Origin of the sequence: Streptomyces sp. NBC_00158, assembly GCF_045160885.1 — a bacterium.
Taxonomy (GTDB): Bacteria; Actinomycetota; Actinomycetes; order Streptomycetales; family Streptomycetaceae; genus Streptomyces.
Genome location: NZ_CP108161.1, coordinates 7,078,846 through 7,191,189 on the forward strand (window position 1 = coordinate 7,078,846; position 112,344 = coordinate 7,191,189).

107 protein-coding genes and 6 pseudogenes (2 of these 113 cut by a window edge) are annotated in these 112,344 nt (G+C 73.1%); 54 read left to right on the forward strand and 59 right to left on the reverse strand.

Going from position 1 to position 112,344, the window contains the following annotated elements; genetic code table 11:
- From OG553_RS32380 to OG553_RS32400, 5 genes are all read left to right on the forward strand, one after another.
- Positions 1-552 carry the 3' end of an amino acid transporter gene (locus OG553_RS32380; RefSeq protein WP_405982398.1) on the forward strand. It extends 1,386 nt beyond the left edge of the window, so 552 of the gene's 1,938 nt are visible here — the last part of the coding sequence; its start codon lies off the left edge, out of view; its stop codon occupies positions 550-552.
- 77 nt (positions 553-629) lie between these two features.
- The gene (locus tag OG553_RS32385) at positions 630-803 is read left to right on the forward strand and encodes a hypothetical protein (protein ID WP_405982399.1); all 174 of its coding nucleotides are present in this window, start codon (positions 630-632) and stop codon (positions 801-803) included.
- Positions 804-970: 167 nt separating this feature from the next.
- Positions 971-1,486, forward strand: a complete 516-nt coding sequence (locus OG553_RS32390; RefSeq protein WP_405982400.1) for a universal stress protein — start codon at positions 971-973, stop codon at positions 1,484-1,486.
- A gap of 280 nt (positions 1,487-1,766) precedes the next feature.
- A complete protein-coding gene (locus tag OG553_RS32395) occupies positions 1,767-2,102 on the forward strand; it encodes an ArsR/SmtB family transcription factor (protein ID WP_405982401.1) in 336 nt (111 codons plus the stop codon).
- Positions 2,096-2,821: a cation transporter gene (locus OG553_RS32400; protein WP_405983200.1), complete on the forward strand. Its 726-nt coding sequence runs from the start codon at positions 2,096-2,098 to the stop codon at positions 2,819-2,821. Before OG553_RS32395 ends, OG553_RS32400 begins: the two co-directional genes overlap by 7 nt.
- 15 nt (positions 2,822-2,836) lie before the next feature.
- Here the strand turns inward: OG553_RS32400 and OG553_RS32405 are convergent, their stop codons facing one another.
- Positions 2,837-3,265, reverse strand: a complete 429-nt coding sequence (locus OG553_RS32405; RefSeq protein WP_405982402.1) for a heavy metal-responsive transcriptional regulator — start codon at positions 3,263-3,265, stop codon at positions 2,837-2,839.
- Positions 3,266-3,346: 81 nt separating this feature from the next.
- On the opposite strand from OG553_RS32405, the gene OG553_RS32410 reads away from it, so the two are divergent.
- The 4 genes from OG553_RS32410 to OG553_RS32425 all read left to right on the forward strand — a co-directional run bounded on the left by OG553_RS32410 (position 3,347) and on the right by OG553_RS32425 (position 5,819).
- Positions 3,347-3,949 carry a thioredoxin family protein gene (locus OG553_RS32410; protein WP_405982403.1) on the forward strand — a complete coding sequence of 201 codons (603 nt, stop codon included), beginning with the start codon at positions 3,347-3,349 and terminating at the stop codon, positions 3,947-3,949.
- A gap of 149 nt (positions 3,950-4,098) precedes the next feature.
- Entirely contained in the window at positions 4,099-4,914 is an 816-nt protein-coding gene (locus OG553_RS32415) for a sulfite exporter TauE/SafE family protein (protein ID WP_405982404.1), read from the forward strand.
- 100 nt (positions 4,915-5,014) lie between these two features.
- Positions 5,015-5,464 (forward strand): hypothetical protein, encoded by a 450-nt coding sequence (locus OG553_RS32420; RefSeq protein ID WP_405982405.1) that lies wholly within the window; start codon positions 5,015-5,017, stop codon positions 5,462-5,464.
- Positions 5,465-5,543: 79 nt separating this feature from the next.
- The gene (locus tag OG553_RS32425; RefSeq protein WP_405982406.1) at positions 5,544-5,819 is read left to right on the forward strand and encodes a hypothetical protein; all 276 of its coding nucleotides are present in this window, start codon (positions 5,544-5,546) and stop codon (positions 5,817-5,819) included.
- 39 nt (positions 5,820-5,858) lie between these two features.
- Here the strand turns inward: OG553_RS32425 and OG553_RS32430 are convergent, their stop codons facing one another.
- The 3 genes from OG553_RS32430 to OG553_RS32440 all read right to left on the reverse strand — a co-directional run bounded on the left by OG553_RS32430 (position 5,859) and on the right by OG553_RS32440 (position 7,960).
- Positions 5,859-6,221: a hypothetical protein gene (locus tag OG553_RS32430; protein WP_405982407.1), complete on the reverse strand. Its 363-nt coding sequence runs from the start codon at positions 6,219-6,221 to the stop codon at positions 5,859-5,861.
- 869 nt (positions 6,222-7,090) lie between these two features.
- A complete protein-coding gene (locus OG553_RS32435) occupies positions 7,091-7,249 on the reverse strand; it encodes a hypothetical protein (protein WP_405982408.1) in 159 nt (52 codons plus the stop codon).
- A 75-nt stretch (positions 7,250-7,324) separates the two neighbouring features.
- On the reverse strand, positions 7,325-7,960 hold the full coding sequence (locus tag OG553_RS32440; protein ID WP_405982409.1) for a hypothetical protein: 636 nt from the start codon (positions 7,958-7,960) through the stop codon (positions 7,325-7,327).
- Between the two features lie 399 nt (positions 7,961-8,359).
- On the opposite strand from OG553_RS32440, the gene OG553_RS32445 reads away from it, so the two are divergent.
- A complete protein-coding gene (locus tag OG553_RS32445; protein WP_405982410.1) occupies positions 8,360-8,785 on the forward strand; it encodes an SMI1/KNR4 family protein in 426 nt (141 codons plus the stop codon).
- Positions 8,786-9,228: 443 nt separating this feature from the next.
- On the opposite strand, the pseudogene OG553_RS32450 reads toward OG553_RS32445, so the two are convergent.
- A pseudogene (locus OG553_RS32450) lies at positions 9,229-11,461 on the reverse strand (heavy metal translocating P-type ATPase).
- Positions 11,462-11,556: 95 nt separating this feature from the next.
- Here OG553_RS32450 and OG553_RS32455 point away from each other — a divergent pair.
- Positions 11,557-11,724, forward strand: a complete 168-nt coding sequence (locus tag OG553_RS32455) for a hypothetical protein (protein ID WP_405982411.1) — start codon at positions 11,557-11,559, stop codon at positions 11,722-11,724.
- 96 nt (positions 11,725-11,820) lie between these two features.
- On the opposite strand, the gene OG553_RS32460 is transcribed toward OG553_RS32455, so the two are convergent.
- Positions 11,821-13,545 (reverse strand): amidase, encoded by a 1,725-nt coding sequence (locus tag OG553_RS32460; protein ID WP_405982412.1) that lies wholly within the window; start codon positions 13,543-13,545, stop codon positions 11,821-11,823.
- A gap of 114 nt (positions 13,546-13,659) precedes the next feature.
- On the opposite strand from OG553_RS32460, the gene OG553_RS32465 reads away from it, so the two are divergent.
- Positions 13,660-14,298, forward strand: a complete 639-nt coding sequence (locus tag OG553_RS32465) for a TetR/AcrR family transcriptional regulator (protein WP_405982413.1) — start codon at positions 13,660-13,662, stop codon at positions 14,296-14,298.
- Positions 14,299-14,341: 43 nt separating this feature from the next.
- Here the strand turns inward: OG553_RS32465 and OG553_RS32470 are convergent.
- Positions 14,342-14,734: pseudogene (locus tag OG553_RS32470) on the reverse strand (ECF transporter S component); the annotation flags it as partial.
- Between OG553_RS32470 and aceA the strand changes: the two are divergent.
- From aceA to OG553_RS32485, 3 genes and pseudogenes are all read left to right on the forward strand, one after another.
- Positions 14,720-15,268 (forward strand): annotated as a pseudogene (gene aceA / locus OG553_RS32475) (isocitrate lyase); the annotation flags it as partial. The pseudogenes OG553_RS32470 and aceA sit on opposite strands and share 15 nt — an antisense overlap.
- 116 nt (positions 15,269-15,384) lie before the next feature.
- Positions 15,385-16,758, forward strand: coding sequence for a malate synthase (locus tag OG553_RS32480; protein WP_405982414.1), 1,374 nt, complete (start codon positions 15,385-15,387; stop codon positions 16,756-16,758).
- Positions 16,755-17,633: pseudogene (locus OG553_RS32485) on the forward strand (3-hydroxybutyryl-CoA dehydrogenase); the annotation flags it as partial. The gene OG553_RS32480 and the pseudogene OG553_RS32485, both read left to right, overlap by 4 nt.
- Positions 17,634-17,920: 287 nt before the next feature.
- Here the strand turns inward: OG553_RS32485 and OG553_RS32490 are convergent.
- Both OG553_RS32490 and OG553_RS32495 read right to left on the reverse strand, forming a co-directional pair.
- Positions 17,921-17,977: pseudogene (locus OG553_RS32490) on the reverse strand (hypothetical protein); the annotation flags it as partial.
- Positions 17,978-18,320: 343 nt separating this feature from the next.
- Positions 18,321-21,740, reverse strand: a complete 3,420-nt coding sequence (locus OG553_RS32495; protein ID WP_405982415.1) for an Ig-like domain-containing protein — start codon at positions 21,738-21,740, stop codon at positions 18,321-18,323.
- Between the two features lie 382 nt (positions 21,741-22,122).
- Here OG553_RS32495 and OG553_RS32500 point away from each other — a divergent pair, with 382 nt between their 5' ends.
- The 3 genes from OG553_RS32500 to OG553_RS32510 are packed head-to-tail and all read left to right on the forward strand — an operon-like array spanning position 22,123 to position 25,577.
- Complete coding sequence (locus OG553_RS32500; RefSeq protein ID WP_405982416.1) at positions 22,123-22,839, forward strand: hypothetical protein; 717 nt, start codon at positions 22,123-22,125, stop codon at positions 22,837-22,839.
- A gap of 41 nt (positions 22,840-22,880) precedes the next feature.
- Entirely contained in the window at positions 22,881-25,310 is a 2,430-nt protein-coding gene (locus tag OG553_RS32505; RefSeq protein ID WP_405982417.1) for a hypothetical protein, read from the forward strand.
- Positions 25,311-25,337: 27 nt separating this feature from the next.
- Positions 25,338-25,577 carry an ABC transporter permease gene (locus OG553_RS32510; RefSeq protein WP_405982418.1) on the forward strand — a complete coding sequence of 80 codons (240 nt, stop codon included), beginning with the start codon at positions 25,338-25,340 and terminating at the stop codon, positions 25,575-25,577.
- A 98-nt stretch (positions 25,578-25,675) separates the two neighbouring features.
- Here OG553_RS32510 and OG553_RS32515 read toward each other — a convergent pair.
- Positions 25,676-25,768, reverse strand: a pseudogene (locus tag OG553_RS32515) (Hsp70 family protein); the annotation flags it as partial.
- A gap of 208 nt (positions 25,769-25,976) precedes the next feature.
- The gene (locus OG553_RS32520) at positions 25,977-26,813 is read right to left on the reverse strand and encodes an AraC family transcriptional regulator (RefSeq protein WP_405982419.1); all 837 of its coding nucleotides are present in this window, start codon (positions 26,811-26,813) and stop codon (positions 25,977-25,979) included.
- Positions 26,814-26,928: 115 nt separating this feature from the next.
- On the opposite strand from OG553_RS32520, the gene OG553_RS32525 reads away from it, so the two are divergent.
- The 4 genes from OG553_RS32525 (at position 26,929) to OG553_RS32540 (ending at position 29,933) form a co-directional block, all read left to right on the forward strand.
- A complete protein-coding gene (locus OG553_RS32525; protein WP_405982420.1) occupies positions 26,929-27,294 on the forward strand; it encodes a cupin domain-containing protein in 366 nt (121 codons plus the stop codon).
- 156 nt (positions 27,295-27,450) lie between these two features.
- A complete protein-coding gene (locus OG553_RS32530) occupies positions 27,451-27,927 on the forward strand; it encodes a cupin domain-containing protein (protein ID WP_405982421.1) in 477 nt (158 codons plus the stop codon).
- 172 nt (positions 27,928-28,099) lie between these two features.
- Positions 28,100-28,549, forward strand: a complete 450-nt coding sequence (locus OG553_RS32535; RefSeq protein WP_405982422.1) for a spore-associated protein — start codon at positions 28,100-28,102, stop codon at positions 28,547-28,549.
- Positions 28,550-28,700: 151 nt separating this feature from the next.
- A complete protein-coding gene (locus tag OG553_RS32540; RefSeq protein WP_405982423.1) occupies positions 28,701-29,933 on the forward strand; it encodes a TerD family protein in 1,233 nt (410 codons plus the stop codon).
- A gap of 10 nt (positions 29,934-29,943) precedes the next feature.
- On the opposite strand, the gene OG553_RS32545 is transcribed toward OG553_RS32540, so the two are convergent.
- Both OG553_RS32545 and OG553_RS32550 read right to left on the reverse strand, forming a co-directional pair.
- Positions 29,944-30,588 (reverse strand): LysE family translocator, encoded by a 645-nt coding sequence (locus tag OG553_RS32545; RefSeq protein ID WP_405982424.1) that lies wholly within the window; start codon positions 30,586-30,588, stop codon positions 29,944-29,946.
- Positions 30,589-30,692: 104 nt separating this feature from the next.
- On the reverse strand, positions 30,693-33,461 hold the full coding sequence (locus OG553_RS32550) for a helix-turn-helix transcriptional regulator (RefSeq protein WP_405982425.1): 2,769 nt from the start codon (positions 33,459-33,461) through the stop codon (positions 30,693-30,695).
- 155 nt (positions 33,462-33,616) lie between these two features.
- Here OG553_RS32550 and OG553_RS32555 point away from each other — a divergent pair, with 155 nt between their 5' ends.
- Positions 33,617-34,348: a hypothetical protein gene (locus OG553_RS32555; protein WP_405982426.1), complete on the forward strand. Its 732-nt coding sequence runs from the start codon at positions 33,617-33,619 to the stop codon at positions 34,346-34,348.
- 70 nt (positions 34,349-34,418) lie between these two features.
- Here the strand turns inward: OG553_RS32555 and OG553_RS32560 are convergent, their stop codons facing one another.
- From OG553_RS32560 to kdpF, 5 genes are all read right to left on the reverse strand, one after another.
- Positions 34,419-35,108 (reverse strand): response regulator, encoded by a 690-nt coding sequence (locus tag OG553_RS32560; RefSeq protein WP_405982427.1) that lies wholly within the window; start codon positions 35,106-35,108, stop codon positions 34,419-34,421.
- Positions 35,109-35,210: 102 nt separating this feature from the next.
- Positions 35,211-35,888, reverse strand: a complete 678-nt coding sequence (locus OG553_RS32565; RefSeq protein WP_405982428.1) for a potassium-transporting ATPase subunit C — start codon at positions 35,886-35,888, stop codon at positions 35,211-35,213.
- Positions 35,889-35,893: 5 nt separating this feature from the next.
- Positions 35,894-37,996, reverse strand: a complete 2,103-nt coding sequence (gene kdpB, locus OG553_RS32570; RefSeq protein ID WP_405982429.1) for a potassium-transporting ATPase subunit KdpB — start codon at positions 37,994-37,996, stop codon at positions 35,894-35,896.
- The gene (gene kdpA, locus OG553_RS32575) at positions 37,993-39,657 is read right to left on the reverse strand and encodes a potassium-transporting ATPase subunit KdpA (protein WP_405982430.1); all 1,665 of its coding nucleotides are present in this window, start codon (positions 39,655-39,657) and stop codon (positions 37,993-37,995) included. The genes kdpB and kdpA overlap by 4 nt, the downstream gene beginning before the upstream one ends.
- Before the next feature lie 8 nt (positions 39,658-39,665).
- Complete coding sequence (kdpF, locus tag OG553_RS32580) at positions 39,666-39,755, reverse strand: K(+)-transporting ATPase subunit F (protein ID WP_042817481.1); 90 nt, start codon at positions 39,753-39,755, stop codon at positions 39,666-39,668.
- A 694-nt stretch (positions 39,756-40,449) separates the two neighbouring features.
- Here kdpF and OG553_RS32585 point away from each other — a divergent pair.
- A complete protein-coding gene (locus OG553_RS32585) occupies positions 40,450-42,387 on the forward strand; it encodes an amino acid transporter (protein WP_405982431.1) in 1,938 nt (645 codons plus the stop codon).
- 82 nt (positions 42,388-42,469) lie between these two features.
- On the opposite strand, the gene lysA is transcribed toward OG553_RS32585, so the two are convergent.
- From lysA to OG553_RS32605, 4 genes are all read right to left on the reverse strand, one after another.
- A complete protein-coding gene (lysA, locus tag OG553_RS32590) occupies positions 42,470-43,801 on the reverse strand; it encodes a diaminopimelate decarboxylase (RefSeq protein ID WP_405982432.1) in 1,332 nt (443 codons plus the stop codon).
- A gap of 16 nt (positions 43,802-43,817) precedes the next feature.
- Positions 43,818-44,180 carry an SAV_915 family protein gene (locus tag OG553_RS32595; RefSeq protein WP_405982433.1) on the reverse strand — a complete coding sequence of 121 codons (363 nt, stop codon included), beginning with the start codon at positions 44,178-44,180 and terminating at the stop codon, positions 43,818-43,820.
- 201 nt (positions 44,181-44,381) lie between these two features.
- Positions 44,382-44,894 carry a nuclear transport factor 2 family protein gene (locus OG553_RS32600; protein ID WP_405982434.1) on the reverse strand — a complete coding sequence of 171 codons (513 nt, stop codon included), beginning with the start codon at positions 44,892-44,894 and terminating at the stop codon, positions 44,382-44,384.
- Positions 44,891-45,628 (reverse strand): SDR family oxidoreductase, encoded by a 738-nt coding sequence (locus OG553_RS32605; protein WP_405982435.1) that lies wholly within the window; start codon positions 45,626-45,628, stop codon positions 44,891-44,893. The genes OG553_RS32600 and OG553_RS32605 overlap by 4 nt, the downstream gene beginning before the upstream one ends.
- Before the next feature lie 124 nt (positions 45,629-45,752).
- Between OG553_RS32605 and OG553_RS32610 the strand changes: the two genes are divergently transcribed.
- Together OG553_RS32610 and OG553_RS32615 are read left to right on the forward strand one after the other, a co-directional pair.
- Positions 45,753-46,598, forward strand: a complete 846-nt coding sequence (locus OG553_RS32610) for a helix-turn-helix transcriptional regulator (RefSeq protein ID WP_405982436.1) — start codon at positions 45,753-45,755, stop codon at positions 46,596-46,598.
- A 44-nt stretch (positions 46,599-46,642) separates the two neighbouring features.
- Positions 46,643-48,715, forward strand: coding sequence for a serine/threonine-protein kinase (locus OG553_RS32615; protein ID WP_405982437.1), 2,073 nt, complete (start codon positions 46,643-46,645; stop codon positions 48,713-48,715).
- Between the two features lie 111 nt (positions 48,716-48,826).
- Here OG553_RS32615 and OG553_RS32620 read toward each other — a convergent pair whose 3' ends face one another.
- The 6 genes from OG553_RS32620 to OG553_RS32645 form a co-directional block, all read right to left on the reverse strand.
- The gene (locus OG553_RS32620; RefSeq protein WP_405982438.1) at positions 48,827-50,482 is read right to left on the reverse strand and encodes a purine-cytosine permease family protein; all 1,656 of its coding nucleotides are present in this window, start codon (positions 50,480-50,482) and stop codon (positions 48,827-48,829) included.
- Between the two features lie 117 nt (positions 50,483-50,599).
- Positions 50,600-51,646, reverse strand: coding sequence for an LLM class flavin-dependent oxidoreductase (locus OG553_RS32625; protein ID WP_405982439.1), 1,047 nt, complete (start codon positions 51,644-51,646; stop codon positions 50,600-50,602).
- Between the two features lie 193 nt (positions 51,647-51,839).
- Positions 51,840-52,601, reverse strand: a complete 762-nt coding sequence (locus tag OG553_RS32630; RefSeq protein ID WP_405982440.1) for a GNAT family N-acetyltransferase — start codon at positions 52,599-52,601, stop codon at positions 51,840-51,842.
- Positions 52,598-53,617 (reverse strand): transporter substrate-binding domain-containing protein, encoded by a 1,020-nt coding sequence (locus tag OG553_RS32635; RefSeq protein WP_405982441.1) that lies wholly within the window; start codon positions 53,615-53,617, stop codon positions 52,598-52,600. Before OG553_RS32635 ends, OG553_RS32630 begins: the two co-directional genes overlap by 4 nt.
- 29 nt (positions 53,618-53,646) lie before the next feature.
- Positions 53,647-54,615, reverse strand: coding sequence for an amino acid ABC transporter permease (locus OG553_RS32640; RefSeq protein WP_405983201.1), 969 nt, complete (start codon positions 54,613-54,615; stop codon positions 53,647-53,649).
- Between the two features lie 169 nt (positions 54,616-54,784).
- The gene (locus OG553_RS32645; protein WP_405982442.1) at positions 54,785-55,762 is read right to left on the reverse strand and encodes an amino acid ABC transporter permease; all 978 of its coding nucleotides are present in this window, start codon (positions 55,760-55,762) and stop codon (positions 54,785-54,787) included.
- 592 nt (positions 55,763-56,354) lie between these two features.
- Here OG553_RS32645 and OG553_RS32650 point away from each other — a divergent pair.
- From OG553_RS32650 to OG553_RS32660, 3 genes are read left to right on the forward strand one after another with little or no spacing between them, the layout of a single operon-like run.
- Positions 56,355-57,500, forward strand: a complete 1,146-nt coding sequence (locus OG553_RS32650; RefSeq protein WP_405982443.1) for an LLM class flavin-dependent oxidoreductase — start codon at positions 56,355-56,357, stop codon at positions 57,498-57,500.
- The gene (locus tag OG553_RS32655) at positions 57,497-58,435 is read left to right on the forward strand and encodes an ABC transporter substrate-binding protein (RefSeq protein WP_405982444.1); all 939 of its coding nucleotides are present in this window, start codon (positions 57,497-57,499) and stop codon (positions 58,433-58,435) included. The genes OG553_RS32650 and OG553_RS32655 overlap by 4 nt, the downstream gene beginning before the upstream one ends.
- An 11-nt stretch (positions 58,436-58,446) precedes the next feature.
- Complete coding sequence (locus tag OG553_RS32660; RefSeq protein WP_405982445.1) at positions 58,447-59,211, forward strand: amino acid ABC transporter ATP-binding protein; 765 nt, start codon at positions 58,447-58,449, stop codon at positions 59,209-59,211.
- Between the two features lie 237 nt (positions 59,212-59,448).
- Here the strand turns inward: OG553_RS32660 and OG553_RS32665 are convergent, their stop codons facing one another.
- From OG553_RS32665 to rpmB, 3 genes are all read right to left on the reverse strand, one after another.
- The gene (locus OG553_RS32665) at positions 59,449-60,027 is read right to left on the reverse strand and encodes a snapalysin family zinc-dependent metalloprotease (RefSeq protein ID WP_405982446.1); all 579 of its coding nucleotides are present in this window, start codon (positions 60,025-60,027) and stop codon (positions 59,449-59,451) included.
- Between the two features lie 209 nt (positions 60,028-60,236).
- Positions 60,237-60,542, reverse strand: a complete 306-nt coding sequence (gene rpsN / locus OG553_RS32670; RefSeq protein WP_405982447.1) for a 30S ribosomal protein S14 — start codon at positions 60,540-60,542, stop codon at positions 60,237-60,239.
- Positions 60,542-60,778 (reverse strand): 50S ribosomal protein L28, encoded by a 237-nt coding sequence (gene rpmB / locus OG553_RS32675; protein ID WP_405983202.1) that lies wholly within the window; start codon positions 60,776-60,778, stop codon positions 60,542-60,544. Before rpmB ends, rpsN begins: the two co-directional genes overlap by 1 nt.
- 78 nt (positions 60,779-60,856) lie before the next feature.
- Here rpmB and rpmG point away from each other — a divergent pair, with 78 nt between their 5' ends.
- The 3 genes from rpmG to OG553_RS32690 are packed head-to-tail and all read left to right on the forward strand — an operon-like array spanning position 60,857 to position 62,465.
- Positions 60,857-61,021, forward strand: a complete 165-nt coding sequence (rpmG, locus tag OG553_RS32680; RefSeq protein WP_405982448.1) for a 50S ribosomal protein L33 — start codon at positions 60,857-60,859, stop codon at positions 61,019-61,021.
- Between the two features lie 47 nt (positions 61,022-61,068).
- Positions 61,069-61,314: a type B 50S ribosomal protein L31 gene (locus tag OG553_RS32685; protein WP_405982449.1), complete on the forward strand. Its 246-nt coding sequence runs from the start codon at positions 61,069-61,071 to the stop codon at positions 61,312-61,314.
- Complete coding sequence (locus OG553_RS32690) at positions 61,314-62,465, forward strand: CobW family GTP-binding protein (protein ID WP_405982450.1); 1,152 nt, start codon at positions 61,314-61,316, stop codon at positions 62,463-62,465. The genes OG553_RS32685 and OG553_RS32690 overlap by 1 nt, the downstream gene beginning before the upstream one ends.
- A gap of 23 nt (positions 62,466-62,488) precedes the next feature.
- Here OG553_RS32690 and OG553_RS32695 read toward each other — a convergent pair whose 3' ends face one another.
- A complete protein-coding gene (locus OG553_RS32695; RefSeq protein WP_405982451.1) occupies positions 62,489-63,724 on the reverse strand; it encodes an MFS transporter in 1,236 nt (411 codons plus the stop codon).
- A 102-nt stretch (positions 63,725-63,826) separates the two neighbouring features.
- On the opposite strand from OG553_RS32695, the gene OG553_RS32700 reads away from it, so the two are divergent.
- Both OG553_RS32700 and OG553_RS32705 read left to right on the forward strand, forming a co-directional pair.
- A complete protein-coding gene (locus OG553_RS32700; protein ID WP_405982452.1) occupies positions 63,827-64,351 on the forward strand; it encodes an ArsR/SmtB family transcription factor in 525 nt (174 codons plus the stop codon).
- A 66-nt stretch (positions 64,352-64,417) separates the two neighbouring features.
- The gene (locus tag OG553_RS32705; RefSeq protein ID WP_405982453.1) at positions 64,418-64,639 is read left to right on the forward strand and encodes a hypothetical protein; all 222 of its coding nucleotides are present in this window, start codon (positions 64,418-64,420) and stop codon (positions 64,637-64,639) included.
- Between the two features lie 46 nt (positions 64,640-64,685).
- On the opposite strand, the gene OG553_RS32710 is transcribed toward OG553_RS32705, so the two are convergent.
- The 3 genes from OG553_RS32710 to OG553_RS32720 all read right to left on the reverse strand — a co-directional run bounded on the left by OG553_RS32710 (position 64,686) and on the right by OG553_RS32720 (position 67,027).
- Positions 64,686-65,585, reverse strand: a complete 900-nt coding sequence (locus OG553_RS32710) for a hypothetical protein (RefSeq protein ID WP_405982454.1) — start codon at positions 65,583-65,585, stop codon at positions 64,686-64,688.
- Entirely contained in the window at positions 65,582-66,595 is a 1,014-nt protein-coding gene (locus tag OG553_RS32715) for an SPFH domain-containing protein (RefSeq protein ID WP_405982455.1), read from the reverse strand. The genes OG553_RS32710 and OG553_RS32715 overlap by 4 nt, the downstream gene beginning before the upstream one ends.
- 129 nt (positions 66,596-66,724) lie before the next feature.
- Positions 66,725-67,027, reverse strand: coding sequence for a hypothetical protein (locus OG553_RS32720; RefSeq protein ID WP_405982456.1), 303 nt, complete (start codon positions 67,025-67,027; stop codon positions 66,725-66,727).
- 168 nt (positions 67,028-67,195) lie between these two features.
- Between OG553_RS32720 and OG553_RS32725 the strand changes: the two genes are divergently transcribed.
- The 3 genes from OG553_RS32725 (at position 67,196) to OG553_RS32735 (ending at position 70,006) form a co-directional block, all read left to right on the forward strand.
- The gene (locus tag OG553_RS32725; RefSeq protein WP_405982457.1) at positions 67,196-67,813 is read left to right on the forward strand and encodes a PepSY domain-containing protein; all 618 of its coding nucleotides are present in this window, start codon (positions 67,196-67,198) and stop codon (positions 67,811-67,813) included.
- Between the two features lie 261 nt (positions 67,814-68,074).
- Complete coding sequence (locus OG553_RS32730) at positions 68,075-68,473, forward strand: hypothetical protein (RefSeq protein WP_405982458.1); 399 nt, start codon at positions 68,075-68,077, stop codon at positions 68,471-68,473.
- A 42-nt stretch (positions 68,474-68,515) separates the two neighbouring features.
- Positions 68,516-70,006, forward strand: coding sequence for a CehA/McbA family metallohydrolase (locus OG553_RS32735; protein ID WP_405982459.1), 1,491 nt, complete (start codon positions 68,516-68,518; stop codon positions 70,004-70,006).
- A gap of 22 nt (positions 70,007-70,028) precedes the next feature.
- Here OG553_RS32735 and OG553_RS32740 read toward each other — a convergent pair whose 3' ends face one another.
- The 4 genes from OG553_RS32740 to OG553_RS32755 form a co-directional block, all read right to left on the reverse strand.
- Positions 70,029-70,736, reverse strand: a complete 708-nt coding sequence (locus OG553_RS32740; RefSeq protein ID WP_405982460.1) for a M24 family metallopeptidase — start codon at positions 70,734-70,736, stop codon at positions 70,029-70,031.
- A gap of 211 nt (positions 70,737-70,947) precedes the next feature.
- The gene (locus tag OG553_RS32745; RefSeq protein WP_405982461.1) at positions 70,948-71,421 is read right to left on the reverse strand and encodes a tRNA adenosine deaminase-associated protein; all 474 of its coding nucleotides are present in this window, start codon (positions 71,419-71,421) and stop codon (positions 70,948-70,950) included.
- A gap of 130 nt (positions 71,422-71,551) precedes the next feature.
- A complete protein-coding gene (locus OG553_RS32750) occupies positions 71,552-72,199 on the reverse strand; it encodes a sigma-70 family RNA polymerase sigma factor (protein ID WP_405982462.1) in 648 nt (215 codons plus the stop codon).
- Between the two features lie 147 nt (positions 72,200-72,346).
- Entirely contained in the window at positions 72,347-73,165 is an 819-nt protein-coding gene (locus OG553_RS32755; protein WP_405982463.1) for a hypothetical protein, read from the reverse strand.
- A gap of 209 nt (positions 73,166-73,374) precedes the next feature.
- On the opposite strand from OG553_RS32755, the gene OG553_RS32760 reads away from it, so the two are divergent.
- Positions 73,375-74,601 (forward strand): nitrate/nitrite transporter, encoded by a 1,227-nt coding sequence (locus OG553_RS32760; RefSeq protein ID WP_405982464.1) that lies wholly within the window; start codon positions 73,375-73,377, stop codon positions 74,599-74,601.
- Positions 74,598-75,773 (forward strand): sugar ABC transporter permease, encoded by a 1,176-nt coding sequence (locus OG553_RS32765; protein ID WP_405982465.1) that lies wholly within the window; start codon positions 74,598-74,600, stop codon positions 75,771-75,773. Before OG553_RS32760 ends, OG553_RS32765 begins: the two co-directional genes overlap by 4 nt.
- Here the strand turns inward: OG553_RS32765 and OG553_RS32770 are convergent.
- Positions 75,760-76,998, reverse strand: a complete 1,239-nt coding sequence (locus OG553_RS32770) for an acyl-CoA dehydrogenase family protein (RefSeq protein WP_405982466.1) — start codon at positions 76,996-76,998, stop codon at positions 75,760-75,762. The two genes, OG553_RS32765 and OG553_RS32770, sit on opposite strands and share 14 nt — an antisense overlap.
- Positions 76,999-77,142: 144 nt before the next feature.
- Between OG553_RS32770 and OG553_RS32775 the strand changes: the two genes are divergently transcribed.
- Positions 77,143-78,927: a CoA transferase gene (locus OG553_RS32775; protein ID WP_405982467.1), complete on the forward strand. Its 1,785-nt coding sequence runs from the start codon at positions 77,143-77,145 to the stop codon at positions 78,925-78,927.
- A complete protein-coding gene (locus tag OG553_RS32780) occupies positions 78,924-80,612 on the forward strand; it encodes an AMP-binding protein (RefSeq protein WP_405982468.1) in 1,689 nt (562 codons plus the stop codon). The genes OG553_RS32775 and OG553_RS32780 overlap by 4 nt, the downstream gene beginning before the upstream one ends.
- Before the next feature lie 60 nt (positions 80,613-80,672).
- Here the strand turns inward: OG553_RS32780 and OG553_RS32785 are convergent, their stop codons facing one another.
- The 4 genes from OG553_RS32785 to OG553_RS32800 all read right to left on the reverse strand — a co-directional run bounded on the left by OG553_RS32785 (position 80,673) and on the right by OG553_RS32800 (position 84,101).
- A complete protein-coding gene (locus OG553_RS32785; protein WP_405982469.1) occupies positions 80,673-81,500 on the reverse strand; it encodes a metal ABC transporter solute-binding protein, Zn/Mn family in 828 nt (275 codons plus the stop codon).
- Positions 81,458-82,333, reverse strand: coding sequence for a metal ABC transporter permease (locus tag OG553_RS32790; RefSeq protein ID WP_405982470.1), 876 nt, complete (start codon positions 82,331-82,333; stop codon positions 81,458-81,460). Before OG553_RS32790 ends, OG553_RS32785 begins: the two co-directional genes overlap by 43 nt.
- On the reverse strand, positions 82,330-82,965 hold the full coding sequence (locus OG553_RS32795; protein ID WP_405982471.1) for a metal ABC transporter ATP-binding protein: 636 nt from the start codon (positions 82,963-82,965) through the stop codon (positions 82,330-82,332). Before OG553_RS32795 ends, OG553_RS32790 begins: the two co-directional genes overlap by 4 nt.
- 107 nt (positions 82,966-83,072) lie before the next feature.
- Positions 83,073-84,101, reverse strand: coding sequence for an ArsR/SmtB family transcription factor (locus OG553_RS32800; RefSeq protein ID WP_405982472.1), 1,029 nt, complete (start codon positions 84,099-84,101; stop codon positions 83,073-83,075).
- A gap of 156 nt (positions 84,102-84,257) precedes the next feature.
- On the opposite strand from OG553_RS32800, the gene OG553_RS32805 reads away from it, so the two are divergent.
- Positions 84,258-84,632, forward strand: a complete 375-nt coding sequence (locus OG553_RS32805; RefSeq protein WP_405982473.1) for a hypothetical protein — start codon at positions 84,258-84,260, stop codon at positions 84,630-84,632.
- A gap of 171 nt (positions 84,633-84,803) precedes the next feature.
- On the forward strand, positions 84,804-87,014 hold the full coding sequence (locus OG553_RS32810; RefSeq protein WP_405982474.1) for a sulfatase-like hydrolase/transferase: 2,211 nt from the start codon (positions 84,804-84,806) through the stop codon (positions 87,012-87,014).
- Here OG553_RS32810 and OG553_RS32815 read toward each other — a convergent pair.
- The 8 genes from OG553_RS32815 to OG553_RS32850 form a co-directional block, all read right to left on the reverse strand.
- The gene (locus OG553_RS32815) at positions 87,001-87,939 is read right to left on the reverse strand and encodes a formylglycine-generating enzyme family protein (protein WP_405982475.1); all 939 of its coding nucleotides are present in this window, start codon (positions 87,937-87,939) and stop codon (positions 87,001-87,003) included. The two genes, OG553_RS32810 and OG553_RS32815, sit on opposite strands and share 14 nt — an antisense overlap.
- Before the next feature lie 86 nt (positions 87,940-88,025).
- Positions 88,026-89,429: a sulfatase gene (locus OG553_RS32820; RefSeq protein ID WP_405982476.1), complete on the reverse strand. Its 1,404-nt coding sequence runs from the start codon at positions 89,427-89,429 to the stop codon at positions 88,026-88,028.
- Between the two features lie 355 nt (positions 89,430-89,784).
- Positions 89,785-90,663: a glutathione S-transferase C-terminal domain-containing protein gene (locus OG553_RS32825; RefSeq protein WP_405982477.1), complete on the reverse strand. Its 879-nt coding sequence runs from the start codon at positions 90,661-90,663 to the stop codon at positions 89,785-89,787.
- Positions 90,664-90,759: 96 nt separating this feature from the next.
- Positions 90,760-90,918 carry a hypothetical protein gene (locus OG553_RS32830; protein WP_405982478.1) on the reverse strand — a complete coding sequence of 53 codons (159 nt, stop codon included), beginning with the start codon at positions 90,916-90,918 and terminating at the stop codon, positions 90,760-90,762.
- Between the two features lie 161 nt (positions 90,919-91,079).
- The gene (locus OG553_RS32835) at positions 91,080-92,195 is read right to left on the reverse strand and encodes an aliphatic sulfonate ABC transporter substrate-binding protein (RefSeq protein ID WP_405982479.1); all 1,116 of its coding nucleotides are present in this window, start codon (positions 92,193-92,195) and stop codon (positions 91,080-91,082) included.
- Positions 92,196-92,425: 230 nt separating this feature from the next.
- Complete coding sequence (locus OG553_RS32840) at positions 92,426-92,524, reverse strand: putative leader peptide (protein ID WP_405982480.1); 99 nt, start codon at positions 92,522-92,524, stop codon at positions 92,426-92,428.
- Positions 92,525-92,660: 136 nt separating this feature from the next.
- Positions 92,661-93,119: an RrF2 family transcriptional regulator gene (locus tag OG553_RS32845; protein WP_405982481.1), complete on the reverse strand. Its 459-nt coding sequence runs from the start codon at positions 93,117-93,119 to the stop codon at positions 92,661-92,663.
- A gap of 51 nt (positions 93,120-93,170) precedes the next feature.
- The gene (locus tag OG553_RS32850; RefSeq protein ID WP_405982482.1) at positions 93,171-94,373 is read right to left on the reverse strand and encodes an acyl-CoA dehydrogenase; all 1,203 of its coding nucleotides are present in this window, start codon (positions 94,371-94,373) and stop codon (positions 93,171-93,173) included.
- A 446-nt stretch (positions 94,374-94,819) separates the two neighbouring features.
- On the opposite strand from OG553_RS32850, the gene OG553_RS32855 reads away from it, so the two are divergent.
- From OG553_RS32855 to OG553_RS32875, 5 genes are read left to right on the forward strand one after another with little or no spacing between them, the layout of a single operon-like run.
- Complete coding sequence (locus OG553_RS32855; RefSeq protein ID WP_405982483.1) at positions 94,820-96,025, forward strand: LLM class flavin-dependent oxidoreductase; 1,206 nt, start codon at positions 94,820-94,822, stop codon at positions 96,023-96,025.
- A 27-nt stretch (positions 96,026-96,052) separates the two neighbouring features.
- Positions 96,053-97,429, forward strand: coding sequence for an NtaA/DmoA family FMN-dependent monooxygenase (locus OG553_RS32860; RefSeq protein ID WP_405982484.1), 1,377 nt, complete (start codon positions 96,053-96,055; stop codon positions 97,427-97,429).
- A 10-nt stretch (positions 97,430-97,439) separates the two neighbouring features.
- Complete coding sequence (locus OG553_RS32865; protein WP_405982485.1) at positions 97,440-98,555, forward strand: LLM class flavin-dependent oxidoreductase; 1,116 nt, start codon at positions 97,440-97,442, stop codon at positions 98,553-98,555.
- Positions 98,556-98,605: 50 nt separating this feature from the next.
- On the forward strand, positions 98,606-99,403 hold the full coding sequence (locus OG553_RS32870; RefSeq protein ID WP_405982486.1) for a thymidylate synthase: 798 nt from the start codon (positions 98,606-98,608) through the stop codon (positions 99,401-99,403).
- Positions 99,400-99,885 carry a dihydrofolate reductase gene (locus tag OG553_RS32875; RefSeq protein ID WP_405982487.1) on the forward strand — a complete coding sequence of 162 codons (486 nt, stop codon included), beginning with the start codon at positions 99,400-99,402 and terminating at the stop codon, positions 99,883-99,885. The genes OG553_RS32870 and OG553_RS32875 overlap by 4 nt, the downstream gene beginning before the upstream one ends.
- A gap of 16 nt (positions 99,886-99,901) precedes the next feature.
- On the opposite strand, the gene OG553_RS32880 is transcribed toward OG553_RS32875, so the two are convergent.
- Positions 99,902-100,852: a LysR family transcriptional regulator gene (locus OG553_RS32880; RefSeq protein ID WP_405982488.1), complete on the reverse strand. Its 951-nt coding sequence runs from the start codon at positions 100,850-100,852 to the stop codon at positions 99,902-99,904.
- A gap of 70 nt (positions 100,853-100,922) precedes the next feature.
- On the opposite strand from OG553_RS32880, the gene OG553_RS32885 reads away from it, so the two are divergent.
- Positions 100,923-101,840 (forward strand): NAD-dependent epimerase/dehydratase family protein, encoded by a 918-nt coding sequence (locus tag OG553_RS32885; protein WP_405982489.1) that lies wholly within the window; start codon positions 100,923-100,925, stop codon positions 101,838-101,840.
- A 19-nt stretch (positions 101,841-101,859) separates the two neighbouring features.
- Positions 101,860-102,822: an aldo/keto reductase gene (locus OG553_RS32890; protein WP_405982490.1), complete on the forward strand. Its 963-nt coding sequence runs from the start codon at positions 101,860-101,862 to the stop codon at positions 102,820-102,822.
- Here the strand turns inward: OG553_RS32890 and OG553_RS32895 are convergent.
- The 4 genes from OG553_RS32895 to OG553_RS32910 form a co-directional block, all read right to left on the reverse strand.
- Positions 102,731-103,084 carry a UBP-type zinc finger domain-containing protein gene (locus tag OG553_RS32895; RefSeq protein WP_405982491.1) on the reverse strand — a complete coding sequence of 118 codons (354 nt, stop codon included), beginning with the start codon at positions 103,082-103,084 and terminating at the stop codon, positions 102,731-102,733. The genes OG553_RS32890 and OG553_RS32895 overlap by 92 nt on opposite strands.
- A complete protein-coding gene (locus tag OG553_RS32900; protein WP_405982492.1) occupies positions 103,081-104,586 on the reverse strand; it encodes an ATP-binding protein in 1,506 nt (501 codons plus the stop codon). The genes OG553_RS32895 and OG553_RS32900 overlap by 4 nt, the downstream gene beginning before the upstream one ends.
- On the reverse strand, positions 104,583-106,259 hold the full coding sequence (locus tag OG553_RS32905; RefSeq protein ID WP_405982493.1) for an FAD-dependent oxidoreductase: 1,677 nt from the start codon (positions 106,257-106,259) through the stop codon (positions 104,583-104,585). The genes OG553_RS32900 and OG553_RS32905 overlap by 4 nt, the downstream gene beginning before the upstream one ends.
- Before the next feature lie 185 nt (positions 106,260-106,444).
- Entirely contained in the window at positions 106,445-106,648 is a 204-nt protein-coding gene (locus OG553_RS32910; protein WP_405982494.1) for a hypothetical protein, read from the reverse strand.
- A 256-nt stretch (positions 106,649-106,904) separates the two neighbouring features.
- Here OG553_RS32910 and OG553_RS32915 point away from each other — a divergent pair, with 256 nt between their 5' ends.
- The 4 genes from OG553_RS32915 to OG553_RS32930 all read left to right on the forward strand — a co-directional run bounded on the left by OG553_RS32915 (position 106,905) and on the right by OG553_RS32930 (position 110,608).
- Entirely contained in the window at positions 106,905-108,149 is a 1,245-nt protein-coding gene (locus tag OG553_RS32915; RefSeq protein WP_405982495.1) for a sensor histidine kinase, read from the forward strand.
- Entirely contained in the window at positions 108,109-108,804 is a 696-nt protein-coding gene (locus tag OG553_RS32920) for a response regulator (protein ID WP_405982496.1), read from the forward strand. The genes OG553_RS32915 and OG553_RS32920 overlap by 41 nt, the downstream gene beginning before the upstream one ends.
- A gap of 294 nt (positions 108,805-109,098) precedes the next feature.
- Positions 109,099-109,839 carry a class I SAM-dependent methyltransferase gene (locus OG553_RS32925; protein WP_405982497.1) on the forward strand — a complete coding sequence of 247 codons (741 nt, stop codon included), beginning with the start codon at positions 109,099-109,101 and terminating at the stop codon, positions 109,837-109,839.
- A gap of 94 nt (positions 109,840-109,933) precedes the next feature.
- Positions 109,934-110,608: a phosphatase PAP2 family protein gene (locus tag OG553_RS32930; protein WP_405982498.1), complete on the forward strand. Its 675-nt coding sequence runs from the start codon at positions 109,934-109,936 to the stop codon at positions 110,606-110,608.
- A gap of 44 nt (positions 110,609-110,652) precedes the next feature.
- Here the strand turns inward: OG553_RS32930 and OG553_RS32935 are convergent, their stop codons facing one another.
- Both OG553_RS32935 and OG553_RS32940 read right to left on the reverse strand, forming a co-directional pair.
- Positions 110,653-111,987 carry a glutamate-1-semialdehyde 2,1-aminomutase gene (locus OG553_RS32935; protein ID WP_405982499.1) on the reverse strand — a complete coding sequence of 445 codons (1,335 nt, stop codon included), beginning with the start codon at positions 111,985-111,987 and terminating at the stop codon, positions 110,653-110,655.
- A gap of 7 nt (positions 111,988-111,994) precedes the next feature.
- Positions 111,995-112,344 carry the 3' portion of a dTDP-4-dehydrorhamnose 3,5-epimerase family protein gene (locus OG553_RS32940; RefSeq protein ID WP_405982500.1) on the reverse strand. Its footprint extends 202 nt past the window's final position, so the window shows 350 of its 552 coding nt (coding positions 203-552); its start codon lies beyond the right edge, outside the window; it ends in the stop codon at positions 111,995-111,997.

The window sequence follows — 112,344 nt, forward strand, 5'->3', positions numbered from 1 at the left end:
ATCGCCGGCATCATGACCCTCTCCCTGCTGTCCCGGCTGGCCCGGGTCTTCGAGCTGCGCGTCACGCACGTCGAGTTCGACGACATGGCGCAGCGGTTCATCCGGGACACCGCCAGCCGCACGATCCGGTTCATCGCCAACGAGCCGGACAACCGGGACCTGGAGGAGTACCGGCAGAAGAAGGCGCAGATCCGAGCGGACAACGACATCCCGGCCGAGGACGACGTGATGTTCGTCGAGGTCACCGTCCTGGACGCGTCCGAGTTCGAGTCCGGCATGCGCGTACGCGGCGAAGTCCTGCACGACCGCTACCGCGTCCTGACCCTGGAGAGCTCCAGCATCCCCAACGCCCTCGCCGCCCTCCTGCTCCACGTACGCGACGAGACCGGCCAACGGCCCCACATCTACTTCGAGTGGACCGAGGGCAACCCGATGGCCAACTTCTTCCGGTTCTTCCTCTTCGGCCAGGGCGAGGTCGCCCCCGTCACCCGCGAGGTCATCCGCGAAGCCGAACCGGACCGCTCCCGCCGCCCCCACGTCCACGCCGGCTGACCCATTCGCGTCAAGACACCGACAGGAATCCCGCCGGCCCCTCGCCATGGCGACGGTCCGGCGGGATTCTCACTCCTGTGACCACTCGCTCGCGCCCTGACCGCGGAATCCGCCGGACCGTACTCGCCCTCGGGACCGCGGGCCTGACCGTCATCGCCATCGGCGCCGTCCTCGACGCCCTGTGGCTGCTCGGCATCGGCGTCTGGGGTGTCATCGCCGCGATGCTGATCGAACTCGTCTACCGGCCCTGACTGCCGACGTTCCGGCTGCGGAAGCCCTCCGGTGTCGCCTTCACGCAGTCCGGGCAGCGATGCCGGGACCTTGACGGCGGCCGGCCGGGTCCATGCGGATCACTGGCGGCCCCGGGTGGGCGGCATCAGGGGTCCGTCATGGTTGGGCGCATCCGCGTGAGGAGGCCGTGCGACGAGTCGTGGTCGGTGCCACGGGCACCCTGGGGAGTCTGACCGCTCTGCACCGGGCGGCGGCAGAGGCCCGTGCACGCGATGCGGAACTGCGGGTCGTTCTCGCCTGGCAGCCGCCCGGCGGTGAACTCGGGAGCCGCAACGGCCTCGGGCCCTCCGCCCTGGCGGAATGCCGCGCCACGGCCGTCGAAAGACTCCGCGAGGTCCTCGACACGGCCTTCGGCGCTGCGAAACCCGGTGTCACCCTCGCGGGCCTCACGGTACGGGGGACCCCGGGCGCGGCCCTCGTGGACACTGCCCGCGAGCCGGACGACCTCCTGGTGGTCGGCACGGGATCCCGCGGCGCGCTGCGACGGCTCGTCCGCCCCTCGGTGGCCCGCTACTGCCTCGCGCACGCCGCCTGCCCCGTCCTCGTGGTGCCCCCGTCCCCGCTCCAGGCCGAACTCGACGTGGCGCACCGCCGCAACCTCTGGCGGATGCCGATGGACCTGCGGGAGCTCGGCGCCGGGTGAATCCGGGGCCGGGCGCCGTCGCCCCGTCGGCGGTCTTTCGCCCGGCGGGCCGACGGGCGGCCCACGCCTGGGCGAGCCACGCGGGCGCGAGCGGGATGACGATGAGGAAGACGAACGCATCGAGGGCCGCGACGACGGCCGGGACCAGCGCGAAGTTCACCACCAGGGTGGCGCCGAGAAGCCGCTGTCACCGCTGTCGTTCTCTTCCGGATACGGGATTCCACGCCGAGATCTGAATTCAGGATTTCCTGGATTCAGGAATCGATGTACTGTCTGAGGGGTGCTGACTGCTGCCTCCGACATCGAAGTGCTGGCCCGCTTCGGCCGCGCGCTCGCCGACCCGATCCGCTGCCGGGTCCTGCTCGCCCTGCGCCGAGCTCCCGCCTTCCCGGCCGACCTGGCTGACGCCCTCGGCATCTCACGGACCCGGCTGTCGAACCACCTCGCCTGCCTGCGCGACTGCGGCCTCGTCGTCACCGTGCCCGACGGCCGCCGCACGCGCTACGAGCTCGCCGACGAACGTCTCGGCCATGCGCTCGACCACCTGCTCGCGACCGTCCTCGCGGTCGAGGCGACACCGACCTGCGCCGAAGCCGACGAGAAGGGCTGCTGCTGACCGTGACCGCGATACCCCTCGGGCCCTCCCCGGCCCGCCGCGGCGCACTCACCCGCCGCATACGCCTCCTGGTCGCCGCGACCATCACGTACAACGTCATCGAGGCGATCGTCGCCCTCACGGCCGGCACCCTCGCCTCCTCCACCGCGCTGATCGGCTTCGGCCTCGACTCCGTCATCGAGGTCTCCTCCGCAGCCGCGGTCGCCTGGCAGTTCTCCGCGCGTGACCACGCCGTCCGGGAAGCACGCGAGAAGACCACGCTGCGGATCATCGCCCTCTCCTTCTTCGCGCTCGCCGCGTACGTCTCCGTCGACGCCGTACGAGCGCTGACCGGCACCGGCGAGGCCGACCGCTCGATCCTCGGCATCGCCGTCGCCGCCCTGTCGCTCGCGGTCATGCCGTTCCTCTCCGCCGCCCAGCGCAGGGCCGGGAGGGAACTCGGCTCCGCCTCCGCGGTCGCGGACTCCAAGCAGACGCTGCTCTGCACCTACCTCTCCGCGGTCCTCCTCGTCGGCCTCGTCCTCAACGCCACCCTCGGCTGGTCCTGGGCCGACCCGATCGCCGCCCTCGTCATCGCCTGCATCGCCGTCAAAGAAGGCCGCGACACCTGGCGCGGCGAGGGATGCTGTGCCGCCCCGTCCGCGACGGCGGCGTCGACCGACACCGCGGCGGACGCCTGCGCGTGCCGGCCGGGATGCGACTGCTGCGACCAGCGGTAGATCCCGAGGCGAGACTTACGACGCGGCGACAGTCGCAGGGCCGGGTGCTGCGAGGATCGTACAGATGTCGTCTTCCGCTTCCGCGCAGGCGGCAGGGTCCGTGGCGGCAGCGCGTCGGGCGAGGGTGCGCAGGGCTTCGCGGGTGGCGGTCAGCTCGGCCAGGCGCCGTTCGATGTCGGCGAGGTGCTGGTCGATCAGGCCGGTGACGTGCGCGCAGGGGGCTCGGCCGCGGTCGCGCAGGGCGAGGACCGACCGGATCTCGGCGAGGGTGAGGCCGGCGGTCTGGGTGTCGCGGATGAAGGCGAGCCGGGCAGCAGCCTGCTCCGGGTGGTCGCGGTAGCCGCCGGAGGTCCGCGGTGGGGCGGGCAGCAGGCCCGTCTGCTCGTAGAAGCGGATGGTCTTGGTGGTCAGCCCGCTGGCTCTGGCGAGGTCGCCGATGCGCATGCCCTCAGACCAGACCTTGACCTTCCAGTGCGCTGGAAGGTCTAGCCTCCGCAGCAGGTCGATGAGTGGAGGACGGCGAGGATGCGGATCACAGTGCTGACGGTGCCGGGGTGCCCGAACGCCCCGCTGGCCATGGAACGGGTCGCCGCCGCGCTGGCGGCCCGGCGGGCGGAGGTGGAACTGGTCGAGGTCCACGACCAGGCCCAGGCCGCCGAGTACGGGATGAACGGCTCGCCGACGATCCTGCTGGACGGGGTGGACCCGTTCGCGCCGCAGGGGGTGGTCCCGAGCGTGTCGTGCCGCCTGTACCGGCACGCGGACGGCACCGTGTCCGGCGCCCCGAGCGTGGCCGCGCTGCGCGAGGCGCTGGACTGCGGAGCGGTCCAGGCGGATCCGTCCGCGCCGGATGACTGCTGCGAGGCGGGAGATCCGCTCGACGCGGTCGGACGCGGCGGCCGGGGGCGCCGCGCTCCGGACGGGAGGGGCCTGCGGGCGGTACAGCAGGCGGTGCTGCGGCACTTCGCCGCAGCCGGCACCGCGCCCCGGCCGGCCGAGCTTGAGCCGGCCGCCGCGCAGGCCGGCAGCACTGCCGGGGAGGTGCTGGCCGAGCTCGCCCGCGAGGACTTCGACCAGGCGCAGGCCGGACGGACCGGCGCACAGACTTTCGGTTCCCAGCTCACCTGATGCCTCCGGTGGCTGCCGGACCCCGTTCGTGCCCGTCGTGACGGTGGTTCAGAGGACCGGATGAATCCTGAGCGGGTGCCCGGTAGCTTCTCCCGAAAATGGGGTCGTGTCATGGCGCGCACGGCTCCTGACCAGCGAGGATGCCCGTCATGATGACCGACAAGGACTTTGCTCCCGCACGTTCGACGCATCCGACGCCCCTGGTGTTCGGTGCGGGAGCGGCCATCGGGGTTCTGGGCGGGATGATCGGATTGGGCGGTGCGGAGTTCCGCCTGCCGCTGCTCATCGGCCTCTTCGGATTCGCCGCGCTCTCGGCAGTCATCCTGAACAAGGCCATGAGCCTGGTCGTGGTCCTGGTCGCGCTGCCCGCCCGGCTGGCGGCGGTCCCGGCCGCCGAAGTGGCCGCACGCTGGCCGGTCGCCGTCAACCTGCTGGCCGGGAGCCTGCTGGGGGCCTGGGCCGGAGCGTCCTGGGCGGTGCGCATGCGCTCCGCCACCCTCTACAAGGTGCTGGCCGCGCTCATGGTGCTCATGGCGGCCGCCCTGCTCGTCACGCACACCACCCCCCTGGGCACGCTCTCACTGCCGCTGTGGGCTCAGGTGCCGTGCGGAGTCGCGGCCGGGTTCGGCATCGGCGTGGTCGCGGCGATCATGGGCGTGGCCGGCGGCGAGCTGCTGATCCCCACGATCGTGTTGCTGTTCGGAGAGGACATCAAGACCGCCGGAAGCCTCTCGCTGCTGGTGTCCCTGCCGACGATGCTGGTGGCCTTCGCCCGCTACAGCCGCGACGGCAGCTTCGCCGTACTCGGCGCCAACCTCCGCTTCACCGCGGTCATGGCCGCGGGCTCGGTCGCCGGCGCCGTACTGGGCGGGCTGCTGCTCGGCGTGTTCCCGGAGCTGGTCCTCATCCCCCTGCTGGCCGTGATCCTGCTCGTGTCCGCGGTCAAGCTCGCCCGTCACGCCTGAACCCGCGCGGGTCGATGCGGACCCGGCGGCGAAGTCGACAGTGTGCGGCTGCCGGTCAACGGGCGCGTGCAGGGAGTGATCGCAATCCCGGCGGAACTCGATGCCGCAGTCCGCGCCTCCCAGGGCCATGTGGCCGCTGTACGCGGCCGGGTCCACCACCGCCTTCGGCGCGCACGGCATCGCCGCCAACCTCGGCGGGTTCTCCGAGGACGCCGTCACCTCGCTGCTCGTCCTGGGCGGCCTGCCGGCGCTGTACGACGGCGCCGAGGTCGTCCTCAAGCCGGGCTTCGGCACGCTGGCCGACCGGATCGGTGCCAAACCGGTCCTGCTCGGCGGAGTCCTGGTCTGGGCGGCCGGGCTGCGCCTGCTGTTCCTGGTCATGGCCGCATGCGGCGCCGCCGTCGCGGTGTGGGCCGTCCTCGCCGTGCCCGCCGCACCGCCGCTGCCCAAGTTCCGGCAGACCGTCGCCGATCTCGTACGTCGCCTCGCCGACTGCTCCTTCCTCGCCCCGACCGGCGCGCCGGCCGCGCCCTTGATATGGGACGTCTGACCACCCGTACCGGCCTCACGGCCGGCTTGCTGATCACCGCCGTCGGCCTTGGCTGCGCGACGCTCCGGGCCTGTTCGGCGTGCTGACCGCAGCCGCCCTGATCGGAGTCGGCACCGGTGTGATCACTCCGCTGGGCTTCGCCGACCTCGTGGCGAGCACCCCGGAGGAACGGATGGGCCAGACCATGGGGTCCGCCGAACTCGGCCGCGAGCTCGGCGACGCCGGAGGACCCCGCCTCGTCGCGGGCTTCGCGACCGTCACCACCCTCACCTACGGCTACGCGGCCTTGGCGGCTCTCATCGGGGTCGGCCCGCTGCTCGCTCTCGCCACCCGGCGCCGAGCCGCCAGGAACTGACGACGACGGAACTGCCCCCGGCCAGCCGGTCTACGTGCTTCAGCCCCGCCAGGCTTCCTCCACGGTCGCACTGAGCCGGCGGCGCGTCATCCGGAGGCTCGGCTGTGCCAGGCGGCCGACCACCCGGGCCAGCCAGTCGGGGTCGCCGAGCCGGGGTGTTTCGTCCGCGGCGACGACCTGCGACAGCAGTTCCCCCAGGAGGAAGGTGTCGAGGAGCGGGTAGGCGCGCGCGTGCCGGTCGAAGGTCAGCCTGCGGTCCTCGTAGGGGTGGCGGACCGTCATGTCGAGGTGACCGCCACCACGCCGCTGGAAGGGACCGGGCAGGTTGCCGAGCATCCCCGCCAGCGTGTATTGCCCCGAACGCGGGTACCCGCGCCCGATGTAGACGCTGATCCCGAGCATGGTTCGGGACCACTGGATCAACTCGCCGTTCCCGTCGGACGCCTGCCGGTACAACCCCTCCGCACGGAATTCGATCCACGAACCGCCGGAACGGCCGGAGTCTCCGACCACCCAGAGGTCCCCGGCCAGTTCGAGGGGCCCAGAGCTGTGCGTGTATCCACCATGGGCACGTCCGATCACATGGCCGGGGCCTGCGGCGCTACGGTGCCTCGCTGCTCGTCCATCCGTAGGCGAATCCGTTGAGTACGGCGCTGATGGCGGACATGCCGACTGAGGCGATGCCGAACCCGAGGGCGACCGCAGGGCGGAACTGGCGTTCCTGGAGGGCGGCACGGACGACATCGACCAACGCATTGGTGCGCTGGGCCGGCGAATCGACCGCCTCGACCTGTACTGGTCCGTCGACGTCGCCTACCGCAACGGCGCGGTGGTGAAGACCCTGTGGCCGAAACACCCCCGTGCGCAGCAGGTGAGCCCGATCTACTTCACCGTCCGCGCCCGCCTGAAGGACTCCGATCCGGGCTTGGCGGCGGCGGTGCGGCGCGTCGTGGGATTCGGCACCGCCGAGGAACTCGTCCTCCCCCCTTCAGCCATACAGGAGCTCAGCGTGCACGGCCCCGATTGGCTCCACATCGACGGCGAGAACGCCGAAGTACGGATGACGCCGCTGTCACCCGCGCCGGGCCAGGGGCAGACCGTCGAGCTGACGTTCAGGCCAGCAGGTTCTTCGTCTGCTGGTGGTACAGGGGGGGGCTGCCGCTTACCAGGGGTAACGGCGATGAGTGGGGCGGCCGGCCGGTGGCTGGTCCGTGATGGTCCGGCTCTTGGTCCGTTCTCCGCGAAGCGCTGGCCGGCGTCGCCTGTCGTGATCACGAAGTCGTACCCGATGCTGTCTTCGCCGCGACGTCGCCGAGCCCTGTGGGGAGTTCGACGCGGCGCAGGAACTCGCGTGGGTCCGCCCCGCCGCGCTGGGCCCCGCCCACGATCTTGCCGTCCACGTGGACGGACGCCTGCGGGGTGCTGCACACGGGTGAAGTCAGCGCACGGCGAAGCCCCGCCGCCCGGAACAGGCAAGCGGGGCTACCGCGTCGGCGTCGGCCCTGTCAGGGCGCGTTCAGCCCGAAGACCTGGTTGTTTCTGTTGCTGCCGTTCGGGCTGTTGATGTTGTTGCCGGTGTTGATGTTGTTGAACAGGGTGACGACACCGTTCAAGTTGATCGGCAGGATGGAGCCGCCGCCTCCACCGCCGCCTCCACCGTCGCAGTCGCCGCCGGTGATCGTCGTTGGGTCGCTGTCCGAGAGGATTGGGCTTCCCGCCTCGTCGGCGACCGTGACGGTGTTGGTGACGGAGCACGGTGCGTCGTCGGCGATGCTGACGGAGACGCTGAGTTGGAAAGAAGTGTTGGGCGCGACACTAATGGGACCAGTGCACTGAATCGTCGAACCGCCGTTGGTGACCGTGCACGGCAGAGTGCCGCCGATGTTGGTGACCGTGAGGCCCACGGGGAGGTTGTCCGTTACCTGGGCAACGTTGGCGCCCTCATCGCCGCTGTTGGCCAGCGTGATGGTGTAGACGCCTTGCCCTCCCCGTTCGAAGCTCCCTTCGTGGCTCTTTTCGATGCTCAAGATCGGTTGAGCCTGTGCGGGCGTTGCGGGTAGGGCAAGCGGCAGCGCGATGCCGAACCCCAGTACCGTTGCGAGAGCCGACATGCGCCGCTTCAACCCGTTCGTGGCCGCCATCGCGTCACTCCTGTCCCGTGGGGGTCCTTCGCAGCCGGGGGAGCCGGCCACGGGGAATGTAGCGATGCAGGGCGCCCGGGGAGGCATCCACCGGGCTGGAGCCCCCGAGTTCACCCGATCGCCCTTGCAGGACGCGTCGGGCGCCGCGACGCGGCGAAGCTCCGCCGTCCGAAACGGCTGGAGGGGATTCGCCCGAGTGGCATGCGGCCACACAACCGTTTCGCAGTCCCCAAGGGTTGTCCCGCATTTGCCCCGGGGCAGTGAGCGGCTGACTCGGCCAGGGCCGTACTGTTCGGCGGGTGATCAGTTGCGCCTCTGGTCGAGCCGCGGCCCCTTGTTGATGGCGACGGGCCGTAGGCCGGCTCGATCGGTGGCCAGGCTCATGGAGGTCGATTCCACGTGTGGACCGAAGCTGTAACGGCCCTGCCCGGGACGGCTCTCTTTCAGCCCCCCGCATCGGAGCAGTCGCTGGCCCACTGCGCTACGGTCCTCGGCCATCCACTGCCCGCGGACCTCGCAGCCCTCCTCCAGGAGAGCAACGGCATCGAGGGCGAGTACGGCGACGGGCTCATCTGGTCTGCCGAGCGCATCGTCTCCGAGAACCGGACCCTTCGCGCGGATGCCGAGCTCGCCGCCTTGTACATGCCGTTCGATCCGCTGCTCTTCTTCGCGGACGCGGGGAACGGGGACTTGTTCGCACTCTTGGCCAGTATCGACCGGCCCGACGTCTTCGTCTGGAATCACGAGGACGACAGCCGGACCTGGATTGCGCCCAGCCTCGCCAAGTACCTCGAATGGTGGTTGACGGGGCGGATCGAGCTGTAGTTCCACGTCTCATGACCACCGCGCACGAGATCATGACGCCGGACGCCACCTGCATTGGTGCCGACTCGTTCGTGGCTCCGCAATGGGGCCTGCGGCCTTCGGGGCCGGCATGACTTCCCCCTCTTGTTGATGATCCCGGGGCGGCACCGGGCCCGGAGGACCGAGGTTCTGTACCGGGGCGACAGGGGTGGGGATCGGGGGAAGTGCGAGGCGATCTCTCCACGGCCTGTTCCACCGCCACAGGAACGCCTGCCACGAAGGCGACGTGACCCGATCCCGGTAGGCTCACGCGGCGTTCGACGGTGTCAACTATGCTCAAGTCCAGTACTTGTGCAGCCCGTTGAAGGGCTAGTGCGGCGGGGTCTCTGGCGTGCCCCGGCCTGGGGCCTGGCCGGGGGAGGGGACTGATTCCGGTGACGCCGCTGTGGGCCGGAGGGAGTCGGTCATCGCCGGGAGGCCTTTCGGGCGGAGGCAGTGGGGCGCTTCGCGTAGGGCCGCCAGGTGCGCAGGCGCAGGCTGTTGGCCACGACGAGGAGTGAGCTGGCGGACATCGCGGCTGCTGCCACCATCGGGTTGAGCCACCCCACGGCCGCCAGCGGCACGGTCACCACGTTGTAGCCGAACGCCCAGGCCAGGTTGAGGCGAATGGTGGCCAGCGTGCGCCGGGCGAGGCGGACCGCGTCGGCGACCGCCTCGATGTCACCCCGTACGAGCGTCACGTCGGCGGCGCCGATCGCCACGTCCGTGCCGCCACCCATCGCGATCCCGAGATCGGCCAGGGCCAGGGCGGCGGCGTCGTTCACCCCGTCACCGATGACGGCCACCCGGTGTCCGTCCTGCTTCAGCCGCGTCACCAAGTCCGCCTTGCCTTCGGGCGCGCACCGGGCGTGGACCTCGGCGATGCCGAGTTCCGCTGCGACCGTCCGGGTCGTCGCCTCGTGGTCACCGGTGGCCAGCACGGGTGTCACGCCCAGCCGTCGCAGCCGGTCCACGGCCCGGTGGCTCCCCGGCCGAAGGACGTCCCCGAGGGTGATCAGGGCCTCGTCGCGCCCGTCCACCCGGACCAGTAGCGGAGTGTGCGCCGATGCCTCCGCCTCGGCGAGTGCTCGTGCCAGGGACGGGGGCAGACCCTCGCCCGGGGTGAGCACCTCGACCCTCCGTCCCTCCACGACGCCCTCGACGCCCGATCCGGGAGTGGCCAGGAACCCGGTGACCTCGGGCAGCGGTCGCTCGTGGAGGGTCCGCCGGGCGTACGAGGCGACGGCGCGGCCCAGGGGATGCTCCGAGCCGGGTCTCCACGGCTCCGGCCAGCCGCAGCACCGCCTCGCGGCCCATCCCGCCGGTGGCGTTCGTGACCTGGACGACGCTCATGTGCCCCGTGGTCAGAGTGCCGGTCTTGTCGAGGACGATGGTGTCGACGTGGCGCAGGGCCTCCAACGCTTGAGGCCCGCTGACCAGCACTCCGAGCTGCGCGCCCCGCCCGGTCGCGGCCAGCAGCGCGGTGGGGGTCGCCAGGCCCAGGGCGCACGGGCAGGCGACGACGAGGATCGCGACGGAGGCGGTGACGGCGGCCTGGGGATCCGCACCAGCGCCGAGCCAGAAGCCCAGCACGGTGACCGCCAGGGACAGGACCGCCGGGACGAAGACTCCCGCGACCCGGTCGGCGAGGCGCTGGGCCCGGGCCTTGCCCGTCTGGGCGTCGGTGACCATGCGGGTGATCCGGGCGAGCTGCGTGTCCGCACCGACCGCCGTGGCCCGTACGAGAAGCAGCCCTCCGGAGTTGACGGCACCGCCCACCACCTTCTGGCCGGAACCCACCTCCACGGGATCGCTTTCCCCGGTGACCAGGGACAGGTCCAGGGCGGAGTTGCCCGAGACCACCACGCCGTCGGTGGCGACGCGCTCGCCGGGCCGCACGAGGAACTCCGCTCCCGAAAGGAGTTGCTCGACGGGAACCAGTCGCTCCCTCCCGTCCTCCCGCACGGTGACTTCCTTGACGGCGAGGCCGGCCAACGACCGCAGGGCAGCACCGGTGCTCCGCCTGGCGCGGGCCTCCAGATGGCGGCCGGCCAGGACGAACAGCGGCACTCCGACGGCAGCCTCGAGGTAGACGTGCGCCACCCCCTCGCCCGCGGACGGCAGGAGCGTGAACGGCATCCGCATACCCGGGTCACCGGCACCGCCGAGGAACAGTGCGTACAGCGACCACGAGAACGAGGCGAGAACGCCGAGGGAGACCAGCGTGTCCATGGTGGCTGCCGAATGTCGCAGCCCGCGGGCCGCCCGGACGTGGAAGGGCCACGCGCTCCAGACCGCCACCGGTGCGGCGAGCACGAGGCACAGCCACTGCCAGTTCGGGAACTGCAGGGCGGGCACCATCGACAGCACGAGGACAGGGGCACACAGCAGCGCGGTGATCAAGAGCCGTTCGCGTTCCTGACGCGTACCGTCCGCGGGTGGCTCCGCAGCCGGGGGCTCCGCGGGCGTGGTGGCCGGTGGGGGCGGCAGCTCGGCGGTGTAGCCGGCCCGTTCCACCGCCGCGACCAAGTCCTGGCCGGTCACGGTCGGCGGATGGCTGATCCGCGCAGTTCCGGTGGCGAGGTTGACGGTCGCGCTCACCCCGTCGATCCGGGACAACCGCTTCTCCACCCTGTTCACACATGCCGCGCACGTCATACCGCCGACGATCAGGTCCGTCGTCGTCGCCCCGGTGACGCCCGCCGTGGACGGGGTCACCGCGCACCGCCCGAGCGCATGCCGCCCATTCCCCCGTGACCGGGCGAACCGGATCCGGATCCGGCACCCGCACCGGACGGCCGCATGCCCGGAGCGACCGGCCCGGCCTCCTGCGCCTCGATTTCCCCTGGCGCGGCGGCCTCGCCGCCGACCGCCTCGCGGACACCCTGGCGGGGCTGCCCCGCCTGATCGCGGGACGCTGACACCGAGTTGCCGCCGGGTGGGCGTCACAGCGTGCCACACCCACCCGGCCGGGCAGAACGCGTCCGGCCCGCAACCCGGACTCCGCTCCGGTCAGGTCACTCCGCCGGCAGCCGCGGCGTACGCGGCGGCACCGTCCGCCGGCTGCCGGTCTTCTCGAAGGCCGCGGCGAGGGTGAGCAGGGCGTTGTCGTCGTAGGCGCGGCCCGCGAAGGTCAGCCCGACGGGCATGCCGGTGTCCGCCATGGCGCCCATCGGTACGGTCACGGTCGGGATGCCGAGGTGGCGGGGGACCAGGTTGCCGTTGGCGACCCAGACGCCGTTGCGCCAGCCGAGGTCGGCGGAGGCCTCGGAGACGTCCATGTCGGCGGGGCCGACGTCGGCGACGGCGGGGAAGACCACCGCGTCCAGGCACAGGCCGTCCATCCACAGCTCCAGGTCGACGCGGCGCGTCTCCTCCAGCCCGCGCAGCCCCTGCTCCAGGTGCGGCATGTCGGCCAGGGACGCGTACGGGCGCTCGCGCACGAAGCGCGGGTAGTCGCCGATCGTGTCGTCGAAGCCCTCGTAGCGGTCGGGGAGCTCGCCTTCCTGCTTGGGCCAGATGGTGGTGCCGTCCACGTCGGCCAGGGTGGGGAGCGCCGGGTCGCCGTTGGCCTGCAGGAAGTCGTCCCAGGCCCAGGCGGACAGGTCCTCGATCTCGAAGGTGAGGTACTCGCGGCTGACCAGCCCGCGGGTGAGCAGCGAGGGCGCGCCGGGCCGGTCGGACTCGTAGTTCGACACGACGGGGAAGTCGACCTCGACCACCTCGGCTCCGGCGGCCTCCAGGTCACGGCGGGCGGCCTCCCACAGGGCGATCACCGACGGGCGCGTGTCGATGCGCTGACCGGTCTGGCCGCCGATGCCTCCGTCGGGGTTCGTTCCGGCGGCGGGGTCGGCGTTGACGTACATCCGGGGCACGCCGACGCGCTTGCCGGCGAGCGCGTCGGAAGCGGCCCCGGAGAGGGCCGGGTAGGAGGAGGGGCGTACCTGGGAGGGGGAGGGGAGCGCCACCCACGGCTGTGCGCGCCACAGGTCGCCGCGCGTGTCCGCGTCGTCGGCGACGATGACGTCGAGCAGTTCGAGCAGGTCGGCCATGGTGCGGGTGTGCGGGACCACGACGTCCATGGTCGGCACGAGCGGCCAGTTGCCGCGCACCGAGATCACGCCGCGGCTGGGCGTGTAGGCGCACAGCGCGTTGTTCGAGGCGGGGGCGCGGCCCGAGGACCAGGTCTCCTCGCCGAGGCCGAACGCGCCGAAGGACGCCGCCGTCGCCGTGCCGGAGCCGTTGGAGGAGCCGGATCCGTACGCGCTGGTGAGCCAGTCGGCGCTGTACGGGCTCTCCGCGCGCCCGTACACGCCGCGCTGCATGCCGCCGTTCGCCATCGGCGGCATGTTGGTCAGGCCGATGAGGACGGCCCCGCCCGCGCGCAGCCGCTCGATGGCGAAGGCGTCGCGCTGGGCGACGAGGTGCTCGAAGGCCGGGGAGCCGGACGCGGCCGTCAGGCCCTTCGCGAGGTAGCTGTCCTTCGCGGTGTACGGGATGCCGTCCAGCGGCCCGAGCGTCTCCCCGCGGGCGCGGCGGGCGTCGGAGGCCTCCGCTTCCGCGCGGGCGTCCGGGTTCATCACGACCATCGCGTTCAGAGCGGTGGCCGTGCCGGGCCGGTCGTACGCCTCGATCCGCGCGAGGTAGGCGTCGAGCAGGCCGACCGCGGTGGCCTCGCCCTTCTCCAGCGCCGCGCGCAGGTCGGCGATACAGGTCTCCACGACATCGAATCCGCGCGTCATGAGGGTGTCTCCTGGGTGGTGGGTCCGCCTGACTAGATTTTCAGTCTAGATTAAGAATCTAGACTGTTGGAACCTAGACTTGGGACCTGGATTTCCGTCACCGAAAGTGAGCACATGCCGACGTCAGCGACAGGGCCCGCGCTGCCCGACAGGAAGCGTCAGCCCAGCGGGGACGAGGCGCGGGGGCGGGCGATGCGGGCCGCCATCGCCGTGATCGCCGAGAAGGGCACGGCGGGCCTGCGGATGTCGGACATCGCCGAGCGGGCCGGTATGAGCACCGGGCACATCCTCTACCACTTCGGGAAGAAGGACCGGCTCCTGCTCGAAGTCCTCGCATGGAGCCAGGCGGACCTCTGGACCCGGTTCCGGGAGGCCGCCGACCGGGCGGCGTCGCCCGCCGAGAAGCTGGAGCTGTTCGTCCGCTTCTACCTGCCCCGCCGCCAGGGCGACGAACGCTACGCGCTGTGGACGCAGGTCATGCTCCAGCACCACGACGAAGCGGGCCGCAAGATCCTGACCGATCTGCTGGACGGCTGGGACGAGCGCCTGGAAGCCATCCTGCGCGAGGGCCGGGACCTGGGGCACTTCGCCGACGTGGACCTCCCCGGCTTCACCATCCGGGCCGTGGCCATGCTGAGCGGGCTCGCCGAGGACGTGATGTTCGGACGGTCCCGCTGGCAGCACACCTCCGCGCACGCCTTCGCCCTGTCCGCCCTCGAACGCGAACTGCGTCCCACCACCGGACAGGCCTGACGGACGTCGCCCCTCACGGCTGGGTCGGCACCGTGCCGGGCTTGAAGCGGACCGGCGCCTCGGTGAAGGGCAGGCCGGGCAGGTAGGCGATCGAGCTGTTCGGGTCGAGGGAGAAGGGCCAGAAGGAGAGGTTCAGCAGGAAGCCGAAGAGGTAGCCGGAGACCGCGCCGTAGACGGCGAGCATCGCGACCTCCTTACGGCCGGCGGCTCTCGGGAGGAAGCCGGCGAGCATGCCGACGAAGGCGCAGCCGAACATCTGGTACGGCATCCAGGGCCCGACCCCGCCCGTGATGAGGGCGGAGGCGAAGAGGGAGGTGCAGCCCAGGGTGAAGCCGAAGCCGGGACCGTAGACCCGGCCGGCCAGGACGAGGATGAAGAACACCGTCTCGATTCCCGCCGTGCCCGCGCCCAGCGGTCGGATCGCGGCGTCACCGGCGAGCGCACCGCCGAGGGCTTCTACCGCGTCCGGGGCGGCATGGCCCCGGTCATCGCCCGCGGCCTCGCCTACGCCCCGTACGCCGACCTGATCTGGGTCGAGACCGGCACCCCGGACCTGGAGCAGGCCCGCGAGTTCGCCGAGGCGATCCACGCCCAGTACCCCGGCCGGATGCTGGCCTACAACTGCTCGCCCTCCTTCAACTGGAAGGCGGCCCTGGACGACGACCAGATCGCCAAGTTCCAGCGGGAGCTGGGCGCGATGGGCTACAAGTTCCAGTTCACCACCCTGGCCGGCTTCCACTCCCTCAACCACGGCATGTTCGACCTCGCCCGCGGCTACGCCGAGCACGGCATGACCGCGTACGTCGACCTCCAGGAGCGCGAGTTCGCCGCTCAGAAGCACGGGTTCACCGCCGTCAAGCACCAGCGCGAGGTCGGCACCGGCTACTTCGACCTGGTCTCCACCGCCGTCAACCCCGCCTCCTCCACCACCGCCCTCACCGGCTCCACCGAGGAAGAGCAGTTCCACTAGAACCACTGCTCTTGGTCCGACCGGGCACAGCCCGGCGTTCTGTTGCTCGCCGTCCGACGGCGCCCGAGGGATCTCCCCTCGGGCGCCCGCCGCCCCACGCTGAGGAGAAGAACCTCATGTCACCCACGCCCCTGATCAGCAGCGTCCGGGTGCTCGGAGCGCAGGCCGAGCGCCACGAGGAGATCCTGACGTCCGATGCGCTCGAGTTCATCAGGCGGCTCGACTCCGCCTTCGCGGACCGCCGTCTGGAAGTCCTCAAGGAACGCAGCCGCCGCACCGCCCACCCGGTGTCCGGGACGCCGCTGGACTTCTCCCGCGCCACGGCCGCCGTCCGCGCCGATACCGACTGGCGTGTGGCCCCGCCCGCCCCTGGTCTGACCGACCGTCGAGTGGAGATCACCGGCCCGCCGGAGCGCCGCATGGCGATCAACGCGCTGAACTCCGGGGCCAAGGTCTGGATGGCCGACTTCGAGGACGCCACCGCCCCCACCTGGAACAACGTCATCGGCGGTCAGCTCAACCTGCTCGACGCCATCGAGCGGCGCATCGACTTCACGACGCCCGAGGGCAAGGATTACCGCCTCGGCGCGGAACTCGCGACCATCATGGTCCGCCCGCGCGGCTGGCACCTCCTTGAAGAACACCTGGAGATCGACGGCCGGCCCGTGTCGGCCTCGCTCGTCGACTTCGGCCTGTACTTCTTCCACTGCGCGCAGCGGCAGATCGACGCCGGGCACGGCCCGTACTTCTACCTCCCGAAGCTGGAGAACCGCACAGAGGCACGCCTGTGGAACGACATCTTCGTGTTCGCCCAGGATCTCCTCGGCATCCCCCGCGGCACGGTCCGCGCCACCGTCCTGATCGAGACGATCACGGCCGCGCTCGAGATGGAGGAGGTCCTCTACGAACTGCGCGAGCACAGCGCCGGCCTCAACGCGGGCCGCTGGGACTACCTCTTCAGCCTGATCAAGACCTTCGGCCACCGCACCGACTTCCAGCTGCCCGACCGGGCCAAGGTCACCATGACCGCCCCCTTCATGCGCGCGTACACCGAACTCCTCGTCCGCACGTGCCACCGGCGCGGCGCGCACGCCATCGGCGGCATGGCCGTTCGCAGGATCGCCGCCCCGCCGACCTCCGAGGGCGTCCGCTCCAACGTGGCGGTGGCCCTGCGCTACTTCGAAGCCCGGCTGCGCGGCAGGGGCGCCGTCGGGCTGAACGGCCTGATGGAGGACGCGGCCACCGCCGAGATCGCCCGTGTCCAGATCTGGCAGTGGCTGCGCCACGGCCGGGTGGACCGGAGCACGGTCACCGACCTCCTCGACGCCGAATGCGCGGCCCTGGAGGCCGAGGACCCGCAGGCGTTCGTCCTCGAAGCCCGGGAGGTCTTCGTGGACTCCGCCCTCTCGGTGCAGCTCCCGCTGTTCTTCACGCCCGAGGCCTACACCCGTCACCTGGTCCGCCGCGTCCCCGCGCAGGTGAACGCGTGAACGCCCTCCTGCACCCCGCCGGTATCCGCCGTGTCGGTGTCGTCGGCGGCGGCCAGATGGGCGCGGGCATCGCCGAGGTGTGCGCCCGTGCCGGCCTCGACACCGTCGTTGCCGAGGCGGATGCGACCGCCGCCCGAGCCGCTGGTCAGCGCGTGGCCGTCTCCCTGGAGCGTGCGGTCCAGCGCGGCAAGCTCGACCGCCTCTCCGCCGAGGACGCCCTGGCCCGGCTCGTGTTCACCGGGGACCTGGAAGATCTCGGTGACCGGCAGCTCGTCATCGAGGCCGTCACCGAGGATCCCGAAGCCAAGACGGAGGTCTTCACGGCCCTCGACAAGATCGTCGCGGATCCGGAGGCGATCCTCGCCACGAACACCTCGGCCATCCCGATCATGCGGCTGGGTATGGCCACCGGGCGTGCGGACAGGGTGGTGGGCCTGCACTTCTTCAACCCCGTACCCGTCCTCCCGCTGGTCGAGGTCGTCTCGTCTCTCCACACGTCGGCGGACACCCTCGCCGCGGTCGAGACGTTCGCCCGTGACGCTCTCGGGAAGACCACGGTCCGGTCCCAGGACCGGGCGGGTTTCGTCGTCAACGCGCTGCTGATCCCGTACCTGCTCTCCGCCATCCGTATGGCCGAGTCCGGGTTCGCGAGCGCCGCCGACGTGGACGCCGGCATGGAGCTGGGCTGTGCCCACCCCATGGGCCCGCTCAAGCTGGCCGACCTGATCGGCCTGGACACCGTCGCCGCGATCGCGGAGTCGCTGTACGAGGAATTCAAGGAACCGCTGTACGCCCCGCCCCCGCTGCTCCAGCGCATGGTGCAGGCAGGGCTGCTCGGCCGCAAGAGCGGCGGCGGGTTCCACACGTACGGCCGGGTCCGAGGGCCCGGCACGGCTCCGGGGCCGAGGGTGTGCCGAAGGCCGCGCACGGCCATGGCCGGACGGGCGGTGCGCTCTGTCCCTTCAGTCCTGCGGGCGCTCCGCGTAGCACATGCGCGGCCCCGGAAAAGTGAGATGGCGCAGGACGTGGGGGGCGTGGGTGAGGTGGTGGAGGAGGAGGTCGGGGGCGTGGTCGGCGAGGGGCGGGCCGGTGTAGCCCCACGTGGCGCCGGCCGCGAGGACGCCCCGGCGGCCCGGGCGGCCTGGATGTCGGTGGGGGTGTCGCCGATGAAGCAGGCGTTGGAGGCGGGGACGCCGAGGCGTTCGAGGGCCAGGGTGATACCGGCGCCGGACGGCCCGGGCTCGGCGTCGCCCCAGCCGACGACGGCATCGAGCCTGTGTGACGGTTCGTCGGAGCCGGAAGGGCCGCGGGGCTTCTACTCCGAGCGCCCCGGCGAACCGAGCCGCTACTCGTGAGCGACGGGCGAGGGGTGAGATCAGCTCCGCCCTCCCTGACCGGTCCGGCCGACCTCAGACCACACCGGCTTTGCCCTTGTCGCGGCTCCCCGCTCAGCTCGTTCCCACGCTCGGAGGAGGCCGCTCCGGTTCGCGCCGGAGGGCCTCCGCCACTGCAGGCGTCGTCGCCCGGCTCCGCGACGTCGCCGCGGAGCCTTCAGGCACTGCCTAACCGTTGTGCTTGCGCTCTTCCAGGGTGATGGCTTCCGTGTCGGTGAAGTCGATGCGTGTCTTGGCCTGCGTCGTGTGGGGGTAGACGACGAGGACCGAGCCCGAGCCCGACTCGCCGTTGGATTCCTGCTTCAGCAGGCCCTTGGGCGAGCCGGGGCGGACGATCAGCTCGTCACCCTTCTCCGGCCGTACGTGGGACGGGTCGCCGCCGTCGACCGAGATGTTGGCGCTGACGGAGTCCTTGACGAGGAAGTCGACGGTGTCCTTGCCGCCGCGGGCGAGGACACCGATCCGTTCGGTCTCCGCCGTGGTGATCCGCAGGCCGAGCAGGGTCACGAGCGTCTCCGGCTTGCGGAGCAGCGGCAGGGATTCGACGTGGAGCGTGGTGAACGTGTCCACCACACCGCGGATCCGGTCGCCCCGGGTGGTGCCCACGATGCTGACTTCGTCGTCTCCGCCGTCGGTGCTGATCCCCACGTCACCGGTGACGTTGTAGAAGTTCAGCACTTGCGCGGAGTCCCCGCGCGTCAGCCGGCCGCTGCTGACACCGAGCGGGGTGAAGGTGAGCCGGTCGTCGCCCGTCCCGCCCGTGACTGCCGCGCCGTGCCCGTTCGCGTCCAGGTTGACCACGGGGATCCCCTGGATGCCGACGAAACCGCCCGGGATGCCCGGGTAGCCCGTGACCTGGCCCTGGGCGATGTCGACCAGGACGTCCGACGTGGCACCGGCAAGGCTGAGCGAGTTGTGCGCGATGGTCATCGGGAGGGAGGGGGAGGCCGGGCTCACGTTGCCGGCGAGGTCCTCCAGGAGGACGTCGACCTCGTACCGGCCGTCGCGCAGGGCGGAGCTGACGACCTCGTACTCACCGGCCGGGGTGACGGTGTCCTTGCCGACCACGGCCGTGCCGCCGTCGGCCGGCGTGGCCCGCAGCCGGACCAGCGCGTTCGGCTCGACCGACCAGCCCTGGAACGCGGGCTTGATGATGGTGGTGACGTTGTCGACGTCGCTGCCCGCGCTGTCGCTGGAGGCCAGCAGGTCGGGCGCGGCGGCCGGCCGGGCCGGCGCGGTCGTGTCCAGGGTGATCACGAGTGCGTGCGAGCTCTCCGCGCCCGAACCGGTGACGTGGGTGGTGCCGGGGACCCGGGGGTCGTCGGACGGGTCGACGATGATCACCTCGGCGGTGATCTGGTTCTCGCCCTCCCGCAGGACCGGGTCCAGGTGGATCTGGTAAAGCCCCGGCTTGTTCGTCGGGTCGACCGGAGCGGCGAAGCCGACGCGCTCCCCGTCGCGCTCCACGGCCACCTTGTAGCCGGGGGCGTCGTCGGTGAGGGCGGGGGTGGAGTTCTGCGGGGACAGCGTGATGCCGGCCGCGCGCAGCTCGGCGTCGTTCACGCGCAGGAAGAGGTCCGGTCCGACGGTCTTGGTGATGTCGTCGTTGTCGGAGCGGCCCGAGTCGGACTGCTGCTTGAGGTCCAGGGCGAACGGCTCGGGGGCCGCGCGGTTGACGACGACGAGGTCGTACGTACCCTGCGGCGGGTCGGTCGGTGAGGCGTCTCCGGGCCGCGTCGGGTCGGTCACGCCGGCGGCGCTGACCACGACGTAGTACTGCTCGTCCTGGACGACCGGGATCGCGAGCCGGCCGGTGGAGGTGCCGGCGCGCGTGGTGACGGTGCCGGTGGCGACGCGGTTGCCGAACTTGTCGTACGCCCGCACCGCGAGCGGGGAGATCACCTCGTTGAAGCGGACCTCGGTGGTGAGGTGGCCGGTGTGGCGGGGCGTGACCCTGAAGAAGTCCACGTCGGTCGCGGTGTGCAGGGTGAGTCCGCGCCGGTTGAACTGCTCGTTCGAGCCGAGGTCGGCGGCCACGGCGTGGTCGGTCGACTCGTTGGGTTCGTGGGTGTCGGGGAAGGCTCCGAGCGTGGAGAAGACGTCGAAGTAGGTGTCCTGGTTGCCCGCGGAGGGGGTGGTGGGCGTCGGCGGGGTGGTGTTGCCGGTCCAGGACGCGTAGGCGATCCCGTCCACCGTCCACACACCGTTGTACTCGCCGATCCGGAGGGTCCGCCGGGTCTCGCCGGCGACCCTGTCGTTGGCGGGGCAGTCGGCGAAGTTGCCGAAGCGGCACGGGGCGTTGCGGTCGGGGTCGAAGGGGGAGTCGCTGATGCGGAAGTCCGGCGCCCAGGTCTGGCCGCCGTCCCGGCTGGTGGTGCCGTAGAGCTCCAGCAGGAAGTTGTCGGCGCCGTTCGGTCCGGTGCCGCCGTTGCGCCGGCCGCTGCGGTTGTCGTACCAGGTGACGACGGCGTTGCCGTCCTGGTCGATGTGGGCGTTGGGCATGACGGCGAAGGTCTGGCCCGGCCCGTGGTCGACGCGGCTCCGGGTGAAGTTCAGGCCGTTGTCCGTGGAGCGGGCGATGACGACGTCGGCGTCGTCGCCGTCTCCGTAGTTGTTGTTCGGGTCGTCATTGGCGACGACGTAGACGTTCCCGGCCCGGGCCGGGTCGGGCAGGACGTACGGCTGCACGCTGCCCTGCAGCCAGAAGTCGGTTCCGGGGATCTCGGTGGTCGCGTCGTTCTGCCGGTTGCAGGTGACGCTGGCCTGGCCCGCACCGAAGGGCACGGTGCGCTGGCGGGGAGTGCCGGCGGCGAAGTCGGCGCCGCCGGAGCCGTCCCGGATCAGCTGGATGGTGCCCGCCGTTCCATCCCCCACGCAGGTGTCGGTGTGGTAGGCGACGTAGAGGTCGCCGTTCTGGGCCACGGCCGCGTGCGAGGGCCAGACGAACCCCTCGCCCGCCTGGGAGACGGAGGCCGGCGCGGACCAGGTCGTGCCGCCGTTCGTGGACCGCGAGAACAGGATCCGCGAACCGCCGGCGGCGGGGAGTTCCGTCCAGACGATGTAGAGGTTGCCCACGTACGGGCTGGTGGGGTTGGCATCGACCACCAGCCACGGCTTGTCGTGGTCGATGTTGCCGTTACCGCTCACCTGGACCGGTGTGTAGGTCTGCGTCCCGGGCGTCGTGGTGTCGTTGATCCGGCCGACACCGACCCCGAGCCGGGCGGGCGTCGGGTTGGTGTTCAGGCCGCCGCGCGACAGGTGGGTGACGAAGAGGCGGCCGTCGGCGTCGAAGGTGAGTACCGGGTCGCCGTTGCAGGGGGTGACGGTCGTCGTCCGTGTGATCGGGAAGCCGTCCCGGCCGTAGTTGAGGTCGATGTGGACGGTGCACCCCGACATGACGGCGACCTGTCCGGGCCTTCGCGGATTGGCGGTGGCGTTGTGCGGCTCGTTGTTGCCGGTGCCGATCCGCCGGTCGTCACCCGCCCATGCCGGGGAGGCCGCGGGGCCGAGGATCACGAGCGACTGCAGTACGAGGAGAATGGTGCTGATGATGGTGAAGGCACGCTTCTGAAGGTGATTGCTCAGCATGCGTCCCGCTCTCTTGCTCTGTACATCCCTCTCCTTCCAGCCCTGCGGCCGCACCTGACCTGCGACTCCGCGCGCTGTTCGGGAGGACTGTGGCAGCGGGGCGTCGGCGCCGCCGGGCGTCCGGGACTGCGTCACGGGAATTCACCGGGATCCCTCGAAGAACCACCCGACCGGAGCAAGCCGGAAGGCCCGGTCGGGACTGCGGCGCGCGCTTGGCAGGACGGTCGGCGGGGGAACCGTGGCCGCTCACCTCAGGGCCGGATCCATGACGTTTCCCCGGTTGCCGCTCCCCGGCAGCAGGGTCGACAATGTAGATGAGCTCCGGCTGGAGCGTCTCCGCAGGAACTGTCCCACCACTCCGAGGATCGATGATCGGGGTCGCATGCCCAGGATCCCGCGCGGCGTGGCCGACGGGCCCGCCGGGCGGGCCGTGGTGCACGACCGCCAGGGAACCCTCATCGCGCTGGACCTGGAAACCGGCGCGGTGATGTGGCGTCACGGCCGTGGGCTGCGGCCCTGCTCGATCGTGGACGGGAACGTGGTGGCGTTGCGCGTCGGTGCCCCACCGGCCCCACCGGCCCCGCCGGTTCTGGAAGTCGAGCTGCTCGACCTGGACGGGGGCGCTGGGCGCTGGACTTCGCCCCCAGTGGGGCTGCCCGCGTGGGCCCGGCCGACACTGGACGATTCGCCCGCCTTCACCGTGGACATCGCTGCGGATCGAGACCCGCTCGTGCTCCGGTGGACGGCCAGGGACCTGTACCGGGGCGGCGCTCCGCCCGGCCTCGCTGAGGCGGTGAGCAGGCCCCGCGAGGTGCATGGGGCCCTGCGGGTCGGCGTGGCGACCCCATCGGTGGAGGAGCTGACCACAGTGCCCGTGGAGGCGGAGCCGGAGGTCGCGCCGCAGGCCTCGCCGCTCGCGGGCGACGTGCTGGACTACGGGCAGGTCGGCGACATCCGGCTGGAGCTCACCGTCCGCCGGGACCCCGATGGCGAAGGCGCCGTCGTGCTCCGGGCGGTGGACGTGCCGACAGCCTCGGCCGTCTGGGAGGTGGTACTCGACGAGACGGCCGAGAGCCGTCCCCGCAAGCTCCGCCCGTAGCCGTACCGAACAACACACTCCTCTGCACCCAGAGGTGCACCATGACAGTCTCCGACGAACAACTCGCCCGAGCCAAGGACATCACCGTCGAGCAGGTGCAGCTGCTCCGGAAGAGCCGGGGCGCAACGAACGAGACGCTCGACGGGCTTCCCGTCACGGCGGTGCGGCGGGCACTGCGCCGCCTCGACTACCCCGACCTGCCCAATGCGCGAGTGCAGTTCCGGCTCGAACAGCAGCGTGGAGACGACGGGAGCGTGCCGCCCGATGCCCAGGGGACGGCCCGTGCCCGGATGCGCTCCCTTGCGCGGAGCACCGCCCCGGCCCCGCAGACGGCCGGTGTGCCCACCGGCCGTCACCGCGGCGCGCGTGCGGACCGGCCGTCGCCGACGGCCGGCATGACGCTCACCCAGTGGGAGTGGCTCGGCCCCGGCAACATCGGCGGCCGCACCCGGGCCATCGTGGTCGACCCCGGTCACCCGACCAGGATGTGGGCCGCGAGCGCCGGCGGCGGCGTGTGGATCACCCGCAACGGCGGCGCGAAATGGGCGCCCGTGGACGACTTCCTCGGCAACCTCGCCTGCGCGTGCATGACGATGGACCCCACCGACCCTTCGACGATCTACGTGGGCACCGGCGAGGGATTCTCGAACACCGACGCCCTCCGCGGCAACGGCATCTTCCGCACCACCGACGCGACCACATGGGCACCCCTGCCGGCGACGCAGACCCCCGACTTCCGTGCTGTGAACCGGATCGCGGTGTCCGCTTCGGGCGGGGTCGTCCTCGCGGCCACTGACACCGGCCTCCTCCGCAGTTCCGATCCGGCGCGGGCGGCATGGACGCGGGTGCTGGACATCCCGCTCGGCCAGGTCGCCTTCGAGCCGGGCGGTGACGACCGGGCGGTCGCCGGTGCACTCGACGCGGGCGAGGCGTGGTTCAGCGCCGACGGGGGGCTCACCTGGCAGGCCTCGGCGCACGGTCCGTGGTCTGGCCGGGTGGAACTGGCCTACGCCGTGCAGGATCCGAAGGTCGTGTACGCCTCGGTACAGGCGCAGACCGGCCAGATCTGGCGCTCCACCGACGGAGGCAAGACCTACAAGAGCAGGAAGACCCGGACCCCGAGCGGCCAGGTGGCCGACTACCTGGGCGACCAGGGCTGGTACAGCAACGCGATCTGGGCCGGGGATCCGACGGACGCGGATCTGCTCGTCACGGGTGGTGTCGACCTGTGGCGCAGCACGGACGGCGGCGATCACCTGACCGAGATCAGCACCTGGTGGGACCCGGACTCGGCGCACGCCGATCACCACGCCATCGTTTCGCACCCTTCCTACGACGGGGTGCACAACAGAACGGTGTTCTTCGGCAACGACGGCGGGGTGTTCAAGGCGGCAGACCTCGCGGTGGTCGGTACGGAGCCGAAGGCACCGTTCGTCCTCGGCTGGACCGAGCTGGTCAACAACTACGGCGTCACGCAGTTCTACGGCGGCGCCGGCAACACCACCATCGGAAAGATCATCGGCGGTGCACAGGACAACGGCTCGCTCTGCTTCGATCCCGCGGCCGGGACCGAGGGGTGGAAGGAGTTCCAGGGCGGTGACGGCGGCTGGTGCGCGTGCGATCCGACCGACCCCGACGTCCTCTACGGCGAGTACGTCTTCCTGAACATCCACCGCAACGACGACGGCGGTGCCACCAATGACCCGGACCGGTACATCAGCGGCCAGTTCTGGAACCCCGCGATCCCCGACTGGGACTGGAAACCGCTGCCGTTCCACATCCCCGACGCCAAGAACCAGAAGGCGCTCTTCATCGCACCCTTCGTCATGGATCCCGGAAACCCGCAACGGCTGCTGGCCGGAGGCCTGTCGCTGTGGCGGACGAACAACGCGAAGGCACCGAACACGCCGACCTCGGGGCCCAGCTGGCAGTCGATCAAGCCCAGCGCGGGATCACTGATCACCGCGCTCGCCGTGGCCCCCGCCGACTCCGACGTGGTGTGGGTGGGACACCGGAACGGCATGCTCTTCCACACGGCCAACGGCACGGCTCCGACCCCGACCTGGGACCGCGTCGGAGTGATCGGTCCGAGTCCGCTACGGCCGCAGCGGTACTGCGCGTGCATCACCGCCCACCCGACGGACGTGAAGACCGCCTACGTCGCCTTCGGCGGGTTCGAGCCCGGCAACCTGTGGGTGACGCGTGACGGCGGCGCCCAGTGGACCGACCTCTCCGCCACGCTGCCCGCCGCTCCCGTCCGGGCTCTCGCCGTGCATCCACGGCGCCACGAGTTCCTGTACTGCGGCACCGAAATCGGCCTGTTCGCGAGCGAGGACGCCGGTACGACCTGGTCGCCGACGAACGAGGGCCCGGCCAACTGCTCGGTCGACGACCTGTTCTGGATGGACGAGACCCTCGTATGCGTGACCCACGGCCGCGGCATGTTCCGGATCGATCTCTCGCCGGTCTGACGGCCTCCGATTGCGAAGGTGAGCACGATGATGCACAACGTACGTGCGCGGGGCTGGATCGAGGCGATCGCCGCCGCCCTCAGCGGACTGCTGCTCCTGCTGACCGCCATCTGGCCCGACTGGATCGAGTCGGTCTTCGGAGTCGATCCCGACCAGCACAGCGGGGCGCTCGAGTGGGTCATCGTCGGGGTCGCGCTCTGCGCCACGATCACGTTCTCGCTACTCGCCCGCGCCGAATACCGCAGGGCGCGCGTTGTGCAGACCTGAGGTGCGGCGCGGTATCGGGCGGGAGGCGGTGGTTCGAACGAATCGACCAGACCGGCGTGCTCGCGCACGTGGTCTGTCCAGCCCTCGCTCGTCCAACCGACCGTGACCTGCTGTTCCTTGCCCGTGCCAAGGTCCTTGGCCGTGACGTGCACGATGCCGTCCGCGTCGATGTCGAAGGAGACCTCGATCTGCCGAGCACGGGCCCGGCTCTGCGTGGTGTGGAAGTCTTCAACGTACCGGCCCCTTGGGGATGTCGTGGCACGCCGGCAGGAGGACGACGCAGTCAACACCGCCGCGCAGGGAAAGGTCATCGGACGTCGCACCAGTTCCGGGGCCGTCCCGCGGGTGCCAGCTGGTGATTCCTACGATCGGCCGGTTCGGCTGCGGCCGGGCGGGCGTTCAGGAGGTGGTCGTCCGCGCACCGGTGCGCGTGCGCTGGTAACGGGCGGGGGTGGTGCCGACGTGGCGTGTGAAGTGGCGGTTCAGGTGCGCCTGGTCGTACATGCCCACGGCGGTGGCGACCTCGGCGGGCCGGTGGCCGTCGAGGAGGAGGCGGCGGGCGTGTTCGATGCGCCTGCCGGTGAGGTAGGCGTGTGGCGGCAGGCCGTACGCCTGCTTGAAGCAGCGGATCAGGTGGGTGGGGTGGGCGTGCAGGGTGGCCGCGGCCTCGCGCAGGGACAGGCCGGCGCGGGTCCGTGCGTCGAGTAGCTCCCGCAGCTGGGCGGCGATCCGGTTCGCCTCGCGCCCCGGTGTGCGGGGCTGGAGCGCGGCGAGGTGGAGGTGGAGCCGCTCCCGGATGAACGCGAGGCGCGACTCGGCTTCGAAGCCGTCGCCGGGATGGGCGAGGGCGGTGTGCAACCGGTCGATCCGGCAGCGCAGCTGTTCGTCGTCGAGGACCGGAGTCCCCACCGCCCGGCCGGCCAGATGCCGGGGGAGTACGGAGTCGTCGAGGTAGAGGTTGCGCTTGCGGAACCCGGATTCGGTGACGGTCCGGCCGTCATGGGGGACGCCGGGCGGCAGCAGGAGGACGCCGGCCCTGCCGGTCGCTCCGTGGCGGTGCCGGTCGAGCGTGAAGTCCACGGCGCCGTCGTCGAGGATCATCAGGTCCCACGTGTCGTGGGTGTGCGCCGGGTACGCGTGGTCCGTGAAGTGGGCGTGGAAGACCTCGGCGATCCCGGGGACCGGCGGCCGCCAGGCGGTGACGGACGTGTGGGGGCGGGGGCGGTCAGGGGCCATGCCAGGAACGTACAAGACCCGTGGAGCCGGGGCGCGGCAGGCTCGTCGTACCGGCCGGAGGGCCCGAGAGGCCGCTCCCGGTGTCTGGTTCCGAGAGTGAGGACGCCGTATGTCCATGTCCGCCGTACCCGTCAACCTCGCCGACAGGCTCGCCCGGTTCAGTGAGCTGTGGTCGCAGAAGAAGGTGGCGGTGCTCAACGACTACGAGGTCAAGCTGGCCAAACTGAAAGGGGAGTTCGTCTGGCACACCCACGAGGACACCGATGAACTGATGATGGTCATCAGTGGGCGGCTCACCATCCGGCTCCGCGACGGCGAGGTCGTGCTGGAGCCCGGCGAGCTGTTCGTGGTGCCCCGCGGGGTCGAGCACTGCACCGTGGCCGACGAGGAGACCGCGATCCTGCTGCTGGAACCGGCGGGAACGATGAACACCGGTGACGCGGGAGGGCCGATGACCAAGGCGGCCGAGGTCCTGGGCTGATACGCGACCCCGTGGGCGCGGTGTCCCGGCGCCGGTGACCGCCCGGCTCGAGTGTCACTGGCGTCGGGCCACAACACCCCGGTGAGTCTGGAAGGGTTGGCCCTGCGCACAACCCGCGCCCGAACGCGTACCACCTCCGTAGACCGGGAGAGAAGCATGACCATCAAGGACGTCGGCCCCGAACCGCAGAGTTTCGACCTTGAGCGGGCGACGCTGGAGAACGCCGACTACCGCTCGGTCGCCTGGTCCGGGAAGTACCTCCAGCTCACCCTCATGTCGATTCCGGTGGGCGAGGACATCGGCCTGGAGGCACACCCGGGGACCGACCAGTTCCTCCGGCTGGACGCGGGCCGCGGCCGCGTCCAGATGGGCAGCGCGAAGGACCGCCTCGACTTCGACCAGGAGGTCGAGGACGGCTGGGCGGTCTTCGTACCCGCCGGCACGTGGCACAACGTCACCAACACCGGCGACGAGCCCATGCAGCTCTACGCCGTCTACGCCCCGGTCCACCACGCCCCGGGCAAGGTCCACGCGACCTTCGCCGACGCGGAACGCGACGAGGACTCGGGCAACGACGAACCCCCGGCCTGGTCGGTCCAGCCCGCCCAGCACCCCGCGGACGAGCACGCCTGACCGCCTGTGCCCGGAGTCCGCGCACCCGCTCCTCTCGCCGGCCGGCCGCTCGCGCCGGCGGGGGGAGGCGGCGCGGTCGGATTTTTCCTGCGGGCGACGCGCAACCGTTCCGCCGTGCCGTACGTCACACCGTGCAGGAGCGTCCAACTCCGAAGACCACCAGGGGGAAACAATGAGGTTCACCCGTTCCGTCGTCGCCACCACCGGACTCGCCGCGCTGGCCCTCGGGGCCACGACCGCGCTGGCGGCGCCCGCCACGGCCGCGCCCAACACCACGCCGCAGAAGGTCTGCGGAAGCGCCTACAAGACCGTGAACTCGGCCGCCATCGGCTCGCTGGGCACCGTCTACCTGACGTACAACGCCGCGAACGGCAAGAACTGCGTCGCGACCATCCGCAACAACCCGGGGGCGGCCGTGGACATGGCCCTCTGGATCGAAGTCCCCGGGACCTGGGAGCGGGGCGAGGACTTCGGGCGGTACACGTCGTACGCGGGCCCGGCCTACGTGTACGGCAAGGGCCACTGCGTCGACTGGGGCGGTGGCATCAGCAACGTGCACGTGCAGGTGTACAACTCCAACTGCGGCTCGCTCAAGGAGCACCGGGTCACCGAGGTCCGCTGACCCGGGTCCGGCCCCTCCCTCCGGCTGCGCGGCCGTCCGGCCGCGCAGCCGGAGGTCCACCGGGCCGGCGGCGATTTCGCGTTCGGGGGAGACGCGCCGGGAAAACCTCGTACGCTGCGGGCGTGGGGGTCGGTCGCGGGAGGGGGATCACGTGGGCCTGAGCAAGGGCGCCAACGTGCCGGTGGAAAGTTCCGGCGTTCGGGTGGAGCTGGGATGGCGGGCGGGCCCCGGGGCCCCGGACGTCGACGTGTCCGCCCTGCTGCTGACGTCGGCCGGCAAGGTGCGGTCGGACGACGACTTCGTGTTCTACAACCAGCCCGCGCATCCCAGCGGTGCCGTCCGGCACGAAGGACGGCGCCAGGACGGGACGGACACGGTCGAGACGATCGGTGTCACGCTCTCGGCGGTGGAGCAGGACGTCGCGAGGGTGGTCCTCGCGGCTTCCACCGACAGCACGTTCGGCCGGGTCCAGGGGCTCTACGTGCGCGTGCTGGACGCGGAGAGCGGCGCCGAGGCGGCGCGGTTCGACCCCACGGACGCCACGTCGGAGACCGCGTTCCTGCTCGGCGAACTGTACCGGCGGGGCGGTACGTGGAAGTTCCGTGCGGTGGGCCAGGGCTACGCCTCCGGCCTCGCCGGGCTGGCCACCGACTTCGGCATCACCGTCGACGAACCCGCCACTGCGCCTCCTCCGCCGCCCCCTCCGCCGGTACGGCAGACCCCGGCGGCACCGCCGCAACCGCCGGTGCGGCTGTCGAAGATCACGCTGACGAAGGCCGAGCCCGCGGTGTCGCTGGCCAAGCAGGGCGCCACGACGGGTGCCATGCGGGTCAACCTCTCCTGGAGCGCGCCCAAGCCGCCGCGCGGCTGGATGAGCAAGGGCAAGGACGCCGTCCGGCTGGAGGACGTCGACCTGGACCTCTCCTGTCTGTGGGAGCTGCAGAACGGTACGAAGGGGATCGTCCACCCCATCAACAACCAGTTCGGCTCGTTCGACCAGCCGCCGTACGTCCTCCTGGACCGGGACGACCGGACCGGCGGCAGCGAGGACGGCGAGAACCTCATGATCAATCTCGATCGCACGGCGGAGATCAAACGCCTCCTCGTGTTCGTGGTCATCTACGACGGAGCGTCCAGCTTCGCGGGACTCCACGGTGTCGCCACGCTGTACCCGCCCGCCGGGCCCCCGATCGAGATGCGCCTGGACGAGTGCACCGTCCCTTCGCCGGTCGCGGCGATCGCGTTGATCGAGAACGTGAACGGGGAACTGATCGTGCGGCGGGAGGCGAAGTACCTGGTACTGGCGCCGGGCGTCTTCAAGCAGCAGGCCGCGGACCTCGAGTACGGGTGGGGAATGAGCTGGCAGAGCGCCGCCAAGGACTGACCGGCGCGGCTCAGGCGGAGACCGGCGTACGGGTCAGGGCGGTGCGCAGCGCGAAGAAGCCGAGCAGGCCGCCCGACGCGAACCGCTGAGCGGTCATCACGCGGGGCCGGGCGGCCAGGAAGCCCGACACGCGTGCCGCGCCCAGCATGACCAGGGCGTTCACGGAGAGCCCCACGACGATCTGCACACCACCGAGCTGGAGCAGCTGCGCCCAGTCCGGGCCCGCCTGCGGATCCATGAACTGGGGCAGAAGGGCGGCGTACATGAGGGCGATCTTGGGGTTGAGCAGGTTGGTCAGGAGACCCATCGAGAACAGGCGGGCGTCCGAGACCGGAGCCAGGTCCTGGGCCGGAGCGAAGGGCGAGCGGCCACCGGGCTTGAGCATCCCCCAGGCCAGGTAGGCCAGGTAGGCGGCCCCGGCGAGCTTGACCACCGTGAACGCCAGGGGCACGGCGGCGAACAACGCGGACAGGCCGGCGGCCGCGGCCACCAGGTAGCACAGGAACCCCACCGCGGTCCCGCTCAGGCTGACCAGGCCCGCCCTGCGGCCCTGGGTGATCGCGCGCGAGGCGAGGTGGATCATGTTCGGCCCCGGGGTCAGCGCCATGCCCAGTTCGACCAGGGCTACTCCACCCACTGCGGCCAGACTGATCACTGCGCGACTCCCGGTCGTTCGCCGGGTATCTGGTACCCGGAGTGGGGCGGCGCCCGGCGGCGACGGGCGGCTGCGACGCATCGGCACTGCCGGGGTCGCCGTCCTCAGGATACGGGCCTCCGGTCCGAGGACGGCTCGTGGGGGCGGTGGTCCGCCCAACGCGCGGTCAGTTCCGTCCGGTTGGCGTGGCCGAGCTTGTTGAGGATGCTGCGGACGTGGCTCTCCACCGTACGTTCGGAGATGAACAGGTCGCCGGCGATCTGCCGGTTCGTGCGCGCCTGGACGACGAGCTCGGCGATCTCCCGTTCGCGCGGGGTGAGCGGCCCGGCGCCGTCGCTCCGGGCGGCGGTCTCGGCGATGAGGCGTGCGGCCGCGGCCGCGGGGCCGGGCATGTCCAGTCGGCCGGAGATCGCCAGGGCCTCCCGGGCATGGGCGGTGGCATCGGCGAGGGAGCCCCGGTCGCGCTCCACGGAGGCGAGGTGCAGGCAGGTCAGTGCCACGTACGGGATCGCACCGAGGGACCGGTTGCGGACCAGCGCTTCGCGCAGCAGTTCCTCGGCCTGCGCCGGGCGGCCGGCGGTGAGGGCGAGGCGGCCGAGGTCGCGGCTGACCGTCCCGGAGAAGTACGCCGTGGGCGTGCCGACCGCCCCGGGATACGGCCGGAACGGCGCGAACTGGTCGTACACCAGCCGTGCGGCTTCGGCGTCACCGGCCGGCTCGGCCGACTCGACCAGATCGACCAGGTTGAGCAGTACCGCGGGCCACGTCGGGTTCGCCGTGGGGACCGGAAGCAGCGGGCGCAGCGGGTGGTATGCGTCCCGTGCCTCCTCGGCCCGTCCGGCGGCGAGCAGCGCCCGTGCCCGCATGGACCGGATCAGCGGGTTCGCCGGCGCGCGGTCGAGGTCGTGCCACATCTCCTCGGACAGTTCGGCGGCGTCGCCGCGGAGCAGGGCCAGCTGGATCCGCAGCACGTGACCCATCATGATCGCGTACTGGTCTCCGCCGGCCCGGGCGAGTGCGGTGGCGTCCTCGTTGGCGCGGCGGGCGTCGGCGAACCGCCCCTCCTGCACTGCCCGGGCCGCGCCGACACGGAGCCGGTGCCAGCGGGCCAGCGGCAGCGGCGACCGGTCCGCGACCGCCTCGATGCCGCGGACCGCGTCGTCCACCAGGTCGAGCCGACCGAGCAGGTAGCCGGCTTGTACGCGCCACTGGTGGCCCAGGACCTCGGCCGGCGGGTCACCGAGCCGCCGGGCCCTGGACACGGCCAGCTCGCCCAGGCGCAGTCGTTCGGCGGTGTCGTCGGGATGGGCCAGGAGCATCTGCGACGCGCGGGCGGCGTCGAGTTCGGCGCGTGCGTCACCGGTGGCCCCGGCCAGTTCGATGGCCGCCCGCGCCTGTCCGGCCGCCGCTCCGAGCGAACCGAGGTCGGCGGAGACGGTGGCGAGCTGCGCGAGCACGCGGGCGCGCAGCGCGTCCTGCAGGCCGTCGACGGCCAGGGCCGCCTCGCACAGCCGGGTGATGGCCCGTGAGGCACGCGGGTAGGTGACGCCCTGGAGGACCAGCGCGGCCTCGGCGAGCAGTTCCGGCCGGCTGCGGGCCTCCGCCGCTTCGGAGGCCTCTTCGCAGTGACGCAGGGCGGCGTCGTAGTCCCCGACCAGGTACTCGGCGCGGGCCAGGTCGATCAGCACCGGCGCCCGCAGCGGGTCCGCCGCGTCGAGGACGGCGGCGGCGTCGGCCAGGTGCCGGGCTGAGTCCGCGTAGGCGTGCTGCCGCCGGGCCAGATCCGCCGCCTTCCGGGACCAGTGGGCCGCGGCGGCCCGGTGCGCCGGCTCCGGTCCGGCCTGCCGCCAGTGTGCGGCGACACGGGCCGCGTCGCCCGGGTCCGCGGCCCGCCCGAGTGCCCGGGCGGCGGCCTGGTGCAGCGCACGGCAGGCGGCCGGGCCGGTCCGCCCGACCACCTCCTCGCGGATCAGGTCGTGGATGAAGCGGTGGCCGGGGCCGGTAGCGTTCCCGGTGGTGAGGAGCCCGCCGTGCCAGGCCGCTTCCAGCGCCGCGGTGACGGAGGCGGCGCCGAGCCGCGGCAGGACCGCGGCGAGGAGATCCGTGTCCAGCGGTTCACCGAGGACGGCCGCCGCCCGCACCACGTCCTTCTGCTCGCCGGTCAGGCCGGCCAACAGGCCGCTGACGACGGTACCGAGGCCACCTCCGTGGACGCGGAGCGCGTTGACGAGGAGCGGTAGCCCGCCCGTCCGGCGGTGGCACCGTGCCGCGTCCGCCTCCCCGACGCACCGGGCGACTTCCGCCGGGGTGAACGGCGCCAGGCGCAGCGTCCGGGCACCGTAGCGGCCCAGTTCCGCGAGCGCCCCGGCGGGTTCCTCGGGGGCCGGCTCCCGGAACGTGCCGACGACGAGGAGCCCGCGTTCGGTGATCTGACCGGTCAGCCGGCACAACAGATCGAGGCTGGCCGTGTCGGCCCAGTGCAGGTCCTCCAGCAGGACGACGAGCGGTCGCTCCGCGGCGACCGCGGCCAGTGCCCCGCTCAGGCGGGCCAGTTCCAGGAACCGCGCCGCCGCCGCGTCGGCCGGCTCGGAGTGTCGCGGTGCGGGAAGTCCGAGGGGGACGCCCGCCAGGCGCAGCGCGTGCTGCCACGGCCACAGGGGCGGTGCCACCGAGTCCCGGGGGCAGTGGCCCCGTACGACGGTGATGCGCTCGCGGTCGGCGTGACGGCGCAGCGCCTCGGCCGCGAGCGTGCTCTTGCCGACCCCCGCCGGACCCGCGAGCAGCACCACGGATCCGGAGCCCCGTGCCGCAGCCTCGATCCGTGCCGCGAGGACCGCCAACTCGGACGCCCTGCCGATGAGTTCGCCTTCCACCCCGGCAGTATCCCGCAGCCGGCCCCGGCCGGCGTACGTGGCCGCGGCTGCGTACCCGGTCCAGTGGCGGTACTGATGCCCCGGTTGACCCGCGGGGGCCACCGTTGGCGGCACACCGGTCGCACGTCCTGCGACACGACACCCAGGGAGAGAACATGATGCGAGCACGCCGGGACGCCGTCGCCGCGGCCGTGACGGTGGCGGCCGTAATCGCCCTGACGGGCACGTCATGCGCGCCGCCGGTCCCCGGGCCGGACCGCAGCGGCGCGAGCGGGCGGGCCGGCGCGGGACTCCCCGACCCGGGGCCCTCGGCCGGGTCCGGCCGGAGCGGGGGCACCGGCGGCACCACGAAGCCTCCCTGCCCCACCCCCGGCCCCCTCACCCGCTCCCAGCTGCCCGCCTTCCCGTCGGCGGACGGGGTCGGCAGGATCAGCCAGAACCCCTGCCTGCCCCTCGCCGGGCTGACCGACCGGATCCTCGGCTTCGTCCCGAGGAACGGCGACCCGGAGTACACGAAGTTCCGTAGCGGGGTGGGCCAGTTCGTCGGGAAGCTGGACGCGGCCAACGACCTCGCGCAGTGCGCGTACGAGACCGACCGCCTGGCCGTCGGCGTGTACCAGCACACGGCGACGCCCTGGTCGATCGGCATGGTGGCGGTCGTCCGGAAGGACCTCAAGGGGATCGTCGACATCGGGGCCTGCTGGCTGCCCGGGCGCCTGCCGTTTCCCTTGCGGACGCAGGCCGTCGCACCCCGGGGGATCGAGCCGGCCTACTGCGCCGACTCCGTTACCTCGAAGAGCGGCGGCTACACCTTCACGATCATGTGGATCGGCTCCTCCGACGTGATGTGCGGCAGCCTCGACCACATCTACAAGAAGGCGTCATAGGCCGGGGCGCGTCCGCGGGGGCGGTGGAGGCGGAGCTCGCCGCGTCCCATGATGGTGGCTCTTCTTCTGTTCAGGGTTCGAAGCGGTAGCCCATGCCGGGCTCGGTGATCAGGTATCGGGGGTGCGAAGGGTCCGGTTCCAGTTTTCGCCGGAGCTGGGCCATGTAGACGCGCAGGTAGTTGGTGTTGTCCCCGTAGGTCGGGCCCCAGACCTCCAGCAGCAGCCTGCCCTGGCTGATCAGCCGGCCCGGGTGGGTGATGAGGATCTCCAGCAGGTGCCACTCGGTCGGGGTCAGCCGTACCGTGCGCTCGCCCCGGTACGCTTTCTTCGCCACCAGGTCGACGGTGAACCCGTCGGTCGTGACGATCGAGACCTCGTCGGCCCGCGACGTGTCGGCCGGCTCCTGCCTGCGGGCGGCCGCCCGCAGCCGGGCCAGCAGCTCGTCCATGCTGAACGGTTTCGTCACGTAGTCGTCGGCACCGGCGTCCAGGGCCCGGACCTTGTCCTCCGAGGTGTGGCGGGCGGACAGCACCAGGATGGGCACGCGGCTCCAGCCGCGCACGCCCCTGATCACGTCGACGCCGTCCATGTCGGGCAGCCCGAGGTCGAGCACGATGACGTCCGGCTTGCGCGCGGCCGCGAGCCGCAGGGCCGAGCCGCCGTCCGGGGCCTCTTCGACCTCGAACTTGCGCGCCTGGAGATTGATCTTGAGTGCGCGGACGAGCTGGGGATCGTCCTCCACCACCAGCACCCGGGTCATGTGGTGTGCAGCCCTTCCTTCGTCGGGAGCGGGACGGTGAGGAGCCGGCAGGGCGCGGGCGTCCCGCGCCCTGCCGGCTCCCCGTCCGCGCGATGCGGGACATCAGCCCTCGGTCAGTGCCTTGAGCGCGGTGTTGAGTCCGAGGACGTTGACGCGGGGTTCACCCATGAAACCGAGGGTCCGGCCCCGGGTGTTGTCCTTGACGAGCTTCTCGACCTGCTCGACCGTCAGGCCGTTCTTCTCCGCGACCCGGTGGACCTGGAGGGCGGCGTACGCGGGGGAGATGTCCGGGTCGAGGCCGGAACCGGAGGAGGTGACGGCGTCGGCCGGCACGTCCTGCGCCCCGACCTCGTACGTGGCCGTGGAGTTGTCCGCGATCACGGCCTCCTTGACCTCGGTGACCAGCTTGACGAGGTCGGGGTTGTCGGCGGCCTTGTTGGTGGCTCCGGAGAGGATCAGCGAGTACTGGGTGTTGACGCTGTTGGTGCCGAGGCCGCCAGAGGGGCGGGGCTGGAACCACTTGAGGTCCGGCTTCGCGGCCTCTTCGGCGTCGTCGGGGTCCTTCTTGGGCAGGTCGTAGCGCTGCCCGATGAGGGAGGAGCCGACGACGTTGCCGTTGTGGTCCTTGATCTCGGAGCCGTTGGCCTTGTCGTTGAAGAGGGCCTGGGCGATCCCGGTGACGGCCAGCGGGTAGACGACCCCGCTGATCACGGTCAGGACGAGCAGGGCCCGCAGACCCGCCCCGATCAACCGAGCTGTGCTGCCTACAGAGTTGTTCATGCCGATCAGCCGATCCCGGGGATGAGGGAGATGAGGAGGTCGATGAGCTTGATGCCGATGAACGGGGCGACGAGGCCGCCGAGTCCGTAGACGCCGAGGTTGCGGCGGAGCATCCGGTCGGCGCTGGTCGGCCTGTACCGGACGCCCTTGAGGGCGAGCGGCACGAGCGCCACGATGATCAGCGCGTTGAAGATGACGGCGGAGAGGATCGCGGACTCGGGGGAGGCCAGGCCCATGATGTTGAGCTTGTCCAGGCCCGGGTAGACCACCGCGAACATGGCGGGGATGATCGCGAAGTACTTGGCGACGTCGTTGGCGATGGAGAAGGTGGTCAGGGCTCCCCGGGTGATCAGGAGTTGCTTGCCGATCTCGACGATCTCGATGAGCTTGGTGGGGTTGGAGTCCAGGTCGACCATGTTCCCGGCCTCTTTGGCGGCCGAGGTGCCGGTGTTCATCGCGACGCCCACGTCGGCCTGGGCCAGGGCGGGGGCGTCGTTGGTGCCGTCGCCGGTCATCGCGACGAGCTTGCCGCCCGCCTGTTCCCGCTTGATGAGGGCCATCTTGTCCTCGGGGGTGGCCTCGGCGAGGTAGTCGTCCACGCCGGCCTCCTGCGCGATCGCCTTGGCGGTCAGCGGGTTGTCGCCGGTGATCATGACGGTTTTGATGCCCATGCGGCGCAGTTCTTCGAAGCGCTCGCGCATGCCCTCCTTGACCACGTCCTTGAGGTGGATGACACCCAGGACGCGGGCGCCCTCCTCGTCGTCGACGGCGACGAGGAGCGGCGTGCCGCCGGCCTCGGAGATCCGGTTGGCGAGGAGGTCGGCGTCGTCGGAGACCCGGCCGCCGCGCTCCTTGACCCAGGTGATGACGGATCCGGCCGCACCCTTGCGGGTCTGCCTCCCGTCCACGTCCACGCCGGACATGCGGGTCTGGGCGGTGAAGGCGATCCACTCGGCGTGGGCGAGTTCGCCCTGGTGGCGCTCGCGCAGCCCGTACTTCTCCTTCGCCAGGACGACGATGGAACGGCCCTCGGGCGTCTCGTCCGCGAGGGAGGACAGCTGGGCCGCGTCCGCCAGTTCGGCCGCCGTCGTTCCCGCGACGGGGACGAACTCGGAGGCCTGGCGGTTGCCGAGGGTGATGGTGCCGGTCTTGTCGAGCAGCAGCGTGGACACGTCACCGGCGGCCTCGACCGCCCGGCCGGACATGGCCAGGACGTTGCGCTGGACCAGGCGGTCCATGCCGGCGATGCCGATCGCGGACAGCAGCGCGCCGATGGTGGTCGGGATCAGGCAGACCAGCAGGGCCGTCAGCACGATCATGGACTGCTCGGCGCCCGCGTAGATCGCGAAGGGCTGGAGGGTGACGACGGCCAGCAGGAACACGATCGTGAGCGAGGCGAGGAGGATGTTCAGCGCGATCTCGTTGGGCGTCTTCTGCCGGGCGGCGCCCTCGACCAGGGCGATCATGCGGTCGATGAAGGTCTCACCGGGCTTGGTGGTGATTTTGATGACGACCCGGTCGGAGAGCACCTTCGTACCGCCGGTCACGGCCGAGCGGTCGCCGCCGGACTCCCGGATGACGGGAGCGGACTCGCCGGTGATGGCGGACTCGTCGACCGAGGCGACGCCTTCGACGACGTCACCGTCGCCGGGGATGGTGTCGCCGGCCTCGCAGACCACCAGGTCGCCGATCTTGAGGTCGGTACCCGGGACGGACTCCTCCGTGCCGTCCGCCTTCAGACGGCGGGCGACGGAGTCGGTCTTGGCCTTGCGCAGGGTGTCGGCCTGCGCCTTGCCCCGGCCTTCCGCCACGGCCTCGGCGAGGTTGGCGAAGACAGTGGTGAGCCAGAGCCAGGCGGTGATGGCCCAGCCGAACCAGTCGGTCGGGTCCATGACCGCCAGCACGGTGGTGACGACCGAGCCGATCAGGACGACGAACATGACCGGGGACTTGATCATGACGCGCGGGTCGAGCTTGCGGACGGCGTCCGGGAAGGACTTCAGCAGTGCCTTGGGGTCGAAGAGGCCCCCGCCGACGCGGCCGGCGGGCGGCTTGTGGCCGGTGGGCAGGTCGTCGTGCGGAGCACGGGTCGGTGTGGCGGTGCTCATGATGCGAGCCCTTCGGCGAGCGGCCCCAGCGCCAGCGCCGGGAAGTAGGTCAGACCGGTGATGATGAGGATGGTGCCGACGAGCAGGCCCGCGTAGAGGGGCTTGTCGGTACGGAGGGTGCCGGCGGTCTCGGGGACGGGCTTCTGCTCGGCGAGCGAGCCGGCGAGCGCGAGGACGAAGACCATGGGCAGGAAGCGGCCGAGCAGCATGGCGATGCCGATGGTCGAGTTGAACCACTGGGTGTCGGCGTTCAGGCCCGCGAAGGCGGAGCCGTTGTTGTTGGCGCCCGAGGTGTAGGCGTACAGGATCTCCGAGAACCCGTGTGCACCGCTGTTCGTCATCGAGTTCGCCGGGGTGGGCAGGGCCATCGCGGCGGCGGTGAAGCCGAGGACGAGGGCGGGCGTGATGAGGATGTAGCAGGCGGCGAACTTGATCTCGCGGGTGCTGATCTTCTTGCCCAGGTACTCGGGCGTGCGGCCGACCATCAGGCCGGCGATGAACACCGCGATGACCGCCATGACGAGCATGCCGTAGAGGCCGGAGCCGACACCGCCGGGAGCGATCTCGCCGAGCTGCATGCCCAGCAGCTGGATGCCGCCGCCCAGGCCGGTGTAGGAGGAGTGGAAGGAGTTGACCGCGCCGGTGGAGGTCAGCGTGGTGGCGACCGAGAAGATCGCCGAGGCGCCGATGCCGAAGCGGGTCTCCTTGCCCTCCATCGCCCCGCCCGCCGCCTGGAGCGCCGGGCCGTGGTGGGCGAATTCGGTCCACATCATCAGCGCGGTGAACCCGATCCAGATGGTCGCCATCGTCGCCAGGATCGCGTAGCCCTGGCGCAGGCTTCCGACCATGCGGCCGAAGGTCCGCGTGAGGGCGAAGGGGATGACGAGGATCAGGAAGATCTCGAACAGGTTGGAGAACGGGGTGGGGTTCTCGAAGGGGTGGGCGGAGTTGGCGTTGAAGTAGCCGCCGCCGTTCGTTCCGAGTTCCTTGATGACTTCCTGGGAGGCGACCGCGCCGCCGTTCCACTGCTGGGTGCCGCCCGCGAACTGGCCGACCTCGTGGATGCCGGAGAAGTTCTGGATGGCACCGCACGCGACCAGGACCAGGGCCCCGATCACGGAGATCGGGATCAGGATGCGGACGGTGCCGCGCACCAGGTCGGCCCAGAAGTTGCCGAGTTCACCTGTACGGGACCGTGCGAAGCCCCGGACCAGGGCGACGGCGACGGCCATGCCGACGGCGGCGGAGACGAAGTTCTGCACCGCCAGGCCGCCGGTCTGCACGACGTGCCCCATGGCCTGCTCGCCCGCGTACGACTGCCAGTTGGTGTTCGCGACGAAGGACGCGGCGGTGTTGAAGGCCTGGTCGGGGTCGATCGCCTGGAAGCCGAGCGAGCCGGGCAGGACGCCCTGGAGCCGCTGGAGGGCGTAGAGGAACAGGACGCTCACGGCGGAGAAGGCGAGGACACCGCGCAGGTATGCGGGCCAGCGCATCTCGGCGTTCGGATCGGCGCCGATCGCCTTGTAGATCCACTTCTCCGGCTTGTAGTGCCTCTCGGAGGAGTAGACGCGGGCCATGTAGTCGCCGAGCGGACGGTAGGCCAGCGCGAGCGCGGCGATCAGTGCGAGGAGCTGGAGCACACCAGCGGTTACGGGGCTCATATCGGTGCTCAGAACCTCTCCGGGTACACGAGGGCGAGGACGAGGTATCCGAGCAGGGAGACGGCCACCACCAGGCCGACGATGTTTTCGACGGTCACAGCTTGGTCACCCCCCGGGCGATGAGGGCCACCAGCGCGAAGACCGCGACCGTGGTGACGACGAAGGCCAGATCGGCCACCGTGAGCTCCTGGATGAAGAGGGAAGTAATGAACCGGCCACATGGCCGAAGACCACATAACCGCGTCTTCGGCCCGGCAATAGGGCGCCTTGACGGCCTCCATACGGGTGCGGAGCAACTCTTGACGCCTCGCATACGGAATCCCGTGTGCAAGGGCGCGAGCGCCGGGCCGGCCGGGTGTCAAAGGCGCGTGAAGACCGGCCCGGGAGCCGTATGGAGGACGCCAAGAACCCGCTCGCTCGGCCGCCCCCTGCCGGCGTACGTGCGGAGCCGGCGCGGGCCCACCAGGACGCGCAGCTGACCGTCCGGATCCCGGAGACCGAACCGAACCGGCCCGCCTCTGGCAGCGGCTGCTCCAGAACCAGCGAGGCTCCGTCGTCGCCCACGCCGTCCGCCGCGACACCGACGCGGTGATCTGCCGGCTCCGCTGCCGTGTCACGGCCGACGGGGGAGGGCACCCCCGCGCCACCGGAGGGAAGGCGCCGGCGTTAAGAGGGCGTCAGGATTCCGTCCGGCGAGGCCATAGGCGTATCGGCCGGGTTCTCGCTGCGTACGCTGACTCAGCCGTCGACTCCGATGGCCGAATCCACACCGTACGACAGGAGCGCCCGACCATGGCCACCCCTGCCCGCTCCACGCGCCTGCGCGCGTGGATGCTGGAAGGCCTGACCGCCCAGACCAGTTCTCCCGCAGCCAGGGAAGCGGCGGCCCAGCCGCACGGCAGGCCGTGGTGGCGGGTCATGTGCCTGACGGGCCTGGACTACTTCTCCACCCTCGGCTACCAGCCCGGCATCGCCTTCCTCGCGGCCGGCCTGCTCTCGCCGCTGGCCACCATCGTGCTCGTGCTGCTGACCCTCTTCGGCGCGCTGCCCGTCTACCGGCGGGTGGCCGAGGAGAGCCCGCACGGCGAGGGCTCCATCGCCATGCTGGAGAAGCTGCTGACGTTCTGGAAGGGGAAGCTGTTCGTCCTGACCCTGCTCGGGTTCGCGGCGACGGACTTCCTCATCACCATCACGCTCTCCGCCGCCGACGCGACCGCGCACCTGGTGGAGAACCCGCACCTCACCAGCACCCTGCACGGCCACGAGGTACTGATCACCCTGATCCTGATCGCGCTGCTCGGCGGCGTCTTCCTCAAGGGGTTCAGCGAGGCCATCGGCGTCGCCGTGGTCCTGGTGGCCACCTACCTCGCCCTGAACGTCGTCGTCGTGGCTGTCGGGCTGTGGAACGTGTTCACCGAGCCGCAGGTCATCACCGACTGGACGACGGCGCTGACCACCGAGCACGGCAACCCGTTCATGATGATCGCCATCGCCCTCGTCGTGTTCCCCAAGCTCGCGCTCGGCCTCTCCGGGTTCGAGACGGGCGTGGCGGTCATGCCGCACGTCCAGGGCGGTCCCGCGGACACCGGGGAGAGGCCCGCCGGCCGGATCCGCGGCGCCAAGAAGCTGCTGACCACGGCCGCCGTGATCATGAGCGTCTTCCTGATCTGCTCCAGCCTCATCACCACCCTGCTGATCCCGGCCGCCGAGTTCCAGCCCGGCGGCGAGGCCAACGGCCGCGCCCTGGCCTACCTGGCGCACGAGCACCTGGGCTCCGCCTTCGGCACCGTCTACGACGTCTCGACCATCTGCATCCTGTGGTTCGCGGGCGCCTCGGCGATGGCGGGCCTGCTGAACCTGATGCCGCGCTACCTGCCCCGCTACGGCATGGCCCCGCACTGGGCCCGCGCCCTGCGCCCGATGGTGATCGTCTTCACGCTGGTCGCCTTCCTGGTGACCTGGCTCTTCAACGCAGACGTGGACGCCCAGGGCGGCGCCTACGCCACCGGTGTCCTCGTCCTGATCACCTCGGCGGCCGTCGCCGTGACCATCGCCGCCCGCCGGGCCGGGGAGCGTGGCTGGACCATCGGCTTCGGCATCATCTCGGCCGTCTTCATCTACACCACGGGCGTCAACGTCGTGGAGCGGCCGGACGGCGTGAAGATCGGCGCCTGCTTCATCGGCGGCATCATGGCGCTCTCCCTCCTCTCGCGCCTCGCCCGCGTCTTCGAGCTGCGCGTCACGCACATCGAGTTCGACGACATGGCGCAGCGGTTCATCCGGGACACCGCCAACCGCACGATCCGGTTCATAGCCAACGAGCCGGACAACCGGGACCTGGAGGAGTACCGGCAGAAGAAGGCGCAGATCCGCGCGGACAACGACATCCCGGCCGAGGACGACGTCGTGTTCGTCGAGGTCACCGTCCTGGACGCCTCCGAGTTCGAGTCCGGCATGCGCGTACGCGGCGAGGTGCTCCACGACCGCTACCGCGTCCTGACCCTGGAGAGCTCCAGCATCCCCAACGCCCTCGCCGCCCTCCTGCTCCACGTACGCGACGAGACCGGCCAACGGCCCCACATCTACTTCGAGTGGACCGAGGGCAACCCGATGGCCAACTTCTTCCGGTTCTTCCTCTTCGGCCAGGGCGAGGTCGCCCCCGTCACCCGCGAGGTCATCCGCGAAGCCGAACCGGACCGCTCCCGCCGCCCCCACGTCCACGCCGGCTGACCGGCGGCGCGGGGAAGCCGACGGGAATCCCGCCGGACTGCCGCCGGGGCGGACGGACCGACGGGACCGGACGCGTACGTCCTCACCCGCCGATGTCCCGCCGACGGAGGTCGTCCAGGGTCTCGCGCCGGACCAGGAGCCGGGCGGTGCCCCGGTCGACCGCGACCACCGGCGGCCGGCCCACCATGTTGTAGCCGGAGGCCATGGACAGGTGGTACGCGCCCGCCACCGGTACGGCGATCAGGTCGCCCGGCCGCACGTCACCGGGCAGCTCCACCCCGGCCGCGAGCACGTCCCCGGCCTCGCAGTGCCGGCCGACGACGGTAGCCGTACGGGGAGCCGCCCCGGCCCGGCCGATCAGCCGGGGCGCGTACCGGACCCCGTACAGGGCGGGCCGGGGGTTGTCGCTCATACCGCCGTCGACGGCGACGAACACCGTCGCCCCGGTCTGCTTCACGGCCAGCACCCGGTACACGGCCACCCCCGCCGGCCCCACGACGGCCCGGCCCGGCTCGACGGCCAGCCGGGGAACGGGCAGCCCGGCCCCCGCACAGGCCCCGGCCAGCTCGGCGCGCAGCCCGCGCGCGAGGACGGTGACGTCCATGGCCGCTTCACCCGGGCGGTAGGCGATGCCGTGACCGCCGCCCATGTCGAGCTCGGGCAGTACCCGGCCGTGGGCGTCGCGGATGCGGGCCATCAGGTCGACCATGCGGCGCAGCGCGGTGAGGTAGGGCCCCACCTCGGTGATCTGGGAGCCGATGTGGCAGTGCAGCCCGGTCAGCTCCAACTGCGGCTGGGCGAGGATCCGGGCCACGGCGTGGAGTGCGGACCCGTCGCCGACGGCGAGCCCGAACTTCTGCCCGTCGGTACCCGTGCGGATCTTGTGGTGGCCGCCGGCGGAGACGCCCGGGACCACCCGCACCATCACCTTCTGGCGGCCGTCCGGCCCCACGGCGGCGGCGATGCGGGCGATCTCCGACGGGCTGTCGATCACGATCCGCCCGACCCCGAGCCGCAGCGCCGTGCCGAGGTCGTGCGGAGACTTGGCGTTGCCGTGGAGCACGATCCGATCGGGCGGGAACCCCGCCGTGACGGCCAGTTCCAGTTCCCCGGCCGAGCAGACGTCCAGCCCCAGGCCCTCCTCCCGCACCCAGCGCACCACGGCCCGGGAGAGGAACGCCTTGGCCGCGTAGTAGACCTCGGCCTCGGGGAAGGCCTCCTTGTACGTCCGGCAGCGCCCGCGCAGCTCACCCTCGTCCAGGACGTAGACGGGGGTCCCGAAGCGCTCCGCCACCTCGACGAGGTCGACGCCGCCGACGGCCAGGCCGCCGTGCGGGAGCCGGGTGGTCGACGCCGGCCAGACGGAGGGGCCGTCCGTACCCGGTTCCGAGGCCGGAATGACAGCGGTGGTCATCGTACGGTCCCCCTTCTCACGCGGCCGGAGCCGAAGAGGCCCGCCGCGGGTGCGGGGCGGGCACGGGGGACCCACCGGTGACGGAGCGGGTGACCGCGGGTGCGGTGAACGTCGGGTCGACGGTCAGCAGTTCCACCCCGAGGGGCTCCGCCATCGCCCGCAGAGCCTGCTCGGAGAGCCGGATGAAGGGCTGCTCCGCGCCGAACACGGCGGCCAGCAGCCCGGGATCGGTGAAGCCGACGGCGGTACGAGCGCCCAGCGGGGTGCGGAACATGCGTACCGCCACCTCCGCCGCTCCCGGCCGGACGGGGACGTGGAGGAGTCCGGCCGGGACGCGTTCCTCGGGCTCGGGGTCGTCGTCGTACTGGAACAGGCACATGGGGCCCTCCTGGGGAGCCGTGGACGAGTGTCGGGCGCCCCGGGTGCGGGGAGGCGTTCCGGGACGGCCACTCGAAAGCTATCCCCGGCCCGGTACCCCCGCGGCCCACCGCTGACGGCATCTTGACGCGGCGGGCCGGAGTCCATACGGGCTACTGACGGCCGGGCGTACCCTGCCGCAGCCGCGGCCCCCTGTCGTGCGTCACCGCGGAGCGAACGCTTCCCGGGGGGCGTCGCCGGCGGTCCACCAGACCCCGAGCCGCTGCCGGGCCAGCAGCCACCCCTGACCGGGGTCGCGCCGGAACTCCCAGTCGTAGGGGCCGCCCATGGAGTAGGGGGCCGAGGTCCTTCCGGGCTCGGTGACGGCGACGAACCACATGTAGCCGATGCCGGTCGCCGTGTCGCCCGCCACGTCGAAGTGCAGGTTGAGGAGGTGGTGCTGCATGCTCGGGAACGGGGACTCGGCCTCCGCCACCCGGGCGCGGATCGCCTCCTTCCCCCGGACCGGCCCCCACGGGCCGAACTCCAGGACGGCGTCCTCGGCCCAGCAGGCGGCCCAGGCCTCCCAGTCCTTGCGGTCCAGGGCCCGCCAGCCACGGACCATCAGGGCGCGCAGCGCCTCCTTGTCCTCCAGTACCCGCACCCGGCGCGCCAGTCCGTCCGGGTCGCCGTCGGCCGTGCCGCATCCCGCGCAGGGACGCCCGGCCCCCGTCACTGGGCGCTCGCGGACGGGCGGACCACGATCTCGTTGACGTCCACCTCCGGCGGCTGGGAGACGGCGTAGGCGATCGCGTCCGCGATGGCGCCGGCCGGCAGGGCCACCTCGCGGTAGCTGCGCATCGCCTCCCTGGCGGCCGGGTCCGTGATGCCGTCGGCGAGTTCGGACACGGTGACGCCGGGGGAGACGACGGTCACCCGGACGTCGCCGGCGGACTCCTTGCGCAGGCCCTCCGAGATCGCACGGACGGCGAACTTGGTGGCGCAGTAGACGGCGGCCGTGGGGACGACCTCGTACGCCCCGACGGACGCGACGTTCACGACGTGCCCGCCGCCCTGGGCGCGCATCACCGGAAGGGCGGCGGCGATCCCGTGGAGCACCCCCCGCAGGTTCACGTCGATCATCCGGTCCCACTCCCGGGTCCTGAGCTCCTCCAGTGGCGAGAGCGGCATGACGCCCGCGTTGTTGACCATCACGTCCAGGCGCCCGTAGAGGTCGCGGGCAGCCCGGACGAACGCCCGCACGTCGGCGGCGTCGGTGACGTCCAGCCGCCGGGCCGCGGCCGTGCCGCCCAGGGCGGTGATCTCCGAGGCGAGCGCGTCGAGACGCCCGGTGCGGCGTGCTCCGAGGAGCAGGCTGTGCCCGTCGGCGGCGAGCCGGCGGGCGGTCGCCTCACCGATCCCGCTGCTCGCCCCGGTGATGGCGATGACCTTGGTGGTGTGGGTGTTCATTTCCGGCTCCTCGTCTCGGCAGGGCACCGAGTCTGGGCCGGGTCCCGGCCGTCGCCCAGGCCGGGAGGAGCCTGGGTGCGGCGCACCCAGGCGCCCCGCGCGGGCAGCGGCCTAGCCTGGGGCCGTGAGCGAGAACCAACTGGGAGACTTCCTGCGCGCGCGCCGCGCCGCCGTCCGGCCCGGCGACGTCGGCATGGCGAGCCACGGAGTGCGCCGGGTGGCCGGGCTGCGCCGCGAGGAGGTCGCCGTACTGGCCGGGGTGAACGCGGACTACTACACGCGGCTCGAACAGGGGCGCGAGCGCAGGCCCTCGGCGCAGGTGTCGGACGCGCTCGGCCGCGCCCTGCTGCTGGACGCCGACGCCGTGGCGCACCTGCACCGGCTGGCCGGTACGGCGCAGGCCCGTCCGGGCCCGGCTGCCGCGGCCCGGGTGAGTCCCGCCCTGCGCACGCTGATCGACGGGTACCCCGACACCCCCGCGTTCGTCATCGGCCCCGGCCTCGACGTCCTGGCCGCCAACGCCCTCGCCGAAGCCCTGTACTCCCCCTTCGAGCGGGCGGACAACCTGGCCGAGATGGTATTCCTGGACCCGGCGGCCCGCCGCTTCCACGCCCGGTGGGACCGGACGGCCGAGGCCGTCGTGGGCCACCTGCGCGAAGCGGACGGCCGGGACCCCGGCAATCCCCGCCTGCGCACCCTCGTCGGCTCGCTCACCGGACGCAGCCCGGACTTCGCCCGGCTGTGGAGCGCCCACACCGTGCGCGGCAAGACCCGTGCGGCCAAGCGCTTCCTCCACCCGGACGTCGGCGCCCTGGAGTTGACCTACCACGCCTTCGACGTACGCGACGCCCCCGGCCAGCAGCTGATCGTCTACCACGCGGCCCCCGGCAGCCCGAGCGCCGGAGCCCTGCGCCTGCTCGGCTCCGTGCACGCCACGGCGTACGGAGGGCCGGGGCCGGGGCTACCCTGATCCCGGTCCGAACGTCAGGCGGTGGGGATGGCGGGGTTGGGAACGTGACGCTGCGGGACGGTGATCCGCGCAAGATCGGCGGCTACCTGCTGGAGGGCAGGCTCGGCGCCGGCGGGATGGGCGTGGTCTACCGCGCGCGGTCGCTGTCCGGGCGGCAGGTCGCCGTGAAGGTCATCCGGCCCGAGCTGGCCGAAGACCCCTCCTTCCGGCAGCGGTTCCGCCGCGAGGTCACGGCCGCCCGGCAGGTCAGCGGGGCGTTCACCGCGCCGGTGGTGGACGCGGACACCGACGCGGAGGAGCCGTGGCTGGCCACCCTGTTCGTGAGCGGGCCCTCGCTGGCCGAACGGGTCCACGGCCGGGGCCCGTTGCCGGCCGCCGAGGTGTGGCTGCTCGCGGCCGGGCTGGTGGAGGCGCTGCGGGACATCCACCGGGTGGGACTGGTGCACCGGGACCTCAAGCCCGGCAACGTGCTGCTCGCGCAGGACGGTCCCCGGGTCATCGACTTCGGCATCGCGCGGGCGGCGGACGGCTCCGACACGACGGCCCTGACCGGGACCGGGGTGGTGGTCGGCACGCCCCCGTTCATGGCGCCGGAGCAGTTCCGGCGGGGTGAAGTCGGCCCGGCCGCCGACGTGTTCGCCCTCGGCTCGGTCCTGGTCCACGCGGCCACCGGCCACGGCCCGTTCGACGGGGACCACGCCCATGCGGTGGGCTACCGGGTGGTCCACGAGGACCCGGACCTGACGGGCCTGCCCCCGGAACTGGCCCCGCTCGTCGAGTCCTGCCTGGCCAAGGACCCGGAGGACCGGCCGACGGTCCCCGGCCTCCTGACCCTCCTGGCGGCGAGCCCGCCCGTGGTCCCGCCGGCCGGCGTGCCCCTGGCGCCCGCCGGCGTGTTCGGACCCCCTCCCACGGCCGTCGCAGACCCGCCGCCGGTGCCCGACGAGGAGGGCGCGCCCGAGCCGGCGCCGGAGCCCGAGGTGCCCGGTCGAAGGCGGTGGACCAGGCCCGCCGTGGCCCTCGCCGTCCTGGTGGCGCTCGGGGCCGGCGGGATCGCCGCCTGGCAGGGGCTGCGGGACCAGGACAAGGGGGGCCGCGGCTCCGGGGTGGCCTCCGGAGGGGCGAGCCCCGGCGCGAGCGCCCCCGCGTGCGGGCCCGCCGGGGCCGTCAACGCCGCCGGGGCGAGTTCCTTCAAGGCGGCCATGGACCGGTGGGCGGCCCGCTACCAGGACGCCTGCCCCGGTACCGGCACGAACTACTCGCCCACCGGCTCCGGCGCCGGGATCCAGCAGTTCCGGGACGGCTCGGCCGATTTCGCCGTGGTCGACCGGACCCTGACGGCGGCACAGGCCGAGTCCGCCGCCGCCCGCTGCCACGGCGGGAAACCGGTCCACCTGCCGCTCGCCGTGCTGCCCGTCGCCGTCGTCGTCAACCTGCCGGGCGTGGACTCCCTCACCCTGGACGCGGCCACCCTCGCCCGGATCTTCCACGGCCAGGTCACCCGCTGGAACCATGCGGAGATCGCGGCCGTCAACCCCGGCCGGCTGCTGCCCGACACCGCGATCCAGGTGGTCACCCCGACCGACGAGTCCTCCACGACGCTGGCCTTCACCGAGTACCTGTCGAAGGCCGTCCCCACCGGCTGGGGGAGCACTCCCCAGTCCTCGCTGGCAGTCGTCGACGGGGGCCCGGGCGTGTCGAGCGCACTCGTCGCCCAGGCGGTCAAGCAAAGGGCCGGGGCCGTCTCGTTCACCCGGTTCGGCGGCGAGGCCGCGGGCCTGACCACCGTCCGGCTGGCGACCGGCGCGCCCGAGCCGGTCGAGGCCGGCGCGGAGTCGGCCACCAAGGCCGTGGCCACCGCCCGGATCACGGGCACCGGGGCCGATCTCGCCCTGGAACCGGACTTCACCACCAAGGCCGCCGGCGCCTATCCGATCACGCAGATCGGCTACGCCGTCCTGTGCGACCGGGGCAACGACGCCGCCGCCCTGGCCCGTACGCGCCCCTTCCTCGGCTCCGTCGTGGCCGAGGGCGACGGCGCCACCCAGACCGGCTACGGCAAACTACCGCCCGCCCTCGCCCAGAAGGTCCGCCGGAACCTCGCCGCCCTCGGCTGAGCGGCGTGCACCGCGGGGCGTCGGGGGCCGCTGCGGCCGGCCGCGTACGGTGGGCCGCTCCGGGCCGACCGGAACAGGGCGACCCACCCCGTCGGGTGAGCCCGGCGACCCCTACGCGCCGGCCGGCAGGACGTGCTCGCCGGTTCTGTCGGTGCTCAGGCACAGCGAGCAGACGGCCGCGTCGTGGGTGAGGCAGGCGGTGACGTCGGGGCGCTCGTAGGGCTGTCGGCAGACGTGGCAGTCGAGGACGGCCGCGCTCGGGTTGCCGTCGGGGTCCAGCAGGGGCTCGGCGATGCCGTCGTCGCCGCGGCGCAGGTAGTAGCGGCCCCGTGTGACCACGGCCGTCAGCGGGGTGAGGACGAAGGCGATGACGGCCGCCGCCACGGGCGAGTACGGCTGGAGGCCGTCGCCGAGGAGGCCGAAGTACAGGGCGATCGACAGGCCGGAGGCGGCGACGAAGGCGACGACGCCGACGGGGTTGACCGGGTGGAGCATGCCTCGGCGGAACTCCGGCCGGAGCGGGGACAGTTTCAGCACGTACTTGTTGATGCCGATGTCGGTGGCCACGGTGACCACCCAGGCGATCGCGCAGTTCGAGTAGAAGCCCAGGACGCCGCCCAGGAAGCTGAACATGTCGGCTTCCATCAGGGCGAGGGCGAACGCCAGGTTGACCAGGACGAACACCATGCGGCCGGGGTAGTGCCGGGTGACGCGGGTGAAGGCGTTCGTCCAGGCCAGCGACCCGGAGTACGCGTTCGTCACGTTGATCTTGATCTGGCTGATGACGACGAGGGCCACGGCCAGCGGGATGACCGCCCAGCCGGGCATCATCGCCTCGAAGGCGCCCCGGAACTGGCGGATCGGCTCGGGCGCGGCGGCCGGTCCGACCTCGGCGATGATGCGGACGGCCAGGAAGACGCCGATGGCCTGCTTGAGCGCGCCGAGCAGGACCCACCCCGGGCCGGCCATGACCACGGCGGTCCACCACGCGCGCTTGTTCGCCTCCGTCCTGGGCGGCATGAAGCGCAGGTAGTCGATCTGTTCACCGATCTGCGCGATCAGGGACAGGCACACCCCCGCGCCGAGCATGACGGAGGCGGTGTTGACGGCGCCGTCGCCGTCCGTGCCGGCGTAGGCGAGGAAGCGGTCCACCGTGCCGGGGTCCTCGGCGATCAGGTAGACCAGTGGACCGACCATGAGCAGCAGCCAGAGCGGGGTGGTCCACACCTGGAGCTTGCTGAGCGCCTTCATGCCGTAGACGACCAGCGGGATCACCATGAGGGTGGAGACGGCGTAGCCCAGCCACAACGGCAGGCCGAGCCCGAGGCCGAGCCCCTGGGCCATGATGGCGCCTTCGAGGGCGAAGAAGATGAAGGTGAAGCTGGCGAAGATGACGCCGGTGAGGACGGAGCCGTAGTAGCCGAAGCCGGAGCCGCGGGTGATCAGGTCGAGGTCGATGTTGTAGCGCGCGCCGTAGTAGGCCAGGGGGAAGCCGGTGACGAAGATGACGACGGCGGCGACGGCGATGGCCAGCAGGGCGTTGCCGGTGCCGTGGGCGAGGCCGATGCCGGCGCCGATGGAGAAGTCGGCCATGTAGGCGATGCCGCCGAGGGCCGTGGTGGCCACGACCATGGGGGTCCAGCGGCGGTAACTGCGCGGCGCGAACCGGAGGGTGTAGTCCTCCAGCGTCTCCTTGACCGCGTGGCCGCCGGCCGCGACGTCCTCCGTCGCGCCGGCGGTGGTCCGTGGTGACTCGGTGGTGCTCATGCGAGGCCTCCCGGCGGGACTGGGTCCATGTCCGTCCAACGACCGGTCACGCTAGGAACGGGTTGTTACCCCGCGTGCGCGCTGCGGTGAACACCATGTTGCCGCAGCCGAGGGCGATCACACCGACGGGAAGGCGGGGTCGGGGATCTCGCGTCGCAGTACCGGGGCGACGTCCGACTGGAAGAGTTCCAGCGACGCGCGGTGCTCGCCGTCGGTGAGCCCGCCCGGCTCGGCCTGGAGGTGCAGGACCGTGTGGCCGAACTCCGCGTGGTAGCGGTGGACCTTCTCGATCACCTGCTGGGGGCTGCCGATCAGCGCCGAGCTGCGCTCGATGAAGTCCTCCAGTGTCGGGAACACCGGTTCCAGGCCCTGCCGGGCGTGCGCGTCGAGGTACCGGGCGAAGGCCGGCCGGTACGCCAGCGCCGCCCGCTGCGAGGTGGGGGCCGTGTGGAAGCCGGCCGTGCCCGCGCCGACGACCGCGTGCGAGGGATCGTGCCCGTAGTGCTCCCAGCGCTCCCGGTAGTGCCGGATCAGCTCGGCGTAGGGGCCGATGGGATGGGTGACGTTCGCGGAGAAGAGCGGGTCCCCGTGGCGTGCGGCGAGATCGACGGACTCCCGGCTCGTGGCGCTGCCGTGCCAGATCCGGACGGCCCGCTGGTACGGCCTCGGCAGCACCTCGGCCCCGGTCAGGGCGGGGCGGAAGCGGGGCTCGGCGGTCACCTTGTCCTCGCGCCAGATCCGCCGGAACAGTTCGTAGCCCTCGGTGTTGCGCTCCCACTGGTCCTCGGGGGTGACGTCGAAGAGCTCCCGCTGCGCCGTGCCGTTGCCCTTGCCGATCATCAGCTCCAGACGGCCGTCGGAGAGGTGGTCGAGGGTCGCGTAGTCCTCGTACGCCCGCACCGGGTCGAGCAGGCTCAGGGTGGTGACGGCGGTGAACAGCCGGATCCGGCTCGTCAGCGCGGCGATGTGCGAGAGGACCACGGGCGGTGAGGAGGACAGGAACGGCCGTTCGTGGCGCTCGCCCACCCCGAAGCCGTCGAAGCCGAGCGACTCCGCCAGCCGGGCGGCGGCCACGACCTCGCGGAACCGCTCGCGCGTGGGGGTGGGAGCACCCGTCACCGGGTCCGTGGAGTCCGTGATCAGGGTGATGGCCAGGAACTTCACGCGGCCACCAGGGCGGGAGGGATTTCGGACACGGCGGGTTACGCCTTCCTGATCGGCCGTACGGGAAAAGAGGGGCGAAGAGAGAGGGGGAGGGGAAAGGGAAAGGACGAAAGGGGAATGGTGCGGCACAGTGCGGAGAAGATCTTTCCGATGACGCTACGCCCGATCGTGCGGCCGTACGACGACGGGAATGTCAAATGTGTTTGGCGGTTGCGTGGCCCGGGGCCCGGACCGCCATGAAGCGGGGCCGGCGGCGCACCGTGAATCCGATCGACTCGTAGAGCCGGACGGCGCCCGTGTTGGCCGCGGAGGTGTGCAGGAAAGGGGCCTCGCCCCGCTCCCGGATGCCCGCCGCCACGGCGCGCACCAGCCGGGTCGCCAGGCCCCGGCCCCGGTACCCGGGACGGGTGCACACCGCGCTGATCTCGGTCCACCCGGGCGGGCGCAGCCGCTCCCCGGCCATGGCGACCAGTCGGCCCCGGTGCCGTATGCCGAGGTACGTGCCCAGTTCCACGGTGCGGGGCAGGAACGGCCCGGGCTTCGTGAGCCCGATCAGGTCGAGCATCTCCGGTACGTCGGCGGGCCCCAGCCGGACCGCCTCCGGGGCGTGTTCGGCGCGCAGGGAGGTGTCGACGAGCTGGACCCCGTCGACGGAGCCGACGGTCTCCCAGCCCTCGGGCGGGGTCAGCAGACCGGACAGCGCGGCGGTGCGGCCCGGGCCGACCAGCGCGGCCAGATCGGCCCAGGAGCGCGGTTCGGCCGGTTCGGCGAGGGCGGCGAAGGGGGAGACGACCGGGTCGTAGCGGGCGGCGCGCGCGGCTCCGCGCGCCGCTCCGCGCGGGTGCTCGGCGAAGGCGGAGTGCGCACCGCGGAGCGAGGCCCACGCCGCGTTGTCCAGCACGTGCGGGGAGGGTGCGGCCCGTGAACCCGCGACGGGGTCCGCGTCCGTCGTCATGACGCGGCCGGCGGCAGGCCGGGCGGGTTCACCTCGGAGGTGGTGACGGCCTCGTTCGAGAGGTTCCAGGCGGCCAGGAGGCGGGCGTACTGGCCGTTCCCGATGAGGTGGTTGACCGCGTCCGCGAGCGGCTTCGCCAGCCCGCTGTCCTTCTTGGCCGTCGCGGCGATCAGTCCCTGGAGCCCCTCTCCGGCCCCGGAGAACGAACCGGCGTTGCGCGTAGGGGCGTTACCGCTCGCGGTCTGCGTGATGTGGTACGCGATGGAGGGGTTCGGGCCGAAGCTGAGGTCGATCTTCCTGCCGCTGAGGGCCAGGTGGACGCTGTTGGGGTCGGGGAAGTACTTGACCTCGACGTCCTTGCCCTCGGACCGGAGCTTGGCCTGCCACTCCAGGAGGATCTTCTCCTGGTTGGTGCCCTTGCTGACCGACACCGTCCTGCCCGCGAGGGCGCGGTAGTCGCCGCCGAAGTTCCAGGTGCTGTCCTTCAGCACCTCGAAGGCCAGGTTGTCCTGCCGGTAGGAGGCGAACTCGTACTTCTTCTTCCGGTCCTCGGTGACCGTCACGTTGGAGAAGGCCGCGTCGACCTTGCCGCTGTCGATGCCGACGAAGAGGTTCTCCCAGGTGGAGTTCTTGAACACCGGCTTCAGCCCCAGGGTCGCGGCGACCAGGCGGCCGAGGTCCGGTTCCGCGCCCGTGAGCGTCTTCTGGTCGGTGCCCACGTAGGCGAGCGGCGGGAAGCCGGCGGGCAGGGCGCCGACGCCGATGACCAGCTCGCCGCGCTCGCGGACCTCCTTCGGGAGCTGTGCGCGCAGGGACTCGACGACGGGGGCGGACAGTTCGGCCTGCTGGGCGGCGCCGTTGGAGACGGCCCCGATGGTCACCTTGCCCGTCGCGCCGCCGCCGTCGGCCTTCGCGTCGCCGCCGCACGCCGTGAGTCCGGCGGCGAGGGCGGCGGTGGCGGTCGCGGCGCCGAGGCCGCGGACGAATCTGGTGCGCAGGGTGGACTGGCGTCGCATGGGGTTCCTTGTCGAGGGTGCGGGCGGGGTCACGCGGCCGTCTCCTGGCGGAAGCGGAGCCGCAGGTCGCGCAGGCCCTTCCGGGCCCGCTGGAGGAGGGGCGCGGGCACGGCGCGCACGGCGCCGCGGGCGTAGTGCCGCTCGACGTGGTACTGCACGACGGAGACCAGGCTGGTGAGGATCACGTACCAGACGGTCGCCACCAGCAGCAGCGGCACCACGTCGCCGGGATAGGTGGCGGCCAGGCTCTGCACGGAGCCGAACAGGTCGAGGAGCGATACGTAGAAGACGAGCGAGGTGGCCTTGAGCAGGCCGATCAGCTGGTTGACGTAGGAGGGGACGATCGAGCGCAGGGCCTGGGGGAAGACGATCCGGGTGAACTGCCGCCGACGGGGGATCCCGAGGGCGGACGCCGCCTCCTGCTGGCCCTGGTCGACGGAGAGCACGCCGGCCCGGACGACCTCGGCCGCGTACGCCGCCTCGCACATGCCCAGTCCGATCACGGCGACCACGATGTCGGTGGCGAGCCGGGACTCGTCGAAGGTGACGAAGGCGGGCCCGAACGGCACCCCGATGCTGAGCGTGGGATAGAGCGCGCTGAGGTTGTAGAGGAAGAGCAGGACGACGATGAGCGGCACGGAGCGGAACAGCCAGACGTACGTCCAGCTCACCGACCGCACCACCGGGTTGCCCGACAGACGGCCGAGGGCGAGCAGGACACCGCCGGCCAGGCCGAGGACCGCGCTGTACGCGGTGACCTGGAGGGTGATGAGCAGCCCGTCCAGGACGACCGGGCGCAGGAACCAGTACGCGAAGCGGTCCCATTGGTAGAAGGGGTTGGTGATCAGCCCGTGGGCGGCCTGGGAGACCAGCACCAGGACGAGGGCGGCGGTCACCCAGCGGCCGGGGCGGCGGAGCGGGAGGACCCGCTCCGCCGCCCCCGGAGGACCGGAGGGGCTGGAAGGGCCGGGAGGGCCGGCGGGCGGGGAGAGGAGCAGGGATTCGGTCAAGGGAACTCCAGCGGCTTCGGCGAAGCGCAGAATCGAAAGCAGCCTTCATGCCGTGGAGGAGGGACCGCGGATGTGCTGGCTGCGGCGTAAGCTAGGCAGCCCCGATAAGGGGTGTCAACGGCCTCGATAACGGAACGCGCTTTTGCGCGGGCCGATTTCATCCGCCGTACATGTAATGCCTCTTCGTGAAATGAAACGGCCTTCGGCCGGTGCCGGCGGAGCCGTCGCGGGTAACGCCCCGCGCGTAGTACCGCTCCACGTAGTACTGGCCCGCGCTCAGCACGGTGGTGACGGCGACGTACCAGAGCGTCGCCACCAGCAGCAGCGGGATCACCTGGTAGTTCTGGTTGTAGACCAGCTGGACCGAGTACAGCAGGTCGTGCACCGCCAGCACGCTGACGATGCTCGTGCCCTTGAGGGTGCCGATCAGCATGTTCCCGGCGGTCGGCACGATCGACCGCATCGCCTGCGGCACCACGATCCGGCGCAGGGTGCGCGGCCCGCTCAGGCCCAGGGCCTGCGCGGCCTCGGTCTGGCCGGGGTCCACGGACAGGATGCCGCCGCGCACCACCTCGGCGGCGTAGGCGCTCTCGTGCAGGGTCAGGCCTATGACGGCCGTGAGCGTCGGGCCGAGCAGGTTCACCGTCCTGACGCTGAACAGCTCGGGCCCGAAGGGGACCCCGAGTCCCAAAGTCGGGTACAGGGCGCCGATGTTGAACCAGAACAGCAGCTGCACCAGAAGCGGCGTGGAGCGGAAGATCCACACGTAGCCCCAGCTCAGCGTCCGCAGGACCGGGCTCTCGGAGAGCCGCATCACCGCCAGCACGGTGCCGGCCAGGAAGCCGAGCACCATCACCACGCCGGTCAGCCACAGGGTGAGCAGCAGCCCGCTCAGTACCGCGGACGTGGTGAAGTACCGCCCCACCACATCCCATTGGAAGGCGTCGTTGAGGACCACGGAACGCAGTACCAGCGCGAGGACCAGCAGGCCGGCAGCGGCGGACAGCCGGCGGCCCGTGCGCCGCCGCGGCACGATCCGCGGCGGCTCACCACCGGGACCGGGACCGGTGCCCGCGTCGGCCTCCGGCACGGGCTGCGCGGTGGCGGAGGAGAGTTCGGAAGGGACGGTGGCCATGGGAGGCCCTCCAGTCGAGGGGGTGCGGCGTGGACGGGCAGGTGTCCGGGACGGTGTGTCGTCACGCTCGCCGCGTCCCTCAACGCGGCCGGAAGGGCCCGAGCGGGGCGGGGGCCGATCCGCCGCCGATCGTATGCGCCCGCGGCACCGCGCTGTCAACCGGGCCGACGCTCCGGCCGGGCGGGGACCGTCCGGGATCCGTCCGTTGCTTGACGAAGACCATCGCGTACTGCTCAAGTAGTCGCATGAACGCCCATCAGCGCCTCGTCTCGCGCGGCCACATCGACTTCGGTCGGGTGTGGTCCGCCGCGTGTCGCGCCTGATGCGGCAGCGGGCTGCCTGATCGGCCCTTCCCTCCCTCGGTGACCCCGTCGCGGGCCGAGATCTCCTGCGCACCACCCGCCGATGTACGGCGGTGTGCCGTGCGCCCGGACGCGCGCTGCCCCGCCGCCCCGCCGCACCGCAGTCCCCGACGCCCGGCGTCGTCACGCCCGCACCGCCCCCCCCGCGTCCGCGATTCCGTCGGCCGTCTCACGAGCCGACGCCCGCCCCTGCCCGTGTGCGCACCACCGTCCTTCCGAAAGGCCACCACATGCCCGTGGAGTTCCTCGGCATCGCCGCCACCAACGACGGCTCCGAAACCACCGCGCGATCCGGCGCCGCGTTCGACAGGGAGTACACGCTCCGGCTCGCCCGGGCGCACGAGGACCACGGCTGGGACCGGGTGCTGTTCGCCTACGGCTCCGGATCCCCGGACCCCGCGCCGGCCGCCGCCTACGTCGCCGCCCGCCTGGACCGCCTCCAGCTCCTGCTCGCCCACCGGCCCAACGTCTCGTACCCCACCTACGCCGCCAAGACCTTCGCCACCCTCGACCAGATCAGCGGGGGCAGGCTGACGGTCCACTTCATCACCGGGGGCAACGACCACGAACAGGCCCGCGAGGGGGACACCCTCACCAAGGACGAGCGCTACGCCCGCACGCGCGAGTACATCCGTATCGTCAAGAAGATCTGGACCACCCGCGAGCCCTTCGACCACGAGGGCGAGCACTACCGCTTCCACGACTTCGTCAGCGACGTCTTCCCCGCCCGGCAGCCGCGCCCCGACGTCTCGTTCGGCGGGTCCTCACCCGCCGCGTACGCCGCCGGCGGCGCCGAGGCGGACGTCTACTGCCTGTGGGGCGAGCCGCTGGAGAAGACCGCCCAGCAGATCGAGGCCGTGAAGGCGGCGGCGGCAGCCGCGGGCCGGACCGACGTCCCGCGCATCCAGGTCGCCTTCCGCCCCATCATCGCCCCGACGGAGGAACTGGCCTGGGAGAAGGCGCACCGCACCCTGGGCGCCATCCGGCAGCGGCGCCACGCGGCCCCCGCACGGCACCACCGGGGCGGCGTCACGGAGGCCGCGGCCCCGCAGAACACCGGATCGCAGCGGCTGATCGCCATAGCCGAGGCGGGGGAGCGCTACGACCGTGCGCTGTGGACGCCGACCGCCGCCGCCACCGGCGGCGCGGGCAACTCCAACGCCCTGGTCGGCACCCCCGAGACCGTCGCCCAGGCCCTGCTCGACTACCACGACCTCGGAGTCGACGTCCTCTCCGCCCGCGGCTACGAACTGCTGGACGACGCCGTCGACTTCGGCCGGTACGTGATCCCGCTCGTCCGCGAGGAAGTGGCGAAGCGCGACGCCGCGCGGTCCGCGGCCGAACCCGTCCGGACCGCCGCGGCGGTGCGCGCGTGACCCCCGCCGGCCGCACCCTGCGCGGCACCGCGGCGCTGGCCCTCCTGCCCGTCCTGGCACTGACCGCCTGCGGCTCCGGCGGGGGGACCCCGGTGCCCGCGGGCGCCCAGGCACCGGCCGACGACCCGGTGGCCGACGTACGGACCGTGGACGCGGTCGCCTCCCTGCTCCCCGCCGACGTCCGCAGTACGGGCACCCTGAGGGTCGGCAGCTCCACGGGATCCCCACCCTCGGCCTACTACCCGAACGGACCGGACAAACCGCCCGCCGGGCAGGACATCGACATCGCCGACGCGGTGGCCAAGGTCCTCGGGGTGAAGCTGGAGCGGCAGGACGCCTCGTTCGAGACGATCCTGCCCGCCCTCGGCAGCGGCAAGTACGAACTCGGCACGGGCAACTTCGGCGTCACCGCCGAACGCCTGAAGACCGTCGACTTCGTCACCTACGTCAACGACGGTCAGGGCTTCGCGGTCAAGACGGGCAGCACCCGCCTCACCACACGGGTCACCGACCTCGTCCAGCTGTGCGGACTGACCGTCGGCACCGGAGCGGGCACCACCTTCGAGAAGACCCTCACCGAACGCAAGGGCGTCTGCCTCGCCGCCGGGAAGAAGCCGTACGAGGTCAAGGTCTTCTCCGAACCGGGAGCCGTCACCACCGCACTCCGGCAGGGCCGGATCGACGTCGTCATGTCGACGGTCAACGGCCTGCGGCACCAGGCCGCGCAGCCCGCCGCGGAGACCACCTTCCTGGGCGAGTACCACCGCCTCGACGTGGGATTCGCCTTCAAGAAGGGCTCCCCGCTCACCCCGGCCGTCCAGGCCGCCGTCAACGAGCTGATCAGGAACGGCACCTACGCCCGGATCCTGAAGAAGTGGGGCACCGGCGCCTCCGCGATCGGGGCCTCGCAGATCAACCCGGCCGAGCACGCATGAGGAGCGAGCCCGTGAACGACGTCATGGTCGACGTGCGCGGCGTCCACAAGAGCTTCGGACCGCTGGAGGTGCTGCGCGGCGTCGACCTGACCGTCCGGACCGGTGAGGTGACCGTCGTCATCGGCCCCTCCGGCTCGGGGAAGTCCACCCTGCTGCGCACCGTCAACCACCTGGAGAAGGTCGACCGCGGCTGGGTGAGCGTGGACGGCGACCTCATCGGCTACCGCAGGGCCCGCGGCAGGCTGTACGAGCTCAAGGAGAGGGAGGTGCTGAGGCAGCGAACCCGCATCGGGTTCGTCTTCCAGAACTTCAACCTCTTCCCGCACCTCACCGTACTGGAGAACCTGGTCGAGGCCCCCGTCTCCGCGCTGCGGCGCCCGAGGCAGGAGGCGGAGGCGACGGCCCGACGGCTGCTCGACCGGGTCGGCCTCGCCGACAAGGCGGACGCCCGCCCCCGGCAGCTGTCCGGGGGCCAGCAGCAGCGCGTGGCCATCGCCCGGGCCCTCGCCCTCGAACCCAAGGTGCTGCTCTTCGACGAGCCGACCTCGGCGCTCGACCCGGAGCTGGTCGGCGAGGTCCTCGACGTGATCAAGGACCTCGCGCGGGCCGGCACCACCATGATCGTCGTGACGCACGAGATCGGCTTCGCCCGCGAGATCGCCGACACCGTCGTGTTCATGGACGCCGGGACCGTCGTCGAGCAGGGCCCGCCAGCCGCCGTCCTGGACGCCCCGGGCCACCCCCGCACCCGGGCCTTCCTCTCCAAGGCCGTCTGACCCGCCGGAGCGCGCCACGCCCGGCAGGCCGCGGCCGCCCGTCGGCCTCGGCGAGCGCCGGCGCCTCAGCGGCGCATGATCTCGTTCGGGCTCCGCCGCCAGCTCCCGTTCAACCGCCGCGGGACGAAGGCCGCTGCCTGACGGCCGGGGCCGCCGGGCGGATCCTGCGGGGTGGTGACGCCCGCCGCGCACCCGTCCCGTGACGGGCGCGCGGCGGGCGTCACCTCGTCGTGCCCGTCAGGGGGCGTCGACGAGGACCCGTCCGTCGGCCGGCACGGCTGCCGCGAGCCCGTTCGCGTAGGCGGACTGCACGCGGGAGCGCTCCGTCGCGTTCGGCACGGCGTTGGTGCAGGCCGTTCCGGCGCTGGAGCCGGACATCAGCTGGGTGCACGGGCCCGGCTTGGTGTCCGGCAGGCCCAGGCTGTGGCCCAGTTCGTGCGCCGCGATGCGCGTCTTGTCGTACCCCTGGTCCACGGCCTGCGCGCCGAGTTCGACGCGCACCTGCCGCCCCGGACGGACCGGTCCGAGAGTGGCCTGCGGCCAGCCGGTGGTGGCCACGATGACGATCTCGGCCCGGGTGCCGGGTGCGGCCTTCACCAGCCGCACGTTGCTGACGTTCGCGTTCCAGGAGGCGACCCCGGCCGCGATGGCGGCTTCCCAGCCGCCGGCCCGGCTGTCGTCGTAGCGGAGCGTCACTGCCGCCGCGGCGGCGCCGGGTATCGCCGCGGGCGCGGGTGCCGCGGTCGCGGCGGTCGCCGCGGCGAGGACCAGGGCGGCGGCGGAGGTGCCGGCCTTCAGCCAGGTGCCCAGGGACATGACGGTGCTCCTTCACGTGTGGGGGCCCGGCCCCTGGGGCGGAGCCGGGGCGTGGGAGGCGCCGCCACCGCCCGTCGGTGGCCCGGACGTTCGGACGGCCGCCCCTCCGGAAGCTCTAAGAAAGTAGCCCCGGATCACGTGAGTTCGTCATGCACCTGCCAGCCATTTCCAGGGGGTGCTCCAGCCGGTGCCCGGTGAGCGGGCGGCACCTACCAGGAGGACTTGGTCACCCCCGGCAGGAACCCCGCGTGCGCCTGCTCCCGCACGCGGACGCGGGAGAGCCCGAACTTGCGGATGTGGCCGCGGGGACGGCCGTCGACGCCGTCGCGGTTGCGCACCCGGGTGGCGCTGGCGTCGCGCGGCTGCCTGCGCAGCTCCGCGGCGGCGGCCTCGCGTTCGGCCGCCGTGGAGGCCGGGTGGCGGATCGTCCTCTTGAGCTCGGCGCGCCGTGCGGCGTGGCGCTCGACGATCGCCTTGCGCTTCTCGTTCTGCGCGATCTTGCTCCGCTTGGCCATCAGACCTTCCCCCCTCGGGCGCGGATCCGCGCCACCGCGGCCTCGATGCCGATCGCGTCCACCGTCCTGACCGCCCTGGCACTGAGCGTCAGGCGGACGTGACGGCCCTCGCCGGGCAGCCAGTAGCGCTTGTGCTGGATGTTCGGGTCGAAGCGGCGGGAGGTGCGCCGGTGCGAGTGGGAGATGTTGTTGCCGAATCCCGGCTTGGCGCCGGTCAGTTGGCAGTGCGCGGACATGGGTGCTGTCCCTCCCGTCGGGGTCTCGGTGCCGGTCCCCGTGTTGAAAATGGAAACCATTCCCATATAGTGGCCCCCATGGCACGCAACGAGATCCGCCCGGTCGTCAAGCTCCGCTCCACCGAGGGCACCGGGTTCACCTACGTCACCCGCAAGAACCGGCGCAACGACCCCGACCGGCTGGTGCTGCGCAAGTACGACCCGGTCCTGCGGCGTCACGTCGACTTCCGCGAAGAGCGCTGACCCCTCGGCCCCGCCGCCACCCCACCCACCGTCGAAAGGTTCCCGCCGTGAAGCCCGGCATCCACCCCGCCTACGGCCCCGTCGTCTTCCGCGACACCGCCTCCGGCACCGCGTTCCTCACCCGCTCCACCATCACCAGCGACAAGACCGTCGACTGGGAGGACGGCAACACCTACCCCGTGGTCGACGTGGAGATCTCCTCCGCGAGCCACCCCTTCTACACGGGCACCGCCCGCGTCCTCGACACCGCGGGCCGGGTCGAGAAGTTCCAGCGCCGCTACGGAACCCGGTGATGGAACGCGAACACCGGCTCCCCGTCGTGATCGTCGCCGGGATGCACTCCGAGGCGCGTACCGAGGTCGTCGAGGGCCTGCTGCGGTCCGTGCGGGGGAGCGTGGCGCTCCACCACGACCTGGCCGGGGCGTCCGACGGGACCGTGGTCCGGGTGGTCCGCGACGCCTCCGGCACCCTCTCCCGCGACGACACCCCCCTCGTCAACGACTGCGCCTGCTGCGCGCTGCGCGAGGACCTCGTCCCGGAACTGGAACGCATGGCGGACAGCGGTCTGACCCGGCTCGCCGTGGTCGAACTGTGGGACTCGGTCGAGCCGAAGGCCATGGCCGAGGTCATCGCCGGGCACGGCGGGGACCGGCTCGTCCTCACGAACGTGATCACCGCCGTCGACCCGGCGCTCGTCCTGCCCTGTCTCGGCAACGGCGACGACCTGGCCGAAGCCGGCCTCGCGGCGGCCCCCACCGACCGGCGGACCGTCGGGGACACCTGGGCCCGCCAGCTGGAGTACGCCCCGGTCCTCGCCCTCGTGGACGCCGACCGGGCCGACGAGGAGGACCGGGCGCTCCTGGCCCAGCTCCACCCCACCGCCCGCCGGGTACCGGCCGGTTCCGCCGAACTCGTCCGGGCCGCGTTCGCCGGCTTCGACGTCGAGGCCGCGGCGGCCGCCCAGCACCCCGCGTGCGCGCTGCTGCCGCAGGGCGCCGACGAGGACGGCGTCGCCACGCTCGTCTGGCACCGCCGTCGGCCCTTCCACCCCGAACGCCTCTACCGGGCGCTGGAGGAGCTGTGCTGCGCCGCCGTCCGCAGCAGGGGCCGGTTCTGGCTGGCCGACCGGCCCGACACGCTGCTCGCCTGGGACGCGGCGGGCGGAGCCCTGTGCGTGGAGGGCGCCGGCCCCTGGCTGGCGTCGCTGCCGGACGCGGCCTGGGAGCTGGTCCCGCCGGTGCGCCGGGCGGCGGCGGCGCTCGACTGGGACCCCGAACACGGCGACCGCTGCCAGCAGCTGGTCTTCACCTCGCCCGCCCTCGACCGGGACGGGCTGGAGCGGCTCCTCGACTCCTGCCTGCTGACGGAGGCGGAGTACGCGTCGGGGCGCGGGTTCTGGCAGGACTTCCCCACGGCCTTCGACTCCCTCCTCGACCCCGCCTGAGGCGACCACCGCGCCCCACTGCCCTACGCGAGCCGCCCATCGGCCGTGACCGGTCCGGCATCCGCGTCACGGCCTTCGCGGCCGGCCAGAGCGAGCGCGGCGGCCCCGGCCAGGCCCAGGGCTCCGGCGGTGAGGAGCTGCACACGGTGGTCGAGGCCCGCCACCATGGCGGTTCCGATCAGCAGGGCGATCCCGGTGGGCGCGAACATCAGGGTGCCGGCCGTCGCGGCGACCCGGCCGAGCAGTTCGCCGGGGGTCTCCCGCTGAACGGCGGTCATGGCCGCGATGAGCGCGCAGGGCAGGCCCAGCCCGACCAGCAGGCTGCCGCCGAGCACGACCGGCAGCCAGGGAGTGGCGCGCGCGAGGACCCCGAGGGCGAAGAGCGAGAGTCCGGCGGCCGAGAAGACGCGCTCGGGCATCCGGCGCATCAGCGCACCGGCCGCCAGCCCGCTGACCACCGACCCGAGCCCCTGGAGCGCGGTCAGGACGCCCGCGTACGCCGGGGACCGGTGCAGCCCCGTGTCGAGCACGGCGAAGGTGGCCGTACTGCTCAGGCTGGAGAGGGCCATCGCCGTCCCGCCCGCTACGACCAGCGGGCGCAGCACCGGGTGCCGCCAGAGGTGGCGGGCGCCTTCGGCGGTCCGGGCGGTCCATGCCCGCTCCCCGCGGGTGGCGGGGGGCTCCTCGGGTACGCGGATGAACCGGAAGGCGAGTGCGGCCAGTACGAAGCTGACGGCGTCCAGTACCGCCACCGCGGGCCCGCCGAAGGCGGTGAACAGCCAGGCTCCCGCCAGTGGCGCGAGGAGTTTGGTGCTCTCCATCGCGGTGAACACCAGGCCGTTGAAGTCGCCGCGCAGTTCCCGGGGAACGGCGGCGGCCATGAGCGCGGTCTCCGCCGCCTCGGTCAGCACCATGCCCGCCCCCAGCAGGGTCAGTACCGCGAACAGCAGCCAGACGTCCGCCGCGGAGCGCACGGCGATCGGTGCGGTCGCCACGGCGGCCAGGACCAGGTTGGCGGCCACCAGGAGGGGGCGGCGGCGCACCCGGTCGGCCACCGTGCCGATGACCGGACCCGCGAAGGTCGGCAGCCACAGGCAGAACCCGACCAGAGCCGCGAGGCCGTTGGAGCCGGTGAGGGTCTTGACCCAGATGCCGGCGGCCAGCGACATGGCCGAGTCGCCGAACCCGGAGGCGATCACCCCGCCGAGGTAGAGGCCCGCGTTGCGGTCCTTCACGACTTCGAGCGTGCGCCAGTTCATCCGTGTCCCCCTCGCCGTGGTGCGCCTGATCGCGCACCCTACCCCCAAGCATTTGCTTGGCGGTAGGGGAGTGGTCGGCACCGGTTGGGGTTTACTGACCCCGTGACCGATACCGACCCCGTACTCCGCGCCCTCGCCCATCCACTGCGGCTGAGGATGCTCAGCCTCCTGTGGCCGGGGCCCATGTCGGCCGCCGAGCTCGCCCGCGAGCTGGACGTCTCGCACGCGCTGGCCAGCCAGCACCTGCGCCGCCTGGACGCGGTGGGCCTGGTCGAACTGGCCGAGGAGCGCACGCGTCGCGGCGGCAGGGAACGCCGCTACCGCACCGTCCGGGGCACACCGCTGTCCGACCGGCACGACGGAGCCCCGATGCTCGCCGAAACCATGGCGCACGCCCTCCGGGAGCGGGCCGGCCGCCGGCTGGAGGCGAGCGAGGGCGTGACCGTCGACGCCGAACTATGGGTGGAACCCCGGATCTGGGAGGACGCCCGGCGACGGCTCACGGAACTCGCCGTCGAGCTCCACGACGCCGCACAGCGGCCCCACGCGCCCGGCACCGTCCCCCTGGGCATCAGCGTGATGGCCTTCCCCCTCCAGGACCCGGAGCGTCCGGAGAGGAATGAGTAGCGGGTACGGGGCGTCCTGAGTATCCCGACCGTGGCAGCGGGCCGGGGGTGCGGGTTCACTGGGGGGATGTCCACATCGAACTCCGAGCACGAGCAGGGACGTTGGCACGGCGTCAGGTCATGGTCCTGGTCACGCTTCCCGAACGCACGCCGCACCCGGCCCTGCCGCTGGTGCGGCCGGCCGGTTCCCCAGCCCCTTCCGGGCGTGGCCAAACTGACCTGCTCGGCCGACCACTGGCTGCGCGACGTCCGCAACGACTTCTGGCGCAAGTGGTGGAACAGCCTCTGACCGGGACCGGGACCGGGCCCGGGGCCCGCCCGGGCCGCCGCCGCGCTCAGGTCACCAGGCGCAGCGAGGTCTCCGCGATGCCCAGCCGTACGCTCTGACCCCATGTCAGTTCCAGCGCGTCGGCCTCCATCCCGTCGCCGAAGACCACGATCCGGTCCGACTCCACGGTCAGCCGCAGCCCCTGCCCCCGCCCCAGCTCGCCGGTGACCCTCGTCGTGCCGGTCGCCGGCGACGGCCAGGCCTCGCGTACGAACCACAGGAGCCGCCGGTCGCACGGAGCGGGCAGCTCCGCCGTGCTGCCGCGCTCCAGCCACAGGGAGCGCAGCCAGCCGGTGGCTCCCGTGCCGGTGCCCACCAGCACCCCCGAGGAGGCCTGCGGCTCGCCCGGCCCGTCCTCGCCGTCGGGGCCCAGCCGGTAGCGGGCCGTCTGGTGGCCGGGCGGCCCCAGGTAGATCTCGTTCAGGGCGAGGAGGCGCTGGGTGTCGTCGGCGACGGCCTCGACCATCGTCAGCTCCTCCGCCCGGCCCCCGGCGGCGGCCGCCGCGCCCAGCAGGGCGGCCGCGTCGGCGCTGCGGTGCCGGACCAGGATCCCGGGGTTGCGCCCCGGGTCGGTGTCGATGCCCACCACCGGCTGCCCGCGGAGGTACTTCGCGGTGTTGGCGACCAGGCCGTCCTGCCCGACCACGACCACCACGTCCTCCGGGCCGAACAGGAAGCGGTCCAGGTCCGCCCGCTCCACCCGGGTGGAGCGCCAGGTCAGCGGCACCGCCGCCGCCACCTCCCGCAGCGCCTGCAGCGCGCGGTCGTGGCGGCGGGCCACCTCGTCGATCGACCGGCCCCGGCTGGAGAGGAAGAACGCTGCCTGCCCGTGCGTCCCGTGCCGCGCGAGCAGTTCCTCGTACTCGGTCCTGCGGTGCACGAGCACCGCCCGCGGGGCCAGGCTCACTCGCCCGCCCCGCCGTCCGGACGGCCGAGCCGGGAGAGGAGACCGGTGAGCACGTCGGGGGAGAGGGTGACGCTCTCGATCCGCGGCAGGTTCTCCGCCAGCCGGGTCGCCGCCAGGGCGTGCAGGGTGTCCGGGTGGGTTTCGCCGTGCACCCGCAGCCAGGCGGCCTGGGCCTCGGCGCGCGCCGCGCCGGTCTCGCGGGCCGCCTCGGCCTCCGCGCGGGCGAGGCGGACCTTGCGGGCGGCCTCGGCCTCGGTCCGTACGGCGTCCGCCGCCGCCTTCTCCTCCGCTTCGCGGCGGGCGTTGGTGCCGCGCTGGTCGACCAGCTGCTCCTCGCGCCGTGCCAGTTCGATCTGACTGGCCAGCTCGTTCTCGGCGATGGCGCGCTCGCGCTCGACGGCGACGGCCCGCCGTTCGTACGTGGCCCGGTCCGCCTCCTGCTGGATCTGCTCGCGGGCCGGGGTGCGCAGGGCGCGCTCCACCTCGGCCTCGGGGCGGATCGCCACGACCCGTACGGCCACCACGTCGATGCCGGTGGCCGGGAGCCGGGGTTCGTCCGCGAGACCGTCGGCGACCCGCCGCCGCACGGACGCGACGCCGTCGACCAGGGCCGCGGCCAGCGGGGTCCGGGCCAGTACGTCCAGCGTGTGCTGCTGCGCGGTCTCGGTGAGCAGGGTGGCGATCTGCTCCAGGGGCGCGCCGCGCCAGCTCCCGGTGTCCGGGTCGACGGAGAAGTCGAGCCGGTCCGCGGCGGCTGCCGGGTCGCTGATCCGGTAGGTGACGGTGGCCTGCACCGTGACGTCCTGGAAGTCGGCCGTGCGGGCGTGGAAGGCCATGGCCAGCTCCCGGTCGTCGACCGGCACTTCGGAGAGCGCCGCCGAGAGCGACCGGTACCAGAAGCTGAGCCCCCGGCCGTCGTGGACCAGCCGGCCGCGCCTGTGGTGGCGGATGTGGGCGGTGGGCGCGGAGCGCAGATGGCGCCATCCGAGGCGCCGGGTGATGTCGGCCATGACGGCCCCCCTTTATTTCGTCAAAGCGACGATAACGAGGGCGTCGTCATATCGTCAAGGGGACGAAAAGGGGTTTCGCCGCGTCCCGGCGGCGCCGGCCGGAACCGGGGGTGCCCGGATCCCGCCCGGTCAGCGGCGGCACAGCCGGCCGGCCACGGCGTGGCCGATCAGGAGGTAGACCGCGGCGGCGATGCCGTAGCCGACCACCACCTGGATCCATTCGCGGTCGAAGGTGAACAGGTCGTAGGACCAGCCGGCGAGCCGTGTCGCGGCGTCGTGGACGACTTCCACCAGGCCGTTGGCCCGGTTCGCCCCCAACAGGTAGAGCAGGATCCAGAGTCCGATCACGAACGCGAGCACGTCCGCCACCAGTGCCACGGCCCGGCCCGCCCGACCGCTTCCTCTGCTGGGTGCTCGCGCGTGAGTCCTCATGGACCGCGTGTTGCCGCGCGTGCGCGGCGTAAACCCCCGCGGGCCGACACCCCTCGGGCGGCGGGCGTCGGGGACCGGCCGGACAATGGGCGGGAACGCTCGCTGCCGGCCGCCCGCACCGGGCAACCGCGAGTACGCGGCCCTGGCCGGCCTGAGGAGGTCGAGCCCATGAAGCGCAACCTGTACGTCTCCGCGGCCGCGGCCGCGGTCCTGCTCGCCGGCGGCCCCGCGGCCGCGGCCGCGGTCCTGCTCGCCGGCGGCCCCGCGGCCGCCGTCGCGGCAACCGCCGACGCGGTACGCACGGCTCCGGCGGCCGCCACCGCCCCGCTGGCCGACACCACGGCGGAGGGGGCCGCCGCCGCGGCCCTGAAGGACTACCCCGGGGTGATCGAGTCGCTCGACAGGGAAGCCAACGTCTGGCACGTGGACGTGATCACCAAGGACGGCAAGGGCCACGCCGAGCTGAAGGTCGACGCGGCGACCGGGAAGGTGACCCGGGAGAACGTCGACACCGACGGGGACGCGGGCGAGCACAAGGACCTGCTGGCCGCCAAGGTCACCGCCGAGCAGGCCGTCAAGGCCGCCGTCGCCGCCCACCCGGGCGAGGCGTGGACCGTCGAGTGGGACTCCGACGACAACGGCAAGGCGGCGTCCTGGCACGTGGAGGTACGGGGATCCGACGGCAAGACCTGGGACGGCTCCGTGGACGCCGCGACCGGCAAGGTCACCGCCGAGTCCGACCACTCCGACTCGGACGAGGACTACGGCAACGACGACAACGGCTGAACCCGGCCGTGCCGTCACGGGAGCCGCGCCCCTGCCAGGGGCGCGGCTCCCGTCGTGCGCGGGGCGGCGCGGACCGCCCGGCCGGGCGGATCAGCCGACCCGCCCGCGCGCCCCGTCCTCGTGCAGGACCCGGGGTGCCCACCAGGTGACCCGCTCCACGCTTCACCTGTTCGGCGTAGTGTGCCGGTGCCCGCGACCGGGCGGCTGGTTAGCCTCGGAAGCGCGAGGGGGATTCCTGACCAGCCCCAGACGGGAGCCACCGTGAACTCCACCCTGCGTGCCCTAGCCTCCGCCGCCCTCTCCGCGACGCTGCTGGCGGGCGCCGCCGCCACCTCGTACGCCGCCGCGACGCCCACCCCGAAGACGAGCCCGGGCGTGAGCGCCGAACAGGCGGCCATGACCATGACCGTGGACAAGGCGGAAGTGAAGGCCGGGGACAAGGTCCACGTCACCGGCCGCACCAAGGGCCTGCCGATAGGCGGCAAAGTGGTCCTCCAGCACAAGAAGAACGGGAAGTGGAACACGCTCAAGGCGGAGACCGTCGTCAAGAACGGCAGCAGCTACGCCCTGGACGCCAAGCTGAACACCAAGGGCCCGGAGGAACTGCGGGTGCAGTCGGGCGACGTCTTCTCGCCCAGCGTCACCGTCAACGTCCTCTGACGTGTTCACGCCGGATTCATCTCCCGGCGGGATCCTGGGCCGATGGCCCTCAGCAGACGAGCACTACTGGCACGAGCAGCCGCCTCGGCCGCCCCCGCGGCCGCCGCACCCGCGCCCGGTGCCGCCGCGGCAGCGGAACCCGAGCCGGTCACCACCACGACCCTGCGCGGCACGATCCCGCCCGGAGCCCCGGACTTCGTGTACGTGCCGGTGGACGTCCCGCCGGGCGTGCGCGAGTTACGCGTCTCCTACCGGTACGACAAACCGCCCACCCCGCCCGGCACTCCCGGCAACGCCCTCGACATCGGCCTCTTCGACCAGCACGGCACGGCGCTCGGCGGCCGCGGCTTCCGCGGGTGGTCCGGCGGCGCCCGCAGCGAGTTCTTCCTCCGCACGGACGACGCCACCCCCGGCTACCTCCCCGGCCCGCTGGAGCCCGGCCGCTGGTACATCGCCCTCGGCCCCTACACCGTGGCCCCGCAGGGCCTGCCCTACGAGATCACCGTCGGTTTCGTCCACGGACCGCCGGCGCCCCCAGCCCGCGCGGCCTACCCGCCCCGGCGCATACCCGGACGCGGCCGGGCCTGGTACCGCGGGGACTGCCACGTCCACTCCGTGCACTCCGACGGCCGCCGCACCCCGGCCGAGATCATCGCCCTCGCGCGCACCGCGGGCCTGGACTTCATCAACACCTCCGAGCACAACACCCACAGCTCCCACACCGCCTGGGCCGGCGCCGCCGACAGCGGCCTGCTCGTCCTCACCGGCGAGGAGATCACCACGCGCACCGGCCACGTCCTCGCCGTGGGCACCGACCCGGGCACCTTCATCGACTGGCGCTACCGGGCCCGCGACCGCCGCTTCGCGCGCTTCGCCCGCGCGGTCCGGCAGGCGGGCGGCCTCGTCGTGCCCGCCCATCCGCACGCCACCTGCATCGGCTGCGCCTGGAAGTTCGGCTTCGCCGACGCCGACGCCGTCGAAGTGTGGAACGGCCCCTGGACGGCCGACGACGAGCTGTCCCTGGCCTCCTGGGACGCCACCCTGTGCGGGGGCGGCGGCGCGGACGGCGACCGGTGGCTGCCCGCCCTCGCGCACAGCGACTACCACCGCGACCCGGACCGCATCGGCGGACCCCAGACCGTCGTCCTGGCCGACGACCTGTCCCGCGAGGCGATACTGGCCGGGCTGCGCGCCGGACGCGCCTACGCCGCCGAATCCTCCGCCGTCTCCCTGGACTTCACCGCCGTCACCCCAGGGGGTGACCACGCGGGCATCGGGGAGACCCTGACTCCGACCGGTCCGGACACCGAGGTCCTCGTACGGCTCTCGGTGACCGGAGCGGAGGGCTGCGAGCTGCGCCTGGTCACGGACCAGGGCCCGGTGTTCACCGCACCCGGGGCCGCGTCCCTGGAATGGCGTACGACGTCCGCCCGCACCGCGTACGTCCGCGCGGAAGTCCGGCACCCGCCCCAGGCGCCACCCCTCCCCGGCCCGCCGGCCGCCCTCACCAACCCGATCCGGCTGCGTCCCTGACGTCCCCGACGACCCGCGTTGCTCAGAACAGGTCGAGGAGGGCCTTGTGCGTGCCGCCGAAGCCCGCGTGCTCGTCGACGAGGTGGACCTCCAGGAGCCAGTGGGCCTGCCATCCGTCCGGCGTCGTGCGGCGCAGCGGGAGGTCGTTGTCGGGCCAGACGTACGCGTCGGCCCGCGCGCACATCGGGTCCGCGGCCGGGGGTTCGCCCGCCAAGTGTCCGGCATGCCAGCCGCCGAGGGTCCAGCCGGCCTTGGCGGCGAGGGCCCGCAGGTCCTCGTACAGCTGCCGGCCGGTGATCCGCGGGTCCGCGCGGAACGCCTCCCGGCCCGCGGTGAAGAGCTCGGCGAGGTCCTCGCGGAGCTTCAGCCGGGCCGGGTCGTCGCCGAGGACGACGGTGCGGGCGAAGTCGGTGCCCTGCCCGGCGAGCAGCGGGCCGAGGTGGGCGGTGGCCGTGTCGCCGGCGGCGACGATCCGGTCGGCAGGCGGTGCGTCGGCGTACGGGAGCACCGTGTGCGGGCCGGAGCGGACGATCCGCCCGGGCCACCGTACGCGGGTGCCCAGCAGCTCCCTGGCCAGGTCCCCGATCCGGTCGGTCGCCTCGTACTCGCTGGTGCCGACGGCTATCAGCCCGCGCCGGGTGACCTCGGCGAACAGGGCCTCGGCCTTCCGCTGGGCCTCCACCAGGCCGAGGGCCCGCAGCCGCTCGTCCATCCGGTCTGGTATCGCCATCGCGTTCGTTCTCTTTCTCGTTGAGCGCGGGGGGCGCTTCCTCGGGCACGAACGCGGGCAGCGGGCCCGAGAGGACCTCCAGGCCGCGAACCCAGACGGTACATCCTGCATCTGCGGATGGGATTCGACAATCTTCTCGCAAATGCTTGTTCGATCGACTGAACGTCATGGCATTCGAGTGGCGATGATTGGAGCTAGCCACAAACTCCACTCACAACCGCACGCGGTCGAATTCGGCGGCGAACCCGCACCTCTCCGCGATCAGCCGCAGCTGGTCGTCCGGCAGGCCCTCCGGGCCGGCCAGCACGGCGGCCATCCCGTCGGCGGTCAGCCCCAGTTCGGAGACGATGCCCAGGTCCCCGGCCGGGCGCGCGCCCGGCGCGTCCGCGTCGGGCGGGGTGGCGCCCGAGGCGTCCACGGCCTGCGCGGCGAGCGTGTGCCGGTGCGCCGCCCGCGCGTCCGACAGCAGCAGCGCCGTCCCGGCCGGGGTGACCCGCAGGACCAGGAAGAACGACTCGTCCGCGTTGAAGAACCCGAACAGCACGTCCGAGGTCCCCGCGCCGCGGACCGCGGCGACCGCCTCGTCGAGGCCCGTGAGCGCCGTGCGGTCCAGGCGGGTGCACTGCCAACGGCCGTCCTGACGGGCTACGGCGACCGCGTACCGGTGGTTCCTTCGTTCTGTCACGGCCCACACGTGCCCCGTCGGCGCACCCGATAGCCGTACGGCGGCGCGCCGTGGCCCGGACGGAGCAAACACGGGGTGGAGCGGCCGCCGCCCCCGGTGGTGCCCCACGGAGGGCGGCGGCAGCGGGACCTCAGGCCGGCGACGGTGCCGGCGCGGGCCCGGTGTCCTCCAGCAGGCCCATCAGCGTGGTGCGGGCGCGGGCCACGCGGGAGCGGACCGTACCGATGGGGCAGCCCGCGGCGACGGCGGCCTCGGCGTACGGGAGGCCGACCAGCTGGGTCAGGACGAAGGCCTCGCGGCGTTCGGCGGGGACGGCGGCAAGGAGTTCGGCCAGGGCTATCCCGTCGTCGAAGCCGGGGAGGCCGTGCGGCTGGCTCCGTTCGGCGGCCGCCTGCCAGTCGTCGCGGTCAGACAGCCGGGGGCGGGCGGCGGCCCGGCGCACGCTGTCGACGACGGTCCGCCGGGCGATCGACAGGATCCAGGTGCGGGCGGAGGAACGCCCCTCGAACCGGGGCAGCGCGGCGAGTGCACGCAGGAACACGTCCTGGGTGAGGTCGTCGGCCGCCTGCGCGTCCGCGCTGAGGTACGCCACGTACCGCCAGACGTCCCGGTGCAGGGCCCGTACGAGCCGGTCGGCCTTCGCGGGGTCCCCGTCGCGCGCGGCGAGGGCCAGTCGCGTCACCTCGGCGTCGGAATCCGGGGTGTGCCGGGCCGGCCTTCCGCCGGGGGAACGCCGCTGGGTGGGCATGGGGATGGGCATGGGCAGGGCAGTAGTCATCGCCACAGGTCCTTAAGGGCAAGGTGTCCGGCGCCGCGCGCGGGCGGCACCGGTGAAGGGAGTACGGCCGGCCGGAGGGCACGGCCGATGCCCGAGGGGCGACGGGCCGCGGGAAGGGCCGTCAGCGCACGCTCGGGGAACCGGCTGTCACAGGACAGCGGTTCCCGTCGGCGGACCCCGTGAGGTGATGGCGTGGACGAGGAACAGCCGCCGCAGGGTGCGGCGGCGCCGTGCCCTGCGTACGCGGACGCGCGGCGGGACGGGAACCGGGGCGAGGCCGAAGAGCAGGCACAGCGGCGTCCAGAGCCAACCCGCGACGGCGCGCAGGACGCGGAAGGCGCCCCGCTCGCCGTGGGCCAGCCACAGGCCGCAGAGCAGGGCGGCCAGCAGGTGCGCGGCGAGCATGCCCGTCGGGGACATGCCGGCCATGTCGTGGCCGCCCGCCGGAAGGAGGACGCCGGTGGCGGCGGACGCGGCGTCCGCCATGCCCGGAGCGTCGTGCACCTCGTGCATGCCGTGGTGGGCGTGCGCGGCGGCGTCACCGAAGGCGGCGCCCGGCGGCGGCTCGTGCACGAGGGAGCCGAGCCCCGCGTCGTCCACGACCTTCCGCGCCTCCTGGACGGACAGCGCCGACGCCGTGCCCTCCCCGCACATCAGGTACGCGGCCCACTGGCGGGCGAACGAGGTGCCGGACGGCAGGGAGGGGTGCAGGACCGACTGGGCCAGGGAGAAGCCCGAGTGCAGCACGCCCTGGACGGCGACCGTCGCCGCGATCACGGTGAGCAGCCCGCGTTCCCGGCCCGCGAGGCACCAGGCCGTGGCCGCGGTGCCCGCGAACGCGGCGGACATCGCCCACCAGGGCACGGCCATACCGGACATGAGCACGTGGCCGACGCTCGCGAGCAGGACGCAGACGGCCGCGAACATCGCGGCCCGTCCGGCTCGGAAACAGTGACCTGGCGTCATGGCGGGTTCATCCTCGCACCAGCCTTCCGGGCCGTGCAGGGGGGTGCGCGCTTCCTGACAAGTTCTCGACCGTGTCTGTGGCGCGCCTCGAAACCGCACGCCGGTGTGGTGCGGGTCACAGGAGGGGCGGGGAACCCGGGGGCCGGTCCGTCCGACCCCCTGCCCGGTCGTCGTGACGTTCGGCATCGGGGGAGTGGAGGATCCGCGTGGTGGCAGAGGGGACGACGGCGGCCGCGCCCGCCGAGGCGGCGGGCGCGCCGGACCGGGCGGCCCGCCGCCTGACCGCGCTGCTCACCTGCGCCATGGCGTTCTCGATGCTCCAACTGTTCCTGCTCGGGGCGCTGGGACCGCGCATGACGGAGGAACTGGGAATGTCCGAGCCGGTGTTGGGGCTGACGACCACGGTCGGGTTCGGCACGGCCGCCCTGCTGTCCCCGCTCGGCGGGCGGATGGTGGACCGGATCGGGCCCCGCCGCTCGCTGGTGCTCCTGCTCCTCGTCTCCGCCGCCGCGCTCGCCCTGATCGGCGCCGCACCCGGCGCGGGCCCGCTGCTGGGCGCGGTCGCGCTGGGCGGCGTACCGCAGGCCCTGGCCAACCCCGCCACCAACAAGGCGGTCCTGGCCGCGGTCCCGGCCGCCCGGCGGGGTGCGGTGACCGGCCTCAAGCAGTCCGGTGTGCAGCTGGGGGCGTTCGCCGCCGGCCTGCCGCTCGCCGCCCTCGCGGGCGGACTCGGCTGGCGGGGCGCGGTGTGGACGGCCTCCGGCGCCGCCCTCCTCACCGGGGTGTGGGCGCTGCGCGCGCTGCCCGCCGATCCGCCCGTCGCACAGGCGCCGCCCCTCCGGGCCTCGTTCGTGCCGAGGGGGACGGCGGCCTGGCTGGCGGGGTTCTCGCTGTTCCTGGGTGCCGGGATCGCCTCCGTCAACACCTACCTCGCCCTGTACGGGGTGCGCGGCCTCGGGATGGGGCCGACGGTGGCCGGCGCCCTGGTCGCGGTCCTCGGCGTCGCCGGTGTCCTCGGCCGTGTCGGATGGTCGAAGGCCGCACGCCCCGGCCGGGCCGAGTGGCTGCCGGGCCTGCTGGCCTGCGGTGCCGTGGGCGCGGCGGCCCTGCTGGCCGGGGCGTTCCTCGCGCAGCCGCTGGTGTGGGCCGGGGCCGTGGCCGTCGGGGTGTTCGCCGTCTCCGGGAACGCCGTCTCGATGGTGCTGGTCATGCAGCGCTCGGCCGCGGGCCGGGCCGGACTGGACTCGGCGCTCGTCGCGGCCGGCTTCTTCGCCGGTTTCGCCGTCGGACCGCCGCTGTTCGGACTCCTCGCGCGGAGCGGGCGGTACGGGTCCGGCTGGCTGCTGGTCGCGGTCGAGTTCGCGGCGGCGGGCGCGGTCGCGTTCCTCTGGGCCGTACGGGACCGGCGGCGCGCGCGGACGGGGGAGCCGGCATGACCACCGAAGACAGGATCTCCGAAGACAGGGTCCCCGACGACATGACCTCCGACGACATGGCCTCCGGCGGCATGGCCTCCGGCGACTGGGCGGGCCGGGCGCTCGCGGCCGTCCTCGACCGGGTGACGGTCACCGAGGCCGAGGTCGGCGACCGGTTCCCGCTGTACGCCGACCCCGCCGACGGGCGGTGGACCACGACCGCCCGCGGCTCCTGGACCGGCGGCTTCTGGGCCGGACTGCTGTGGCTGCGGGCCCGCCGCACCGGAAGCGGGGCGGACCGGGCGGCCGCGGCGCGGTGCACGGCCCGGCTCGCACCGTGGGCCGGAGCCGACACCGCCACCCGGGGGCTCGTCCTCTGGTACGGGACGGCCCTCGCTCCCTCGGACCCCGAAGCCGTCGCGCTGCGGGCGCGGGCGGCACGGGCCTGCCTGGACTCCTACGACCCCGGGGCCGGTGTCGTGCCCTGGGGCGCGGCGCTCGGCGGGCCCCGGCTGCTGGCCCGCGCGGACGCCGTACCGGGGCTGGTCCCCCTCCTGGCGGGAGCCGGTTCCGGCGGCCCGGCCGTGGCGGCCGCCCACCTGCACCGGCACCTGGACCTCTGCCTCGGCGCGGAGGGAGCGGAACGGTACGGACGCCCCCGGCCCGCCTGGCGGTTCGACCCGGCGACGGGCTGGCACCCCTGCGCGGACCCGGAACAGGGCTGGAGCCGCGGCGAGGCCTGGCTGCTCCTGGCCGTGGCCGACGCACTGCTGCACCCCGAGGTGTCCGGCCGCCGGCCCGGCCGGCTCGCCCGCGCGTCCGGGCAACTGCTGCTGGGGACCGGGGTGCTGACGGGCCCGGAAGTCCCGCCCGACCGGGCGTCCCGGCCGCGGGGCCCCCTCGACACCTCGGCCGCCGCGATCACCGCCGTGGCCCTGCTCAAGCTGTCCCGGGCGGCGGTGCCCGGGGCCGAGGCGTGCGCGCGCCGGGCCGAGGCCATCCTGCGCCGACTGGCCGGGACCCACCTCACGGGGCGGGGCGGGGCCGCGGAGCGCCCGGCCGGAATGCTGCTGGACGGCTGCTACGACGCGGCCGAGGGCCTGGCCGTACGCCACGAACTGATCTGGGGAGACTTCTTCCTGGCCCTCGGACTGGCGGCCTTCGACGGCCTCGTCGACATCACCGGCGTGTAGCGGCCCCGGACCCGGAACCTGACGCGGCCCCGGACCCCGCGCCGTAGCCGCGCAGCACCCGGCGGGCCACCGAGGTGATGTGCAGCTCGTCCGGACCGTCGAGGACCCGGGCCGCCCTGCCTCCCCGGAACAGGGCCGGCAGCGCCGTGTCGGGACCGAGCCCGGCGGCCCCGTGGACCTGGATGGCCGAGTCCGCGACCCGCTGGAGCATCCGCGCGGTGGCGACCTTGGCCAGCCCCACTTCCGTACGCGCGTCCCGTCCGGCCGCGATCAGCGCGACCGCCTCGTGCACCAGGGGACGGGTGGTGCGCAGCGCGAGCAGCGCGTCGAACACGTGCTGCTGGACCAGCTGGTGGCCGGCGAGCGGCCCCCGTGACCCGCCGCGCGTCGCGGCGCGCGCGCACATGAGGTCGAAGGCCCGCTGGGCCTGCCCGAGCCAGCGCAGGCAGCGCAGGGTGCGGCCGAGCGCGAGCCGCTCGCCCGCGATGTCCAGGGCGTCGCCGCCCGCGCCGAGGAGGTGGTCGGCGGGCACGGGCACCCGGTCGAGTTCGATCTCGTACTGGCCCGCCGAACCGAGGACGGGCAGTTCCCGTACGACGCGGAACCCGGGCGCACGCGTCGGGACCAGCAGGAGCGACAGCCCCTCCCGGTCGCCGGCCGCCCCGGCCGTACGGGCCATGACGGTGACCAGGTCGGCGCCGGCGGCACCGGAGGTGAACCACTTGCGGCCGCTGACCCGCCAGCCGCCGCCCGGCAGGGCCTCGGCGCGGGTCGCGGTGAGGAACGGGTCGGTGCCCGGCACGTCCGGCTCGGTCATGGCGTAGCAGGTGCGCAACCCGCCCGCCACGAGCGGCTCCAGGTACTCCTCGCGCACCCGGCGGCTGCCGTGCCGGTCCAGCATGGTGACGTCGAGCAGCGGCGCGGAGCCCAGCGCGGCGGGACCGTGGTCGCTGGCGCCCTCCGCCTCGGCGAGCGCCGCGTACTCGCGGAAGGCCAGGCCGCCGCCGCCCAGTCCCGCCGGGAGCGGCAGCGCCCACAGCCCGGCCGCCCGCGCCTCGGCCCGCAACTCCGCGAGCGCGGCGGCCGCACCCTCCCCGCCCGCGTCCAGCACCGGCTCGCACGGGAACACCCGGGTACGGACGAACCCGCCGACCAGCCTCCTCAACTCATCGACATGCAGGCCGGGTTGGGCCGAACCGTCGTGCGCCGCAGCCGAATCCGCCACCGCGTTCCTCCTCATTCCCCGGGAACCCGCGGGAGCCGCCGTCCGACTCCCTGTCCGAGGAACTGGTCGGGTGAACGCCCTTCGGAGTTCCCGCGTTCCGTTCGACCTGGGCGACGGCCACCGCCGCGCCGGGAGAGGAGAGGCATGGCGTCCCCCGCAACCACGCAGACGGTCCGGCCGCTCGGCACACTGGGCTTCACCGTCTCGGGGCCCCCGCAGATCACCGACGTCGTCGCCGAGCACCTGAGCCTGCTCGGCGCGACGCCGTACGGGCCCGCCGCCGACGGCCCTCCGGGAGGCATCACGCTCTCCGGAGGCGGCTTCGAGCCCGCCCGGGCCACCGCCGCCTGGGCGGCCCCGGGCAGCGGGCTCGTCGACGAGGCCACCGTCCAGGCCGCCACCGGCATGATGGCGGTCCACGGCCGCCGCGACGGCGCCCCGCGCGGCCTGGCCGCCGACTACGCGGCGACCGCAACCGCCGTCCTCACCGTCCAGGGACTGCTCGCCGGTCTGGTCGGGCAGGCCCGGGGCGCAGGGCCCGCCCACGTCACCACCGGCGCCGACCGGGCCGGGCTGCTCGCCGTGTCCCAGTACCTCGCCGCGGCCGGCGCCGACGAGGGCGAGGCCGCCGAAGTCGCCCCGGGAGGCCCGCCCTTCACCTCGGCCGAGGGAGTGCTCTTCGAGCTGGAGACCCTCGACCCGGGCGCCTGGGCCGCGTTCTGGCGCGCGCTGGGGGCCCCGGCCGACGCGATGCGCGCCGGATGGCGCCCGTTCCAGTTCCGCTACGCCACCGCCTGCGCCCCCTTCCCGCAGGCCCTGCACGCCGTGACCCGCGCACACCCCCTCCCGCGGATCCGGCAGGCCGCGGCGGCCTCCGGCGCCGAGGTGTGCGTACTGCGCACCCTGGCCGAACGCGCCCTGGAGGCCGACGGCGCCGCGCCCTGGTCGCTGCGGCCCCTGCCGGGCGACCCCGCTGCTCCGCGCCCCCGTACGCCGGCCGGGGCCTCCTCCCGCCGGCCGCTGGCCGGTCTGACGGTCCTGGAGGCGGGCCGCCGCATCCAGGCCCCGCTCGCGGCGCACCTGCTGGGCCTGCTGGGCGCGGAGGTCGTCAGGATCGAGCCGCCGGGCGGCGACCCGCTGCGCGGCATGCCGCCCGCCTGCTCCGGGATCTCGGCGCGCTGGCTCGCCCTCAACCGGGGGAAGCGGGCCGTCGAAATCGACATCAAGGCCGCCGCCGACCGCCGCAGGCTCCGCGAGATGGCCGCGGAGGCGGACGTGTTCCTGCACAACTGGGCGCCGGGCAAGGCCGCCGAGCTGGGCCTGGACGCCGACGACCTGGCACGCGCCAACCCCGCCCTGGTCTACGCGTACACGAGCGGCTGGGCCGGCCGGCTCCGGGACGCCCCCATGGGGACCGACTTCATGGTGCAGGCCCGGACGGGGGTCGGCGAGGCGGTACGCCCCGGGGGCGAGCCCCCGGCACCCTCCCTGATGACCCTGCTCGACGTACTCGGGGGCCTGCACGGCGCCGAGGCCGTCCTCGCGGGGCTGCTGCTGCGCGAACGCACCGGCCGCGGCGTCCGGGTGGACTCCTCGCTCCTCGGCGCCGCCGACACCCTGACCGCACCCGCCCTGCGGAGGGCGGCGCGCGGTCAGGACCCGCGCCGGCGCGCCGGCTTCCGGCACCCCCTGCCGACGGCCGACGGCTGGATCGCCCCCGCCGACCGCGGTGCGGCGGCCGCGGCCGCGTACGACCTGCGCGACCTCCCCACGACCGACGCCCTTGCCCTGCTGACCGCCCACGGCCTCACCGCGACCGCCGTCACCACCGACCTCGCCGACCTGCACCACGACCCGCGCTTCGGCGGCTCGATCAGCCGAGACGCGCACGGCGCCCCCGCCGTCCCCGAACCCTGGAGCTTCGCATGACCGTCGACCTGCACGACCTGCTGCCCGCCGAACTCCGCCGCTCCTGGGCGGCCGACGGCACCTGCCCCGACCTCGACCTCTACAGCCTCTTCCGGGCCCGCCAGATCGCGGACCTGCACCACACGGCCGTCCTGGACGCCAAGGGCACGCTCTGCTACACCGCACTGGACCGCAAGGTGCGATGTCTGGCCACCGGCCTCAGAGACCTCGGCATACGCGAGGGCGACGTGGTCGGCGTACAGCTCCCCGACACCAGGAACGCCGTCATCGCCGACCTCGCCCTCGCCGCCCTCGGCGCCGTCGCCCTGCCCTTCCCCGTGGGACGCGGCATCCTGGAGGCCGAGTGCCTGCTGCGCCGGGCCGAGGCCGTCGCCGTCATCGCCGCGACCGAGCACCGCGGCTTCCACCACGCCGCCGACCTGCGGACGCTGGCACGGGCCCTGCCCGCCCTCCGGCACGTCGTCGCGGTCGGCCCCGGCCCCGCGCCCGCGGGAACGGTCCCCTGGCAGGCCCTCGTGCGCCGCGATCCCGCCGGCTTCGTCCCGGCCCGCCCGGACCCGGACGGCGCGGCCCGGATCCTCGTGTCCTCGGGCTCGGAGGCCGAGCCGAAGATGATCGCCTACTCGCACAACGCGCTGGCCGGCGGGCGGGGGAACTTCCTGGCCTCCCTCATCCCCGACGGCACCCCGCCGCGCTGCCTCTTCCTCGTACCGCTGGCCTCCGCCTTCGGGTCCAACGGGACCGCCGTCACCCTCGCCCGGCACGGCGGAACGCTGGTCCTCCTCGACCACTTCTCGCCCGACGCCGCCCTCGCGGCGGTCCGCGAGCACCGGCCGACCCACGTCCTGGGCGTGCCCACCATGGTCCGCATGATGATCGAACGCCTCGACGCGACGGGGGAGCGGCTGCCCGCGCCGACCGCCCTGGTCCTGGGCGGCGCCCCCCTCGACGAGACGACGGCCGCCGCCGCCGCGGAGGCGTTCGGCTGCCCGGTGGTCAACCTCTACGGGTCCGCCGACGGGGTCAACTGCCATACGGGACTGGCCCAGACGGTCCCCCCGACCGACGCGTCGGGCGTCGTGGCCGGCCACCCGGACCCCAGGGTCGCCGAGATCCGCATCGCCGATCCCGAGACCCGCGCCCCGCTGCCCGACGGCGACATCGGGGAGATCATCTCCCGGGGGCCGATGACACCGCTGTGCTACGTGGGCGCCCCCGACCTGGACGCCCGCTACCGCACGCCCGACGGCTGGGTCCGCACCGGAGACCTCGGCTACCTGGACGCCGACGGCGTCCTGCACGTCGTGGGCCGGCTCAAGGACATCGTGATCCGCGGCGGTGCCAACATCAGCCCGGCCGAGGTCGAACGCGAGCTCAGCTCGCACCCGGAGGTACGCGACGTGGTGTGCGTGGGCGTTCCCGACCCGCTGATGGGGGAGCGGCTGGCGGCCTGCGTGGTGGCCCGGGGCCCGCAGGCCCCGACCCTGGACTCGCTGGGCGAGCACCTGTCCGGGCGGGGCCTGGAGCGCCGCAAGCACCCCGAGCGGCTCCTGGTGCTGGAGGCCGTGCCCCTGACGGCGGCCGGCAAGCCGGACCGGGCGGCCCTGCGCGCACGCCTGACGGGCAGCGGTCCGGGGGCCCTCCACCGGCTGCCCCGGGCGGCGCCCCTCGCCCAGGCCGGATGACCGACGGGCCCGGCAGCCTGGGGCTGCCGGGCCCGTTCCCGTTCCGGTGGGGCGCCCGGGTCAGGAGGCGCCCATGGCCTTCTTCAGCTCGGCCGCCGCGTTGCGGTAGACGGGCAGCAGGTCGAGGTCCTCACCGGGGTAGTTGACGATCTTGACCTGCTTGGCGCCGGAGTCGGGGAGCACGGTTCCGGCGGACATGTGGGCGTTGTCCAGGACGAGCGCGGGCTTCTTCGCCGAGAGCCCGGCCAGTTGCGCCGGGGTGACCGCCTCGGGTCCGTACGTGCCGGCCACGGTGGCACCCGCGAGCTTCGCCGACCAGGCGGTGAAGACCTGGGTGACGACGGAGGGGCTCTTGCCGCCGGGCCAGGCGGCCTGGACCTCCTCGTTCAGCTTCGCGCACTCGGTGTCGAAGCCGGCCTTCCACTTCGTCGCGGCGTCCGCCGTGCCGAAGAGGGCGCCCAGTTTGTCCACCTCGGCCTTCACCTTGTCCGGGTCGTTGTCGAGGTTGACCTCGACCAGCTTCGCCTTGGAGCCCGCGGCCTCCTTGATCTTCGCCGCGTACGGCTCGAACGGCGCGTAGAGCACGAAGTCGGCCTTCGCGACGGCGGCGAGGTCGGAGGGCTTCGGGTCGTAGTCGGGAGCGTGGTGCACCGACTGCGGGACGATGACCTTCACGTCCTCGGCGCCGGCGGCCTTGGCGAAGGCGCCTTCCCAGGTGGTGGTCACCACCACCACGGGCTTGTCCTTCTTCACCTCGCCGCCGCCGCTCTGGGTGGGCACGTCACCGGAAGCGCCTTCGGAAGCCTTGTCGCTGCCGCACGCCGCGGTCAGGAGGAGTGCCGCGCTCAGCGCGACGAGGGCAGGGATACGGACGCGGGTGCGCGCCATGAGCTGATTCTCCGTTCGGGTATGAAATGCACGGCGAGGACGAGGGCCCCCGCCGTCAGGACGAGGACCGGCCCGGGTGGCCAGTCCAGCCACAGGGCCAGGAGGAAACCGGTCAGGTTGACCACGACGCCGATGCCGACGGCCCAGAGCGTGATCGACTTCAGGGAGCTGCCCAGGCGGCGTGCCGCGAGCGCGGGCAGCAGGGTCAGGGCGTCGACCAGCAGCGCACCGGTCAGCTTGATCGCTCCGGCGACGGCGATGGCGACCAGGACGAGCAGGGCGGCGGTCAGGGCCCGGACCGGTACGCCCGAGCACTGGGCGAGCTCACGGTCGTAGAGCAGCAGCCCGATCTCGCGGCGCCGCCACCAGAAGAGGCCCGGCACGGCGACGGCGAGCACGCCGAGGACGATCAGGTCCGGTGTCCCGACCGAGAGGACCGATCCCCAGAGCAGGGCGAAGGCGCCGGACGCGTTGACCCCCGACACCGCCATGAGGAGCAGCGCCGCGGCGATCGCCAGGCTCATCAGCAGCCCCATCGCACCGGACATCCCGTCCGGTGTACGGGCCAGCGGTGCGACGCCCGCACCGGCGAGGGCGCACGCGACGAGCGCGCACAGCATGGGGTCGAGACCGGTCAGCAGACCGACGGCGATGCCGAGCAGGGCGACGTGCATCATCGCGAACCGCACCGGCATGATGTCCAGCCCGACGATGACCACCCCGATCACGGGCAGCCCGACCGCCGCCAGCAGCAGGGCCACGCCGGCCCGCTGAACGGGGACGAGCTGGAGCAGCGCGCCGAGGTCGGCGGTGGCGAGGGTCGCCGTGGTCACCGGACCTCCCGCAACCGGCCCGCGGCCATCTCCAGGACCCGGTCACAGCGGGCGGCCAGCGCCCGGTCGTGCGTGACGACGACCAGGGTGACCGGGAGGGAGGTCAGGACGTCCGCGGCCTCCGCCTGACCGTCGAAGTCGAGGGCGGCGGTGGGCTCGTCCGCCAGCAGCACCTGGGCGCCCGCGGCGACGCAGCCGATGGCCCGGGCCAGGTACATCCGCTGCAACTGCCCGCCGGACAGGGTGTGCAGGGGCCGTTCGACCAGCGCCCCGACCCCCAGCCGGACGGCGGCCTCGGTCGCCGGCCCGGGCGCCGTGCTGCTCGCGAGGAGCTCCCGCCCGAGCAGGGGGAAGCGGCCGGCCGCCGGCTTCTGGGGGATCCACGCGCAGGCGCGGCGGCGCCAGGCCCACTCGGCGGCGGACCCGGTCTCCCGGCCGCCGACCGAGATGGAGCCGGTGGTCCGGCGGTGCAGCCCGAGCACCGCGCGCAGCAGGGTGGTCTTCCCGGACCCGTTGGTCCCGGTGAGCGCCACGCGCTCACCGGCGGCGATCTCCAGATCCACGTCCGAGACCGCCTCCACCCGGCCGTGCCGGCAGGCCACCCCCTTCATGCGCACATCCAGGCCGCCCATCCCGTACCTTCCCGTCGTCCCGCACCGCGTGGAGCGACGGGTGTTCGCCGCCCACGTACGGGTAGTCGGACGGGCAGGGGCGGGAGTTCCCGCGAACCTGCCCCGGCTCAGGTGGCCGCGGTGGTGTCGAGGAGGGCCAGGCCCGCGGGGCTGATGCTGTGCCGGACGTGTCTGCGGTCGCGGGTGACCGTGATGAGGCCGGCCCGGCGCAGGACGGTCGCGTGTTCGCTCGCGCTGGCCGGGGAGACCTTCGAGTGGGCCGCGAGCTCGGTGGTCGTGCACAGGCCGTGGTCGGCGACCGCCGTCAGGACGGTGGCCCTCGTACGGCCGAGGAGCGCGACCAGCGGCGGCGGTACCGCCGCGTTGGTGTGCTGCCCGTACACGGCCCCCGACCAGATGGCGCTCGCGGCGGGGAGGTCCCGTAACGCCGGGTAGATCAGCAGGACCTCCTGCCCCTCGCGACGGGCGAACAGCCGGGGCACCGGCCCGCCGAAGACCGAGGGCGCCAGCACCAGGTCCCGCCCCGCCAGGTGCAGGTCGCCGCCCGCCTGCCAGTGCCGGTACCCGGGGATCTCCAGGACGGGTGCCTTCCACCAGAGCATCGGGTGCAGGTGGCCGAAGAGCGCGGCCACACCGCTGCGGGCGGTGAGCTGTCCCAGCAGCGTCAGTTCGACGTCCAGGTGGTGCCGGATCCGGTCCCAGTACGGGGCCACGGCCACCTCGTGGCACCGCGACAGCGCCCGGGCCATCCTCTCCCGGGCATCGCCGTCGTCCTCCAGGACCCGCCCCAGCCACGGGGCCCGGCGGCGGGCCATGCCGGGGTGGAAGGTGAATTCCTCGGCCAGCTCCCGGCGGGGGACGCTCCGCAGCAGTTCCACGGCTTCGTCGATGCCGACGGCGGGCCCGAGCAGGCTGAACAGGTCGACGAGCCCGCCGGACGGACCGGCCAGGAAGCGGGCCAGATCACGGCCGTCGGCCGGTACACGGGGGCCGGTCCGGGAGCGCCAGTTGCCGAACACGGCACGGCGGTCGCGCAACTGGAGGTTCCACAGCGCCAGTTCCGTCTCCGCGAGCGGCCCCAGCAGGGTGGTGCGGACCCTGGCCAGGTCGGCCGCGGTGAAATGAAGCCGGAGCATCCGCCCTCCTGACGTCGGCGCCGCGATTCTTCCCGTGCCTCCTCGATTCGGGCCAGACCGAAACGAGTCGACGTACCCGGGGCCGCGGCCGAGCCTGGAGGACGAGCGGGCGAAGCGCCCGCGGTCCGAGAACCGGTATCGATCGCAGGAGGATCCATGCGTCTTCACAGCGTCCTGGTCACCGCGGCCCTCGGGGCGACGCTGGCAGCGGGGGTGGCCGTGCCCGCGCAGGCGGCTCCGCCCGGCGAGACCGCCGTCACCTGCGGGAACGCGTACTGGCCGCACCAGAACGTGGACAACGGCTCCGGGACGGTGTCCCAGTCCGGCAGCGCCGCGGTGCACACGGGCCCGTACGGGGCGTGCACCACCGTCGGATACGTGTCCCAGGGCACGAGGGTCTACTACGACTGCTACGCGGTGAACGACTACGGCAACAGGTGGACCTGGGTCCGGGACGCCGGCGGATCCAGCCTCGGGTGGATCTACGGCGCCTACCTCAGCAACGGCGGCGCCACCACCCGCTGTTCCTGAGCCCCGCCGCCCACACCGCACGCAGGGGCCGGCCACCTCCCGGTGGCCGGCCCGCCAGGGGGACGGGGGCCGTCACAAGGTCTTCATGCGCCGTGCATGGTCCTGGCGGGGCCGGGCGCCCATGATCGGCGCACACGACCGGTCCCCGCACCCCCAGAGGAGCACTCCGCCATGCCCAGCCGCCGTACGTTCCTGGCCGGTTCCACCGCCGCGCTCGGCCTCGCCACCACCGCGGCCCGGTCCGCGGCCGCGGAACCGGCGGCCGCCCCCGGCAGTCGGCCGCCCAACCTCGTCGTGGTCCTCGCCGACGACCTCGGCTACGGCGAACTCGGCGCGTACGGGCAGAAGCTGATCGCCACCCCCCGACTGGACCGGCTCGCCACCGAAGGGCTCCGCTTCACCGACGCCTACTCCACCGCCGCCGTCTGCGCCCCCTCGCGCGGTTCCCTCCTCACCGGCCTCCACACCGGCCACGCCACCGTCCGCGCCAACCCCTCCTCCGGCGGCCAGGGCTCCCTCACCGCCGCCGACACCACCTTCGCCCAGGTGCTGAGGGCGCGCGGATACCGGACCGCCGTGATCGGCAAGTGGGGCTTCGGGCCGGAGGCCGCCGGCCAGGACAGTCACCCGGCCGCCCGCGGCTTCGAGGAGTTCTACGGGTACATCGACCACGGCCACGCCCACCAGTACTACCCCGAGTACCTCTGGCACAACGACGCCAAGGAGCCCATCCCCGCCAACACCGGCGGCGCGAAGGCCGTGTACGCCCCCGACCTGCTGGAGCGGCGCGCCCTGGAGTTCATCACCGACAACGCCGGACAGCCGTTCCTGCTCCTGCTCACCCCCAACGTCCCGCACGCCCCCAGTGACGTCCCCGACACCAGCGCCTACGCCGACCGCACCTGGACCGCCGCCAACAAGGGGCACGCCGCCCAGGTGAGCCACTTCGACGCCCTCGTCGGAAAGGTCGTCGACCGGCTGCGCTCCCTCGGCCTGGAGCAGGACACCGTCCTCCTCGTCACCAGCGACAACGGCCCCCACGAGGAGGGCGGGGTCAATCCCGACCTGTTCGACGCCAACGGGCCGCTGCGCGGCTACAAGCGCAACCTCTACGAGGGCGGCGTACGGATCCCCCTCATCGCCTGGGGCCCCGGCCGGGTCCGGCCCGGCACCAGCGACCGCCCCACCCCCCTGACCGACGTCCTGCCCACCCTCGCCGAACTCGGCGGCGCCCCCGCCCCCGCCGACGTGGACGGACTGTCCGCCGCGCCCCTGCTCGCAGGCAGCCCCGACTCGGCCCGCCACGGACACCTGTACTGGTTCCGCGACGAACTGGGCGTCACCAGCCGGGCCAACGCCCAGGACGCCAAGCGCGCCACCTGGCTCGCCGAGGCGGCCCGCCGGGACAACTGGAAGGCCGTGCGCTTCGCACCCGAACGCGACCACGCCCTCCCCGACGCGAAGTGGCAGGTCGAGCTGTACGACCTGGCCGCCGACCCCGGCGAGACCCGCGACCTCGCCGGCACGTACCCGGCCCGGGCCGCGGAGCTGGTGGCGCTGATGCGAGCCTCCTGGAAGGACACCTACCCGCGCACTGCGTTCGGCGCGCGCCTGGCGCTGCCCGCCCTGGCCGTCCCCGGCGAGGCGTTCACCGTGACCGCCACCCTCGACAACGGGTCCTCGCGGGCCTGGACCGCCGCCGCGATCGGGCTGCGCGCCCCCGCCGGATGGGCGGTGACCCCCACCTCCCCGGCTGCCGCGGAGCAGCTCGCCGCGGGCGGCCGGCTCACCGTGTCCTGGCGGGTCACCCCGCCTGCGGACGCCGCCCCCGCGACGGCATGGCCGTTGACCGCGGAAGGCACCGCCACCGCCCCGGGCGGCCCGGTCCGTTACGCGGCCGTGGGCACCGTGCCGACCCCGCCGCCGGCCCCCACCCGCGACTCCTACCTCTCCGACCTCGCCTGGATCAGCGCGGCGAACGGCTGGGGGCCGGTGGAACGCGACGCCTCGAACGGCAAGAACGCCGCCGGGGACGGCCCGCCGATCTCCTTCGGCGGCACCACCTACGCCAAGGGCCTCGGCGTCCACGCCCCCAGCGACATCGCCTACCACCTCGGCGGCGCCGGCGCCCGCTTCACCGCGCTGGTCGGCATCGACGACTTCTCCGCGAAGCAGAGCGCGGCGGGCGCCACCAGGGCCAGGGTTTACGGCGACGGCCGCCTGCTGCTGACCACCCCGACCCTCACGGCGGCCGGTGGTCCGGTGGCGGTCGACCTGGACGTGCGCGGCGTACGCGTCCTGCGGCTGGTGGTGGAGGACGCCAACGACCGCACCTCCTTCGACCACACCTCCTGGGCCCTGGCCCGGGTCACCGTCTCCTGATCCCGGAAGGGGCGTTCCGGGTGGCCCGTGCGGGACCGGCGGCCACCCGGAACCCGATGTTCCCGGTCGAGCTGTCCGGGGTGTTCGAGCTGCGGGCGGCGACCCGGTAGCGGTTGCAGTAGGAGTCGTGGCACAGGTACGAGCCCCCGCGCATCGCCCGCGAGGTCCGCTCGCCGGGGGTGAACCAGTCGGCGCACCACTCCCACACGTTGCCGACCGTGTTGTAGAGGCCGAAGCCGTTGGGCCGGAAGGACTTCACCGGGGCGGTGGACACGTGCCCGTCGGCACCGGTGTTCAGCACCGGGAACTCGCCCTGCCAGATGTTGCACATGTGCCGGCCCCCGGGAGTCAGCTCGTCGCCCCACGGGTAGCGCCGCTGCTCCAGCCCGCCGCGGGCGGCGTACTCCCATTCGGCCTCGGTGGGCAGCCGGGTGCCGGACCAGGCGCAGTAGGCCTGCGCGTCGTTCCAGGAGACGTGGACGACGGGATGGTTCTGCCGGTCGGTCACGTGCGAGCCGGGCCCCTCGGGGCTGCGCCAGGACGCACCTTCCACGGCCCGCCACCACGGAACGCCCGGTACCGGGCGGGACACGGCGGCGACCCCGTCGGCGAGGAACGCGCCGAAGGTGAAGGAGAAGCCGAACCGTTCGGCCTCGGTGGTGTGTCCGGTGGCCTTGACGAAGGTGGCGAACTGGGCGTTCGTCACGGTCGTCGCCGCGATCCGGAACGGCTCCACGACCACCTCCCGGACCGGCCCCTCGGCGTCGGCGGGGAAGCCGTCGGGGTCGTCGGTGCCCATGAGGAAGCGCCCGCCGGGCAGGGCGAGCAGCTGCCGGGCCACCCGCGAGGGCGGGGCCGCGGGGGGCGGCGGCGCGAGGGTGAGCACCGGGGCGTGCTCGTGGCCGGGGGTGCAGCAGGCGGGCATGTCGGCTCCGTGGGGACGATGGGAGGCCGGGCACCGGCGCGTGGTGGCGCGGTGCCCGGCCGATGGTGCGGGTCGGGCGGTGGAGGTCAGGCGGTGCGGTCGGCGTGCAGCTGTGCGGCCAGGGCCGGGATGCCGAGGGCCTGCTCCTGGGCGGGCGTGGCCTGGTACAGCTTGTTGACCAGCTGGAACGGGTCGTCCACCAGGTCGTAGTACTCGCGGAACTTGACCTGTCCGGTGCCCGACACCGTGCCGTTCGCGTCCGTCGTCAGGTCGTAGTACTCGGTGTACTGCTTGTCCTTGGCCACGTACGAGGACCAGGTCGGGGCCCCTCCGGCGCCGGTGCCCTGCTTCCACCACTCCACCAGCAGGTGGTCACGGCTGTGGGAGGAGAGCAGGGAGCGCCCGTCCTGGGACGCGGCCGGGGTGATGCCCGCCGCGTCGAGGATGGTCGGGGCGATGTCGATGTTGGCGACGATCCGGTCGTCCTGGGTGCCCGCTCCCAGGCCCCCGGCCGGCCAGGAGAGGTAGAAGGGAACCTCGTGGGCCGGGCGGTAGGGCACCGACTTGGCGGTCCAGCCGTGGTCGCCCCAGCTGAACCCGTTGTCGCCGATGTAGACGACGAGCGTGTTGTCGAGCTGGCCGAGCGCCTGGAGCCTGTCCTTGAAGGCCTGTACCGCGTCGTCGACGGAGAGCAGGGTGCGCAGCTGCTCGGCGCGGATGGCCTGGCCGTCGGCGAGGGTGCCGGTGGCGTTCCTGATGTACGCCGGCTTGTCGCTGCGGTCCGCCTCGGGGACCGAGGGGCGGCCGTTCCAGGCGGGGACGGCGGTGCCCGCGTACTTCGCCTCGGGGGTCCGCGGGCCGTGGGAGGCGTACGGGGTGACGTAGGCGAACCAGGGCCGGGTGTCGGTGGCGGCCTTGTCGAGGAAGTTCAGGGTGCGGTTCTTGATGACGGTGGTGGTGTAGCCGTTGACGGTCTGGACGGTTCCGTTGATGTTCCACTGCGCGTCGACGTACCCGGGCTGGAGGAGGGCGAACTCCTCGAAGTGCGGCGGATTGTCACCCAGGGTCCAGGAGTTGAGGTACTTGCCGAACAGGCCGGTGCGGTAGCCCGCCTGCTTGAGGTACTTCTGCACGGTGGTGCTCTGGTCGAGCGAGTACGAGGCCTTGTTGTTGCGCACGCCGTGGTTGTGGGCGTGGCGGCCGGAGAAGACGCTGGACCGCGAGGGGGAGCAGAGCGGGGTGGTGACGTGCCCGTTGGTGAACTTCACGCCCTGGCCGGCGAGCCAGGCCACGGTCTTGGGCAGGGCCCACTCGGTGTGCTTGGGCTGGTCGTCGGTGACGATCAGCAGGATGTTCGGACGGCCGGCCGCGGCGGCCGCCGGGCCCGCGGCGGCGAGCTGCGCGGCGGGAAGGGCGGTGGTGGCCGCCACGGCGGCGGCGCCGCCGAGGAAGCCGCGGCGGCTCACCGGGTGTCGTCTGTTCTCGCTCATGCTGTCTGTTCCTCCTGGGTGCGTCGGCGCATGGGCGCACGGCGGCGGGGGCCGCGGTGCGCGGGGGAAGAGACGGGAGTCGGGCGCCGGGCGCCAGGTGGGGATCCCGTAGTAGGGGAAAGGGGCGCGGTCAGCGCGCCGGGGCGGCCGTACACAGGGCGCTGGCCACGAGACCCTGGTCGACGTGGCGGCGCGAGGTGAGGGTTCCTGCTGCCATGGCGACGAGCGTAGGCGCAGCGGAACCCCGGTTCCATGTACGGCGGATGAAATGGGGAACGGCCCCGCCGCCTCGGAAGGCGTACGGGGCCGTTCGGCGTGCTCAGGTCGGTACCGGGTCCGGTCGCTGCCGGGCGGGTCAGCGGTGGGAGGAGCGGACCGGGCCGGTTCCGGGGGACGGGACGTGGCCCGCCCAGTCCACGATCCGCACCGCCGCGCCGGCGGCCTCGCTGCCGCGGCACTGCGCGTGGTGGCGCAGGGCGATGCCCTCCAGGTCGAGGTGGGGTGCGAAGGCGGGGTGGGCCGCCAGCCGCCGGGCGTACGCCCACACGTGCGGGTGGTCGGTGAGCCGGTACACCGCGGCCGCGTCCAGGTGCCAGCGGTGGACCGTGTCCAGCTGTACCAGGGTCACCCACAACTGGACGTCGGCGGCGGTGAGTTCGCTGCCCAGCAGATACGCGGCGGAGGCGAGCCGGCGCTCCAGCGCGCCGAGCGCGCGCAGCAGGGTGGTGAGCGCGCTCTCGCGTACCGCGGGGTCGGTGCCGGACTGGCCGGCGCGCTGCGCCGCCGCGTTGATGCCCTGCTCGCAGAGCCGCCCGACGGCCCCGATCCGCTCGTCGGTACCGGCCGGGTACAGCCGCGGGCTGCCGGTTCCGAAGAGCCTGCCCATGTCCTGGAGGATGTCCGGGGCGTACGTGCTGACGATGCGTCCGGTCCAGCAGTCGGCGAGCACCGGTGCCACGGCCGGCCCGGGGTACCGGTGCGAGCTGGCCTGGAAGAGGGGGCGCAGCGCCAGGTGTCCGCCGTCGGGCGCGTCGGGTACGGCGGGCAGCAGCGTCATCGGGAGGTCGTCCTCCAGGCCGAGCAGGCTGTGGGTGACCGCGATCCGCAGACAGGACGGGCCGGACGGCGAGAGGTGGAGCCGGTAGCGGTGGGGGACGGCGGGGTAGCCGCTGCGGGCGTCACGGCCGATCCTGCTCCGGAAGGACGGGGCGGCTGTCGGGCGAGTGGTGGACATGCTTCTCCCTGGGGTGCTCGGGCGCGGGGCATGCGACGACGACGGCCGGCGGCGGGTTCGGCGCGGCCGGGTGTCCGGAGGGCGAGTGGGCGCGGGTCAGCGGTGGGCGGGCGCGGGGCCGCCGGGGTGCGGGGGATTCGCCGCACTGCACACGCGCAGGAGGTCGATGTGGCGGCGGGAGGTGAGCAGCGGGAGCGCCGGCGCGGCGGCACGGACGGTGCCGTCGGTGCCGCGGTCCAGCGCTGAACAGCCCATGATTCCCTACCGGTTCACCAGGATTCGCCGTTCTGGAGTGTCGGCGCGCGTCGGCGCGGGTGTCAAGACCGCCGTCCTGTCCGCCACGCACGACGGCACCGGCCCCGGGAGGTCGTTGCCTCGGTGGAGCCGGTGCCGCTGTGCGTGGTGTGCCGGGGAGCCTACTTGGCGCCGAGGCCGGCGTCGGAGACCTCGGGCTTGCCGGCGGCCTTGAGGACCTTGTTGAGGAGCGTCAGGTCGTAGATGCCGGCCAGGTCGGGCTTCTCCAGGAGCTTGGCCTTGACGGCCCAGTCCGACTCCGTCTTCAGGGTGCTCGCGAGCGGGTCGTCGGTGACGAGGATGCTCTGCCAGGCCGGGTCGAGGATCTTCGCCTCCAGCTCCTTGCCGCTCTCGGCCTTGAGCTTGGCGTTGGCGGAGGCCTTCGCCTTATCGGGGTTGGCGTTGATCCACTCGTTGGTCTTGACCGTCCCCTTCAGGACGGCCTCGACGACGTCGGCGTGCTCCTTGAGGAACTTCTGGGACACGATGATGTTCGTGATGACGAACTTCTTGTCGGGCCACAGGGAGGTCTCGTCGAGGAGGACGGAGCCGCCGTCGGAGACGAGCTTGGAGGCGGTGGGCTCGGGGACCCAGGCGCCGTCGATGGAGCCCTGCTTGAAGGCGTCCGGGGTGACCTTGTTGTCGGTGCGGACCACGGAGACGTCGCCCTTGCCGGACTCGGGGTCGACCGTCCAGCCCTTCTCCGCGATCCAGTTGAGGAACGCGACGTCCTGCGTGTTCCCCTTCTGCGGGGTGGCGATCTTCTTGCCCTTGAGGTCGTCCAGGGTCTTGATCTTGTCCGGATTCACGACGAGCTTGACGCCGCCGGAGGCGGAGCCGGAGATGATCCGGAGGTTGGAGCCCTTGGACTTGACGTAGCCGTTGATGGACGGCGAGGGGCCGATGAAGCCGATGTCGAGGGAGCCGCCGTTGAGGGCCTCGATCTCGGACGGGCCGGCGTTGAAGGACTGCGGCTTGACCTTGGTGCCGTTCAGTTCCTTCTCGATCAGGCCTTCCTGGAGGCCGACCAGGGCGGTGGCGTGGGTCAGGTTCGGGAAGTACCCGATGCGGACCTCGGACGCCGAGAGCTTCTGACCGCCCTCGGCGGCGGTGGCGCCGGCCGGCTTCTCGTCCTTCTTCTCGGCCTCCGACCCGTAGCCGCAAGCGGTGAGGAGCAGCGGGAGCGTCGCGGTGACGGCGATGGCGCGCAGGGCGGTGAGCGATCTTGCGGCAGACACGGAGGTGTCCTTTCACGGGATGGGTTCAAGAAGGTGAGACGGGCGTCTCAGAAGCCACCGGTACACACGGCACCCGCGCGCGGCGGTCGGTGGCCGGATCACGGTCGGAGGCTGGGGAGCGGCGGGCCGTCGGGCGGCCCGGAGCATCGAGGTCCGGCCGGCGTGACGAGCGGGCGGCGGCACGGCGCCCGGCTGTGCCCTGCCTGTTCGACCAGGCCTGGTGAGGGCCGTCAGGCAGGCTGACAGATGGCGCTGGAAGTGCGGACCAGATCGATGTGCCGGCGGGAGATCAGGGACGGCGTCCGGTGTGCGTGGTGCAGTGCTCGCACGGTTTCACCCTCCCTGGATTCCTAGTTTTCCCACCTGGTTGGTAGGCATCTTGGCAGAACGCGGCACCCGCCCCAAGAGGGAGACCAGATAGTGGACGCCTCAGTCTCGTGATACGAGAAAACGCAGGTCAGGAGCTCATGGATTGGTCCAGGCGCCCGGGGTCCGGGTCAGCTCGGACACCGGGGCGGGCAGCTCCGACGAGGCGACGTCGGCGAGTGACACGCCGTCGAGGATCTCGCGCACGTTCGCCCGCAGCGCGATCCACAGGGGGAGCAGCGACTGGGCCGGGCCGGTGTAGGAGAGGTCGGGCGGGCGGACCCCGCGCACCGAGACGAGCGGCCCGTCCACGACGCGGATGACGTCCGCGATGCTGATGGACCGGGCCGGCCTGGCCAGCCGGTAGCCGCCGTTGCCGCCGCGCTGGCTGAGCACGAGACCGCCCCGGCGCATGTCGTTCAGGATGCCTTCGAGGAACTTGTGCGGGATGTCCTGGGCGTCGGCGATGGCCTCCGCCTTCAGCGGCCCGTCGTCCTGCGACGCGGCAAGCTGCAGTGCGGCACGTACCGCGTAGTCCGCCCTGGCTGAGATCCGCATGCGGACATTATCCCGCACGGCCCCGGCCGGCGTTCCGCGCGGGACCGCAGGTCAGCGGAAGGCCGCCGCCACCGCGCGGTGGGAGCCGTTCAGGTAGTGCTCGCCGATCGAGCGGAGCCGGTGCGCGACCGGACGGTGGGCCGTCAGGACGCGGGCGTTGCGCCAGAACCGGTCCAGGCCCGGGGCGTCCGCGAATTCCAGCACCCTGGCGGTGATGTGCAGGGCGGCCTTCGACGTCACGGTCTCGGCCGTGGCGACCAGCGCGGCGACGCCCGCGGCTTCCTCGGCGTCGAGCCCCTCACCCGCGTCGAGGGCCTGCGCCATCACCTCGGTGGCCCGGTCGACCACGGCGGTGGCCGTCTGGGCGGCGGAGGCGAGCTCCCCGTAGGCGAGGAAGAGGTCCGGGTCCTCCCCGGGCAGCCGGTGCGCGCGGCCGCCCCTGCTGAGGTCGCGCGCCTCGGTGAGCGCTCCCTCGGCGATGCCGAGGGCGACGTGGCACAGGGCGAGCCCGAGCGCCGGCTCGGCGAGCGCGGTGAAGGGCGGGGTCGACTCCTCGTCGTGCGGCCTGCGCCCCAGCACCTGCGCGGGCGTGACCGCGACGCGGTCGAACCCGACCGCGCCCGCGCCCGCGACGCGCTGGCCGAGGCGGTCGGGGGCGGGTTCGAGGCTCACGCCGCGCGCGCCGGGCGGGATCCGTACGACCAGGACGTCACCCGTCACGGCGCAGACGGCGTCCACCACGATCTGGTCGGCGGTGGCCACCGCCGTGTCCACGTCGCGGCGCCCGCTCAGCACGTACCCCGGGCTGCGCGGCCTCAGGGTGAGGTCCGGCCGGCCGGTCTCGCCGCCCGGCGCGGGAGGGCGCACCGCGCCGGTCCACAGCCACTGCTCGCGCGCCGACTCCTCTTCGAGGGCGGCGGCGCGGTGGTCGGCCGCGTAGAACCGTCCGCCCCACGCGTGCACGTAGTGCCGGGCGAGCACCTCGCCGAGCGAGCTGTCCGCCGCGGAGACCTCCCGTATGACGGCGCATCCGGTACGCCAGTCCGCCCCCCGGCCCGGCCGGGGAGGGGTGAGCGCCGCCGGCAGACCGGCCTCGCGCAGCCGGGCGGTCTCGTCGGCCGGCGGCCTGCCCGCCTGCTCACGGGCTATGGAGTCGGCGGCCAGGTCCTCCGCCACGTCACGGGCGGTACGCAGGAGCGCGCGCAGGCGTGCGGCGTCGGACGGCCGGCCCTCGGTGCCCGGCGTCGTCGGCACGGGCGTCACCGACAGGCCCGGTCGCGGTGGCGTGGCGCGGGGGAAGGGTGGAGGGCGCTGCCGGGCGGGCTGTCGGTGGTCATGTCGGCTGCTCCGGGACGTAGTCGGTGGCGCCGGCCGGTTGCCGGGAGGCCTGGGCGCGCGAGGGGCGGGAGCCGGACGGCACCGGATCCCCACTTTTCCCATCGGATTGATAGGAATACTCGCCCCGAAGCGCCGTCCCGGCAAGACCGCGACCGGATCGTGGACATGACGATCTCAGGATGAAAGACGCCGCAGGTCAGGCCCACTGCGGCGCAGTGGCCGCGTACCCGGCAACACGACTGCCAACTTCCCTTAACAGAGCGGTCATTGTGTGGCAGAACAGCCGGACGTAGCGTTTTCGGCGGATATCGAAACAGGAACCGGCCCCTCTTCGTGCCGCCGACCGGAAGGCGCAATTCGACGTGCCCGCACACGCATCCGCATCCGATCCTCGGCCGGAGCCCTCCGGACCGCTGCACCTCGCCGTCGCGCTCGACGGTGCCGGCGCGCACCCCGCCGCCTGGCGCGAACCGGGCGCCCGGCCCGCCGAACTCCTCACCGCCCGCCACTGGGCCGATGCCGTCACCGAAGCGGAAGCCGGACTGCTCGACTTCGTCACCTTCGACGACGCCCTCACCCTCCAGTCCTCCTCCGCGGACGGGCCCGACGGGCGTACGGACCTGGTCCGCGGGCGGCTGGACGCGGTGCTCACCGCCGCCCGCGTCGCACCCCTGACCCGGCACATCGGACTCGTCCCGACCGTGACCGCCACCCACACCGAGCCCTTCCACATATCCAAGGCCATCGCCACCCTGGACCACGTCAGCCGGGGCCGCGCGGGCCTGGACGTCCAGGTGTCACAACCGCCCCACGAACTACGGCACTTCGGACGGCGCGCAACCGCACTGCCCGAGGCGGAGGCGTACGGGGAAGCCGGCGACCACGTCGAAGTGGTCCGGCGGCTGTGGGACAGCTGGGACGACGACGCCGAGATACGGGACGCGGCCACCGGCCGGTTCATCGACCGGGACAAGCTGCACCACATCGACTTCGAGGGCCCCCACTTCAGCGTGCGGGGACCGTCGATCACCCCCCGCCCGCCCCAGGGGCAGCCCCTGGTCACCGCGGCGGGAGCCGCCGTCGCGGCGTACGGCCTCATCGCCCGCTCCACGGACCTCGGGTACCTCCCCGCACACGACGCCGACGGCATCCCGGCCGCGGTCGCGGAGATCCGGCGGGCCCGCGCGGCCGCCGGGCTCCCGGCACGGCCGCCGCACCTCTTCGGGGACCTCACCGTGTTCCTGGACGAGGACGCCCCGGCGGCCGCCGCCCGCAAGGAACGCCTCGACGCCCTCGCGGGCACCCCGTACCGCGGCGACGCAGCCGTCTTCACCGGGACCCCCGCCCAACTGGCGGACCTGCTCCAGGAGCGGCGCACGGCCGGCCTGTCGGGCTTCCGTCTGCGGCCGGGCGTCCTCGCCCACGACCTGCCCGCGATCACCCGGGGACTGGTGCCGGAACTCCAGCGGCGCGGCCTCTTCCGCCGCGCCTACGAGGCGGCCACCCTGCGCGGACTGCTGGGCCTGGAACGCCCGGCCGCCCGGTACGCCGCCCACCCCGCCGCCTGACCCGGCCCCGGACCCGGAAGGACCACCATGAGCACCGAGCCGCTCAAGCAGATCCACCTCGCGGCCCACTTCCCCGGAGTCAACAACACCACCGTCTGGAGCGACCCGGCGGCCGGCAGCCACATCGACTTCGACTCCTTCGTCCACTTCGCGCGGACCGCCGAACGCGCCAAGTTCGACTTCCTCTTCCTCGCCGAGGGGCTGAGACTGCGCGAACAGGGCGGACGGATCTACGACCTGGACGTGGTCGGCAGACCCGACACCTTCACCGTCCTCGCCGCGCTCGCCGCCGTCACCGAACGCCTCGGCCTGACCGGGACCATCAACTCCACCTTCAACGAGCCCTACGAGGTGGCCCGCCAGTTCGCCAGCCTCGACCACCTCTCCGCCGGCCGCGCCGCCTGGAACGTGGTGACCTCCTGGGACGCCTTCACCGGCGAGAACTTCCGCCGGGGAGGGTTCCTGCCCCGCGAGGAGCGCTACTCCCGCGCGAAGGAGTTCCTGGCCACCGCGACCGAGCTGTTCGACTCCTGGGACGGCACCGAGATCGTCGCCGACCCGGCGTCGGGCACCTTCCTGCGGGACGCCCGCGCGGGAGCCTTCACCCACCGCGGACGGCACTTCGACATCGAGGGCCACTTCAACGTGCCGCGCAGCCCGCAGGGCCGGCCCGTGGTCTTCCAGGCCGGCGACTCCGACGAAGGGCGCGAGTTCGCCGCCGCCGGCGCCGACGCGATCTTCGGCCGGTACGGGACCCTCGACGAGGGGCGGGCCTTCTACGCCGACGTCAAGCGCCGCCTGCCCCGGTACGGGCGCACCCCCGACCAGCTGAAGATCCTGCCCGCGGCCACCTTCGTACTCGGGGACACCGACGCCGAGGCGCACGAGAGGGCCCACGAGGTACGCCGCCTCCAGGTCAGCGGACAGACCGCGATCAAGTACCTGGAGCACGTCTGGAACCGCGACCTGTCCGCCTACGACCCCGACGGGCCGCTGCCCGACGTCGACCCCGACCCAGGCGAGAACACCATCGCCCTCGGCCGGGCCAGCGTCCGCCAGTTCCGCGACCCGCTGGCAACCGCCCGGCAGTGGCGCGAGCTCGCCCGTGCCAAGAACCTGTCCATCCGGGAGCTCGTCATCGCGACCACCGCCCGCCAGACCTTCGTGGGCTCCGCCGCGACCGTCGCCCGCACGATCGACGACCTGGTGCAGGCGGACGCCGCCGACGGCTTCGTCCTCGTCCCCCACATCACCCCCGGAGGCCTGGACGACTTCGCCGACACCGTCGTCCCCCTGCTCCAGGAGCGCGGCGTCTTCCGCACCGAGTACGAGGGCACCACCCTGCGCGACCACCTCGGGCTCACCGTTCCCGCCCCCGGCCCCGCCGCCCACCCCGACCTGTAAGGAGCACGGCATGTCCGGCATCCCCCTCGGGGTCCTCGACCTCGTCCCCGTCCCGTCCGGTTCCACCGCCGCCGAGGCCCTGCACCACAGCATCGACCTCGCCCGGCAGACGGAGGCCTTCGGCTACGCCCGCTACTGGTTCGCCGAGCACCACCTCAACCCCGGGGTCGCCGGAACCTCCCCGGCGGTCGTCCTCGCGCTCACCGCCTCCGCCACCACCACCATCCGGCTCGGCTCCGGAGCCGTGCAGCTCGGGCACCGGACCGCCCTCTCCACGGTCGAGGAGTTCGGCCTGATCGACGCGCTGCACCCCGGACGCCTGGACCTCGGCCTCGGCCGCTCCGCGGGCAGGCCCCCGCAGCGCGACCCCGGAGCCCCCGAGCCCTTCGAGGGGTGGACGCCGAACGGGCTGCGCATCCCGCCGCGCTTCTCCTTCGCGCACCTGCTGGACCATCCCCGCGTCGCGCTCCAGCAGCGGCTGCTGAACCTGCCCGGCGCACGGCCGCAGGACTACGCCGAGCAGGTCGACGACGTCCTCGCGCTGCTGCGCGGCGACTACCGCTCCCCGGAGGGGGTGGAGGCGCACGCCGTCCCGGGGGAGGGGGCCGACGTAGAGGTCTGGATCCTGGGCAGCAGCGGCGGGGTCAGCGCGGAGACCGCCGGCCGGTCCGGACTGCGGTTCGCGGCCAACTACCACGTCAGCCCCGCCTCCGTGCTGGAGGCGGCCGACGCCTACCGGGCGGCCTTCAAACCGTCGGCCGGGCTGGACCGGCCGTACCTGACCGTCTCCGCCGACGTCGTCGTCGCCGAGGACGACGCGACCGCCCGCGAGCTGGCCACCGGATACGGGCCCTGGGTGCGCAGCATCCGCACCGCCGAGGGGGCCATCCCCTTCCCCACCCCGGACGAGGCGCGCGCCCTGCCCTGGACCGCGGCGGACCGGGAACTCGTCGCCGACCGGGTGGACACCCAGTTCACCGGCTCCGCGCGGACCGTCGCCGACCACCTGGAGCGGCTCCAGGAGGCTACAGCGGCGGACGAGCTGCTGATCACCACCATCACCCACGACCACGCGGACCGGGTCCGCTCCTACCGCCTGCTCGCCGAGGAGTGGCGGCGCCGGTGAAGAGCTCCCCGGTTCGAGGGATCACTCGCGGGCTCGTAGACTCGACGGTTGTGGCGGACACCCAGTACGAAGACCTCTTGCGGCATGTGCTCACCTCCGGGACGGCGAAGGCCGACCGGACGGGCACCGGTACCCGAAGCGTGTTCGGGCACCAGCTGCGTTACGACCTCTCCCAGGGGTTCCCCCTGGTCACCACCAAGAAGGTGCACCTGAAGTCGATCGTGTACGAGCTGCTGTGGTTCCTGCGCGGCGACTCGAACGTCGGCTGGCTCCAGGAGCACGGCGTCACCATCTGGGACGAGTGGGCCGACGCGGACGGTGAGCTCGGACCGGTCTACGGCGTCCAGTGGCGCTCCTGGCCCACCCCCGACGGCCGGCACGTGGACCAGATCACCGAGGTGCTCGACACGCTGCGGCGCGACCCGGACTCCCGCCGGATGATCGTCTCCGCCTGGAACGTCTCCGAGCTGGAGCGGATGGCGCTCGCCCCCTGCCACGCCTTCTTCCAGTTCTACGTGGCCGACGGCAAGCTCTCCTGCCAGCTGTACCAGCGCAGCGCGGACCTGTTCCTCGGCGTGCCGTTCAACATCGCGAGCTACGCCCTGCTCACGCACATGGTGGCCCAGCAGACCGGCCTCGAACCGGGTGACTTCATCTGGACCGGCGGCGACTGCCACATCTACGACAACCACGTCGCGCAGGTCACCGAGCAGCTCTCGCGCACCCCGTACGACTTCCCCGAACTGCGCCTGCACAAGGCCGACTCGATCTTCGACTACGCCTACGCCGACGTGGAGGTGTTCGACTACCGGCACCACCCGGCGATCAAGGCACCGGTGGCGGTATGACCGTCGGACTGATCTGGGCGCAGACCCTCGACGGGGTCATCGGCGCGGACAACACGATCCCGTGGCGGCTGCCCGAGGACATGGCGCACTTCAAGGCCACCACCCTCGGCCACCCCGTGGTGATGGGCCGCAAGACCTGGGACTCGCTGCCCCCGCGGTTCCGCCCGCTCGCAGGCCGGCGCAACATCGTCGTCACCCGCGACCCGAACTGGGAGGCCGAGGGCGCGCTGCGCGCCGGCTCGGTCGCCGAGGCCCTGGAGCTCGCGGCCGGTGCCGACGAGGCGTGGGTGATCGGCGGCGGCGAGATCTACCGCGCCGCCCTGGAGCACGCCACGGTCCTCTCGGTGACCGAGATCGACGCGTCGGTGGACGGCGACACCCACGCCCCCGTGCCCGGCCCGGAATGGACCGCCGACGGGGACGACGCCTGGCACACCTCGACGTCCGGGCTGCGCTACCGCATCCGCAGGTACACGCGCTAGCGGGACCGCGGGCGCGTCAGCGCCCCTCGTGCCGCGCGGCCTCCTCGTGCCGCGCGGCCTCCTCGTGCCGCGCGGCCTCCTCGCGGAGGGCGCGGACGAGCGCCGTGACGTGCGGCCGGCCGCCGCGGCCGAGCGCGGCGGCCCCGATGTGGCGGACCGGTCCCGGAGCCGCGACCGGGACGGCGACCAGTCCCGGGAGCTCCGGGCCGAGCGCGATGGAGGGGATCAGCGAGACCCCGATGCCCGCGGCGACGAGCGAGCGCGCGAAGAAGTAGTCCGTGGTGGTCCCGCGCACCTCCGGATCGAAGCCGGCGAGCCGGGCGTACCGGCGCAGGTACGCCTCCGTGCGCATGCAGCCGAGCACCCAGGGTTCGCCGGCCAGCTCGGACAGGTCCAGGGGCCCGCGCCCGGCGAACCGGTGCTCCCGCGGCAGGACGACGTACAGCGGATCTTCCATGAGCGGCGTCCACTCCAGCCCGGAACCCGGCCCCGGTCCCGGCCCGACGGGCAGCGGACCGTCGAAGCGGTAGGCGAGGGCGAGGTCCACGGCGCCCTGCCGGACCAGCGGCAGGGTGTCCTCCGGTTCCCCCTCCCTGATGTGGATCACGGTACGGGGGTGCTCCGCCGCCAGCCGGGCCAGCGCGCCCGGAAGCAGCAGCCGGCCGCCGCTGGTGAACGTGGCCACGGTGAGCCGGGTGCGGCCGGTGCCGAGCCGGTCGACCTGCTGCCGCGCGTGTTCGAGCTCCGCCGCGACGGTCTCGGCGGCGCCGACCATGATCTTCCCGGCCGGGGTGAGGGTCACGCCCCGGGTGCTGCGGTCGACCACCCGCGCGCCGAGTCCGCGCTCCAGCGCCGCGATCTGCTGGGAGACGGCCGAGGGCGTGAGCCGCAGGGCCGCGGCCGCGCGGTTGAAGCTGCCGTGCTCCGCCACCGCCCGCAGGACGCGGAGCCGCTGTACGTCGATCAACAGTTTTCCTTAATGCGCGATCAGCAGATCATGACTTCTTCTGATGACGATAGGCCGCCACGATGAGGGCATGCAAAAGATCATCGTCATCGGCGGAAGCCGGTACTTCGGAAGGCTCCTGGTCGAGCGCCTGCACGCCGCGGGGCACCGGGTCACCGTGATCAACCGCGGCTCCACCCCGCCGCCCGAGGGGGTCGAACACCTCGTCGTCGACCGGGACGACGAGGCCGCCCTGAAGGCCGCGCTGGACGGCCGGACCTTCGACGTCGTGGTCGACCAGGTCTGCTACACCCCGGTGCAGGCCGCCGTCGCCGCCCGCGCCTTCGCCGGCCGCACCCGGCGCTACGTGATGACCTCCACGATCGAGGTCTACGACCCCGCGACCGCCGCCCTGCCGGCCGTACCCGCCGGCACTGCGGTGCCCGAGTCTGCCGTGGACCCGGCCGCCTGGCGGGCGGACCCGGACCTCCCCTGGCACGACCCCGCGTACCTGGAGGCGCACTACGCCGAGGGCAAGCGCCAGGCGGAGGCCGTCCTCGGCGCCGCCGGCTTCGAGTTCGCGAGCGTACGCAGCGCCCACGTGCTCGGCGGCGGCGCCCTGGAGTTCACCGGCCGGCTGGAGCACTACACCGGCCGCGTCACCCGGGGCGAGGAGATCACCGTGCACGCCGAGCCGCTGCCCACGGTCTTCATCCACCACGAGGAGCTGGCTGACCTCCTGCTGTGGGCGGCCGCCTCCGACTTCACCGGCCCCGTCAACGCCTGCTCCGACGGCCCCCTCGACGTGCACGGCCTCGTCGCCGCCATCGCCGCGAGGACCGGCCGGGAGCCCGTCCTGCGGACCGTCCCGGCCGGAGCGGACGCCTCGCCGTTCTCCTTCGACCGGCACTACGCCATGAGCAACTCCCGCGCGAAGGAGCTCGGCTTCCGCTTCTCCCGCACCGCCGACTGGCTGCCCCGAGCCGTCGCCGAAGCCCTCACCGCCTGAGAGAACGGAGCCGGCCACCATGCGGTACCGCACCATCGGCCACACCGCCGTCAGCGCCATCGGCCTCGGCGCCATGCCCCTGTCCATCGAGCACCGCCCCGACGAGGCACGGGCCGTCGCCACCGTCCACGCCGCCCTCGACGCCGGCGTCACGCTCATCGACACCGCCGACAGCTACCACTGGCACGCCGGCGAGGAGGGCCACAACGAACGGCTGATCGCCCGCGCCCTCGCCCGCCACGGCGGCGACACCTCGGGCGTCCTGGTCGCCACCAAGGGCGGCCGCGGCCGCCCCGGCGACGGCAGCTGGACCGTGGACGCCACCCCGGCCCGCCTGAGGCGCGCCGCCGAAGCCTCCGCCGGGCGCCTGGGAACCGACGCCATCGGCCTCTACCAGCTGCACAAGCCCGACCCGGCCGTCCCCTGGGCGGAGTCCGTCGGCGCGCTCCGCGAGCTCCTCGACGCCGGCACGATCCGCGCCGCGGGCATCTCCAACGTCACCTGCGACCAGATCCTCCAGGCACACCGCATCCTCGGCGACGGACTCGTCTCCGTACAGAACCGGTACTCGCCGGCCGTCCGCGACAGTGAGGCCGAGCTGCGCCTGAGCGCCCGGCTGGGCCTGGCCTTCCTGCCGTGGAGCCCGCTCGGCGGGATCTCGCGCAGCTCCCTGGACGGCACCTCCGGCGCCACCTCCGCCGGCACCCCGTTCCACCGGGTGGCGGCCGAGCGGGGCGTCAGCCCCCAGCAGGTCGCCCTCGCCTGGCTGCTCGCCCGCTCCGCCAACGTCATCCCGGTACCGGGAGCCGGCCGCCCGGCCTCGATCACCGACTCGGCGGGCGCGGCGGACCTCGACCTGACCGGCGAGGAGCTGGCGCGGCTGGACGCGTTCAGGAGTGCAGCCGCTCCGTCCAGTCCTGCGGGACCCGCTCCGGCGGGCCCGGAGCCGGCTGCGTCGGAGGGTGCTCCGACGGCGGGCTGAGCCGCGGACCGCCCTGGTACAGGGCGTTGGTGGCGTAGTTCCAGAACCAGTCCTCGCCCGGCTCGAAGCTCTGCACCAGGGGATGGCCGGTGGCCTTCCAGTGGGCGGTGGCGTGCTGGGCCGGCGAGGAGTCGCAGCAGCCGATGTGGCCGCACTGGGCGCACCGGCGCAGGTGGAACCACCAGCCGTGCACCTCCTCGCACTCCACGCAGCCGGTGCCGGAGGGCGGCACGCTCGGGTCGATGCCGTCGATCTCGGTCATGCGGTCTCCTCGGGGGTGTCCGGGGCGTCCGGTCCGTCCGGGCCGCCCGGCGGGGGGTCGGGCTGGGTCAGCGGCAGCAGCACCTGGAAGCGGGTGTCGCCGGGCACGGATTCCACCTGGAGGCTGCCGTGGTGCTTGCCGACCACGATCCGCCAGGAGATGTCCAGTCCGAGCCCGGTGCCCTCGCCGACCGGCTTGGTGGTGAAGAAGGGGTCGAAGATGCGGCTGCGGATCTCGGCCGGGACCCCCGGGCCGGTGTCGCGGAACTCGACCAGCAGCCGGTCCCCCTCCCGCGCCGTGCGCACCGTCAGCGTGCCCCCGCCGCCGGTCTCCGCGATGGCGGACACGGCGTTGTCGATCAGGTTCGTCCACACCTGGTTGAGTTCGGCCGGATAGGCGGGCACGTCCGGAACCGAGCGGTCGTACTCCTTGACCACCCGCACCCCGGGCCCGATCTTGCCGGAGAGCATCAGCAGCGTGCTGTCGAGCAGTTCGTGGACGTCCACCACCCGGTGCGGGGCCCGGTCGAGCTGCGAATACTGTTTGGCCGCGTCGACCAGGTGGGAGATGCGGGCCGTGGAGTCCTCGATCTCACTCATCAGCAGCTCGGTCTCGACCGTGTAGCCGAGCCAGCCGATCGCCGCCGGCAGCAGGTCGTCGGCCACGGCCGCCGCGACCTGGTCCAGCCAGTCCGTGTCCAGCCCGGCCTGGACGAAGACCGGCGCGAGCCGCCAGCCCTCCGGGAAGCCGTGGTCCTCCAGCCAGTCGCCCAGCTCGTCCTCCCGGTCGGAGGCCTCCAGCGGGCTCAGCGCCGGGGCCTTCGCCACCCGCTCGACCGTGCGCTCCTGGATCTCGATGAGGTCCGCGATCGCCTCGCGCGAGTACTGGCCCTGGGAGATGTGCGCCAGCTTGTGCCGCATCTTGCCGACCCGCTCGCGCAGCGTCGCCGTGGCCCGGACGGCCGCCGCGGCCGGGTTGTTCAGCTCGTGGGTCAGACCGGCGGACAGCGAACCGAGCGCCAGGAGGCGTTCGCGCTGCCCGATGGCCCGCTGGGTGTTCTTCGAACCGAAGAACAGCCCCTCCAGCAGGTGGGCCGCCATCGGGAACCACTCCCGCATGACGTCCGCGAACGACTGCGCGGGCAGCACGAAGAACCGCGTCGGCTCCGTCACCCGCATCGAGTTGTTGTACGTCTGGGGAACCCGCTCGCCCAGGTAGGCCTGCATGGCGCCCGAGTACACCCCGCGCTGCGAGGTGCGGCTCACCTCGACGTCGTCGCCGCCGACCCGCCGCGACAGCACGACGGTGCCCTCGATCATCACGTAGAAGCAGGTGGCGGGTTCCCCCTCGGTGTACACCGGACCGGCCTCGAAGCGTTCCACCCGCCCCTCGGCGCACAGCCGCCCCAGCTGCTCCGGGGACAGCTCCTCGAACAGGAACAGGGACGCGATCTCGTGCGGCGCGCAGGGGACGACCTGCCCGCCGCCGCCCCGCCCGGTCACGACTGCTCCAGGTAGCGGTGGACGAGCATGACGGCCATGGCTCCCTCTCCGACGGCGGACGCGACGCGCTTCGCGGACTCGGCGCGCGCGTCGCCCGCCACGAACACCCCGGGGACACTGGTCTCCAGGTGGTACGGGAGCCGGTCCGGCTCCCACTCGGGCGGCGGCCGGCCCTCCGGCGTCAGGTCGGGCCCGGCCAGGATGAAGCCGTGCTCGTCGCGCAGCACCGTGCCTTCCAGCCAGTCGGTCAGCGGGGCCGCGCCGATGAACACGAACACGTACTGGGCGTCCACCAGTTCCGTCGCACCGCTGTCCACGTCCCGCAGCGCCAGCCGTTCCAGGTGGCCGTCACCCTGCGCCGCCTCCACGACCGTCCGGGTGCGCACCGTGATGTTCGGGGCCTCCTCGATCTGCTGGACCAGGTAGTACGACATCGACGCCGTCAGCGACTCCCCGCGCACCAGCAGCGTCACCGACTTCGCGCCCCGGGCCAGGTACACCGCCGCCTGCCCGGCCGAGTTGGCGCCGCCGACGACGTACACGTCCTGCCCCGCGCAGGAGGCCGCCTCCGTGAGGGAGGAGCCGTAGTACACGCCCCGGCCGGTCAGCTCGTCGCAGCCGGGCGCCCCCAGCTGCCGGTACGAGACACCGGTCGCCAGGATCACGCTGTGCGCGGCCACCGCCGAACCGTCGGAGAAGCGGACCACCCGCGCCGGACCCCTGACCTCCAGGCCCGTGACCTCGCGGGCCGTGAGGATCTCGGCGCCGAAGCGGGCGGCCTGGCGGCGGGCGCGCTCCGTGAGCTGGGCGCCCGAGACCCCGTCCGGGAAGCCGAGGTAGTTCTCGATGCGGGAGCTCTGGCCGGCCTGCCCGCCGGTCGCCGACCGCTCGACCAGTACGGTGCGCAGCCCCTCGGACGCCCCGTACACCGCCGCGCCGAGCCCGGCCGGGCCGCCGCCGATGACCACCAGGTCGTAGAACTCCGCCGCCGGGGTCGTGGCGAGCCCCACGTGGACGGCCAGCTCGGCCGGCTCCGGCTCGACCAGTGCCGTGCCGTCCGGGGTGACCACCAGCGGCAGGTGCTGCCCGTCGGCCCCGGCCGCCTCCAGCAGCCGCCGTCCCTCGGGCTCGTCGCAGGAGTACCAGCGGTACGGCACCTGGTTGCGGGCCAGGAACTCCCGCACCCGCGAGGACGGCGCCGACCAGCGGTGCCCGACCACCTTGGTGGCGGGCACCGGCCGGTGGTCGCTGGAGCGCCAGGCCGTGAGCAGGTCGTCCAGGACCGGGTAGAGCTTCTCCTCCGGCGGGTCCCAGGGCTTGAGGAGGTAGTGGTCGAGGTCGACCACGTTGATCGCGTCGATCGCCGCGTTCGTGTCCGCGTACGCGGTCAGCAGCACGCGCCGCGCGCCCGGGAAGACGTTCAGGGCCTGCTCGAGGAACTCGATGCCGTTCATCTGCGGCATCCGGTAGTCGGCGAGGATCACGGCCACCGGGTCGCCGCGCAGCTTCAGCTCGCGCAGCGCCTCCAGCGCAGACCCGCCGGACTCGGCGCGCACGATCCGGTACCCGGCTCCGTAGCGGCGCCGCAGGTCACGGGCGATGGCGCGGGAGACGCCCGGATCGTCGTCCACGGTCAGGATGACGGTCCGCGCGGTCTCCTCGGCCGGTGCCATACGCCCCATCGTAGGGTCGGCGGCCCGGGACCGCTCCGGGGCGCGGGCGGGCGCCCGGGGCGGGCGGGGCGGGTCCCCCGATACCCGCCCCGCCCCGGCCCCGGGCGCCCTGGTGCCCCGTCCCGCCCTTCCCCGGCCTCAGGGGCCGGTCGGGCGGGCCGGGGCGGTCTCCGGCCGCACCGCTGTCAGCACCGGTGACCGGCGCCGGGGCGGGCGGGCTCGCAGGAGCGGACGTGCGGGTGGCCGTCATGGCCCGCCCGCGAGGTGGTCAGGACCCGGTCGAGCGCGTTCGCGCCGGGCCCGCCGAGCATCGTCACCAGCAGGGCCGCCGTCGCACCCCCGGAGGCCAGGAACGGTATGCGGACGCGGACGGCGGGAATCGGTCTCACTCACGGCTCCTCGAAAAGGCGACCGGGACCTTCGGGCCCCGGTGGCTGCCGGACTTGACGGTTGGAAGGCTACGGGCGGCCCCGGTGCCAGGGCGTCCGCCGACGGTCTGAGATGCGCGACCGCCCCCGTCAACCGAGGAGTTGACGCGCGGGCGCGCGTCAACCCGGCGGTTGACGTGACCGGCCGCCCGGCCGCCCCGCGGACATCAACCCCACGGTGGACGACGCCCCCGCCGGATCCGCATACCTTCCAGCGATGAGCACCCGGTCCCGCCCCCGACAGGCCCTTCTCGACAGCGCGCTCCCCGTCGTCCTCGCGGTGGGCGGCTGTGTCGCGGGGGAGGAGTACCCGCACGCCGACTGGGCGCCGTTCGACGTCCTGGCGTACCTGCTCACCTGCCTCACCGCACTGCCGCTCGCCGTCCGCAGGGCCCGGCCCGTGACGGCGCTGACCGCCTGCTGCCTCGGGTACGCGCTCTACCTCGCCGCCGGCCACCAGCCCTCGCTGAACTGGTGGGCCGTCGGCGTCGGCCTGGTGAACGCCGCCGCCCGGTGTCCGCTGCGGGTGTCGGCGCCCTGCGGCCTGCTCGTGGCGGCGACCGTGGCGTTCAGCGGGATCGCGGGCGGCCTCAGCCCGCTGCTGGTCCTCGCACAGGCGGTGATGGTCCCGGTCGTCTGCCTGGTCTTCGGGCACGGCAGGCGCCAGGTGGCCCTCCAGAACCTCGAACTGGTCAGGCTCACCGAGGCGCTCGCCCACGAGCAGCGCGAACGGGCCCGGCGCGCGGTGGTCGACGAGCGGATGCACATCGCGCGCGAGCTGCACGACGTGGTCGCCCACCACATGTCGGTGATCTCCGTCCAGGCCGGCCTCGCCGACTACGTCTTCGCCTCGGACCCCGCCACCGCCCGGTCGGCGCTCACCACGATCGCGGGCACCGCCCGCGAAGCGCTGAACGACCTGCGCAGGCTGCTCACGGTGCTCCGGGTCGACCTCGGCCCGGACGGCGACCCGTCGTCCGCGCCGCTCGGCCCGCCGCCGGAACTCAGCCGGGTGGGGGAGCTCGTCCGGCGGGTCGCGGCGGCCGGAGTGGGCGTCGACATACGGACAACCGGCCTGCCCCGGAAACTCGATCCGGGCCTGGAGGTGTGTGCCTACCGGGTGCTCCAGGAGGCCCTCACGAATGTGGTGAAACACGCCCGTCACGCCCGCGTGGAGGTGCGGATCGCCTATCTGGCCGACCGGTTGACCATCCTGGTCCGCGACGACGGGGGCGAGGGGAAACCGGCCATCGCCCCTCCGGCCTCCGGACACGGCTTGATCGGCATGCGGGAACGGGTGAGGATCTGCGGCGGCAGGCTGTCCGCCGGGCCTCTGGGCGAAGGGGGATTCGAGGTCCGTCTCACCCTTCCGACCGGCTCGGAGCCACCGGAGGACGCGTGGCGGCCGGCCGCATCCGGACATGAGGGGGACGGCAGTGACGGACGTGCTCGTTGTCGATGACCAGGACCTGATCCGGGGAGGCATAGCGGCACTCCTGCGTGCCGCGCCCGGGTTCACCCGGGTCGCGGAGGCCTCGGACGGCGAGACCGCGGTGGCCGCCGCACTGGCCGACCGGCCCGACGTGATCCTGATGGACATCCGCCTCCCGGGCATCGACGGCATCACCGCCGCCGAACGCATCCTCGCCGGCCAGCAGGGCACCCGTTCGCGCATCATCGTGCTCACCACCTTCGACGTGGACGAGTACGTGTACGCGGCGCTGCGCGCCGGCGCGAGCGGCTTCCTCCTCAAGGACACCCCGCCCGAGCGGCTGATCTCCGCGGTGACCACGATCGCCGGCGGCGACATGCTGTTCGCGCCCGCCGTGACCCGGCGCCTCATCGAGGCCTACAGCGCGCGCACCGAGGGGCCGTGCGGCGACGACCGCACCCTGTCGCGGCTCACCAGCCGGGAACAGGACGTGCTGCGGCTGGTGGCCAGGGGGCTCGGCAACGACGAGATCGCCGCCGAGCTCGTCGTCACCGAGGCCACCGTCAAGACGCACCTGCACCGCACGATGACCAAACTGGGGCTGCGCAGCCGGGCGCAGGCGGTGGCCGTCGCGTACGAGGCCGGACTGGTGGTACCGGGGAGGTCCGCCGGCCGCCCCCGCTGATCCGGCCGTGCCGAAGCGGAAGGCAGGGGGCGGCCCGCGCCCCGCGCCTTCCTTGATCATCCGGGCGGGAGCGGAAGTCTTCGGTGCGTCAGTTCGCAAGCTCTACAAGCCTGTTGGGGGCCGAGGTCCCCGATCCGAAAGGGCTGCGTTCCTTTGTGTGCACCTCGGTGACATGACCAGCAGATTCGTGCGTTCCGCCAGTACGAAGTCCCCTCGCCCACGGAGCAGACTTCCCGCCGAGGGCCGCGGCTCGTCATGGGAGCCGACGCCACAGAACTAGGGGGAACCACCGCGATGAGTGGTCAGCTGTACGACGGAATCGGCGAAGCGTTCGAAGGCTTCAAGACCCTGCCCATCATCCGCTACGCCGAGGTACCGGGCTTCCTCGGCCTGGTCGGGGACGTCACCGGCAAGTCCGTGCTCGACATCGCCTGCGGCACCGGCTTCTACAGCCGTGAGCTCAAGCGCCGCGGCGCGTCCCGCGTCTTCGGCTTCGACATCTCCGGGGCCATGGTCGACGTGGCCAAGGAGATCGAGGGCGCCGAGCCCCTCGGCGTCGACTACGAGGTCGCCGACACGACCACCCTGCGCGAGTTCGACGAGCCGTTCGACGTCGCCATCGCCGTGCAGGCGTTCAACTACGCGCGCGGTGTCGCCGAGATCGAGCGGATGATGCGCAACATCCGGCGCAGCCTCGCCGACGGCGGCTCCTTCTACCTCTTCGTGCAGGACCCCGGCTACGACTTCGGCGGGCCCTCGCTGGAGAAGTACGGCTTCCTCCTGGAGTCGACCGGCAAGGACAACGAGATCGGCAGCGGCATCCGGCTCACCGCCCTCCTCGACCCGCCGGTCTCCTTCGAGGCGACCACGCCCTCGAAGGAGACGTACGAGCAGACCCTGAAGGCGGCCGGGTTCACCGGGATCGAATGGGTCACCCTGGAGGTCTCGGAGACCGGCCTGGAGAAGTACGGCGAGGAGTACTGGGCGGACTACGCCGCCAACCGCCCGCTGACCATGATCCGCTGCACCGCCTGACCGGGGCAGCAGGACACCGGCCCGGCCCCCGAGGGGGCCGGGCCGGTTTCACCGATGCCGCCCGGGGGAACGCGGCGTTGGTTAGGGTTTTGGCGTGTTTGGAATCCTGCGGAAGAACCTCCGGACGGCGCCCCCGGTGGTGCCGCCCCCGTTGGGCGCGTGGCTCGGGCTGATCGCGTCCCTCGCCGCCCTCGTGGTCCTCGGGCTCGGTGTCCTGTACGCCGACGCCGGCGAGCCCGGAACGGTGGACGAGCGGATCGGGACGGCGGTCTACGGGGTCGGGCCGTCCTTGCGGTACGTGGCCCTGGCCACCGACTTCCTGGGCGAGCCGGTGGGAGCCGCGGTGCTCGTCGGGGCCGCCGTGACGCTCTGCCTGCTGCTCCGGCGTCCCCGCGCGGCGGTGCTCGTGGTGGCCGGCGCCGCCCTGGCCGTGGGGGCGGCGACGCTCCTCAAGTCCGTGGTGGGACGGACCATCCACGGCGACAACCTGTCCTTCCCCAGCGGGCACACCGCCTTCGCCACCGCGCTCGCCCTCGTGGCGGCGCTGCTCGCGACCGGCCGGCTCGGCCTCGGCAGGACGGCCGGCACCTCCCTCGTGCTCGCCGCGGCGCTGGCCGCCGGAGCCGTCATGGGCTGGGCGCAGGTCGCCCTCGGCGCGCACTACCCGACCGACGTCCTGGGCGGCTGGTGCACCGCGCTGGCGGTGGTGCCGGCGGCCGCGTGGCTGGTCGACCGGACGGCCGACGCCGGCCGGCGCGGGCGGAGCTGACGCCGCGCCGCCCCCGCCTGGCCGTCCACGTCGTCCCACCCGTGTCACGCCAGGCGGCGGAACACCGGCTTCACCGGCCGTCCCCCGAGCCAGGGACCGGGATCGCCGGCGTCGAGCGCCTTGCGGTACACCGCGCACGCCTGGGCCACCACGTCGACGGTGCGGTCGATGTCCTCGTCGCTGAGCGCGCCGCTCACCACGAACGACGGGGCCAGTACCCCGCCCGCCAGAAGCCGGCGCAGGAACAGGGTGCGGTATTCCTGCGACGGCTGCCCGTTCTCGTCGAGGGTGGCGAAGACCAGGTTGCTGGCCCGCCCCCGGACGACGACGTGGTCGCCGACGCCCATGCCGGCCGCGGCCTCGCGGACACCGGCGGCCAGCCGCTCGCCGAGCGCGTGCAGCCGTGCCGTGACACCCTCCTCGACGTAGGCGGCCTGCACGGCCATCGCGGCCGCCAGGGAGTGCGTCTCCGCGCCGTGCGTGGTGGACAGCAGGAACACGCGCTCGCCGGAGTGGCGCAGCCCGCCCCGCTCCATCAGGTCGCGGCGCCCGGCCAGCGCGGACACGGCGAACCCGTTGCCCAGCGCCTTGCCGAACGTGGACAGGTCGGGGACCACCCCGTACAGACCCTGCGCGCCCGCCTCCGACCAGCGGAAGCCGGTGATCATCTCGTCGAAGACCAGCACGCAGCCGTGCCGGTCGGCCAGCTCGCGCAGGCCGGCCAGGTAGCCGGGCGGCGGCTCGCTGTGCGTGGCGGGTTCGAGGATCAGACAGGCCACCTCGTCCCGGTACCGGCCCAGGAGCTCCTCCGCGGCGGCCAGGTCCCCGTACGGGAACCTCACGGTGAGCTCGTTGACCTCGTCCGGGATGCCCGCCGACATCGGCGTGGTGCCGATGAACCAGTCGTCCGTGGAGAAGAACGGATGGTCGGCGCAGATCGCCACCCGCCGCCGCCCGGTGGCGGCGCGGGCGAGGCGCACGGCGGCCGTGGTGGCGTCGGAGCCGTTCTTCGCGAACTTCACCATCTCCGCGGTCGGCACCGTGGCGAGGAAGCGCTCGGCCGCCTCGACCTCCACGATCGACGGCCGTACGAAGTTGCCGCCCCGGTCGAGTTCGCGCCGTACGGCCTCGGTCACCCGCGGGTGGGCGTGGCCGAGGCTGACCGACCGCAGGCCGGAGCCGTACTCGACGTAGCGGTTGCCGTCGACGTCCCACACGTGGGCGCCGCGGCCGTGGCTGATGACCGGGGCGAGGTCCTCGGGGTACTGGTCGTCGCCCTTGGCGTAGGTGTGCGCGCCCCCGGGGACCAGGGCGTGCAGCCGCTCGTTCGCCGCCCGCGACAGCGGCAGGACGGGCTCTCGGTTGTCTTCGGTGTCCACGTCGGCCTCAGCTCTCGTTCTGCTTCAGGACCTCGGCGAGGCTCGGCGCCTCCCGGTCCCGCTGGGACATCAAGGTGACCGGCAGCGGCCACGGAATGGCGAGCTCCGGGTCGTCGAAGGCGATCGTCACGTCCTCGGCGGGATCGTGCGGGCGGTCGATCCGGTACGAGGTGTCGGCGGTCGCGGTCAGCGCCTGGAAACCGTGCGCGCACCCGGCGGGGACGTACAGGGTCTTCTGCGTCTCGCCGGACAGCTCGAAGAAGGCCCGGCCCCGGTAGGTGGGGGAGTCCGGCCGCAGGTCCACGACCACGTCGAAGATGCTCCCGTACGAGCACCGCACGAGCTTGGCCTCGCCCG

Bases quoted from the DNA above. Each gene is read 5' to 3' on its own strand.
- OG553_RS32845 (WP_405982481.1), bottom strand. From the start codon at position 93,119: ATGCGGATCTCAGCCAGGGCGGACTACGCGGTACGTGCCGCACTGCAG.
- OG553_RS32885 (WP_405982489.1), top strand. From the start codon at position 100,923: ATGCAAAAGATCATCGTCATCGGCGGAAGCCGGTACTTCGGAAGGCTC.
- OG553_RS32805 (WP_405982473.1), top strand. From the start codon at position 84,258: ATGCGTCTTCACAGCGTCCTGGTCACCGCGGCCCTCGGGGCGACGCTG.
- OG553_RS32800 (WP_405982472.1), bottom strand. From the start codon at position 84,101: ATGCTCCGGCTTCATTTCACCGCGGCCGACCTGGCCAGGGTCCGCACC.
- OG553_RS32665 (WP_405982446.1), bottom strand. From the start codon at position 60,027: ATGTCCCTGGGCACCTGGCTGAAGGCCGGCACCTCCGCCGCCGCCCTG.
- OG553_RS32460 (WP_405982412.1), bottom strand. From the start codon at position 13,545: ATGACGCGCGGATTCGATGTCGTGGAGACCTGTATCGCCGACCTGCGC.
- OG553_RS32820 (WP_405982476.1), bottom strand. From the start codon at position 89,429: ATGAGCGAGAACAGACGACACCCGGTGAGCCGCCGCGGCTTCCTCGGC.
- OG553_RS32815 (WP_405982475.1), bottom strand. From the start codon at position 87,939: ATGCCCGCCTGCTGCACCCCCGGCCACGAGCACGCCCCGGTGCTCACC.
- OG553_RS32765 (WP_405982465.1), top strand. From the start codon at position 74,598: ATGACCACCGAAGACAGGATCTCCGAAGACAGGGTCCCCGACGACATG.
- OG553_RS32705 (WP_405982453.1), top strand. From the start codon at position 64,418: ATGTCCACATCGAACTCCGAGCACGAGCAGGGACGTTGGCACGGCGTC.
- OG553_RS32530 (WP_405982421.1), top strand. From the start codon at position 27,451: ATGACCATCAAGGACGTCGGCCCCGAACCGCAGAGTTTCGACCTTGAG.
- OG553_RS32690 (WP_405982450.1), top strand. From the start codon at position 61,314: ATGGAACGCGAACACCGGCTCCCCGTCGTGATCGTCGCCGGGATGCAC.
- OG553_RS32510 (WP_405982418.1), top strand. From the start codon at position 25,338: ATGATGCACAACGTACGTGCGCGGGGCTGGATCGAGGCGATCGCCGCC.
- OG553_RS32875 (WP_405982487.1), top strand. From the start codon at position 99,400: ATGACCGTCGGACTGATCTGGGCGCAGACCCTCGACGGGGTCATCGGC.
- OG553_RS32465 (WP_405982413.1), top strand. From the start codon at position 13,660: ATGCCGACGTCAGCGACAGGGCCCGCGCTGCCCGACAGGAAGCGTCAG.
- OG553_RS32775 (WP_405982467.1), top strand. From the start codon at position 77,143: ATGGCGTCCCCCGCAACCACGCAGACGGTCCGGCCGCTCGGCACACTG.
- kdpA (WP_405982430.1), bottom strand. From the start codon at position 39,657: ATGAGCCCCGTAACCGCTGGTGTGCTCCAGCTCCTCGCACTGATCGCC.
- rpsN (WP_405982447.1), bottom strand. From the start codon at position 60,542: ATGGCCAAGCGGAGCAAGATCGCGCAGAACGAGAAGCGCAAGGCGATC.
- OG553_RS32495 (WP_405982415.1), bottom strand. From the start codon at position 21,740: ATGCTGAGCAATCACCTTCAGAAGCGTGCCTTCACCATCATCAGCACC.
- OG553_RS32740 (WP_405982460.1), bottom strand. From the start codon at position 70,736: ATGGCGATACCAGACCGGATGGACGAGCGGCTGCGGGCCCTCGGCCTG.
- OG553_RS32810 (WP_405982474.1), top strand. From the start codon at position 84,804: ATGCCCAGCCGCCGTACGTTCCTGGCCGGTTCCACCGCCGCGCTCGGC.
- OG553_RS32410 (WP_405982403.1), top strand. From the start codon at position 3,347: ATGCGGATCACAGTGCTGACGGTGCCGGGGTGCCCGAACGCCCCGCTG.
- OG553_RS32630 (WP_405982440.1), bottom strand. From the start codon at position 52,601: ATGACGACGGACGCGGACCCCGTCGCGGGTTCACGGGCCGCACCCTCC.
- OG553_RS32415 (WP_405982404.1), top strand. From the start codon at position 4,099: ATGATGACCGACAAGGACTTTGCTCCCGCACGTTCGACGCATCCGACG.
- OG553_RS32720 (WP_405982456.1), bottom strand. From the start codon at position 67,027: ATGAGGACTCACGCGCGAGCACCCAGCAGAGGAAGCGGTCGGGCGGGC.
- OG553_RS32650 (WP_405982443.1), top strand. From the start codon at position 56,355: ATGCCCGTGGAGTTCCTCGGCATCGCCGCCACCAACGACGGCTCCGAA.
- OG553_RS32780 (WP_405982468.1), top strand. From the start codon at position 78,924: ATGACCGTCGACCTGCACGACCTGCTGCCCGCCGAACTCCGCCGCTCC.
- OG553_RS32620 (WP_405982438.1), bottom strand. From the start codon at position 50,482: ATGAGCACCACCGAGTCACCACGGACCACCGCCGGCGCGACGGAGGAC.
- OG553_RS32795 (WP_405982471.1), bottom strand. From the start codon at position 82,965: ATGGGCGGCCTGGATGTGCGCATGAAGGGGGTGGCCTGCCGGCACGGC.
- OG553_RS32750 (WP_405982462.1), bottom strand. From the start codon at position 72,199: ATGACTACTGCCCTGCCCATGCCCATCCCCATGCCCACCCAGCGGCGT.
- OG553_RS32890 (WP_405982490.1), top strand. From the start codon at position 101,860: ATGCGGTACCGCACCATCGGCCACACCGCCGTCAGCGCCATCGGCCTC.
- OG553_RS32525 (WP_405982420.1), top strand. From the start codon at position 26,929: ATGTCCGCCGTACCCGTCAACCTCGCCGACAGGCTCGCCCGGTTCAGT.
- OG553_RS32925 (WP_405982497.1), top strand. From the start codon at position 109,099: ATGAGTGGTCAGCTGTACGACGGAATCGGCGAAGCGTTCGAAGGCTTC.
- OG553_RS32755 (WP_405982463.1), bottom strand. From the start codon at position 73,165: ATGACGCCAGGTCACTGTTTCCGAGCCGGACGGGCCGCGATGTTCGCG.
- OG553_RS32560 (WP_405982427.1), bottom strand. From the start codon at position 35,108: ATGACCCGGGTGCTGGTGGTGGAGGACGATCCCCAGCTCGTCCGCGCA.
- OG553_RS32420 (WP_405982405.1), top strand. From the start codon at position 5,015: ATGCCGCAGTCCGCGCCTCCCAGGGCCATGTGGCCGCTGTACGCGGCC.
- OG553_RS32735 (WP_405982459.1), top strand. From the start codon at position 68,516: ATGGCCCTCAGCAGACGAGCACTACTGGCACGAGCAGCCGCCTCGGCC.
- lysA (WP_405982432.1), bottom strand. From the start codon at position 43,801: ATGACCACCGCTGTCATTCCGGCCTCGGAACCGGGTACGGACGGCCCC.
- OG553_RS32480 (WP_405982414.1), top strand. From the start codon at position 15,385: ATGTCACCCACGCCCCTGATCAGCAGCGTCCGGGTGCTCGGAGCGCAG.
- OG553_RS32825 (WP_405982477.1), bottom strand. From the start codon at position 90,663: ATGTCCACCACTCGCCCGACAGCCGCCCCGTCCTTCCGGAGCAGGATC.
- OG553_RS32440 (WP_405982409.1), bottom strand. From the start codon at position 7,960: ATGGCGGCCACGAACGGGTTGAAGCGGCGCATGTCGGCTCTCGCAACG.
- rpmB (WP_405983202.1), bottom strand. From the start codon at position 60,778: ATGTCCGCGCACTGCCAACTGACCGGCGCCAAGCCGGGATTCGGCAAC.
- OG553_RS32905 (WP_405982493.1), bottom strand. From the start codon at position 106,259: ATGGCACCGGCCGAGGAGACCGCGCGGACCGTCATCCTGACCGTGGAC.
- OG553_RS32555 (WP_405982426.1), top strand. From the start codon at position 33,617: ATGATGCGAGCACGCCGGGACGCCGTCGCCGCGGCCGTGACGGTGGCG.
- OG553_RS32595 (WP_405982433.1), bottom strand. From the start codon at position 44,180: ATGTGCCTGTTCCAGTACGACGACGACCCCGAGCCCGAGGAACGCGTC.
- OG553_RS32860 (WP_405982484.1), top strand. From the start codon at position 96,053: ATGAGCACCGAGCCGCTCAAGCAGATCCACCTCGCGGCCCACTTCCCC.
- OG553_RS32920 (WP_405982496.1), top strand. From the start codon at position 108,109: ATGAGGGGGACGGCAGTGACGGACGTGCTCGTTGTCGATGACCAGGAC.
- OG553_RS32535 (WP_405982422.1), top strand. From the start codon at position 28,100: ATGAGGTTCACCCGTTCCGTCGTCGCCACCACCGGACTCGCCGCGCTG.
- OG553_RS32405 (WP_405982402.1), bottom strand. From the start codon at position 3,265: ATGCGCATCGGCGACCTCGCCAGAGCCAGCGGGCTGACCACCAAGACC.
- OG553_RS32565 (WP_405982428.1), bottom strand. From the start codon at position 35,888: ATGAACAACTCTGTAGGCAGCACAGCTCGGTTGATCGGGGCGGGTCTG.
- OG553_RS32865 (WP_405982485.1), top strand. From the start codon at position 97,440: ATGTCCGGCATCCCCCTCGGGGTCCTCGACCTCGTCCCCGTCCCGTCC.
- OG553_RS32695 (WP_405982451.1), bottom strand. From the start codon at position 63,724: ATGAACTGGCGCACGCTCGAAGTCGTGAAGGACCGCAACGCGGGCCTC.
- kdpB (WP_405982429.1), bottom strand. From the start codon at position 37,996: ATGAGCACCGCCACACCGACCCGTGCTCCGCACGACGACCTGCCCACC.
- rpmG (WP_405982448.1), top strand. From the start codon at position 60,857: ATGGCACGCAACGAGATCCGCCCGGTCGTCAAGCTCCGCTCCACCGAG.
- OG553_RS32715 (WP_405982455.1), bottom strand. From the start codon at position 66,595: ATGGCCGACATCACCCGGCGCCTCGGATGGCGCCATCTGCGCTCCGCG.
- OG553_RS32505 (WP_405982417.1), top strand. From the start codon at position 22,881: ATGACAGTCTCCGACGAACAACTCGCCCGAGCCAAGGACATCACCGTC.
- OG553_RS32915 (WP_405982495.1), top strand. From the start codon at position 106,905: ATGAGCACCCGGTCCCGCCCCCGACAGGCCCTTCTCGACAGCGCGCTC.
- OG553_RS32785 (WP_405982469.1), bottom strand. From the start codon at position 81,500: ATGGCGCGCACCCGCGTCCGTATCCCTGCCCTCGTCGCGCTGAGCGCG.
- OG553_RS32520 (WP_405982419.1), bottom strand. From the start codon at position 26,813: ATGGCCCCTGACCGCCCCCGCCCCCACACGTCCGTCACCGCCTGGCGG.
- OG553_RS32605 (WP_405982435.1), bottom strand. From the start codon at position 45,628: ATGAACACCCACACCACCAAGGTCATCGCCATCACCGGGGCGAGCAGC.
- OG553_RS32500 (WP_405982416.1), top strand. From the start codon at position 22,123: ATGCCCAGGATCCCGCGCGGCGTGGCCGACGGGCCCGCCGGGCGGGCC.
- OG553_RS32430 (WP_405982407.1), bottom strand. From the start codon at position 6,221: ATGCTCGGGATCAGCGTCTACATCGGGCGCGGGTACCCGCGTTCGGGG.
- OG553_RS32585 (WP_405982431.1), top strand. From the start codon at position 40,450: ATGGCCACCCCTGCCCGCTCCACGCGCCTGCGCGCGTGGATGCTGGAA.
- OG553_RS32635 (WP_405982441.1), bottom strand. From the start codon at position 53,617: ATGCGACGCCAGTCCACCCTGCGCACCAGATTCGTCCGCGGCCTCGGC.
- OG553_RS32895 (WP_405982491.1), bottom strand. From the start codon at position 103,084: ATGACCGAGATCGACGGCATCGACCCGAGCGTGCCGCCCTCCGGCACC.
- OG553_RS32645 (WP_405982442.1), bottom strand. From the start codon at position 55,762: ATGGCCACCGTCCCTTCCGAACTCTCCTCCGCCACCGCGCAGCCCGTG.
- OG553_RS32725 (WP_405982457.1), top strand. From the start codon at position 67,196: ATGAAGCGCAACCTGTACGTCTCCGCGGCCGCGGCCGCGGTCCTGCTC.
- OG553_RS32830 (WP_405982478.1), bottom strand. From the start codon at position 90,918: ATGGGCTGTTCAGCGCTGGACCGCGGCACCGACGGCACCGTCCGTGCC.